Origin of the sequence: Mesorhizobium sp. B2-9-1, assembly GCF_006439455.1 — a bacterium.
Taxonomy (GTDB): domain Bacteria; phylum Pseudomonadota; class Alphaproteobacteria; order Rhizobiales; family Rhizobiaceae; genus Mesorhizobium.
Window position 1 is genome coordinate 508,584 of record NZ_VFTP01000002.1, and the last position, 112,676, is coordinate 621,259.

Annotated in this window: 103 protein-coding genes, 1 tRNA gene, 2 pseudogenes and 1 riboswitch (2 of these 107 cut by a window edge); of the genes and pseudogenes, 52 read left to right on the forward strand and 54 right to left on the reverse strand. The window is 64.1% G+C overall.

Annotated elements, in window-relative coordinates; genetic code table 11:
- A protein-coding gene (gene pnp / locus FJW05_RS06645; protein WP_140629435.1) for a polyribonucleotide nucleotidyltransferase crosses the window boundary here: on the forward strand, window positions 1–688 show its final stretch. It extends 1,463 nt beyond the left edge of the window; 688 of the gene's 2,151 nt are visible here — the last part of the coding sequence; its start codon lies off the left edge, out of view; the stop codon is at window positions 686–688.
- A 133-nt stretch (window positions 689–821) separates the two neighbouring features.
- Window positions 822–1,832: a class I SAM-dependent methyltransferase gene (locus FJW05_RS06650; RefSeq protein WP_140629438.1), complete on the forward strand. Its 1,011-nt coding sequence runs from the start codon at window positions 822–824 to the stop codon at window positions 1,830–1,832.
- Between the two features lie 87 nt (window positions 1,833–1,919).
- Here the strand turns inward: FJW05_RS06650 and FJW05_RS06655 are convergent, their stop codons facing one another.
- From FJW05_RS06655 to fabA, 4 genes are all read right to left on the reverse strand, one after another.
- Window positions 1,920–3,473, reverse strand: a complete 1,554-nt coding sequence (locus FJW05_RS06655) for a bifunctional diguanylate cyclase/phosphodiesterase (protein WP_140629441.1) — start codon at window positions 3,471–3,473, stop codon at window positions 1,920–1,922.
- 102 nt (window positions 3,474–3,575) lie between these two features.
- Window positions 3,576–4,388, reverse strand: a complete 813-nt coding sequence (gene fabI / locus FJW05_RS06660) for an enoyl-ACP reductase FabI (protein ID WP_140629444.1) — start codon at window positions 4,386–4,388, stop codon at window positions 3,576–3,578.
- 30 nt (window positions 4,389–4,418) lie between these two features.
- Window positions 4,419–5,639: a beta-ketoacyl-ACP synthase I gene (gene fabB, locus FJW05_RS06665; protein WP_095765953.1), complete on the reverse strand. Its 1,221-nt coding sequence runs from the start codon at window positions 5,637–5,639 to the stop codon at window positions 4,419–4,421.
- Between the two features lie 115 nt (window positions 5,640–5,754).
- The gene (fabA, locus tag FJW05_RS06670; protein WP_095765952.1) at window positions 5,755–6,270 is read right to left on the reverse strand and encodes a 3-hydroxyacyl-[acyl-carrier-protein] dehydratase FabA; all 516 of its coding nucleotides are present in this window, start codon (window positions 6,268–6,270) and stop codon (window positions 5,755–5,757) included.
- Between the two features lie 249 nt (window positions 6,271–6,519).
- Here fabA and irrA point away from each other — a divergent pair, with 249 nt between their 5' ends.
- Together irrA and FJW05_RS06680 are read left to right on the forward strand one after the other, a co-directional pair.
- Complete coding sequence (gene irrA, locus FJW05_RS06675) at window positions 6,520–6,951, forward strand: iron response transcriptional regulator IrrA (protein ID WP_095766194.1); 432 nt, start codon at window positions 6,520–6,522, stop codon at window positions 6,949–6,951.
- Between the two features lie 10 nt (window positions 6,952–6,961).
- Window positions 6,962–7,354, forward strand: coding sequence for a DUF4260 domain-containing protein (locus tag FJW05_RS06680; protein ID WP_140629447.1), 393 nt, complete (start codon window positions 6,962–6,964; stop codon window positions 7,352–7,354).
- On the opposite strand, the gene FJW05_RS06685 is transcribed toward FJW05_RS06680, so the two are convergent.
- Complete coding sequence (locus FJW05_RS06685; RefSeq protein ID WP_140629449.1) at window positions 7,344–7,901, reverse strand: SH3 domain-containing protein; 558 nt, start codon at window positions 7,899–7,901, stop codon at window positions 7,344–7,346. The genes FJW05_RS06680 and FJW05_RS06685 overlap by 11 nt on opposite strands.
- A gap of 270 nt (window positions 7,902–8,171) precedes the next feature.
- On the opposite strand from FJW05_RS06685, the gene FJW05_RS06690 reads away from it, so the two are divergent.
- The gene (locus FJW05_RS06690) at window positions 8,172–9,173 is read left to right on the forward strand and encodes a D-glycerate dehydrogenase (protein ID WP_140546041.1); all 1,002 of its coding nucleotides are present in this window, start codon (window positions 8,172–8,174) and stop codon (window positions 9,171–9,173) included.
- 6 nt (window positions 9,174–9,179) lie between these two features.
- Here FJW05_RS06690 and FJW05_RS06695 read toward each other — a convergent pair whose 3' ends face one another.
- The 6 genes from FJW05_RS06695 to dnaN all read right to left on the reverse strand — a co-directional run bounded on the left by FJW05_RS06695 (window position 9,180) and on the right by dnaN (window position 14,542).
- Window positions 9,180–9,593, reverse strand: a complete 414-nt coding sequence (locus tag FJW05_RS06695) for a DUF126 domain-containing protein (RefSeq protein WP_140629451.1) — start codon at window positions 9,591–9,593, stop codon at window positions 9,180–9,182.
- Entirely contained in the window at window positions 9,590–10,843 is a 1,254-nt protein-coding gene (locus FJW05_RS06700; RefSeq protein WP_140629454.1) for an aconitase X catalytic domain-containing protein, read from the reverse strand. The genes FJW05_RS06695 and FJW05_RS06700 overlap by 4 nt, the downstream gene beginning before the upstream one ends.
- Complete coding sequence (locus FJW05_RS06705; RefSeq protein ID WP_140629457.1) at window positions 10,840–11,328, reverse strand: GNAT family N-acetyltransferase; 489 nt, start codon at window positions 11,326–11,328, stop codon at window positions 10,840–10,842. The genes FJW05_RS06700 and FJW05_RS06705 overlap by 4 nt, the downstream gene beginning before the upstream one ends.
- Before the next feature lie 4 nt (window positions 11,329–11,332).
- Window positions 11,333–12,088 (reverse strand): molybdopterin-synthase adenylyltransferase MoeB, encoded by a 756-nt coding sequence (locus tag FJW05_RS06710; protein ID WP_140629460.1) that lies wholly within the window; start codon window positions 12,086–12,088, stop codon window positions 11,333–11,335.
- Between the two features lie 92 nt (window positions 12,089–12,180).
- Window positions 12,181–13,341 carry a DNA replication/repair protein RecF gene (gene recF, locus FJW05_RS06715; RefSeq protein WP_281405765.1) on the reverse strand — a complete coding sequence of 387 codons (1,161 nt, stop codon included), beginning with the start codon at window positions 13,339–13,341 and terminating at the stop codon, window positions 12,181–12,183.
- 82 nt (window positions 13,342–13,423) lie between these two features.
- A complete protein-coding gene (gene dnaN, locus FJW05_RS06720; RefSeq protein ID WP_095765942.1) occupies window positions 13,424–14,542 on the reverse strand; it encodes a DNA polymerase III subunit beta in 1,119 nt (372 codons plus the stop codon).
- Between dnaN and FJW05_RS06725 the strand changes: the two genes are divergently transcribed.
- Window positions 14,541–14,759 carry a hypothetical protein gene (locus FJW05_RS06725; protein WP_140629465.1) on the forward strand — a complete coding sequence of 73 codons (219 nt, stop codon included), beginning with the start codon at window positions 14,541–14,543 and terminating at the stop codon, window positions 14,757–14,759. The two genes, dnaN and FJW05_RS06725, sit on opposite strands and share 2 nt — an antisense overlap.
- Here the strand turns inward: FJW05_RS06725 and dnaA are convergent.
- The 5 genes from dnaA to FJW05_RS06750 form a co-directional block, all read right to left on the reverse strand.
- Window positions 14,743–16,290: a chromosomal replication initiator protein DnaA gene (gene dnaA / locus FJW05_RS06730; RefSeq protein ID WP_140629468.1), complete on the reverse strand. Its 1,548-nt coding sequence runs from the start codon at window positions 16,288–16,290 to the stop codon at window positions 14,743–14,745. The two genes, FJW05_RS06725 and dnaA, sit on opposite strands and share 17 nt — an antisense overlap.
- 829 nt (window positions 16,291–17,119) lie before the next feature.
- Window positions 17,120–17,386 (reverse strand): 30S ribosomal protein S20, encoded by a 267-nt coding sequence (gene rpsT, locus FJW05_RS06735; protein ID WP_095765940.1) that lies wholly within the window; start codon window positions 17,384–17,386, stop codon window positions 17,120–17,122.
- 194 nt (window positions 17,387–17,580) lie between these two features.
- On the reverse strand, window positions 17,581–18,354 hold the full coding sequence (locus tag FJW05_RS06740) for an enoyl-CoA hydratase (RefSeq protein WP_140629470.1): 774 nt from the start codon (window positions 18,352–18,354) through the stop codon (window positions 17,581–17,583).
- 46 nt (window positions 18,355–18,400) lie between these two features.
- Window positions 18,401–19,291 (reverse strand): bifunctional DNA-formamidopyrimidine glycosylase/DNA-(apurinic or apyrimidinic site) lyase, encoded by an 891-nt coding sequence (gene mutM, locus FJW05_RS06745; RefSeq protein WP_140629473.1) that lies wholly within the window; start codon window positions 19,289–19,291, stop codon window positions 18,401–18,403.
- A complete protein-coding gene (locus tag FJW05_RS06750; protein ID WP_140629475.1) occupies window positions 19,284–20,522 on the reverse strand; it encodes a phosphopentomutase in 1,239 nt (412 codons plus the stop codon). The genes mutM and FJW05_RS06750 overlap by 8 nt, the downstream gene beginning before the upstream one ends.
- Before the next feature lie 134 nt (window positions 20,523–20,656).
- On the opposite strand from FJW05_RS06750, the gene FJW05_RS06755 reads away from it, so the two are divergent.
- Window positions 20,657–21,595 (forward strand): PhnD/SsuA/transferrin family substrate-binding protein, encoded by a 939-nt coding sequence (locus tag FJW05_RS06755; RefSeq protein ID WP_140629476.1) that lies wholly within the window; start codon window positions 20,657–20,659, stop codon window positions 21,593–21,595.
- Window positions 21,596–21,598: 3 nt separating this feature from the next.
- On the opposite strand, the gene FJW05_RS06760 is transcribed toward FJW05_RS06755, so the two are convergent.
- The 3 genes from FJW05_RS06760 to FJW05_RS06770 all read right to left on the reverse strand — a co-directional run bounded on the left by FJW05_RS06760 (window position 21,599) and on the right by FJW05_RS06770 (window position 23,410).
- A complete protein-coding gene (locus FJW05_RS06760; RefSeq protein WP_140542018.1) occupies window positions 21,599–22,216 on the reverse strand; it encodes a TadE/TadG family type IV pilus assembly protein in 618 nt (205 codons plus the stop codon).
- 37 nt (window positions 22,217–22,253) lie between these two features.
- Complete coding sequence (locus tag FJW05_RS06765; protein ID WP_140629764.1) at window positions 22,254–22,817, reverse strand: TadE/TadG family type IV pilus assembly protein; 564 nt, start codon at window positions 22,815–22,817, stop codon at window positions 22,254–22,256.
- Between the two features lie 170 nt (window positions 22,818–22,987).
- Window positions 22,988–23,410, reverse strand: coding sequence for a pilus assembly protein N-terminal domain-containing protein (locus FJW05_RS06770; RefSeq protein ID WP_140542019.1), 423 nt, complete (start codon window positions 23,408–23,410; stop codon window positions 22,988–22,990).
- 344 nt (window positions 23,411–23,754) lie between these two features.
- Between FJW05_RS06770 and FJW05_RS06775 the strand changes: the two genes are divergently transcribed.
- The 9 genes from FJW05_RS06775 (at window position 23,755) to FJW05_RS06815 (ending at window position 32,954) form a co-directional block, all read left to right on the forward strand.
- A complete protein-coding gene (locus tag FJW05_RS06775; protein ID WP_095765933.1) occupies window positions 23,755–23,934 on the forward strand; it encodes a Flp family type IVb pilin in 180 nt (59 codons plus the stop codon).
- A 159-nt stretch (window positions 23,935–24,093) separates the two neighbouring features.
- Window positions 24,094–24,612 (forward strand): prepilin peptidase, encoded by a 519-nt coding sequence (locus FJW05_RS06780; RefSeq protein WP_140629478.1) that lies wholly within the window; start codon window positions 24,094–24,096, stop codon window positions 24,610–24,612.
- Window positions 24,613–24,835: 223 nt separating this feature from the next.
- Window positions 24,836–25,648 carry a Flp pilus assembly protein CpaB gene (gene cpaB / locus FJW05_RS06785; protein ID WP_140629481.1) on the forward strand — a complete coding sequence of 271 codons (813 nt, stop codon included), beginning with the start codon at window positions 24,836–24,838 and terminating at the stop codon, window positions 25,646–25,648.
- Complete coding sequence (locus FJW05_RS06790) at window positions 25,645–27,153, forward strand: type II and III secretion system protein family protein (RefSeq protein ID WP_140629483.1); 1,509 nt, start codon at window positions 25,645–25,647, stop codon at window positions 27,151–27,153. Before cpaB ends, FJW05_RS06790 begins: the two co-directional genes overlap by 4 nt.
- 14 nt (window positions 27,154–27,167) lie before the next feature.
- Window positions 27,168–27,899 carry a CpaD family pilus assembly protein gene (locus FJW05_RS06795; RefSeq protein WP_140542023.1) on the forward strand — a complete coding sequence of 244 codons (732 nt, stop codon included), beginning with the start codon at window positions 27,168–27,170 and terminating at the stop codon, window positions 27,897–27,899.
- 39 nt (window positions 27,900–27,938) lie between these two features.
- Complete coding sequence (locus tag FJW05_RS06800) at window positions 27,939–29,228, forward strand: CpaE family protein (protein WP_140542024.1); 1,290 nt, start codon at window positions 27,939–27,941, stop codon at window positions 29,226–29,228.
- Window positions 29,229–29,258: 30 nt separating this feature from the next.
- Window positions 29,259–30,755 carry a CpaF family protein gene (locus FJW05_RS06805; protein ID WP_140629486.1) on the forward strand — a complete coding sequence of 499 codons (1,497 nt, stop codon included), beginning with the start codon at window positions 29,259–29,261 and terminating at the stop codon, window positions 30,753–30,755.
- Window positions 30,756–30,910: 155 nt separating this feature from the next.
- Complete coding sequence (locus tag FJW05_RS06810) at window positions 30,911–31,924, forward strand: type II secretion system F family protein (protein ID WP_140542026.1); 1,014 nt, start codon at window positions 30,911–30,913, stop codon at window positions 31,922–31,924.
- Between the two features lie 13 nt (window positions 31,925–31,937).
- Window positions 31,938–32,954: a type II secretion system F family protein gene (locus FJW05_RS06815; protein ID WP_140542027.1), complete on the forward strand. Its 1,017-nt coding sequence runs from the start codon at window positions 31,938–31,940 to the stop codon at window positions 32,952–32,954.
- Between the two features lie 147 nt (window positions 32,955–33,101).
- Here FJW05_RS06815 and FJW05_RS06820 read toward each other — a convergent pair whose 3' ends face one another.
- Window positions 33,102–33,929, reverse strand: a complete 828-nt coding sequence (locus FJW05_RS06820; protein WP_140629488.1) for a tetratricopeptide repeat protein — start codon at window positions 33,927–33,929, stop codon at window positions 33,102–33,104.
- Window positions 33,930–34,054: 125 nt separating this feature from the next.
- Here FJW05_RS06820 and FJW05_RS06825 point away from each other — a divergent pair, with 125 nt between their 5' ends.
- The 5 genes from FJW05_RS06825 to pdeM all read left to right on the forward strand — a co-directional run bounded on the left by FJW05_RS06825 (window position 34,055) and on the right by pdeM (window position 40,288).
- On the forward strand, window positions 34,055–35,419 hold the full coding sequence (locus FJW05_RS06825) for a leucyl aminopeptidase family protein (RefSeq protein WP_140629490.1): 1,365 nt from the start codon (window positions 34,055–34,057) through the stop codon (window positions 35,417–35,419).
- Window positions 35,420–35,486: 67 nt separating this feature from the next.
- Window positions 35,487–35,837, forward strand: a complete 351-nt coding sequence (locus FJW05_RS06830; RefSeq protein ID WP_040985896.1) for a MarR family winged helix-turn-helix transcriptional regulator — start codon at window positions 35,487–35,489, stop codon at window positions 35,835–35,837.
- Between the two features lie 49 nt (window positions 35,838–35,886).
- On the forward strand, window positions 35,887–36,747 hold the full coding sequence (locus FJW05_RS06835; RefSeq protein ID WP_140629493.1) for an NlpC/P60 family protein: 861 nt from the start codon (window positions 35,887–35,889) through the stop codon (window positions 36,745–36,747).
- A 274-nt stretch (window positions 36,748–37,021) separates the two neighbouring features.
- On the forward strand, window positions 37,022–39,553 hold the full coding sequence (locus FJW05_RS06840; protein ID WP_140629766.1) for a ligase-associated DNA damage response DEXH box helicase: 2,532 nt from the start codon (window positions 37,022–37,024) through the stop codon (window positions 39,551–39,553).
- Between the two features lie 18 nt (window positions 39,554–39,571).
- Complete coding sequence (gene pdeM, locus FJW05_RS06845; RefSeq protein ID WP_140629495.1) at window positions 39,572–40,288, forward strand: ligase-associated DNA damage response endonuclease PdeM; 717 nt, start codon at window positions 39,572–39,574, stop codon at window positions 40,286–40,288.
- Between the two features lie 3 nt (window positions 40,289–40,291).
- Here pdeM and FJW05_RS06850 read toward each other — a convergent pair whose 3' ends face one another.
- Genes FJW05_RS06850 through FJW05_RS27350 form a run of 4 tightly spaced genes read right to left on the reverse strand, consistent with a single transcriptional unit; the run spans window position 40,292 to window position 45,049 of the window.
- Window positions 40,292–41,230 (reverse strand): DmsC/YnfH family molybdoenzyme membrane anchor subunit, encoded by a 939-nt coding sequence (locus FJW05_RS06850; protein WP_140629498.1) that lies wholly within the window; start codon window positions 41,228–41,230, stop codon window positions 40,292–40,294.
- Between the two features lie 2 nt (window positions 41,231–41,232).
- Entirely contained in the window at window positions 41,233–41,967 is a 735-nt protein-coding gene (locus tag FJW05_RS06855) for a 4Fe-4S dicluster domain-containing protein (RefSeq protein ID WP_140629501.1), read from the reverse strand.
- Window positions 41,964–44,894 carry a molybdopterin oxidoreductase family protein gene (locus tag FJW05_RS06860; RefSeq protein ID WP_140629503.1) on the reverse strand — a complete coding sequence of 977 codons (2,931 nt, stop codon included), beginning with the start codon at window positions 44,892–44,894 and terminating at the stop codon, window positions 41,964–41,966. Before FJW05_RS06860 ends, FJW05_RS06855 begins: the two co-directional genes overlap by 4 nt.
- A complete protein-coding gene (locus FJW05_RS27350) occupies window positions 44,891–45,049 on the reverse strand; it encodes a hypothetical protein (RefSeq protein ID WP_181164860.1) in 159 nt (52 codons plus the stop codon). Before FJW05_RS27350 ends, FJW05_RS06860 begins: the two co-directional genes overlap by 4 nt.
- A 124-nt stretch (window positions 45,050–45,173) precedes the next feature.
- Here FJW05_RS27350 and FJW05_RS06865 point away from each other — a divergent pair, with 124 nt between their 5' ends.
- A complete protein-coding gene (locus tag FJW05_RS06865; protein ID WP_140629506.1) occupies window positions 45,174–46,061 on the forward strand; it encodes a LysR family transcriptional regulator in 888 nt (295 codons plus the stop codon).
- 335 nt (window positions 46,062–46,396) lie between these two features.
- On the opposite strand, the gene FJW05_RS06870 is transcribed toward FJW05_RS06865, so the two are convergent.
- From FJW05_RS06870 to FJW05_RS06885, 4 genes are all read right to left on the reverse strand, one after another.
- Window positions 46,397–47,653, reverse strand: coding sequence for an Hsp70 family protein (locus FJW05_RS06870; RefSeq protein ID WP_140629508.1), 1,257 nt, complete (start codon window positions 47,651–47,653; stop codon window positions 46,397–46,399).
- Window positions 47,654–47,854: 201 nt separating this feature from the next.
- A complete protein-coding gene (locus FJW05_RS06875; protein ID WP_140542036.1) occupies window positions 47,855–48,643 on the reverse strand; it encodes a TIGR02186 family protein in 789 nt (262 codons plus the stop codon).
- Window positions 48,643–49,566, reverse strand: a complete 924-nt coding sequence (locus FJW05_RS06880; protein ID WP_140629510.1) for a sulfite exporter TauE/SafE family protein — start codon at window positions 49,564–49,566, stop codon at window positions 48,643–48,645. The genes FJW05_RS06875 and FJW05_RS06880 overlap by 1 nt, the downstream gene beginning before the upstream one ends.
- 192 nt (window positions 49,567–49,758) lie before the next feature.
- A complete protein-coding gene (locus tag FJW05_RS06885) occupies window positions 49,759–53,838 on the reverse strand; it encodes an SEL1-like repeat protein (protein ID WP_140629513.1) in 4,080 nt (1,359 codons plus the stop codon).
- A gap of 450 nt (window positions 53,839–54,288) precedes the next feature.
- On the opposite strand from FJW05_RS06885, the gene FJW05_RS06890 reads away from it, so the two are divergent.
- The gene (locus FJW05_RS06890; RefSeq protein WP_140542085.1) at window positions 54,289–54,750 is read left to right on the forward strand and encodes a MerR family DNA-binding transcriptional regulator; all 462 of its coding nucleotides are present in this window, start codon (window positions 54,289–54,291) and stop codon (window positions 54,748–54,750) included.
- Between the two features lie 69 nt (window positions 54,751–54,819).
- Here the strand turns inward: FJW05_RS06890 and FJW05_RS06895 are convergent, their stop codons facing one another.
- Entirely contained in the window at window positions 54,820–55,371 is a 552-nt protein-coding gene (locus tag FJW05_RS06895) for a hypothetical protein (protein WP_140629515.1), read from the reverse strand.
- Between the two features lie 210 nt (window positions 55,372–55,581).
- On the opposite strand from FJW05_RS06895, the gene FJW05_RS06900 reads away from it, so the two are divergent.
- The 6 genes and pseudogenes from FJW05_RS06900 to FJW05_RS06925 all read left to right on the forward strand — a co-directional run.
- Entirely contained in the window at window positions 55,582–57,378 is a 1,797-nt protein-coding gene (locus tag FJW05_RS06900; RefSeq protein ID WP_140629518.1) for an acyl-CoA dehydrogenase, read from the forward strand.
- A gap of 52 nt (window positions 57,379–57,430) precedes the next feature.
- The gene (locus FJW05_RS06905; protein ID WP_140629521.1) at window positions 57,431–58,603 is read left to right on the forward strand and encodes an acyl-CoA dehydrogenase family protein; all 1,173 of its coding nucleotides are present in this window, start codon (window positions 57,431–57,433) and stop codon (window positions 58,601–58,603) included.
- A gap of 33 nt (window positions 58,604–58,636) precedes the next feature.
- Window positions 58,637–59,845, forward strand: coding sequence for an acetyl-CoA C-acetyltransferase (locus FJW05_RS06910; protein ID WP_140629524.1), 1,209 nt, complete (start codon window positions 58,637–58,639; stop codon window positions 59,843–59,845).
- Window positions 59,846–59,859: 14 nt separating this feature from the next.
- On the forward strand, window positions 59,860–62,079 hold the full coding sequence (locus tag FJW05_RS06915) for a 3-hydroxyacyl-CoA dehydrogenase NAD-binding domain-containing protein (RefSeq protein ID WP_140629527.1): 2,220 nt from the start codon (window positions 59,860–59,862) through the stop codon (window positions 62,077–62,079).
- Between the two features lie 10 nt (window positions 62,080–62,089).
- Window positions 62,090–62,248 (forward strand): annotated as a pseudogene (locus tag FJW05_RS06920) (thioesterase); the annotation flags it as partial.
- Window positions 62,249–62,360: 112 nt separating this feature from the next.
- Window positions 62,361–62,737, forward strand: a pseudogene (locus FJW05_RS06925) (thioesterase family protein); the annotation flags it as partial.
- 12 nt (window positions 62,738–62,749) lie between these two features.
- Here FJW05_RS06925 and FJW05_RS06930 read toward each other — a convergent pair.
- The gene (locus tag FJW05_RS06930; RefSeq protein ID WP_140629531.1) at window positions 62,750–64,399 is read right to left on the reverse strand and encodes a hypothetical protein; all 1,650 of its coding nucleotides are present in this window, start codon (window positions 64,397–64,399) and stop codon (window positions 62,750–62,752) included.
- A gap of 298 nt (window positions 64,400–64,697) precedes the next feature.
- Here FJW05_RS06930 and FJW05_RS06935 point away from each other — a divergent pair, with 298 nt between their 5' ends.
- Together FJW05_RS06935 and FJW05_RS06940 are read left to right on the forward strand one after the other, a co-directional pair.
- Entirely contained in the window at window positions 64,698–65,339 is a 642-nt protein-coding gene (locus FJW05_RS06935) for a helix-turn-helix transcriptional regulator (protein ID WP_140542045.1), read from the forward strand.
- An 8-nt stretch (window positions 65,340–65,347) separates the two neighbouring features.
- On the forward strand, window positions 65,348–66,205 hold the full coding sequence (locus tag FJW05_RS06940) for a thermonuclease family protein (protein WP_140629533.1): 858 nt from the start codon (window positions 65,348–65,350) through the stop codon (window positions 66,203–66,205).
- On the opposite strand, the gene FJW05_RS06945 is transcribed toward FJW05_RS06940, so the two are convergent.
- Window positions 66,168–67,817, reverse strand: a complete 1,650-nt coding sequence (locus tag FJW05_RS06945) for a lysine--tRNA ligase (protein WP_140629536.1) — start codon at window positions 67,815–67,817, stop codon at window positions 66,168–66,170. The two genes, FJW05_RS06940 and FJW05_RS06945, sit on opposite strands and share 38 nt — an antisense overlap.
- A gap of 213 nt (window positions 67,818–68,030) precedes the next feature.
- On the opposite strand from FJW05_RS06945, the gene FJW05_RS06950 reads away from it, so the two are divergent.
- On the forward strand, window positions 68,031–68,444 hold the full coding sequence (locus FJW05_RS06950) for a tellurite resistance TerB family protein (RefSeq protein ID WP_140542047.1): 414 nt from the start codon (window positions 68,031–68,033) through the stop codon (window positions 68,442–68,444).
- A 78-nt stretch (window positions 68,445–68,522) separates the two neighbouring features.
- Here FJW05_RS06950 and FJW05_RS06955 read toward each other — a convergent pair whose 3' ends face one another.
- Window positions 68,523–69,344, reverse strand: a complete 822-nt coding sequence (locus FJW05_RS06955) for a transporter substrate-binding domain-containing protein (RefSeq protein WP_140629768.1) — start codon at window positions 69,342–69,344, stop codon at window positions 68,523–68,525.
- A 281-nt stretch (window positions 69,345–69,625) separates the two neighbouring features.
- Here FJW05_RS06955 and FJW05_RS06960 point away from each other — a divergent pair, with 281 nt between their 5' ends.
- The 3 genes from FJW05_RS06960 (at window position 69,626) to FJW05_RS06970 (ending at window position 71,855) form a co-directional block, all read left to right on the forward strand.
- The gene (locus FJW05_RS06960) at window positions 69,626–70,357 is read left to right on the forward strand and encodes a LuxR family transcriptional regulator (RefSeq protein WP_140629538.1); all 732 of its coding nucleotides are present in this window, start codon (window positions 69,626–69,628) and stop codon (window positions 70,355–70,357) included.
- A gap of 98 nt (window positions 70,358–70,455) precedes the next feature.
- On the forward strand, window positions 70,456–71,094 hold the full coding sequence (locus FJW05_RS06965) for an acyl-homoserine-lactone synthase (protein WP_095765902.1): 639 nt from the start codon (window positions 70,456–70,458) through the stop codon (window positions 71,092–71,094).
- An 11-nt stretch (window positions 71,095–71,105) separates the two neighbouring features.
- On the forward strand, window positions 71,106–71,855 hold the full coding sequence (locus FJW05_RS06970) for an enoyl-CoA hydratase-related protein (RefSeq protein WP_140542050.1): 750 nt from the start codon (window positions 71,106–71,108) through the stop codon (window positions 71,853–71,855).
- Window positions 71,856–71,974: 119 nt separating this feature from the next.
- On the opposite strand, the gene ppk2 is transcribed toward FJW05_RS06970, so the two are convergent.
- Window positions 71,975–72,880 carry a polyphosphate kinase 2 gene (gene ppk2, locus FJW05_RS06975; protein ID WP_140629540.1) on the reverse strand — a complete coding sequence of 302 codons (906 nt, stop codon included), beginning with the start codon at window positions 72,878–72,880 and terminating at the stop codon, window positions 71,975–71,977.
- Between the two features lie 202 nt (window positions 72,881–73,082).
- Between ppk2 and FJW05_RS06980 the strand changes: the two genes are divergently transcribed.
- The 3 genes from FJW05_RS06980 to FJW05_RS06990 all read left to right on the forward strand — a co-directional run bounded on the left by FJW05_RS06980 (window position 73,083) and on the right by FJW05_RS06990 (window position 76,270).
- Entirely contained in the window at window positions 73,083–74,348 is a 1,266-nt protein-coding gene (locus tag FJW05_RS06980) for an ATP-binding protein (RefSeq protein ID WP_140629543.1), read from the forward strand.
- A gap of 108 nt (window positions 74,349–74,456) precedes the next feature.
- Complete coding sequence (phoU, locus tag FJW05_RS06985; protein WP_140542053.1) at window positions 74,457–75,179, forward strand: phosphate signaling complex protein PhoU; 723 nt, start codon at window positions 74,457–74,459, stop codon at window positions 75,177–75,179.
- An 86-nt stretch (window positions 75,180–75,265) separates the two neighbouring features.
- Window positions 75,266–76,270 carry a magnesium and cobalt transport protein CorA gene (locus tag FJW05_RS06990; RefSeq protein WP_140542054.1) on the forward strand — a complete coding sequence of 335 codons (1,005 nt, stop codon included), beginning with the start codon at window positions 75,266–75,268 and terminating at the stop codon, window positions 76,268–76,270.
- Window positions 76,271–76,392: 122 nt separating this feature from the next.
- Here the strand turns inward: FJW05_RS06990 and FJW05_RS06995 are convergent, their stop codons facing one another.
- Entirely contained in the window at window positions 76,393–76,911 is a 519-nt protein-coding gene (locus FJW05_RS06995) for a GcrA family cell cycle regulator (protein WP_095765897.1), read from the reverse strand.
- Between the two features lie 357 nt (window positions 76,912–77,268).
- On the opposite strand from FJW05_RS06995, the gene FJW05_RS07000 reads away from it, so the two are divergent.
- The 3 genes from FJW05_RS07000 to FJW05_RS07010 all read left to right on the forward strand — a co-directional run bounded on the left by FJW05_RS07000 (window position 77,269) and on the right by FJW05_RS07010 (window position 80,552).
- Entirely contained in the window at window positions 77,269–78,468 is a 1,200-nt protein-coding gene (locus FJW05_RS07000; protein WP_140629545.1) for an aspartate aminotransferase family protein, read from the forward strand.
- Window positions 78,469–78,484: 16 nt separating this feature from the next.
- A complete protein-coding gene (argF, locus tag FJW05_RS07005) occupies window positions 78,485–79,396 on the forward strand; it encodes an ornithine carbamoyltransferase (protein WP_140629548.1) in 912 nt (303 codons plus the stop codon).
- Between the two features lie 124 nt (window positions 79,397–79,520).
- Window positions 79,521–80,552: an Hsp33 family molecular chaperone gene (locus FJW05_RS07010; RefSeq protein WP_140629551.1), complete on the forward strand. Its 1,032-nt coding sequence runs from the start codon at window positions 79,521–79,523 to the stop codon at window positions 80,550–80,552.
- 202 nt (window positions 80,553–80,754) lie between these two features.
- Here FJW05_RS07010 and apaG read toward each other — a convergent pair whose 3' ends face one another.
- Entirely contained in the window at window positions 80,755–81,147 is a 393-nt protein-coding gene (gene apaG / locus FJW05_RS07015) for a Co2+/Mg2+ efflux protein ApaG (protein WP_095765893.1), read from the reverse strand.
- Between the two features lie 344 nt (window positions 81,148–81,491).
- Here apaG and FJW05_RS07020 point away from each other — a divergent pair, with 344 nt between their 5' ends.
- On the forward strand, window positions 81,492–82,637 hold the full coding sequence (locus tag FJW05_RS07020) for a ceramide glucosyltransferase (RefSeq protein WP_140629553.1): 1,146 nt from the start codon (window positions 81,492–81,494) through the stop codon (window positions 82,635–82,637).
- 74 nt (window positions 82,638–82,711) lie between these two features.
- On the opposite strand, the gene FJW05_RS07025 is transcribed toward FJW05_RS07020, so the two are convergent.
- Window positions 82,712–83,911 (reverse strand): O-succinylhomoserine sulfhydrylase, encoded by a 1,200-nt coding sequence (locus FJW05_RS07025; RefSeq protein WP_140629556.1) that lies wholly within the window; start codon window positions 83,909–83,911, stop codon window positions 82,712–82,714.
- Window positions 83,912–83,967: 56 nt separating this feature from the next.
- Window positions 83,968–84,045, reverse strand: a riboswitch (SAM riboswitch).
- Window positions 84,046–84,161: 116 nt separating this feature from the next.
- On the opposite strand from FJW05_RS07025, the gene FJW05_RS07030 reads away from it, so the two are divergent.
- Window positions 84,162–85,256: a 2'-deoxycytidine 5'-triphosphate deaminase gene (locus FJW05_RS07030; RefSeq protein ID WP_140542060.1), complete on the forward strand. Its 1,095-nt coding sequence runs from the start codon at window positions 84,162–84,164 to the stop codon at window positions 85,254–85,256.
- 38 nt (window positions 85,257–85,294) lie between these two features.
- Here FJW05_RS07030 and araD1 read toward each other — a convergent pair whose 3' ends face one another.
- The 4 genes from araD1 to chvE all read right to left on the reverse strand — a co-directional run bounded on the left by araD1 (window position 85,295) and on the right by chvE (window position 90,571).
- Window positions 85,295–86,287, reverse strand: a complete 993-nt coding sequence (gene araD1 / locus FJW05_RS07035) for an AraD1 family protein (protein WP_140542061.1) — start codon at window positions 86,285–86,287, stop codon at window positions 85,295–85,297.
- A 202-nt stretch (window positions 86,288–86,489) separates the two neighbouring features.
- On the reverse strand, window positions 86,490–87,785 hold the full coding sequence (gene mmsB / locus FJW05_RS07040; RefSeq protein ID WP_140542062.1) for a multiple monosaccharide ABC transporter permease: 1,296 nt from the start codon (window positions 87,783–87,785) through the stop codon (window positions 86,490–86,492).
- On the reverse strand, window positions 87,782–89,314 hold the full coding sequence (gene mmsA / locus FJW05_RS07045) for a multiple monosaccharide ABC transporter ATP-binding protein (RefSeq protein ID WP_140629559.1): 1,533 nt from the start codon (window positions 89,312–89,314) through the stop codon (window positions 87,782–87,784). Before mmsA ends, mmsB begins: the two co-directional genes overlap by 4 nt.
- A 186-nt stretch (window positions 89,315–89,500) precedes the next feature.
- Window positions 89,501–90,571 carry a multiple monosaccharide ABC transporter substrate-binding protein gene (gene chvE / locus FJW05_RS07050; protein ID WP_140629562.1) on the reverse strand — a complete coding sequence of 357 codons (1,071 nt, stop codon included), beginning with the start codon at window positions 90,569–90,571 and terminating at the stop codon, window positions 89,501–89,503.
- A 294-nt stretch (window positions 90,572–90,865) separates the two neighbouring features.
- Here chvE and FJW05_RS07055 point away from each other — a divergent pair, with 294 nt between their 5' ends.
- Together FJW05_RS07055 and FJW05_RS07060 are read left to right on the forward strand one after the other, a co-directional pair.
- The gene (locus FJW05_RS07055; protein ID WP_140629565.1) at window positions 90,866–91,855 is read left to right on the forward strand and encodes a LysR family transcriptional regulator; all 990 of its coding nucleotides are present in this window, start codon (window positions 90,866–90,868) and stop codon (window positions 91,853–91,855) included.
- A 102-nt stretch (window positions 91,856–91,957) separates the two neighbouring features.
- Entirely contained in the window at window positions 91,958–92,293 is a 336-nt protein-coding gene (locus FJW05_RS07060; protein ID WP_140629568.1) for a protamine-2 (modular protein), read from the forward strand.
- A gap of 149 nt (window positions 92,294–92,442) precedes the next feature.
- Here the strand turns inward: FJW05_RS07060 and FJW05_RS07065 are convergent, their stop codons facing one another.
- From FJW05_RS07065 to FJW05_RS07095, 7 genes are all read right to left on the reverse strand, one after another.
- Complete coding sequence (locus FJW05_RS07065) at window positions 92,443–93,186, reverse strand: methyltransferase domain-containing protein (protein WP_140629571.1); 744 nt, start codon at window positions 93,184–93,186, stop codon at window positions 92,443–92,445.
- Between the two features lie 81 nt (window positions 93,187–93,267).
- Entirely contained in the window at window positions 93,268–94,152 is an 885-nt protein-coding gene (locus FJW05_RS07070) for a hypothetical protein (protein WP_140629573.1), read from the reverse strand.
- Window positions 94,153–94,223: 71 nt separating this feature from the next.
- Window positions 94,224–94,297, reverse strand: a tRNA-Gly gene (locus FJW05_RS07075).
- A gap of 78 nt (window positions 94,298–94,375) precedes the next feature.
- Complete coding sequence (locus FJW05_RS07080; protein ID WP_140629576.1) at window positions 94,376–95,809, reverse strand: HAMP domain-containing sensor histidine kinase; 1,434 nt, start codon at window positions 95,807–95,809, stop codon at window positions 94,376–94,378.
- Window positions 95,806–96,480: a response regulator transcription factor gene (locus FJW05_RS07085; RefSeq protein WP_140629579.1), complete on the reverse strand. Its 675-nt coding sequence runs from the start codon at window positions 96,478–96,480 to the stop codon at window positions 95,806–95,808. Before FJW05_RS07085 ends, FJW05_RS07080 begins: the two co-directional genes overlap by 4 nt.
- Before the next feature lie 101 nt (window positions 96,481–96,581).
- Entirely contained in the window at window positions 96,582–96,971 is a 390-nt protein-coding gene (locus FJW05_RS07090) for a hypothetical protein (RefSeq protein WP_140629583.1), read from the reverse strand.
- A gap of 155 nt (window positions 96,972–97,126) precedes the next feature.
- Window positions 97,127–97,741, reverse strand: a complete 615-nt coding sequence (locus FJW05_RS07095; RefSeq protein WP_140629585.1) for an outer membrane protein — start codon at window positions 97,739–97,741, stop codon at window positions 97,127–97,129.
- Between the two features lie 391 nt (window positions 97,742–98,132).
- Here FJW05_RS07095 and FJW05_RS07100 point away from each other — a divergent pair, with 391 nt between their 5' ends.
- Window positions 98,133–98,396, forward strand: coding sequence for a DUF6460 domain-containing protein (locus FJW05_RS07100; RefSeq protein ID WP_140629588.1), 264 nt, complete (start codon window positions 98,133–98,135; stop codon window positions 98,394–98,396).
- Window positions 98,397–98,408: 12 nt separating this feature from the next.
- On the opposite strand, the gene FJW05_RS07105 is transcribed toward FJW05_RS07100, so the two are convergent.
- Window positions 98,409–99,311 carry a histone deacetylase gene (locus FJW05_RS07105; protein ID WP_140629592.1) on the reverse strand — a complete coding sequence of 301 codons (903 nt, stop codon included), beginning with the start codon at window positions 99,309–99,311 and terminating at the stop codon, window positions 98,409–98,411.
- 118 nt (window positions 99,312–99,429) lie between these two features.
- Here FJW05_RS07105 and FJW05_RS07110 point away from each other — a divergent pair, with 118 nt between their 5' ends.
- Window positions 99,430–100,770 (forward strand): MATE family efflux transporter, encoded by a 1,341-nt coding sequence (locus tag FJW05_RS07110; protein ID WP_181164875.1) that lies wholly within the window; start codon window positions 99,430–99,432, stop codon window positions 100,768–100,770.
- Here the strand turns inward: FJW05_RS07110 and FJW05_RS07115 are convergent.
- Entirely contained in the window at window positions 100,763–101,854 is a 1,092-nt protein-coding gene (locus tag FJW05_RS07115) for a quinone-dependent dihydroorotate dehydrogenase (RefSeq protein ID WP_140629597.1), read from the reverse strand. The genes FJW05_RS07110 and FJW05_RS07115 overlap by 8 nt on opposite strands.
- On the reverse strand, window positions 101,851–102,198 hold the full coding sequence (locus tag FJW05_RS07120; RefSeq protein ID WP_181164861.1) for a DUF952 domain-containing protein: 348 nt from the start codon (window positions 102,196–102,198) through the stop codon (window positions 101,851–101,853). Before FJW05_RS07120 ends, FJW05_RS07115 begins: the two co-directional genes overlap by 4 nt.
- Before the next feature lie 112 nt (window positions 102,199–102,310).
- On the opposite strand from FJW05_RS07120, the gene FJW05_RS07125 reads away from it, so the two are divergent.
- Window positions 102,311–102,742, forward strand: coding sequence for a hypothetical protein (locus tag FJW05_RS07125; protein WP_095765880.1), 432 nt, complete (start codon window positions 102,311–102,313; stop codon window positions 102,740–102,742).
- Between the two features lie 127 nt (window positions 102,743–102,869).
- A complete protein-coding gene (locus FJW05_RS07130) occupies window positions 102,870–103,529 on the forward strand; it encodes a response regulator transcription factor (RefSeq protein ID WP_095766186.1) in 660 nt (219 codons plus the stop codon).
- A gap of 12 nt (window positions 103,530–103,541) precedes the next feature.
- Here FJW05_RS07130 and FJW05_RS07135 read toward each other — a convergent pair whose 3' ends face one another.
- On the reverse strand, window positions 103,542–105,053 hold the full coding sequence (locus tag FJW05_RS07135) for an MFS transporter (RefSeq protein WP_140629602.1): 1,512 nt from the start codon (window positions 105,051–105,053) through the stop codon (window positions 103,542–103,544).
- Between the two features lie 142 nt (window positions 105,054–105,195).
- On the opposite strand from FJW05_RS07135, the gene FJW05_RS07140 reads away from it, so the two are divergent.
- Window positions 105,196–106,098, forward strand: a complete 903-nt coding sequence (locus tag FJW05_RS07140; protein WP_140542076.1) for a LysR substrate-binding domain-containing protein — start codon at window positions 105,196–105,198, stop codon at window positions 106,096–106,098.
- A 40-nt stretch (window positions 106,099–106,138) separates the two neighbouring features.
- Here FJW05_RS07140 and FJW05_RS07145 read toward each other — a convergent pair whose 3' ends face one another.
- Window positions 106,139–107,392, reverse strand: coding sequence for an MFS transporter (locus FJW05_RS07145; RefSeq protein WP_140629605.1), 1,254 nt, complete (start codon window positions 107,390–107,392; stop codon window positions 106,139–106,141).
- A 116-nt stretch (window positions 107,393–107,508) separates the two neighbouring features.
- Window positions 107,509–108,165, reverse strand: a complete 657-nt coding sequence (locus FJW05_RS07150) for an O-methyltransferase (RefSeq protein WP_140629607.1) — start codon at window positions 108,163–108,165, stop codon at window positions 107,509–107,511.
- An 83-nt stretch (window positions 108,166–108,248) separates the two neighbouring features.
- Here FJW05_RS07150 and FJW05_RS07155 point away from each other — a divergent pair, with 83 nt between their 5' ends.
- Complete coding sequence (locus FJW05_RS07155) at window positions 108,249–108,884, forward strand: TetR family transcriptional regulator (protein WP_140629610.1); 636 nt, start codon at window positions 108,249–108,251, stop codon at window positions 108,882–108,884.
- Window positions 108,885–108,900: 16 nt separating this feature from the next.
- On the opposite strand, the gene FJW05_RS07160 is transcribed toward FJW05_RS07155, so the two are convergent.
- Window positions 108,901–112,383 (reverse strand): PAS-domain containing protein, encoded by a 3,483-nt coding sequence (locus tag FJW05_RS07160; protein ID WP_181164862.1) that lies wholly within the window; start codon window positions 112,381–112,383, stop codon window positions 108,901–108,903.
- A gap of 236 nt (window positions 112,384–112,619) precedes the next feature.
- Here FJW05_RS07160 and mscL point away from each other — a divergent pair, with 236 nt between their 5' ends.
- On the forward strand, window positions 112,620–112,676 hold the 5' end (the start) of the coding sequence (gene mscL / locus FJW05_RS07165; protein ID WP_095766185.1) for a large conductance mechanosensitive channel protein MscL. 366 nt of this gene lie beyond the right edge of the window; the window shows 57 of its 423 coding nt (coding positions 1–57); its start codon is at window positions 112,620–112,622; its stop codon lies off the right edge, out of view.

Sequence of the window (112,676 nt, forward strand, 5' to 3'; positions counted from 1 at the left end):
CCACCTCGGTGATATGGACTTCAAGGTCGCCGGCACCGCCAACGGCGTCACCTCGCTGCAGATGGACATCAAGATCGATGGCATCACCGAGGAAATCATGGGCATCGCGCTTGCCCAGGCCAAGGACGGCCGCCTGCATATCCTCGGCGAGATGGCGCATGCGCTGTCCGGCGCCCGCGCGGAGCTCGGCGAATTCGCCCCGCGTATCGAGGTCATGCATATCCCGACCGACAAGATCCGCGACGTCATCGGCTCCGGCGGCAAGGTGATCCGCGAGATCGTCGAGAAGACCGGCGCCAAGATCAACATCGAAGACGACGGCACGGTCAAGATCGCTTCGGCGAACGCCAAGGAGATCGAGGCGGCGAAGAAGTGGATCCACACCATCGTCGCCGAGCCGGAAGTTGGTGAGATCTACGAAGGCACCGTCGTCAAGACGGCCGACTTCGGCGCGTTCGTCAATTTCTTCGGCCCGCGCGACGGTCTCGTCCATATCTCGCAGCTCGCCAATGAGCGCGTCGCCAAGACCTCCGACGTCGTCAAGGAAGGCGACAAGGTTTGGGTCAAGTTGATGGGCTTCGACGAGCGCGGCAAGGTCCGCCTGTCGATGAAGGTCGTCGACCAGGCGACCGGCAAGGAAATCGCCCAGGACAAGAAAAAGTCGGACGGCGAGGAAGACGCCGCCTGATCGGTTTGACCGGATAATCCAAGACGGGCGCGCCGCGAGGTCGCGCCCGTTTTGTTTCAGGGCAGTTCCAGGAAAAGCGGCAACGGTTTCCGTCCGGAATTGCGTCGGACAAAGGGTCCTACGGAGCAGGTGAATGGCCGCGGAGCCGCTGAAGACGCTGTTCTACCCGTTCGAGGCCGAGGCGCTGCCTCTGCCGCGACAGGATGCCCGTGTCCTGTTTCTCGGCGCCGAGCCCGGCTTCCGCTTGCCCGCCGGCTTCGAGGCGGCGCTGCATCTCGTGCAAGGCTTTCGGCCGCATTTTCGAACGCTGCAGGCGTCCGGCTACGCGGTCACGCCGCGCGCCGAGGGTACCGGCTTCTACCTGGCGTTGGTGCTTGCGGGCCGCCATCGCGGCCAGAACGAGCAGCGCGTCGCTGATGCCATCGAGCGCGTCCTGCCGGGCGGGGTGGTCGTCGTTGCCGGCGGCAAGGAGGACGGCATCGACAGCCTGCGCAAGCGGATCAACGCCCTGGTGCCGCTCGAAGGCCATTTGCCGAAGCATCACGGCGTTGCCTTCTGGTTCAAGCGAGCTGGCGCGGAGACGGCCGCGACGCTGCGCGCCGGCAACCCCGATTTGACCGTCGAAGGCGGTTTCAAGACCAGGCCTGGCATGTTCTCCTTCGATCGGATCGATGCCGGTTCGAAACTGCTGGCCGCGAACCTGCCTGACGATCTCAAAGGCAATGTCGCTGATTTCTGCGCCGGCTGGGGCTATCTGGCGGCGGAAGTCCTGCAGCGCCCGCAAGGCCTCACTGCACTCGATCTCTACGAAGCTGATTTTGAGGCCCTGGAAGCAGCCAGGTCGAACGTCCAGGGCGGCGCCATCGAGCCGCGTTTCTTCTGGACCGATCTGCTCGCCGAGGCGGTCGAACGGCGCTACGACGCGATCGTCATGAACCCACCCTTCCACCGCGGAAGCGCGTCCGAGCCGGAGATCGGTGCCGGCATGATCCGCGCCGCGTCGAAGGCGCTGAAACCGGGCGGCCGCCTGTTCATGGTCGCCAACCGCCAGCTTCCTTACGAACAGGCGCTCTCGGCGGCCTTCGCCAGCCATGCCGAGATCGCCCGCGACGGCATGTTCAAGGTGTTTTCGGCGCGCCGCTGAAGCAATCAAGCAAAAGCGTGCAGCGGGTGGATTCGGCGCCTTCGCCGTAGCCTTGCATCCACAATTACGGCGGGAAAAATGCTTGTTCTATTGCAGGCTGACGATGCGGGCCGGCTCGTGCGTGCCGAAGGCGGAGCGCGCTTCGCCAAGCTCGACCTTGAGCGGCGCCGGCCGGCCGAACAGATAGCCCTGCACAACCTCGCAGCCGGCCGCTCGGAGCAGGGTGGCCTGGTTCTCGGTCTCTACGCCTTCGGCGATGATGCCCACGCCCAGCGCCCGTGACAGGCCAACAATGGTCGAAACGATTGCGCCGGAGCTGGAATCGGTGTCGATGCGGCTGACGAAGGAACGGTCGATCTTCAGCTTGCCGAAGGAGAAATCGATCAGGTAGCTCAAATTGGAATAGCCCGTTCCAAAATCGTCGACGGCCACGGAGATACCCATTTCGGCAAGCTGTTCCAGGATGGCTGCGGCGCGGTCGCGGTCCTGCATCATCGCCGTCTCGGTGACCTCGAGCTCCAGTCGCGAAGGCTTGATGCCGGTCGATTCCATCACCTCCCGCACGATGCCGATGAAATCCCTGGTCATGAACTGGACAGGCGAGATGTTGACGGCGACGAAGCATTCCTCCGGCAGGTACCGGGCGTCGCTGCAAGCCTTGCGCAGCACCCACTCGCCGATCGGATTGATCATGCCGGTTTCCTCGGCGATCGGAATGAATTCCATCGGCGGGATCATGCCGCGCTCCGGGTGCTTCCAGCGGATCAGCGCCTCATAACCGACGATGCGGCCGCTCGGCAGGTCGAGCTGCGGCTGATAGTGAAGGCTGAAGTCGCCGCGGTCGAAGGCGGTTTTCAGCTCCGATTCGATCCATTGCCGATAGTCCGCAACGCGGCCCATGTCGGCGTGGAAGACAGACCAGTTGCCGATGCCGCTAGCGCGCGCGTTCTGCAGCGCCAGGTTCGAGCGGCGCAGGACCAGGACCGGGTCGACGCCGTCCTTTGGCATCGCCACGATGCCGACCGACAGGCTGACCGACTGCAGATGCGTCTGCAGCTGATAGGGCTCCATCATCTCGTTGATGAGCTTCTCGATCAGCCGCTCGATCGAGCCCCTGATCTGGCGGTCCGGCAAAAGCACCGCGAATTCGCCGGCGCCGATACGGCCGATCACCGCGTCCTTCGGCATATTCTCCGTCAGCCTGCTGGTGAAAGCGCGGATCAGTTCGTCGCCCTGGCTGTAGCCGATGGCGTCGTTGATCTGCTTGAAGCGGTCGATATCGATGTCGATCAGGAATACCGGCTCGCCGGTTCGGATCGTCCCGGAGGCGGCCTCGGCTATCTTGCCGACCATGGCCTGGCGCGACAAAAGGCCGGTCAGCTTGTCGAAATGGGTTTCCTTGAAGACATAAGCCGCGGATTCATCGACGCCGGCAAAGAACGAGAGTGCTGCTCCGCCGGCGGCAAGGGCGCAGAGCGCGGCAATGACGCCGGCCATCGTTTCGGCCGGCATGCCGGCCATGCCGTCGCCGAAGCCGAACCTCAGCCCCCACAGTCCAAGGATGAAACTGCCCATCCCCGAACTGGCGATGGTGATCAGCCGGAACAGCGGAGTCCGTTTGGGATTGCTGACTGCAGGCATGCATTGTCCCCAGATTGCGGGGCCTTATAGCGGATATCTCCTTAAAATGAGTTTCCGCCGATGCATCCAATTTTACTGGAACGCAACTGTCGGCGCCGCGAACTATTCCCGCGTGCCGTCGGTCTGCTTCAATTCCTCCAGTGCCGGCATCGAAACGATGTGATAGCCGGAATCGACATAGTGGATTTCACCGGTGACGCCCGACGACAGATCGGAGAGCAGGTAAAGCGCCGAGCCGCCGACTTCGTCGATGGTCACGGTGCGCCGCAAAGGCGAATTGCGCTGCTGGTAGGAGAACATGTGGCGGGCATCGGACACGCCGGAGCCGGCCAGCGTCCGCACCGGCCCGGCCGAGATGCCGTTCACCCTGATGCCGCGCGGGCCGTAGTCGTTGGCCAGGTAGCGCACGCTGGCTTCCAGCCCGGCCTTGGCGACGCCCATGACGTTGTAGTTCGGCATCACCCTGACCGAGCCGGCATAGGTGAGCGTGATCATCGAGCCGCCATTGCCCATCAACGCGGCGGCGTTGCGGGCGATCTCGGTGAAGGAATAGCAGGAGATCACCATGGTGCGCACGAAGTTGTCGCGGCTGGTGTCGGCGTAAAGGCCCTTCAGCTCGTTCTTGTCGGAAAAGCCGATGGCGTGCACCACGAAATCCAGCCCGCCCCAGGCCTCGCCAAGGGTCTCGAAGGTCGCGCTGACCGAGGCGCTGTCCTCGACATCGCAAGGCACGATCAGCGAGGCTCCCACTTTCTCGGCAAGCGGCTTGACCCGCCGCCCGAAGGCGTCGCCCTGATAGGTGAAAGCGAGCTCGGCCCCATGTTCCGACAGCTTCTTGGCGATGCCCCAGGCAATCGAATGGTCGTTGGCAACACCCATGACAAGCCCGCGCTTGCCCTTCATCAACCCTTCCATGCCTGGCAATCCTTATGAAAAACGCTGGTCTTATGCGGAATAGCGCTGGAAAATCAGCGTTGCGTTGGTGCCGCCGAAACCGAAGGAGTTGGACAGGACGGTGTCGATCCTGGCGTCGTCGATACGCTTGCGCACGATCGGCATGCCCTCGAATTCCGGATCGAGCTCCTCGATATGGGCGCTCTCGCCGATGAAGCCGCCCTGCATCATCAGGATCGAATAGATCGATTCCTGCACGCCGGCCGCGCCCAGCGAATGGCCGGTGAGCGACTTGGTCGAGGTGATGTAAGGCATCTTGTCGCCGAACACCTCGCGGATGGCGCCCATTTCCTTGGAATCGCCAACCGGCGTCGAGGTGCCGTGGGTGTTGATGTAGTCGACCGGCGAAGACACCGTGGCAAGCGCCTGGCGCATGCAGCGGATCGCGCCTTCCCCCGAAGGTGCGACCATGTCGTAGCCGTCGGAAGTCGCGCCGTAGCCGACGACCTCGGCGTAGATCTTGGCGCCGCGCGCCTTGGCGTGCTCCAGTTCCTCCAGCACCAGCACGCCGGCGCCGCCGGCGATGACGAAACCGTCGCGGTTGACGTCATAGGCGCGCGAAGCGGCCGACGCATTGTCGTTGAACTTCGACGACATGGCGCCCATGGCGTCGAACAGGTCAGACATGGTCCAGTCGAGGTCCTCGTGACCGCCGGCGAACATCACATCCTGCTTGCCCCATTGGATGAGCTCATAGGCATTGCCTATGCAATGCGCGGAGGTCGAGCAGGCCGAAGAGATCGAATAGTTGACGCCGTGGATCTTGAACCATGTGGCCAAGGTGGCCGACGCCGTCGACGACATGGCTTTCGGCACGGCGAACGGGCCGATACGCTTGGGGCTGTTGTTCTTGATCGTGGTTTCGGCCGCTTCGACGATGGTGCGGGTCGAAGGCCCGCCGGAACCCATCACGATGCCGGTCCGCTCATTGGTGATGTCGCCTTCGCTTAAGCCGGCATCGGCGATCGCCTGGTCCATGGCGACGTGATTCCAGGCGGCGCCTTGGCTCAAGAAGCGCATGGCGCGGCGGTCGATCATCGGGGTGGGATCGAGCGTCGGCGCGCCCCAGACCTGGCAGCGGAAGCCGTGTTCGGCGAAGGAATTGGAAAAGCTGATGCCTGATTTGGCATCGTAAAGCGAGCTCTGCACCTCATTGGCATTGTTGCCGATCGACGACACAATGCCGAGCCCTGTCACTACGACCCGTCTCATTCGCAACTCCTTCCCGCGTATTCGGGCGAAAGACCTAACCGGCTTCGCCCTTGATCATACGCAAACAAACTGACGTGGCATCCATTAGCTATGCGGGCGCCGTGGCGGAAAACGGTCAGGCGGCCGGCTGCTTGGACAGGCCGACCTTCAGATCCGTAGCCGCATATATGGGTTCGCCATCCGCCTTGAGCCACCCATCGGCGATGCCGAGCACCAGGCGGCCGCGCATCACGCGCTTGAAGTCGATGCCATATTCGACCTTCTTCACCGACGGCGTCACCATGCCCTTGAACTTCACCTCGCCGGTCGAAAGCGCCATGCCTTTACCCGGTTCGCCCAGCCAGCCGAGATAGAAGCCGGTCAACTGCCACATGGCGTCGAGGCCGAGGCAGCCCGGCATGATCGGGTTGCCGATGAAGTGGCAGGCGAAGAACCACAGGTCCGGCTTGATGTCGAACTCGGCGCGGATGAAACCTTTGTCGAAAGCACCGCCGGTCTCGCTGATCTCGGTTATGCGGTCGAACATCAGCATCGGTGGGTAGGGCAGTTGGGCATTGCCTGGCCCGAACAGGTCGCCGCGGGCGCAGGCAAGCAGTTCCTCGTAATCGTAGCTGGACTTTTGACCCGCCATCAAATTTCTGTCCCCGTGTTCCTTCGCGGGCGGCAGGGCGCCCTTCTCGTTGGTTTCCTAACACACTCTGTTTGCGGCCGGAAACCGGCGTTTGCGCTTAACCCGTGCGCCTGCCCGGGTCAATGCGCGCTATTGATCGCATTCGGACTACAGAATATATGTCGGCTGATGTCCGGTTTTGGCTTTTGACGTCTTTTTGCCATTCTGGACCTGTTGGTGGGCTGGGCAGCAAAGCTTCGACGCGAAGAGATGGATTCGGGCTACAGGAAGGAAAATGTCGCTGTGGACAAGCGGGTTCGCGAAGCCGGCCTGAGGCCGACGCGCCAGCGCATTGCGCTGGCCGACCTGCTTTTCGCCAAGGGCGACCGTCACCTTTCGGCCGAGGAACTGCACGAAGAGGCGATCGCCGCCGGCGTGCCGGTTTCGCTGGCGACGGTCTATAACGCGCTCCACCAGTTCACCCAGGCAGGACTGCTCCGCATCCTGGCGGTCGAAGGCTCGAAAACCTATTTCGACACCAACACCTCCGACCACCATCACTTCTACGTCGAGGGCGAGAACCGGATTTTCGATATCGAGAGCGGACCGGTGACCGTCTCCAACCTGCCGGCGCCTCCGGAAGGCATGGAGATCGCCAATGTCGACATCGTCGTGAGGCTTCGCCCGAAGCGCGGCAACTGATCCCGTGGTGATGCGGCCCGTCGATTTCATTGTCCGGTTTGAATGGGTTACCATCGCCGCGTTGGCTATCGTTTGCTATGCAATCTCCGGCTTTTCCTGGTGGCTGTTTGCGCTGCTCATCCTCGCGCCGGACCTGTCGATGCTGGGCTACCTCGCCGGGCCAAGCGTCGGCGCCGTCACCTACAACGCCTTGCATATCCTGATTGCCCCGCTCGTGCTTCTGCTTGCGGGCGCGTTGCTCGCCGGCCCGATCACCACCGCCGTGGCGCTGATCTGGATCGCGCACATCGCCATCGACCGTGCCCTCGGCTACGGCCTCAAGCTGCCCACCGGTTTCCAGGATACGCATCTCGGCCGCATCGGCCGCGACCGCAACAGCAAGGCCAGCGAACTCAGTTCTTGACCTTCTCGCCGGGATAAGCGCCCCACACCTGCGACTGGGCCATCCAACCGGTATGGCCGTCGAAGGTCATCTCGCACCATTGGCCGTCGCATTTCTTGATCGAGCCGATCACGCCCGGCTCGATGATGGCGACGACACCGGCATCCTTATCGGGCTCGTCGAGCAGGTTGATTCGCCCGCCCTTGCCGCGCTGCCACGGCGCGACGATCGCGGTGCGTCGGCCGGAGAGCAGCGACTGGTTGATCCAGCCTTCCGAGCCGTCGGCATCGCGCACGCGGCGCCATGTGTCGAATTCCTGGATGATTTCCATCGGCAGGCCGGCCTTCAGATACATCCAGTTGACGGAATAATTGGCGCCTGGGCCGACGCGCGCGTTGACCCGGGCCGGCTTGAGGCTGACGAAACGCGGCAGCGGCAGCCCGCTCGGGCCAAGCGTTATGGTTTGCGCCGGCGCGGCCGCGCTTTGCGCAAATGCCTGCGGCGCGCAAAGCAGGGCGCCAAGAATGGCTGCGCTGAAGGCCAGGCGAAGCGACGCGAAACCAGACACTTTCGTTCCTTTCGGCGCCGGTCCGTGCGGATGAGCGCCCCTTTTTCTTTGTCTTCGGCGGCACCGCTTGTTACAGGAGTGGGCTGATGCCGCGACTGGCTGCAAGTTTCGCCGGTCTTGGTTAAAGAGGTCTCAACGAGATCGGTTTCGAGAGCATGATCCCGAAAAGTGGGAACCGGTTTTCGGAAGAGATCTTGCTCCAACAAAGAGTAGGATCAGAATGACGATTCGACGAAACGTCATCCTGATCGAAGAAGCTTCGGGGATAAAATGGCAGGCAAGAAACGGCCCCTCGTCGTCATCACTCGCAAGCTGCCCGATCCGGTCGAAACGCGCATGCGCGAGCTGTTCGATGCGAGACTGAATGTCGAGGACCGGCCGATGACGCAGCCGGAGCTGGTCGCGGCGGTCAAGGAAGCCGATGTGCTGGTCCCCACCATCACCGACCATATCGATGCCGCGCTGATCGCCCAGGCCGGCGAGAACCTCAAGCTGATCGCGAATTTCGGCAACGGCGTCGACAAGATCGACGTCGCGGCGGCCGCCAAGAAAGGCATCACCGTCACCAACACGCCGAATGTGCTCACCGAAGACACCGCCGACATGACCATGGCGCTGATGCTCGCCGTGCCGCGCAGGCTGGCCGAAGGCGCCAATGTGCTGACCGGTGACAAGAAATGGGCCGGCTGGTCGCCGACCTGGATGCTCGGCCGGCGCATCTGGGGCAAACGTCTCGGCATCGTCGGCATGGGCCGCATCGGCACGGCGGTCGCAAGGCGGGCCAAGGCCTTCGGCCTCTCAATCCACTATCACAACCGGCACCGCGTGCTGCCGGCGGTCGAGGAGGAACTGGAGGCGACCTACTGGGAAAGCCTCGACCAGATGCTGGCCCGCATGGACATCATCTCGGTCAACTGCCCGTCGACGCCGGCGACGTTCCACCTTTTGTCCGGCCGTCGGCTCGCGCTGATGCAGCCTTCGGCCTACCTCGTCAACACCGCGCGCGGCGATATCATCGACGAGGAATCGCTGATCAAGCTCATCCACGACGGCAAGATCGCCGGCGCCGGCCTCGACGTCTACGAGCATGAGCCGGCGCTGAACAGCAAGCTGTTGAAGCTCGCCGCCAAGGGCAAGGTGGTGCTGTTGCCGCATATGGGATCGGCCACGCTCGAGGGCCGCATCGACATGGGCGAGAAGGTGATCATCAACATCCGCGCCTTCTTCGACGGCCACCGTCCGCCTGATCGTGTCCTGCCGCTCAGGACCTGAAAAAGGTTAGACGGCGGCGGTCACTGCGCCGTCCGAAGCGACCGTGACGGCGGCTCCGCGGTAGCTGTCGAACGCGCCGCGTTCGAGCCTCACCGCCATCGGCGTTTCCCAACCCATTTCCCGCGCTACGATCAGGCCGAGCAGCAGGATGGCGTCCGGCTCGTGCAGCACTAGGGCGGCCGGCGCGCGGCCGTTGTGGACGAGCTCCATCAGCACCGCCGAAGCGGATGACGAGCCGATCGTGCCCGGCCGGAACAGAACCCGGCCGGCGATGACTTCGCCATGCTGCGGGTGGCGAACGTCGGCGATACGCCCGGTGCTGGGGTCGACGCCGCCCCAGAAGCTGATCGGCGCCGTCAGCACCAGCGCGTCGCCTTCGCCCGCCTTGCCCGGCACCAGGATTTCGGCCCTCGCGCTCATGCCGCGATATCCGTGAAGACCGGCTTGCCGAGGACCGCGCTTTCGACGCAGTCGGCGAGCGAGGCGTAGAGCACCGCATAGCCGGTGTTGCCCGGCGCGTAATGCGCGAACTTGCCCGAATTGGTCATCAAAACGCCGCCCGCAAGGTACGGCATGATCGGCGTCACCACCACGCAGGTGTCGGCGACGATGACGACGCCGCTGGCTTCGAGCCGCTTCCGCCGGCCGTCCTGCTCCAGCAGGGCAAGCGCGTGGCGGCCGGTGCAGGCGTAGATCGGCACCGCGAGCCGCCGTCCGGCGATCAGCCGCTCCAGGCTGTCGAACTCGGCGTGCGACAGATGCGGGCTGCCGATCGCCACCGCATCGATGGTCTTGGTCGCGGCCGTTGTCGACAGGCCCGCGCGCGCCGTCGCCACCATGTCGGGCGTCACGCGGATCACCGCTTCCGGCTCAGGCCCGGCCAGAATGGCTTCGACGTCGGGAGCCTCGGGCGTCACGCCGGCAATGTGGAACAGGCCGACCGCGCCGGACGATGCGGCCGCCGCGCCGAAGGCTTTCAGCGCGTCTTCGCCGGGATGATCCGTCACGCCTCTGACGACGGCGATCGCGTTGCCCACCTCGCGGCCATAGAGGCTGCCCAGCACCGGCCATGCGATCTCCGAGGCGAGGAAGGACGGCGACAGGCCCGAGACATCGAAAATGAGCCGCGCGCGGCGGTTCTCCGTCCGATGCAGGCCGTAGTCAGGCGCTCTGGCAGTGATGGCGCAGGCAATGTCCAGGAAATCGCCATAGCGGTTGGTGCGCGCGCCCAGCACCGAATTGCAGAAGACGACCGCGTTGGACTCCCCCCAGGCGACATCGCTGCCGAGCGCGGGCCTGTGTCCGGCCTGGTAGGGGGCGCAGGTCCAGCTCTGCTCGCAGCCCAGCTTGCGATAGGCCTCCATCATCCGCCGCGCCATGCCGCGCTGCGGCTCCTCCAGACGAATGCGCGAGCAACCCATCAGGTCGAGCGCCCCGACATTGAGCGTCGAGCGCACCGCGACCTTGGCACCGCCTTCGACCAGCCGCTCGGCAAACAACGTGCCGGAATCGCCGTGGTAAAGCGCGCCGTCGACATGCGTGGAGGCGATCGGGATCAACCGCGGCGCGCCGAGCAGCCGGGCGCTTTCGGCGACGATGCGCATCGCCATGCCCGCGCCGTCCCGTCCGGCGGCGATCGCCTGTTCTTCCGGGCTGAGGACCAGGCTCAAGACAGCACCTTGCGCATGGTGATGGAGGTCGGCCTGTCATAGCCCGCATGCGCCGTGCGCTCGGTCTCGCGGAAGCCGAGCTGGGTGAAGGCTGTATGGTTTGCGGTCAGTTCGATACGGGTCTGAAGCTCGATCACGTCCATGCCGCGCTCGCGGGCAAGATCCTCCACCGCCCGCATCAGCCGGGTTCCGATGCCTTGGCCCTGCAGCCGTGGCTCGACCGCGAGCTTGCCGACATAGAAATCCCGCGACCGTTCCAGAGCGAAGACACAGCCGACGATGCGGCCGTTCTCGACGACCAGAAACGCGGTCTCCCGGCTCGCCTTCGCGGCAAGCGCCTCCGCGGTTAAAAGATGCGCCGATGACGGCGGGTCGATCACCCCGGCCATATAGGCGAAGGCGCGCCGGATCAGCGCGAGCAGGTCGTCCCACCGATCGAAATCCGCTGGAAGGCCGGTTATGGAGATGCCGATGCCCTGGTCCATGCGCTCAGACGGCCTTGTAGCGGATCGTGTCGAAGCGGGCCGTGAGCCCGTCATAGAGCAGCAGCCGGCCGATTAGCGGCTCGCCTATGCCGGTGATCAGCTTGATCGCCTCCATCGCCTCCAGCGTGCCGATGACGCCCGTCAGCGCGCCGACGATGCCGGCGACGGCACAGGACGGCACCAGCCCTTCGGGCGGGGCTTCCGGAAAAAGGTCGCGATAGCTCGGATTGCGCTTGCCGTCGGCGCCAGCCTCGAACGGCTTCAGCACCGTCACCGAGCCGTCGAAGCGCCCGACGGCCGCCGTGACGAGGGGTTTCTTCTCGTCCGCGCAGGCATCGGCGACCGCGTAGCGCGTTTCGAAATTGTCGGAGCCGTCGACGACGATATCGTAGCGGGCGACGAGGGCAGGGGCATTCTCCTCCGTCAACCTCAGGCGATGCGATTCCACCGTGACGTTGGGGTTGATGCGCATGATCGCTTCCCGTGCGCTGTCGGTCTTGGCCACGCCAACCCTGTCGCTGCCATGGATCACCTGCCGTTGCAGGTTGGACAAGGAGACGGTGTCGTCATCGACGATGCCGAGCGTGCCGACGCCGGCGGCGGCAAGATATTCGAGCACCGGCGCGCCGAGCCCGCCGGCGCCGATCACCAGCACCCGCGCCCGTTTCAGCTTCTGCTGGCCCGGCCCGCCGATCTCCGGCAGCACGATGTGGCGGGCATAGCGTTCGAGCTCTTCGTCGGTCAGCGCGGCATCGGTCATGGCTGGACCATATCGCCGTGGCGAGGCCTTGTCAGTAAGCGCAAGGCGCGGCCTTGTCGCGTATACGCAAGTGCAGAACTCGGTTCAAAAGGTCAGCCGGTCGGCTCAACGTTGGCGTGATCGACGGTCAGGAACTGCGCCCGGCCGGCAAGGCTGGAAAACAAGGCGGCATCGGTGCCGGTCATGAAGGCCTGGCAGTTCAGTTCCTCCAGGATGGAGAACAGCGCCGCGCGCCGGCCTGCGTCGAGATGCGCGGCGATCTCGTCCAGCAGAAGGATCGGCGTCAGTCCCGACATCTCGCCGGTCAGCCTGGCATGCGACAGCACGATGCCGACCAGCAGCGCCTTCTGCTCGCCGGTCGAACAAAGCTCGGCCGGCATCGACTTCGGCCGGTGCCGCACCACGAGATCGGAACGATGCGGACCGTCCAGCGTGCGGCCGGCGGCGCGGTCGCGCTCGCGGCCATTGGCAAGCGCGCGGCGGAAGCGCTCCTCGACATCGACGGCCGGCGCAACGGCGACCTCGCTCTCCAGGTCCCCGGCAAGGCTGATGTCAGCCTGCGGAAACGGTCCGCTGCCTGGCAATCTGTCGATCATGGCGGCAAGCAGCCTTACCAGCTCGGCCCGCGCCGCGGCGATCGCCACCCCGGTCTCGGCCATCTGCGTCTCGATCGCGTCGAACCATGCGCCGTCGCGGGAGCCTTCGGTAAGCAGGCGGTTACGGCCACGCATGGCTTTCTCATAATCGAGCGCGCGCTGGCCATGGCCGGGATCGATCGCCAGCACAAGCCGGTCGAGGAAGCGGCGGCGGTCGGCCGCCGGCCCTGGAAACAGCCCGTCCATCGCCGGCGTCAGCCACACGACCCGCAGCCATTCCAGCATATCCTCGGCCGACCGCGCCGGCGCGCCGTTTATCCGCACCTTCCTGCCGCCTTCGCCGGCGGCGTCGCCGCCGGAAATTCCGGTGCCGATCTCGATCTGGCCTTCCGGCCCCTCGATGCGCGCATGCAAGGCGAAGCCGCCATCGCCGCCTTCGCGCGCCACATCGCCATAGGGCGCGCGGCGCAGGCCGCGGCCCGGCGTCAGGAACGAGATCGCTTCCAGGAGATTGGTCTTGCCGGCGCCATTGTCGCCTGACAGCACCACCGCGCCGGGCGCGAGCTCGAGCGACAGTGTCGCGTAGTTGCGGAAATTCGTAAGCATCAGCTTACTTACATAGCTTTGCTGCCGAAGCTGTTTCGCATCCGAGTTCACGGCGACACATCAGGTCCGTCAGAGCAATTCCAGGAAAAGTGCACAGCGGTTTTCCGTCCGGAATTGCGTCAAGAGACTGAGCCTAGACCCGCATCGGCATCAGCACGTAGAGCGCGGTCTCGTCGGCCATGTCGTGGATCAGCGTCGGCGAGCCGGCATCGGCCAGCATGAATTTCGCCTCCGTGCCGGTGAGCTGGGCCGCGACGTCGAGCAGATATTTGGCGTTGAAGCCGATCTCGATCGGGTCCGACGAGTAGTCGGCCGCCAGTTCCTCGGTGGCGCTGCCCGAATCCGGATTGTTGACCGCGAGCGTCACTTGGCCATCATTGATCGAAAGCTTCACCGCCCGGCCGCGTTCGGAGGAAATGGTCGAAACGCGGTCTACTGCCGCGGCGAAGCTCTGCCGGTCGATGATCAGCTTCTTGTCGTTGCCGGTCGGAATGACGCGCTGATAGTCGGGGAAGGTGCCGTCGATCAGCTTCGAGGTCAAAACGACGCTGCCGATGGTGAAGCGGATCTTGGTGTCCGACAGCTCCGTGGTCACCGCCACGTCGGGATCGTCGACCAGCTTCTGCAACTCGCTCACCGTCTTGCGCGGAATGATGATGCCGGGCATGCCTTCGGAGCCTGCCGGCGCGTCGATCTCGGCCCGCGCCAGGCGATGCCCGTCGGTCGCCACCGAGCGCAGCTTCAATTTGCCGCCCACCTCATGCGTGTGCAGGAAGATGCCGTTGAGATAATAGCGCGTCTCTTCGGTGGAGATGGCGAATTGCGTCTTGTCGATCAGCCCTTTGAGCGCCGCCGATTCCAGCCGGAAGATATGCGAGAACGAACCGGCAGAAAGCTCCGGGAAGTCGGATTGCGGCAGGCACTGCAGGCGGAAGCTCGAACGGCCGGAGGTGACGGTCATCGCATTGCCATCCTCATCCGTCTTCAGCATCACCTCCGCGCCGTCGGAAAGCTTGCGCACGATGTCGTAGAGCAGATGCGCCGGCACCGTCGTCGCGCCGCCGCGCTCGACCTTGGCGGGCGTCGCCTCCGTCACTTCAAGATCGAGGTCGGTCGCCTTCATCTCGAGGCTGGCGCCTTCGGCGCTGAGCAGCACATTGGACAGGATCGGTATGGTGTTGCGACGCTCGACCACGCGGTGGACGTGGTTGAGGGACTTCAAGAGATTTGACCGTTCCAGGATAACACGCATGACGAAACAGGCTCGCTTCAAGAATGAACAGGTCACCGGCAGGCGGCATCCCGTGAAAGCTCTGAAAGGCTTTCAGAATCTGTGTAAGCTGACAGTAAAAAGCCTGCAAACGCAAGCCCGCGGCACCGGTTCCGGCCGGCGGCGCGGGCTTTCTGGGGATAAAGCCGGCGAAGCGTGCCGCCGGCTATTTCTGCGCCCCTTCAGGCCTGGTCGTTGATCAGTCTTCTGAGCAGTTCGAGTTCCTGCGCCAGCGTATTGTCCCCGCCTGAAAGGTCCTCGATCTTGCGCACGGCATGCAGCACGGTCGTGTGGTCGCGGCCGCCGAACCGCCGCCCGATCTCCGGCAATGAGCGCGGTGTCATCACTTTCGACAGATACATCGCCACTTGCCGCGGCTTGACGATCGTGCGCGTGCGCCGATTGGACAGAAGCTCGGTCTTCGACACGTTGTAGTGGCGCGCCACGATGCGCTGGATGTCCTCGATGCGCACCCGCTTCGGCTCGCCGGAGCGGTAGATGTGGCCGAGGATCTCGTCGATGCGGTCGATAGTGATCTGCGGCTCGAAGGACTGGCGGAACAGAAGCTGGTTGAAGGCGCCTTCGAGCTCGCGCCCGCTGCCGGTCACCGTGCGCGCGACATGCTCCAGGATCTCGTCCGATATGTCGAGCGAGGTGTCGTCGGTCTTGGTGCTGGCGCGGCGCAGTTTCAGCATGCCGAGCCGCATGGCGAAATCCGGCGCCGACATTTCCAGCGCCACGCCGCCATTGAGGCGCGAACGCACGCGCGGCTCCAGTGATTCCAATTCCGAGGGCGGCCGGTCGGCCGCGACCACCACCTGCTTGGCGCTGTCGAGCAGCATGTTGATGAGGTGGCAGAATTCGTGCTGGATCGACTTGCCCTGCAAGAACTGCATGTCGTCGATGATCAAGAGATCGATATCGCGCAGCTGCTCCTTCAGCGTCAGCGCGTTGTTGTCGCGGATCGCGGTGGCGAAGCGCCACATGAAATATTCCGCCGTCAGGTAGACGACGCGCGACTTCGGGTTTTGCCGCAGCGATTCCGCGGCGATCGCTTGCAGGAGGTGCGTCTTGCCGAGCCCGACGGTCGCATGCAGGAAAAGCGGGTTGAAACGTACCGCGCTCGACTGCGATTCCGCCACCGCCCTGGCCGCGGCGAAGGCCACCCTGTTCGACGGCCCCTCGATGAAGGAGGAGAAAGTGTAACGCGGGTCAAGCGGCGACCCCAGCACATTGTGGCGGAACTCCGGTTCCGCTGACACGCCCTGGCGAGGCGCCGGCGCCCGTTGCTCCACACGCCCGGCGCTCGCGGTGCCGTTGGCAAGCGCGGTATGCGTCTGCTTGGTCATCTTGCGCGCCGGCGCGACCTCGGGCTCGACAGGGTTGCGCCCCTGGCGCGTCGCGGTGCGCACGACGATCTCGATCTTGAGGACGTCCGCATCCTCATGCCGCCACAGCTCCGCGATAAGCTCGAGATAATGGCCGTTGATCCAGGACCGCAGGAAGGCTGTAGGCACGGAGATGCGAACAACGCCGCGGGAAGCCTCGGCGACCTTCATGCGACCGAACCAGCTCGAATAGACCTCGGCTCCAAGACGCGCCTTCAGCTGGGCCTTGACCCGTTCGAACTTCTGTTCCGCGTCGCTGGATACCGCCACGTCGCCCCCTCCGACAAAAGTTGCTGGAAATGGGAGCTCGCCTGCTATCTCCCTGTCAATGCCGCTCTGCATGATCAAAGTCCCTTTGTCTTCTCGTACCCTTTTCCGCCGGGGATGCGCCTCCTGCATCCTTGGTCCGGCGACCCTCATTCAGCCGCGATGCCATTGCCGCCGCCGGCAACGATCGTCGCAACTCGCGCAAGGGACCAGCTGCCGGCTCCGCACGCCGGCCTCCGACAAAAACAAGTCAATACCTCACCCTCCGGCGAGATATCGACTGCCATGTACAATTACGCCAGTCCCCTACCCACCGAAGAGACAAACCAAGCCGTACGCGGAATTGCTCCACGTCATGAATTCCGCCATTTTGTGCTGGCCGATTCAGGCTGGGTCAGGGGCAAGAGCCCGTCCCTTCGATGGATGGACATTACCGAAATCGCTGTGGATAGGGCAAGGCCACATCTAACGGTTTTTTAACGAATCTGGTTACCGGACGGGGCTTGAAATCGGGAGCTGCGCCGGCAGGTTTTGACAAAGCCATTGTGATTCAAACCCTTTTCCGGCGAATATGAAAAAGGCCGCCCGAAACGAAATATTCTGAAATAATTGTCTTGACAGCTACTTCTCCCCCGCCGCTCGACCTTGAGCTGAACAAGCTGTGGACGACCGGCTGTAAGTCTCTGAAAAAACTGATGATTTTTTGCCAGGCAAATTTAGGCAGTTGCCGCGGGGAAGGCGTTCCGTTGTCAGCGGCGTTGAATATGCCGGCAAAACATTACTGGCGTTGGAATCACGTCGCAAGCGTTGCTCACGAGCAATTTTTTTAAGTACTTGCCGGCAAACGAAAAAAACCCGGTCTATGCGACCGGGTTCAACATCGATGGAGTAAGGATTAAGTCGGTCAGGCCGACAGCGTCTTGACCCGCTGGGCCAGCCGCGAAACCTTGCGGGAAGCCGTGTTCTTGTGAACGACGCCCTTGGTGGCGGCGCGCATCAGTTCCGGCTCCGCCGCCTTGAAGGCTGCCACCGCCGCGGCCTTGTCGCCGGCGGCCAGCGCCTCTTCGACCTGGCGCACATAGGTGCGGACACGCGAGCGGCGGTTCTTGTTGATCGCCGCGCGGCGGGCGATCTTGCGCGTTGCCTTTTTGGCCGAAGACGTGTTGGCCATGATGCCTCTCTTCCGATCTGGTGGGCGCCAGCGGGGTGCCGCAGGGCGCAAAAAACAAACGGGCAGCCACAGGCCGCCTCGGTTGGTGCGGCTTATAGTTCAGCTTTTCCGGCGCGTCAACGCCACTTGGCGGTCTTTTTGGAGCTGAAAACGCATCACGTCATGGCCCGCCTTCAGTCATTCGGCATCATGCCCTAGCGGTTGGTGAAATTCGGCTTCCGCTTCTCCACGAACGCGGCCATGCCTTCCTTCTGGTCGTCGAGCGCGAACAGCGAATGGAACAGGCGGCGCTCGAAGCGCAGCCCTTCAGCGAGCGTCGTCTCGTAGGCGCGGTTGACGGCCTCCTTGGTCATCATGACCGACGGCAGCGAGAACTCGGCGATCTTGGCCGCCGCCTTCAGCGCCTCCTCGGCGAGCTCGGCGACCGGCACCACCCGCGAGACAAGTCCGCTGCGCTCGGCTTCGGCAGCGTCCATCATCCGCCCGGTCAGGCACATGTCCATCGCCTTCGACTTGCCGACGAAACGGGTCAGCCGCTGCGAGCCGCCCATGCCCGGCATGACGCCGAGCGTGATTTCGGGCTGGCCGAACTTGGCGTTGTCGCCGGCGATGATGAAATCGCACATCATGGCCAATTCGCAGCCGCCGCCGAGCGCATAGCCCGCGACCGCCGCGATGATGGGCTTGCGCGTGCGCGTGAATTCCTCCCAGCCGACGAAGAAGTCCTGCGTGTAGGCGTCGGCGAAGGACATCGCCTGCATTTCCTTGATGTCGGCGCCGGCGGCAAACGCCTTCTCCGAGCCTGTAAGCACCATCGCGCCGATCTCGGGATCGGCATTGAACGCACGCGCCGCCGCCACGACCTCCACAAGGACCTGCGAATTCAGCGCATTGAGCGCCTTAGGCCGGTTCAGCGTGATCAGCCCGACCTTGCCGCGTGTTTCCACGATAATGGTTTCATAGGCCATGGTTCGCTTCCTTCCGCGGCAGTGGGACGATCGATACGTTCCTAGCTTACCGCTGACAGGTCCGGCAATAGAAGGTCGAGCGGCCGCTTTGCACGATGCGTTCGACGTGGCCGCGGCAGCCCGGCTTCGGGCATGGCTCCCCCTCGCGATCGTAGACCGCGAAGGAATGCTGGAAATAGCCGAGCGATCCGTCGGCCTGGACATAGTCGCGCAGCGAGGAGCCGCCGGCGGCGATCGCATCGGCGATGACCGAGCGGATCGCTTCGGCAAGGCGCGCGCTTTGCTCTTTCGCCTTCTTGGCCGACCCGGCGATGGTGCCGGCTTCGCGCAGCGGCGAGAGGCCGGCGCGCCACAAGGCCTCAGCCACGTATATGTTGCCGAGTCCGGCGATCAGCCGCTGGTCGAGCAGCGCTGCCTTGAGCGGCGATCTGCGACCCTTCAACAGCGAGGCGAGCAGGGGACCGTCGAGCGCGTTGCCAGTTGGCTCGATGCCGAGCCCCGCCAGCATCGGATGCGTGTCCGGCGCTCCTTCGGCAAACAGCATGAAGCCGAAGCGGCGCGGGTCGTTGAAGATGACGCGGGAGCGCTCGTCCCTCGGAGAGACGACGTCGAACACGACATGGTCGTGCGCCGCGCTTTTCGGGCGCTCGTGGTGGAAGGCGCCGGGGACGTCGCTGCTATCCGCGGCTTCGATCCGGAACGACCCCGACATGCCGAGATGGCAGATGAGAACCGGCCCGTTTTCGATATGCATCGTCAGGTATTTGGCGCGCCGACCAAGCGCCGTCACGGTCTTGCCGGCAAGCCGTTCCGAAAAGCGTTCGGGGAAAGGAAAGCGAAGGTCGGGCCTGCGCGCCTTGACCTTGACGAGCCGCGCCCCTTCCAGGACCGGCTGCAGACCGCGCCGGACGGTCTCGACTTCGGGCAGCTCAGGCATCGCCGCCTATCGTCGCAAGGAACGATGTTCCGTGGCGACCGGCAGCCAGGCCGAGGTGGTCCGCGACGGTCTCGCCGATATCGGCGAAGGTCGGCCTGAGCCCGATGTCGCCGCCCGTCAGTCCCGGCCCGATACCGATCACCGGAATGCGTTCGCGCGTATGGTCGGTGCCGCGCCAGGTCGGATCGTTGCCATGATCGGCTGTGAGGATGAGCAGGTCGCCAGGCCTTATCCGCGACAGCGCCTCCGGCAGCCGGCGGTCGAACGCTTCAAGCGCTCCGGCATAGCCGGCGACGTCGCGCCGGTGACCGAACTCGGTATCGAAATCGACAAAATTGGCAAAAACCAGGTCGCCGTCGCCGGCATCGTCCATCGCGCCGAGCGCTTTGTCGAACATTGCCATGTTGCCGCCGGCCTTGCGCACTTCCGAAATGCCGCAATGAGCGAAGATGTCGCCGATCTTGCCGACGGCGATGACCTTGCTGCCGCGCCCGGTCAGCCGGTCGAGCAGGGTCGGCTCCGGCGGCGGCACCGCATAGTCGCGGCGATTGTGGGTGCGCTGAAATGTGGCCGGCGTCTCGCCCACGAATGGCCGAGCGATCACCCGCCCGATCTTGAGCGGCTCAACCAGCCGACGCACCGTGAGGCAAAGCTCATAAAGCCGCTCCAGGCCGAAATGCGTCTCATGCGCGGCGATCTGCAGCACGGAATCGATCGACGTGTAGCAGATCGGCTTGCCGGTGCGGATATGCTCCTCGCCGAGCCGCTCGATGATCTGGGTTCCGGGTGCATGGCAGTTGCCGAGGATCCCCGGCAGCTTGCCCTCGCGGATGATGGCGTCGGTCAGGTCGGCCGGAAAGGCGGGCACCGTATCGGGGAAATAGCCCCAATCGAAACGCACCGGCAGGCCGGCGATCTCCCAGTGGCCGGAGGGCGTGTCCTTGCCGCTCGACACTTCCTGGGCGGCTCCATGAAAGGCCGAGGCGACCGGGGGCGCGTCGATACCGGTTTTCAGTCCCGTCGCGGTTTGCGCCGCCCGGCCAAGGCCGAGCGACATCATGTTGGGCACCGCGAGCGGCCCTTTGCGCAAACCTTGCCGATCGGCACGACCATCGGCGCAGGCCTGAAAAATATGTCCGAACGTGTCGGCGCCCGCATCGCCATAGCGTTCGGCGTCGGCCGCGCCGCCGATGCCGAAAGAATCGAGAACGAACAGGAACGCGCGCGCCATGGGTATCTTTGTTGTCAGCCTTGATCGCCAGACATAAGGTTCCCCGGCGGCGTTGGCAAATCGGAAACCAAACCGCAACGGCTTGGCGCCATAGTTGCGGCGAGGCGCGGATGCGGGGCGGGAGCGTGGCAGGTATGGCAAGGCGCGGCAAAACCGCGGCAAAGCAGGCCGTGAAGATGTGCGCGGCCGCTCTCGCGGCCTTAGGCGCCGCCTCCTCGCCGGCACGCGCCGACTGGCGTGACGACATCGGCACGTTCCGCATCGGCATCGTCGCCGAACCGGGCGGGGGCAACACCGTCCCGGGCCTCGCGCGCCTGACCGACGCCTATGCCAATGCGCTCGGCATGAAGGTCGAGTTCGTCGTTGCGCGCGACTACGCGGCGCTGATCGAGGCGCAGGCGAGCGGGCGCGTGCAATATGCGATCTATTCCGCTCTCGCCTATGCCACGGCCTCGGAACGCTGCGGCTGTGTCGAGGCTCTGGTGGCGCCGGTCGATGCGGACGGCGCCGTCGGCATCCGTTCCGTCCTTGTGACGCGCGACGGCCGGCTTCCGGACCTTGCCGCCATGGCTTCGCACCGGATCGCGATAGCGCCGGCCGAAAATGTCGGCGGCGCGCTGCTGCCGCTGGCGGCGCTGCCGGCCGAAGGCGTCAACATCACGCGGGATTCGCCCTTTCTGGCGCGCGCCGCTTCAGCCGCCGCGGCCGAGACGATGCTGAGCGGCGGCGAAGCGGACGCCATGTTCGGCTGGGAACCGGCCGATACCGGCGGCCGGTCCAGCCGTTCCGAGGGCACCGTCGCGCGGCTGGAGGCTGCCGGCGTCCCCGAGGCGTCGCTTCGGGTGTTGTGGACCTCGGGCCTCTTGCGCTTCGGCCCGCACGCCGTCCGCAATGATCTCGATCCCGAGGCAAAGCGCCGGCTGACGGTCTTCCTGACCAATCTCAGGTCCCAGACGCCCGACATATACGACCTGCTGGAGGCGGCGCATTCCGGTGGCTTTGTGCCGGCGGCGTCCAAGGATTACGCTATGGCCACGGCCATTGTGCGGCACGCATCCGACGGCCGGGACTGACCGTCAGCAATCGCTGCAGGGGATCTTTGGGCTCCGGCGAGGCCGGAGATAATAGGTCTCGCTCATCTTTATGTGGCTAAAGGTCGACAACAATCCAAGCGCCTTCTGCTGGTTGTTGTTCTCGCTCCAGGCGATGACGGGCACATAGCCGAGGTCGCTTTCCACGCGGACCAGGAAAGTGTTGCGGATTATCAGCGTCGAGGGGACGGTCGTGGTGTCGCCGGGATTGGCATCGACGCTGTAGGTGTTGCCCACCAGCTTGCGCGACCACGCCACCCTCACTGTCGGCGACGCCTCGTCGGATATCTGTATGCCGGTGATGATGATCGTCGGATCCGAGCGATTGTAGGGCCGAAGCGTCGATATGCCGATCTTCATCATTGCATCGAGGTTAGCCTTCACGACGGCCTGCTGCTGCGTGACGAGGTCCGCGACCATGCTGCCGATGCGGCTGACCTTCTTGCCGGTCTCGATGGCCTGCGAGGCCTCCATCGTTATGAAGTACATGATCAGGAGCACCGGCACGATGAACGCGAACTCGATCGCCGCGACGCCGCGGCGATCGCGGCAAAACCGCGCCACCTTCGCCGAAATCCCCCGGAGTGCCCCCGCACTATGCATATCGTCCTCCACGCCGCGGCTTAGCCGTCGAGCAGTCTCAATTGTCGTCGAACGGTTCGTTCTGCCAGGTCACCGATGCGAAATGCAGCGTTTTCTTGTCCTTCAGATTTGCCATCGACTGGGCCAGGAAATCGGTCATCACCGGCCATTTGTAGAACACGCGCAGCATGTTGATGGTCTCTGCCAATCCGGGCGAGACGGTTGGGGTCGTCGAGTTCGTCCCCTGTGTAAGCACGATATCTCCATCCACGATCTTGAAGCCCGCCGTGGCGGCGTCGGCGAAACTCGGATATTCGCGCAAATCGACCAGCAATCCCGGGCAGTCCTTGGCCACCATGATCTCAAGTCTGCTGCAGATCAGCTGCTTGATCGAGGCTTCTGTGACGTTCGACTGCTGCAACTGCCCGGTCCGCAGCTGGCGGGCGACATCGTCGGTGACGTTGGCCATCACCTCCTGGCCTGCGAACGAAATGCAGCTCTCGAGGATGGCGAAGACGAGAAGCGCGAACGGGATGGCCAGCATCGCGAATTCCATCGCCGTGCTGCCGCGCCTGTCGCTGAAGAAGCCGGGGCGGACTCTGACCCGCGCCCTGTTGTCCATGCCGTTGCCGGATGTGGCATCCTTGCTCATATTGCGTTCCTGCCGATCCCCTTTGCGGTACCGGCGGCAAGGTTAGCGATAACCCATTGAGTTCCGGTTTTGATGATCGTTAAATTCGTCGGGCACGCTTTAAGCTGTCTTTAATGCCCATAGGTTCGCCCTCGCAGGGCTCAGTGCCCGGCGCTCATTTCGGCTTCGGAAGTTTTCTCGGCCTCGCTCTTGAAGGCGCTCTCGCAATAGGGCGTGCAGGACATGGTCTGGACGTCGGCGCGTCGGTAGATGCGCACCGAGGAGGCGGCTTGTCGCACGACGGTCACCTGTTCGTCGATGATCGGGCTGCCTTCCGAATCGAGCACGACCAGATTGGTGACGCCGAAGCCCTTACCGGTGAGAACGATGGTCGAGGCGTCCTGCACGGAGGCGTCGGCGATTGCCGGATTGCCGATGACGACCGTATCGGCCCCGCGTGACAATTTGACGATCTTGGCCTGGTTCATGGTGACTTCTATGCCGGCGCCGGCCCTGGCCGGCATGACCAAGGCAGCAGTTGCCAGCAGCGCGGCGACTGGAAACAGCGATCTCGACAAGGTCATTGAAGCGCTCCCGGCAGGCAGATTCTTCAACGGAACATGAACGAGATTGGTGAAGTAACGGTTAAACCCGGCCCGGCATGATTAAGGATCGCCTGCATGGTGCGCCATGCGTCGATGGCCTTACTGTTTTAGGAATATTGCACAAGCGCCGGTTTCTCGGAAACCCGGACCTCTGGCGATGTTTAGGCCACGGTTAACCACACAGGGCATTCGCCACCGGAAAGGAATCGGTAAGGCTGTTTATTAAGCCGATCGAAACGGCTTCTCCCTAGATTTGCAGCATCCGATCAACCCGGAAGAGAAGTTGACGGAAGTGCTGTAACACGTGGAGTAGGAGCTCTCGAATGTCTAATCTTATCGCACGTTTCGTGAAGGACGAATCCGGCGCGACCGCCATCGAATACGGTCTGATCGCCGCTCTCATCGCGCTTGCCATCATGGTTGGCGCTACCCAGCTCGGCGGCGCGCTGAACGCCAAGTTCGCCAACATCGCTGCTACCCTGAACGGCGCCACGGCTCCGTAATAAGGCTGCGTATCGCGCTTTTTCGGCAGAAAGGAAAAGGGCCGCCAGCTGGTGGCCCTTTTTCATGCAGTCGGCCGATTTTGATCGTCCGGCCTCATCGATCGTTAATCCAGCGCGCCTAGGATGCCGCTGAAAACATGCCACAGGCACGCCGCATCCATGCTTGAAGCCGTGATCTTCGTCGTCTTTCCTTTCTGCATGCTGTTCGCTGCGATCTCGGACACCCTGTCGATGACGATCGCCAACCGCGTTCCTGTGCTGTTGGTGGCGACATTCGCGCTTGTTGCGCCGCTCGCCGGCATGGACTGGGCAACCTATGGCTGGCACTTCGCCGCCGGCGCCCTTGTGCTTGCCACGACCTTCGGCCTTTTTGCGCTCGGCGGCATGGGCGGCGGCGACGCCAAGCTTCTGGCCGCGACCGCTCTGTGGATGGGCCTCAACATCAACCTGATCGGCTATCTGGTGACGTCGGCTTTCATCGGCGGCCTGCTTACCCTCGCAATCCTTGCCTACCGGAAATCGCCGCTCGCCACGTACACCGGCCACAGCCGATTTCTGCGCCATTTCGCGGATGAGAGCGTTGGCATCCCATATGGCATCGCGCTTGGCGCGGGTGGACTGATCACTTTCCCGGATTCGCCGCTGATGGTCTGGGCGCTGGAGAGGCTCACGACATAGGCCCCGCGATCTCGATGTCGGCGATCCCAGGCGGCCGCCTTTTATCAGATCGGAAGGCGGCCCCGGGCCGCTTTTTCTGTTAACGGCGGGCCGTTCAATCCAATTTGAGTAAACCTTAAATTAATCACGATCGTAAGCATTACATTAACCTTGTTTTGACGATTGCAGCTGCAAAGTCCGGCCTGGCGAGGTGGTTTGCCATGAGGCGAAGGGTTTCGGACGAATGCCAGCATCCCGATTGATTATTCTGGGCGTGGCTGCGGTCGCGGCGGGTGGCGCGGGCTACGTGGCGAAGAACATGGTCGTCGCGCCGCCGCCTCAGGTCATCGTCGATGCGCCCAAGCAGCCGGCGATCGCATTGCAGGATGTGCTGGTGCTTTCCGGTGACGTGTCGATGGGCAGCCAGCTCGGCACCAACATCAGCTGGGAAGAATGGCCGGCCGATGGCGTCAACGCCAATTTCATCACGCGCGCCGCCGAGCCTGACGCGATCGAAAAGCTCAAGGGCTCGGTCGCCCGCGTTGCCATGTATACCGGCGAGCCGTTGCGGCGCTCCAAGCTGGTCGGCGAGGGGCAGAGCTTCATGTCGTCGATCCTGCCTTCCGGCATGCGCGCCGTCGCGACCGCGATATCGGCCGATACGTCCGCGGGCGGCTTCATCCTGCCCAACGACTTCGTCGACGTCATCATGACGCGCCGCGCCGACACCGGCAATGGCGGCAGCGGCTTCAACACGGAGACGATCCTCAAGAACATCCGCGTGCTGGCCATCGACCAGACCATCCAGGAAGACGAGGAAGGCAAGAAGACCAGGGTCGGCCAGACCGCGACGCTGGAGCTGACGCCGCAGCAGGCGGAGATCATCACAGTGGCGCAGCAGATGGCCGACCGCCTGACGCTGGCGCTGCGCCCGATCACCGACATCCATGAAAAGACGACGGACGAAGCCGACTATCTGGTCAACGGCAACGGCCGACGCGGAACCGTGCGGCTGATCAAGTCCGGCGAGGTTTCCGAGGTGGGAGCAAGGAAATGAGGCTGAACGGTAAACTGCTGCCCTTCCTGGCCGCCGCGGCGATCGGTTTTTTCGTGCTCGGCACCGGCGCCCCGGGGCTGGTCGAAGCCAAGGCCGCGGGAGCCGGCGTGTCGGCTTCCGTTGCCACGCAGCGCGTCAAGCTCGGCCTCAACAAATCCGTGGTCATCGACTTGCCCAGCGACGCCTATGATATCCTCGTCGCCAATCCGGCGGTTGCCGATGCCGTGACGCGCACCGCGCGGCGCATCTACCTGTTCGGCAAGGCGGTCGGCGAGACCAACATTTTCGTCTTCGGCCCCAATGGCGAGCAGATCGTCAGCCTGGATCTGGCCGTCGAGCGCGACGTCGCAGGGCTGGAAGACTATCTCAAGCGCTTCATCCCATCCTCGCAGATCAACGTCGAGCTTCTCAATGATAACGTCGTCCTGACGGGCATGGTCGACACGCCCCTCGATGCCAAGCGGGCCGTCGACCTTGCAACCATCTTCGTGTCCGGCGGCGAAGCGACGACGGGTCAATATTCGCAGACCGCCGCCGGCGGCTCGGTCAATGGCGGCGTCGACATCAACAACCCCGACCAGGAGCGCCGGACCTCCAAGATCGTCAACCTCTTGCAGATCATCGGCGATGACCAGGTGACGCTCAAGGTGACCGTCGCCGAAGTCAGCCGCTCGGTGATGAAGCAGCTCGGCGTTAACTTGGTTGGCCGCGGTGGCAGCAATGGCATCAGCTATGGTGCGATCAGCGATACTTTCCCGGGTCTGGGCAAGCCACTGTCCGCCTCAGGCTTGAACTTCGCCACTTCATCCCTGCAAGGCACCATCAACGCCATGGAGCAGTCTGGTGCCATGAAGACACTGGCGGAGCCAACGTTAACGGCGGTCTCCGGGGAGAAGGCGACGTTCAAGGTCGGCGGCGAATACAACATAGTGACCGCCGTCACCAGCAACAAATCGACAGACAATCAGAATGCCGACAGAACCTGGACGTCATCGAAGGTCGACTATGGCATCGGACTGGAATTCCAGCCGGTGGTCCTGTCGGCTGGCCGTATCAGCCTGAAAGTGAGAACCGCGGTGTCAGAGCCGACGACGGAAGGCTCCGTTGCATTTGGCGATACCAATATCATATCGCTGCGCAAGCGCTTGGCGGATACGACCGTGGAGCTGCCTTCCGGGGGATCGATGATGATCGCCGGACTTGTTCGTGACGATGTGCGCCAGGCCCTCAACGGCCTGCCTGGCCTGACAAAGATACCGGTCCTCGGCGCTCTGTTTCGTAGCCGTGACTTCGTGCGCAACGAAAGCGAGCTCGTCATCATCATCACGCCTTACCTAGTCAAGCCTGTGGCACGCAACGATCTGGCGAAGCCTGATGACAATTTCAATCCTGCGAGCGACGGCGCCGGCATGTTCCTCGGCCGCGTCAACCGCGTCTACGGCACCATGCAGACCGACAGGCCAGCCGGCCGCTACCACGGCGTCGTGGGCTTCATCTACAAATGAGTGGGAATGCGGATATGTCCAAGTCAGCATCGAAGGTCATGACGGTCCGGACAGCATCCGGTATCGCAAGGATCCGTCGGCAGGTGGTCCCGGCATTGGCGGTCATGCTTGCCGCGTCGCTCGCAGGTTGCGCCAACCGCGACAGCGTAACCGTCGGGTCGATACCGGACGACTACCGCACGACCCATCCGATCGTCATTGCCGAGAAGAACCAGAAGATCGACCTGCCGGTCGGCGCCGGTGATCGCGGCATGACCGGTGCGCAGCGCGATACGCTGCTCGGTTTTCTCGACGGCTACGACAAGAGCGCCGCGCCGGCGCTGACGATCGCGATGCCGGCCGGATCCGCCAATGAGCTTGCCGCCAGGGCCGCCGGTCGCGATTTTGCCAGGCTCGCCATGGCGGCAGGCGTCAAGCGCAACCGCATCGTCATGACATCCTATCAGTCGGCGGTGCCGGAGGCGTCAGCGCCGGTGCGCGTCGCCTTCGTCGCGGTGAGGGCCCAGACCGACAAATGCGGGCGTTGGCCCGAGGACATGCTGGAGACGTCGCAGAACAAGCACTACGCCGACTTCGGCTGCTCCTATCAGAACAACCTCGCAGCACAGCTGGCCAATCCCAATGATCTGATCGGGCCGCGCAAACAGTCCGACATAGACGCCGAAAATCGCGGCGCGGTGATCGACAAGTACCGCGAGAGGGGCATCTCGGACGAGTTCCTCGGCAATTCGGAAGTAACCTACTAAGCTGCGCCGGACGACGAAGAAAGCAGTCACGGAAAGAGCATGACGATGAGCAATCTTGCCTACGACACGCCCGCCGAAACCGGCGACCTTTCGCAGCAGGACATCGCCGCCATGCAGGCGCTGCGCCCCGTGCCGCGTATTTCGATCCAGGCCTTCTGCGAGACCGAGGGGGTCGCCAACCCCGTCGAGCGCGCCGGCGAGGATCGCCGGATGGCCAAGGCCCATCTCAAGGTCCATATGGGTGGCATCCCGACCGCGATCGAGTTCTACCAGTCCGCGCCGACACCGAACCTGATCCTGCTGGAATCGCGCAGCGAACCGCAGCAGCTGCTCGAACAGCTCGGGCAGCTCTCGGAATATTGTGATCCGTCCTCCAAGGTGGTGGTTATCGGCCACTACAACGACGTCGGGCTCTACCGCGAGCTGATCCGTTCGGGCATTTCCGAATATGTCATCGCGCCGGTCTCGATGACAGACATCGTCAGCGTCGTGTCGTCGATCTTCGTCGATCCGGATTCGGAGCCGATCGGCCGCTCGATCGCGTTCATCGGCGCCAAGGGCGGCGTCGGCTCCTCGACCATCGCTCACAATGTCGCCTGGGCGATGTCTTCCCTGTTCAAGTCCGAGGTCGTCATCGCCGATCTCGATCTCGCCTTCGGCACCGCCAACATCAATTTCGATCAGGATCCGGCGCAAGGCATCGCCGAGGCGGTGTTTTCACCGGAGCGGGTGGACGAGGTCTATCTTGACCGTCTGCTTGCGCAATGCGCCGAGCATCTGTCGTTGCTCGCAGCTCCCTCCACGCTCGAGCGCGTCTACGATTTCGACTCCGAGGCCTTCGCGCAGATCATAGAGACAGCGCAGCGCAGCGCGCCTCTGCTTGTCCTCGATGTCCCTCACGTCTGGAGCGGGTGGACCAAGAGCACGCTGATCAAGGCGGACGAGATCGTCATCACGGCCACGCCCGAGCTCGCAAATCTTCGCAACACCAAGAACATGGTGGACATGCTGAAGCGGCTGCGTCCGAACGATCCGCCACCGAAGCTGATCATCAACCAGGCGGGAGTGCCGAAACGGCCCGAGATCGCGGCGTCCGATTTCGCCGAACCGCTCGGCATCACGCCGATGGCGGTGATCAACTTCGAACCGCTGCTGTTCGGCAATGCCGCCAACAACGGCCGCATGCTCTCCGAGATGGACGCCAAGAGCCCCGTCGTGACCACCATCAATGAAATAGCGCATGTGCTGACCGGACGCAGCGAAATCAAGACAAGGAAGAAAGCAGGCCTGGGCTCGATCCTCGGCAAGCTCTCGCGCAACAAGAAGTGACGCTGATTGAGCGGCATCGGGTAGTCGATCATGTTTGGTAAAAGAGGCAAAGACGACGGCAGCCGGGCAACGCCCGAATTCCGTCCGCCGGCATCCGCTCCCGCCGCCGCTCCAACCGGGACGATGACGGCCGAACGACCGGCCGCGCCGCCGTCCGGCACGCCGGCCACGCCGCCGGCGCGCCGGCCCGTCGAGGCGCCGCCCATGGCGCCGGAGCCGCCAAGAAGGGTTCAGCGCGAGCGCTCCGAGACCTATTACGACACCAAGAGCCAGGTGTTTTCGGCGCTCATCGACACGATCGACCTGTCGCAGCTCGCCAAGCTCGATCCCGAAAGCGCGCGCGAGGAAATCCGCGACATCGTCAACGACATCATCGCGATCAAGAATTTCGCGATGTCGATCTCCGAGCAGGAAGAACTGCTCGAGGACATCTGCAACGACGTTCTGGGTTATGGACCGCTGGAGCCGTTGCTTGCCCGCGACGACATAGCCGACATCATGGTCAACGGCTCCAAGAACGTCTACATCGAAGTCAATGGCAAGGTCGAACAGACCGGCGTCCGTTTCCGCGATAACCAGCAGCTGCTCAACATCTGCCAGCGCATCGTCAGCCAGGTCGGCCGCCGCGTCGACGAATCGAGCCCGATCTGCGACGCGCGCCTGCCCGACGGCTCGCGCGTCAACGTCATCGCGCCGCCGCTGTCGATCGACGGCACCGCGCTCACCATCCGCAAGTTCAAGAAGGACAAGCTGACGCTGGACCAGCTGGTCAAGTTCGGCGCCATCTCGCCGCAAGGCGCGGAAATCCTCAAGATCATAGGCCGCGTCCGCTGCAACGTCGTCATCTCGGGCGGCACGGGCTCCGGCAAGACGACGCTGCTCAACTGTCTGACCAACTATATCGACCGCGAGGAGCGCGTCATCACCTGCGAGGATTCGGCGGAACTACAGCTGCAGCAGCCGCATGTGGTCCGTCTCGAAACCCGGCCGCCCAATCTGGAGGGCGAAGGCGAGGTGACCATGCGCGACCTGGTCAAGAACTGCCTGCGCATGCGGCCGGAGCGGATCATCGTCGGCGAAGTGCGCGGACCGGAGGTGTTCGACCTTCTTCAGGCGATGAATACCGGTCACGACGGCTCGATGGGCACGATCCACTCGAACAGCCCGCGCGAATGCCTCAATCGTATCGAATCGATGATCGCCATGGGCGGCTATTCTCTGCCGCAGCGGACGGTGCGCGAGATCGTCGTCGGCTCGATCGACGTGATCATCCAGGCGGCTCGCCTGCGCGATGGCTCACGCCGCATCACCCACATCACCGAGGTGGTCGGCATGGAAGGCGATGTCATCATCACCCAGGATCTTGTGCTCTACAACATCAAGGGTGAAGACGCCGGCGGCCGGCTGGTCGGCGAGCATGTGTCGACAGGCATCGGCCGTCCGCAATTCTGGGACCGCGCCCGCTATTATGGCGAGGAGCAGCGCCTCGCCAATGCGCTCGAGGCGATGGAGAAACGCGCTGACTGATGCATCTGGAGGTTGGAAGCAATTCCAGGAAAAGTGTGATGCGGTCGGGTTCGGCGACTTCGCCGTAACTTTCCGTCCGCAATTGCGTCAAGACAAAGAGACAGGGCGGTTCGCCGTTTCCTTGGAACGGCGAAATGTCCTAGGGACCCCGGTCGATGTTCGGAATTGACACCACCGTACTGGCTTTCATCGTGCTTGCCGGCTTCAGCGCCGGCGCGGTGGCCTATGCTTTCCTGTTCACGCGCATCGACAACGAGAAGCAGGCCGGCAAGCGGCTTCAGACCATCAAGACAGCCGAAACGGACCGGTCGGTGGTGAAAGCGACGCGCGACCGCGCCGCGGAAGCGGTCAAGCGGCGAAAAAACGTTCAGGACACGCTGAAGCAGCTCGACGAGAAGCAGAAGACCAATGATCGCAACGTCAAGAAACCGCCGCTGAAGGTTCAGATCCGCCAAGCCGGCATGCAGGTTCCGATCGAGCGTTTCTATATCTATTCCGCTGTTTGCGGGATCATCCTGACGGCCGTTCTCTTTTTCCTCGGCGCGCCCCTATGGGCGCTGCCCGGTGCCCTGCTGGTGGGCGGCCTCGGCCTGCCGCGCTGGTTCGTGTCGTTTCGCCGCACACGTCGCACCAAGGCCTTCCTGGAAGAATTTCCGAACGCGCTCGACATCATCGTGCGCGCGGTCAAGTCCGGCCTGCCGCTCAATGATGCGATCCGCCTGATCGCCAACGAATCGCCCGAACCGGTCCGGTCCGAATTCCGCCGCATCGTCGATTCCCAGCAGATGGGCATGTCGGTGCCCGACGCCGCCATGCGCATGCCCGAGACGATGCCGTGCAGCGAAGCCGGCTTCTTCGGCATCGTCATCCAGATTCAGTCGCAGGCCGGCGGCAACCTGTCCGAGGCGCTGGGCAACCTTTCGCGCGTCCTGCGCGACCGCAAGAAGATGAAGGCCAAGGTCCAGGCGCTGTCGATGGAAGCCAAGGCATCGGCCGTCATCATCGGCGCCTTGCCGTTCGTCGTCGCCTTCCTCGTCTATCTGTCGAGCCCGAACTACATCATGCCGCTGTTCACCACCAACGTCGGCAACCTGATCCTCGGCTGCTCGGGTGTGTGGATGTCGATCGGCATCCTGGTGATGCGCAAGATGATGAACTTCGAAGTGTAGGGGCGCGGATCCGGTGACAGAGCAGGTCGTCAAAACACTCACCGACCCTTCTTTCCTGATCGCGATGCTGGTCGGCATCGCCGTGTTCGCGACCGTCTTCACGCTCCTGCCGGCGTTCGGCGGCACGTCGCTCAAGTCGCGCATGAAAAGCGTGGCGCTCGAACGCGACAAAATGCGCGCCGAGCAGCGTGCGCGGCTGGCCAACGAGGCCGACCGCCGCCGCAAGGGCCTGCGCGAGGAACAGTCCATCGGCATGCGCAACATCGTCGACCGCCTGGATCTCAGGCGCGCGCTTGCCGACGAGAGCACGATCCAGAAGCTCAAGGTCGCGGGCTTCCGCGGCCAGAACCCGCTGACACGCTTCCTCTTTTTCCGCCTGGTCCTGCCATTCGTCGGTTTTGCCTTGGCGGCCATCTATCTGTTCGTGCTCGGCGGCCTGCCGCAGCAGCCGGCCTTCATCAAGCTGTTCGTCTGTGTCGTTGTCGCCTATGGCGGCTTCTATGCGCCGATCCTCTACGTCAACAACCGCGCGACCAAGCGCAAGCAGTCGATCCAGCTGGCGTGGCCGGACGCGCTCGACCTGATGCTGATCTGCGTGGAATCCGGCATGTCGGTGGAAGCGGCCCTGCGCAGGGTAGCCGACGAGATCGGCACGCAGTCGGTGGCGCTTGCCGAGGAATTCGTGCTCACCAATGCGGAGCTGTCCTATCTGCAGGACCGCAAGAACGCCTATGAGAACCTGGCAAGCCGCACTGGCCTGGAATCGGTGAAGTCGGTATCCCAGGCCCTGGTCCAGGCTGAGCGCTACGGCACGCCGGTGGCGCACGCGCTACGCGTGCTCGCCTCGGAAAGCCGCGACATGCGCATGAACGCCGCCGAGAAGAAGGCCGCGGCACTTCCGCCGAAGCTTACCGTGCCGATGATCCTGTTCTTCCTGCCGGTTCTGTTCGCCATCATTCTGGGACCGGCCGGCATCCAGGTCAGCCAGCGCGGCATCTTCGGCGACCAGCACAGCTCCTCGAGCCAGTAAAGCAATTCCAGGAAAAGGGTCGAGCGGTTTTCCGTCCGGAATTGCGTAAAAACAAAGAGTTAGGGCCGTTCGCTTCAAATCAAAAAGCCGCGCGGGATCCGCGCGGCTTTTTTTGAACGGTGGTCGATTTGGCAATGCCGTCCGCGGTCAGTTCGTGGCGATCTTCGCCTTGGCCTTGTCCTGATCCTTCAATTGGCTCCAGGCGTTCTGCTGGGCAAGCATCTGGCGCAGATAGGCGACGTTGGCCTGCGCCTGTTCGGGCGACAGTTCCTGCGAGGCGATCTTCTCGGCTTCGTCGAAGCGGCCCTGCAGGCCGACGACCAGAGCGAGGTTCTGCCGCACTCTGCTGTCGGCGCCGGGCTGCTGCGCGGCGGAGCGCATATAGGTTTCTGCCGTGCGCAGGTCGCCTTCGAGCACATAGGACATGCCGAGATTGGACAGCACCGAAGGCTCGTTCGGCTTCAGTTCCAGCGCCTTGCGATAGTCTTGCCGCGCTTCGTCTTTCTGTCCCATCTGGTCGAGAATGGCGGCTTCCGCCGACACCAGCTTCCAGTCCGGATATTCGGGCGTCTGCGCGCGCCGCACGGCATCGAGGGCCGGTTCGAACTGGCCGTTGGCGGCAAGCGCCTTGCCATAGGCTGCAAGCACCTCGCGATCCTTGGGATAGGCGATCGCCAGCTTGCGCATCACCGCCAAAGACTGGTCGGCATCGCCGTCCATCTGCAGCGCCGCCGCGAAATTCATCGCGACGCGCTTGTCGCCCGGATTGCGGGCATAGGACTGGCCGAGCCTGGACGTGGCGGTACGCAATTCGCCGGACGACATCGTTTCCAGCGGCCTGCTGTCGGGGCGGGAGATGGAGCCCGTGGTGAACTTGCTGGTGCTGCCGCAACCCGCCACGCTGGCCGCCAGCGCCGCCATGAAAGCCGTGGTGATCAGACGCTTGGCTGTAAGGTTCAACGCTTCGGTCGGCATCGGCGCCCGGTCTCCATTCCTGTGCGGCCATTGGCTGGCCGTCTTCCCTCCGGCAGAAATATTCTGTTAACCCTAACGGACCGTTAAGAAGCGCCGACTCGAACTGTTCGGCCGGAGATCATCGCATGCCTGTCGAACTCATTGAGCAGAAGCCGGAAGCCGCCTTGCCTGTCTATCTGGTGGCGAAGGACGCCCTTGAAGCCGCGGCGCTGCCGCCCTCCGCCGTCGCCTGGGCAAGAGCCAACGGTTTTTCCGGCGAGGCAGGGCGCACGCTGGTCCTGCCGGGCGAGGGTGGCGGGCTTGCCGGCGCGCTGTTCGGGACAGGCGATGGCGAAAGCGTTCTTGCCCTCGGCGCGCTCGCAAGGGCGTTGCCGGAGGGCGACTGGCATTTCGCATCGCGCCCGGCGCAACCCGATCTCGCGGCGCTCGCGCTTGTCCTCGGCGGCTATGTCTTTACTCGTTACGGCAAGAAGCCCGGCAAGACTTTGCGCTTCGCGCTTCCGGAGGGCACCGACGCGGCGCATGTCAGCCGTGTCGCCGACAGCGTGTTCCTGACACGCGACCTCGTCAACACGCCGACCAGCGACCTCGGTCCGGTCGAATTGGAAGAAGCCGCCCGAAAACTGGCGACCGCCCACGGCGCCGATATCTCGGTGATCCATGGTGACGATCTCCTGATGCGGAATTTCCCGATGATCCACGCCGTCGGCCGGGCCTCCACTGGCGCGCCGCGGCTGATCGACATGAGCTGGGGACCGGGCGACGCGCCGAAGGTGACGCTGGTCGGCAAGGGCGTCTGCTTCGATACCGGCGGCCTCGACATCAAGCCGTCGTCGGGCATGCTTCTGATGAAGAAGGACATGGGCGGCGCCGCCAACGTGCTGGGTCTCGCCGCTATGATCATGGCGGCGAGACTGAATGTCCGGCTGCGCGTGCTGATCCCCGCCGTCGAGAATTCGATCGCCGGCAATGCCTTCCGGCCCGGCGACGTGCTCAGGAGCCGCAAGGGCATCACGGTCGAGATCGGCAACACGGACGCCGAAGGCAGGCTGATCCTGGCCGACGCGCTGGCGCTGGCCGACGAGGAGCAGCCCGCTTTGCTGGTCGACATGGCGACGCTGACCGGAGCCGCCCGCGTCGCGCTGGGGCCCGATCTGCCGCCTTTCTACACCAACGACGAGACGCTTGCCGCCGACCTGGCCGCGGCGTCGGTGGCGGTCGAGGATCCACTGTGGCGCATGCCTTTGTGGCGACCTTACGATGCAAAGCTTTCCTCGAAGATCGCCGACATCAACAATGTGACGACGGACGGCTTTGCCGGATCGATCACCGCCGCGCTTTTCCTCAAGCGCTTCGTCGAGAAGACCGACAGCTGGGCACATTTCGACATCTTCGCCTGGAACCCGGCCGACCGACCCTACGGCCTGACCGGCGGCGAAGCCCAAGGCATTCGTGCGCTGGAGCGGATAATTACGCAGCGATTTGCCTGAGCCGGAAGACCAAGCGGCAGATCGTCACTGAAACGGAACCGAAACAATTTGCCGGCATGCTTGGACGATGTCGATCTCGATGCGCCCGAGCCAGGCCTTGCGACTGTGGCAGCAGGTGATGCTGGCCCAGGTGCGCGACGGCGAGCCCGATCTCACCATGCGCCAGACGGCTATCCTGTTCACCATCTATCTCGATCCGCCGCCCCATACGGTGCGCGGGCTGGCCGCCAAGCTCAACGTCACCAAGCCTGTCATCACCCGGGCGCTGGACACGATGGGCGCGCTGAAGCTGGTCTCGCGCCACCGCGACGAGCTCGACAAGCGCAACGTGCTGATCCGGCGCACGGTGGAAGGCGCGCTCTTTGTCGAGCGCTTCGGCGATGGTATCGTCGCCAGGGCGCACGAACTGCCCATCTGACCTCATTGCCCCCATCTGAGTTCACTGCTGATTTGACTGGATTATCGATTTGACCGCCAGAGATGCCCGCCTTCATGCCTTCCGCTCCGACCTTGCCGATGCGAGGCTGAAGGGCGAGGTCGCCGCCGACCGCTTCGTCAACGGCCGCCCGGCGCGGATCACGGCGTCGGTCGCCGACCTGCGCAAGGCGCCGCGTCCCGACGCCGGCGTTAACACGCAGGCGCTGTTCGGCGACGACGTGCTGGTCTTTGAGGATGCCGAGGGTTGGGCCTGGGTGCAGGCCGAGCGCGACGGTTATGTCGGCTATGTGGCCGACAATCTGCTTGGCGCGCGCGAACATGCGCCCACGCATATCGTTTCCGTGCCGCGCACCTTCCTCTATCCCGCACCGGATCTCCGCTTTCCGGTCAGCGGACAGCTGTCGATGGGATCGACAGTGACGGTAACCGGCTCGGCCGAAACGCGCGGCACGAATTATGCGCTGCTGCCCTCCGGCCAGGCGGTCATCGTCGGCCATCTGCGGCCGATCGCGGAACTGGCGGAGGACTACGTCACGGTCGCCGAGAGCTTCCTCGGCACGCCTTATCTCTGGGGCGGGGTCTCGGGCTTCGGCATCGATTGTTCCGGCCTCGTGCAGTTGGCAATGCGCATGACGGGCAAGGATGTCCTGCGCGACGCCGACATGCAGGCGGCGTCGATCGGCACGCCGTTGGAGCCGGGTCCGGACTATTCAGGTCTCCGGCGCGGCGATCTCGTCTTCTGGAAAGGCCATGTCGCGATCATGACCGACGAAAGAGACATGATCCACGCCAATGGCCACACCATGCTGGTCTCGCGCGAAGGCCTTAAAGAGGCGGTCGACCGCATCGGTTATCTCTATGGCGGTCCGACGGGGTTTCGGAGGCCGTAGCGCCAGCCTCCCTTCTCCACCCTTGTGGGAGAAGGTGGATCGGCGCGCAGCGCCGAGACGGATGAGGGGTGCTGGACGGATCGCTACGTTGAAGAGCTAAGCGTCTTTAGCACCTCTATCTAGTCAGGTCTCATTTCTTCCAGCACCCCTCATCCGTCTCGGCGCTAGCACGCCGATCCACCTTCCCCCACAAGGGGGGAAGGAAGAATCGCGCTGATCCCCTTTTGTTCCGATTTTCCTTGGCGATTGCTTGCCGCCGCGCTACGTCTTGCGCGTGACCGAGCAGCCGCGCCTTGCCGAGCAGAATGCCGCCATCCTGCTGCCTGAGCCATTCGTCAGATGGTTCGGCGAGAAGGGCTGGTCGCCGCGCGTCCATCAGCTCGAGCTGCTGGCGAAGGCTCAAAGCGGCCAGTCGGTGCTGCTGATCGCGCCGACCGGCGCCGGCAAGACGCTGGCCGGCTTCCTGCCGTCGCTGACCGAGCTGGCCAACCGTCCGAAGCGAAAGCCGGGCGAAGCCCGCCGCGGCATCCACACACTCTATATCTCGCCGCTCAAGGCGTTGGCCGTCGACATCGAGCGCAATCTCGGCAAGCCGGTCGAGGAGATCGGCTTACCTGTCACCATCGAGACGCGCACCGGCGACACGCCTTCGCACAAGCGCCAGCGGCAGAAACTGGCGCCGCCCGACATATTGCTAACCACGCCAGAACAGCTCGCTTTGCTGATCGCTTCGAACGACGCCAAGCGCTTCTTCGAGGATCTGCGTTATGTCGTGCTCGACGAGCTCCATTCGCTGGTCACCTCGAAGCGCGGCCATCTTCTGGCGCTCGGCCTGGCGCGCTTGCGCGCTTTTGTTCCCGGGTTGCAGACCATAGGCCTGTCGGCGACCGTGGCCGAGCCCGACGAGTTGCGCCGCTGGCTGGTGAGCCAGGCTTCTCCAGGCGCCATGTCCGAGCTCATCGTCGTCACGGGCGGCGCGAAGCCCGAGATATCGATCCTCGACTCGGAAGAGCGGGTGCCCTGGGCCGGTCACTCCGCCCGCTACGCCACGCCTGAGATCTACCGCGAGATCAAGCGGCACAAGACCACGCTGCTGTTCGTCAACACCCGCAGCCAGGCCGAGCTGCTGTTCCAGGAGCTATGGCGCGTCAATGAAGACACTTTGCCGATCGCGCTCCATCACGGCTCGCTGGATGTCGCCCAGCGCCGCCGCGTCGAGAAGGCCATGGGCGAAAATGCGTTGCGCGCCATCGTCGCCACCTCGACGCTGGACCTCGGCATCGACTGGGGCGATGTGGATCTGGTTGTGCATGTTGGTGCGCCGAAAGGAGCGAGCCGCCTGGCGCAGCGCATCGGTCGCGCCAACCACCGCATGGACGAGCCATCGAAAGCGATCCTGATCCCGGCGAACCGCTTCGAGGTGCTGGAATGCCGGGCGGCGCTGGATGCCAATTATCTCGGCGCCCAGGACACGCCGCCGCTGGTCAATGGCGGGTTCGACGTGCTGGCCCAGCATGTGCTGGGCTGCGCCTGCGGGGCGCCGTTCCATGCCGACACGCTGTTCGATGAAGTAAGGACGGCTGCGCCTTATGCCAGCCTGGACAGGCCGACATTCGACCGGGTCATCGACTTCGTCGCCACCGGCGGGTACGCGCTGAAAAATTACGAGCGCTATGCCCGCGTCCGGCAGACCAAGGAAGGCTTGTGGCGGGTTTCAAATCCGGGTGTCGCCCAGCAATACAGGCTCAATGTCGGCACCATCATCGAAGTGCCGGCGCTCAATGTGCGTTACGTCCAGACCGGCAGCAGAGGGGCGGCCTCGCGCGGCGGCAGGGTGCTGGGAAAGATCGAGGAAGCATTCCTGGAGACTTTGACCCACGGCGACACCTTCATGTTCGGTGGCAAGATCCTGCGCTTCGAAGGCATTCGCGAAAACGAGTGCTTCGTCTCGAACGCGCCCGGCAGCGACGCGAAGGTGCCCTATTATGGCGGCGGCAAATTCCCGCTTTCGACCTATCTCGCCGAGCAGGTGCGGGCCATGCTCGATGACCCGCAACGCTGGAAGAAACTGCCTGAGCAGGTCGCCGACTGGTTAAGATTTCAGGCGGACAAGTCCGTTTTGCCGAAACGCGATGATCTGCTGATCGAGACTTTTCCACGCGGCAACCGCTACTACCTCGTGGCCTATCCGTTTGAGGGTAGGCTTGCGCATCAGACACTCGGCATGCTGCTCACCCGCCGGCTGGATCGGGCGGGAGCCAAGCCGGTCGGCTTCGTCGCCACCGATTATGCGCTGGCCATCTGGTCGCTGGCCGACATGGGCTGGATGTTCAAGAACAGAAAACCGTCGCTGGCCACGCTGTTCGATCAGGACATGCTGGGCGATGACCTCGAAGCCTGGTTTGCCGACAGCTGGCTGCTAAAGCGCACCTTCCGCAACTGCGCGCTTATTTCCGGACTGATCGAAAAACGCCATCCCGGCAAAGAGAAAAGCGGCCGCCAGGTGACCGTCTCGACAGACCTGATCTATGACGTGCTGCGCAGCCATGAACCCGACCATATTCTGCTGCAGGCTACCCGCACGGATGCCGCGACCGGGTTGCTCGATGTCAGCAGGCTTGCCGAGATGCTCTCGCGCATCCGCGGTCGAATCATGCATAAGAATCTCGAACAGATATCGCCGCTCGCCGTGCCGATCATGCTCGAAATCGGCAAAATGCCGGTGAATGGCGAGGCGGACGAAACGCTGCTGATGGATGCCGCCACCCTCGTCGAAGAGGCCATGGGGCCCGAAATGATGGATTGAAAGAAGGTCTAGGAGGGGATGAATTTTTCGCTGTCGCGCGCAACGCTGATCGCCGAGGCCGACCCTGTCGGCATCGCCTGCGAGCGCGCGGTCTGCGACCGGCGCGGCGTGCTCTATTTCCCCGATCTGCGGCTGCTCGCGGTCTCCGACCTGCATCTCGAAAAAGGCTCATCCTTCGCCAGGCGCGGCGCGCTGATCCCGCCCTACGATACCGGCGCAACGTTGCTGCGGCTTCAGGCGGTGATCGCCGACTACCAGCCGCGGATCGTCGTCAGCCTGGGTGATTCCTTCCACGACGGCGGCGGTGCCGAGCGCATGCATCTGAGTTTCCGCGAAAGGCTGGAGGCGATGATGGCCGGCCGCGACTGGTTCTGGGTCGCCGGCAACCACGACCCGGATGCGCCAGCCGACCTGCCGGGCGAGACCGTGCGGGAACTCGCCATCGGCTCGCTGCTCTTCCGCCACGAGCCGTCGAAGCTGCGGGTCGAAGGCGAGATCGCCGGCCATCTCCACCCTTGCGCGCGCATCGTCCAGCGCGGCCGCTCGGTCCGGCGGCGCTGCTTTGCCGGCGACGGCGGCCGCATGATCATGCCGGCCTTCGGCGCCTATACCGGCTCGCTCAACGTTCTCGACCGCGCCTATGCCGGCCTGTTCCGCCTGGAAACGCTGATGGCTTACATGCTCGGTGCCGAGCGCATCTTCGCCATTTCCGGCTCGATGCTCAGGCCGGGCTGAAGCTTACTCCCTGCCATAATAGAGGGTGACCGTATGCTTCGCCTCGGCGAAGAACAGCCAGCGCTCGACCAGCATGCCGGTAAGCTGGGCGACGGCTGCAAGCACGGATGCGACCGCGCCCAACGGCCATGGCAGGAAGAACACGGCAGCCAGCAGGATGGAGGGCACGGCAAAGGCCAGCGCCTGCGTGATCCGCCGCAGCTTGGCGCTATGCTTGCGCGCGATGCGGAATCCCATTTCCTTCAGCAGATAGTTTTCTTCCGTGTGCGGCCACTCGATCGACCGCACTGTGCCACCTGCGAGCCCGGTCGCAGTGTTGGCGGTGGTCGGGATCTCCAGCCGGTCATTGTAGCGCCAGGTCGCAAGCTTCCAGCCCCAGCCGGCGAGCGTGGCAAGCAGAGCCCAGATCGGCATCGCCGTTGAACCCAGCTTGAACCCCTGGAGCAAGGCGTTGGCGAGAACGCTTCCGGTCATCGCCGCGAAGATGAGATAGGCCGGCAAAGTATAGCGGCTGTGCCACTGCGCGATCGGCTTCAACGAAGCATAGATCATGCCGGTCGTGCAGATTGTCATGACCGCGCCTGCCGCCGTCAGCAGGCCGGCGGCCGCCACCCCGCCGCTGCTCTTGCCGAGAAACACCCAGCCGATGCCGAACAGGCCGGCCGGGATGAAGGTCGCGACCGAGGCCACGCCTTCGCGCGACAGCCACGAACTGCGCCATTGCGAGAAGGCCCGCCAGGCGCGCTCGGGACGGCCGAGATGGCCGGCGGAGGACAACAGGCCGGCCGCGATCAGGCCGAGCGCCAGCCCCATGCCGACAAGGCCAAGCCAGAAATCGGCCGGGATCACGCCAAATCCGCCAAGCAGGCCGAGCAGTGCCAGCAGGCCGTAGCCGGCGCCTGTGGCAGTGGTGAAGAAGACGACCGAGAAAGCGGGATGCATGGTCAGTTCGAAAGCATGCGGTCGATCCAGCCGAGGAAGCCGCCCTCGGCCCGGATCGGCTCCAGCGCCGGCGCGTCCACCTTCGCCGCGCGTTGGCTGCGGGCGCGCGGCGGCAGATATCTGTTGGTCGGCTGGTAGCCGAGCTCCGGCATCAGCGCGACGCCGCCACGCTCCTCGACAAGCTGCGAGATCGCCGAGGCCGGATCGCCGAGATCGCCGAAATGCCGGGCGCTGGTCGGGCAGGCCGCCACGCAGGCCGGCACGCGGTCTTCCTCGGCCAGATTGTCGTTGTAGATGCGGTCGACGCACAGCGTGCATTTCTTCATCACGCCGACATCGGTGTCGAGCTCGCGCGCGCCATAAGGACAGGCCCAGCTGCACAATTTGCAGCCGATGCACTTGTCCTCGTCGACCAGCACGATGCCGTCCGAGGCGCGTTTGTAGGAGGCGCCGGTCGGGCAGACGGTGACGCAGGCCGGCTGCTCGCAATGCAGGCAGGAGCGCGGGAAATTCACCGTGCGGCCGCCCAGCTCCGTCGTATGCTCGTAACTATGCACCCGGTTGAACCAGACGCCGTCGACATGTCCGCCATAGGGATCGATATCGGTCAGCGGCGCCATGTGGCCGCCGGTGTTCCACTCCTTGCAGGCGGTCACGCAGGCTTGGCAGCCGACGCAAGTGTCGAGGTCGATGACGAGGCCGAGTTTTTTCTCGGTTCGAGCGGGAAGACAGGTCATTCGGCGGCTTCCCTCTTCATGCGAAACGCGGCGCCGAAGCGAAGCACGTCAGGCGAAGGCTCGAAATGCGGCGGCTGGGCGAAACGCTCGAATTGCGGCTCTGTGAAGCCGGCTTCCTCAGGCGCGCATTTGATGATCCGCACGCGAACGTCGAACCACGCCGCCTGGCCGGTGACCGGATCCGAATTCGAATAGCGCTTGCCGTTGGCGTTCGTCGCAGTCTGGTCGCCGACGATATGGTTGAGCAGGAAGCCGCGATTGCTCTCCGCCGCATCGTCCTTCAGGCCCCAGCTGCCGCGCCGCTTGCCGATCGCGTTCCAGGTCCACACCGTGTCCGGGTTCACGCCGTCGATCAGCTTGATCTGGCCCTTCACCCTTCCGTTGACGCTTTCGATCCACACCCAGTCGTCGTCGGAAAGGCCAAGACCGGTGGCGGTCTGCGTATGCACAAACAGCCGGTTCTGGCTGGTGATCTGCCGCAGCCACGCATTCTGCGAGCCCCAGGAATGGTACATGTGCATCGGCCGCTGCGTCAGCGCATGCAGCGGATATTTTTGCAGGTCGACGGTGTCCTCCTCGAAGGGCGCGTACCAGAAGGGCAGCGGGTCCATATAGGCCTCGATGCGGCCGCGCTCGGCGTCCGGCGGCTGCACCTTGCCATGGCCGCGCCCGGCAAGCCTGAACCGCTGCATCGGCTCCGAGTAGAGCTGGAAGACGATAGGCTCGGCCTTGGAAATGAAACCCATCTCGACCGCGAAATCGAGATAGGCGCGGTTGCCCATTTTGTAATAGCGCTGGTCGTCGGAAAAAGCGTGGTGCCAGAAGCCGCCATTGTCGATGTAGCGCTGCAGCTGGTTGGGGTTGGCGGCGCCCCTGCCGATCGAGCCGCCATTCTCGCCGCGCCAGCCGGCTAAAGGGCCGATGCCGGGCGTGCGCTCGTGGTTGACGATGTAGTCGGCATAGTCGCGGTATTTGGCTGAGCCGTCTTCGTCGACGAAGCCCGGCAGGCCAAGCCGCGCGCCGAGCTCTATCAGCACGGACTGGAACGGCCGCACGTCGCGGTCCGGCTGCACCACGGGATGGCGGATGGCGTCGCCCGGACCGTCGGCATGGCTGATCGGCCGGTCGAGCAGGCTGATGCAGTCGTGCCGCTCGAGATAGGTGGTGTCGGGCAGCACCAGGTCGGCGAAAGCCACCGTTTCGGAATAATAGGCGTCGGAATAGATGATGAACGGGATCTTGTAGGCGCCCGCCTCGTCCTTGTCGGTCAGCATACGAATGGCCTCGACCGTATTCATCGACGAGTTCCACGCCATGTTCGACATGTACATCATCAGCGTGTCGATCGGATAAGGATCGCCGGCCCAGGCGTTGCGGATGACCGAGTGCATAAGCCCGTGCGCGGCCAGGGGCGCTTCCCAGGAATAGGCTTTGTCGATGCGGGTAGGCCGCCCGTCATCGTCGACGAGAAGATCGTCCGGGCTGCAGACGAAGCCGAGCGGCATGCCGTCCAGCGGCGTCATCGGCCGAACGTTTTTTCCGCATGGCTTCGGCTCCGGCGGCGCCGGGCGCGGGTAGGGCGGCTTGAAACGGAAACCGCCTGGAACATCGACAGTGCCCAGCAGAACCTGCAGCAGATGGATGGCGCGGCAGGTGTGAAAGCCGTTGGAATGGGCCGAAATACCGCGCATGGCATGCATCGAGACAGGACGGCCCCTGATCGTCTCGTGCCGGCGGCCCGCCCAGTCGGTCCAGGCGACCGGCAGCTCGATCGCCTGCTCAAAGGCGACATGCGCCAGCTCCGCCGCGATGCGCCTGATCGTGTCGGCGTCGACACCGCAGCGCTCAGCTACCGCGTCCGGCGAATAGGTCTCGTCAAGATAGCGTTCGGCGATGAGCTGGAAGACAGGCACGCAGCGCTGTCCGCCGATCTCATAGCTGCCGGTCAACGCCGGCTTTGCTTCGGGGTCGGTTGCGTCGATCGGTTGCTTGGCCACACGGTCCCAAGCCAGCGGATTGCCGTCGCCGTCTCGCACGAACAGCCCGTCGTCGGCGGTCCCCGATTCCTGCACGACCAGCACCGGCGCGTTGGTGTAGCGTAGCAGATAGTCGAGATCGACGCGGCCGGCCTTGAGCAATTCATGGACAAGCGCCAGCACGAACAGACCGTCCGTGCCCGGCCGGATGCCGATCCAGTCGTCGGCGATCGCGTTGTAGCCGGTGCGGCAGGGGTTGATCGAAACCACCTTGGCGCCGCGCGCCTTGAGCTTGCCGAGACCGATCTTGATCGGGTTGGAATCGTGGTCCTCGGCGACGCCGAACAGCATGAAGTATTTCGTGTTGTCCCAGTCTGGCTCGCCGAACTCCCAGAACGAGCCGCCGATCGTGTAGAGCCCGCCGGCCGCCATGTTGACGGAGCAGAAACCGCCATGCGCGGCGAAATTGGGCGTGCCGAACTTCGACGCCCACCAGCCGGTCAGCGATTGCGACTGGTCGCGCCCGGTGAAGAAGGCAAGCTTCCTCGGATCGGTGCGGCGGATCGCCGACAGTCGTTCGGTGGCGATGGTCAGCGCTTCGTCCCACTCGATCTCGCGGAACTCGCCGGAGCCGCGCGGACCTGTGCGCAGCAACGGCTTCTTCAGCCGCGCCGGACTGTAATGCTGCATGATGCCGGCGCTGCCCTTGCCGCAGATCACGCCCCGGTTGACCGGATGGTCCTTGTTGCCGTTGATGTAGCGGACCTTGCCGTCCTTGATGTGGACGTCGATGCCGCAGCGGCAGGCGCACATGTAGCAGGTGGTCTTGGCGATGCGGTCGGAGACGCTTGGCGATGTCTCGACGCCGTCGCCCTCGTCAGGCGCTCGGCTGTCGGCCAGCGGCCGCTGCGAAGGGGCGGAATTGGTGCCGCGCGGCGCGCCGGGATTCATGCTCCGCGAACGCTCTTGCCGCTCGCCGTCTTGGCCTTCGTCTTGGGACCCGGGCCGCGCATATAATGGAGTTCGGGGTGATAGCGCTCGCCGGCGAGCTGCCGCTTCAGACGACGGTTCCAATGCGCGAACAAGGATTTGAAGCGCTCGATCATTTCAACCCTTGGCGGAAATGCAGCTAATTTTTTCCAACTTCCGATAAAAACTTAGAACAAAGCCATTGATGCGTCTAACAAGCAGCTCTTGTAATTCCAATCGATTTTGCTTCTTAGTTAGCCCATGACCCTCGATCAGTTGCGCATCTTCGTCGCCGTCGCCGAGCACGGCCATATGACCAAGGCCGCCGAGCGGCTCGGCATCTCGCAGTCGGCGGCGTCGGCCGCCATCCGCGCGCTCGAAAGCCAGCACGGTGTGCGCCTGTTCAACCGGGTCGGCCGCAACATCGAGCTGGCCCAGACCGGCCATCGCTTCCTGCCGGAGGCGAAGGCGGTCCTGGATCGCGCCGCGGCCGCCCGCGGCGTGCTGGAGGATGTCTCGCAGACCGTCGCCGGCAGCCTGTCGATCGCGGCCAGCCAGACCATCGCCAGCTATTGGCTGCCGCGCCGCCTGGCTGCCTTCCATGAGGCCTATCCTGCCGTGAAGCTTAGCGTGACGATCGGCAACACCCGGCAGGTCGAGACCAATGTGCTGGACGGCCGCGCCGATTTCGGCCTGGTCGAGGGCCGCACCGAGTCCGACATCCTGCGCCGCGCCACGGTCGACGAGGATCGCCCGATGCTGGTGGTGGCGCGCGGGCATCCTGAAATTCCGACGACGCGGGCGGGAAACCTCGACATCAGGGCATTGCGCTGGATCATCCGGGAAGGCGGGTCTGGCACCCGCGAGGCGCTGGAGGATTTCGCGCTCAGCCAGGGGGTCCCGCCGGCGGAGCTGCAGATATTCCTTGTCCTGCCCAGCAACGAGGCGGTGCGCCAGGCCGTCGAGGCTGGCGCGGGGGCGACGATCATTTCGGAACTGGTGGTCGCGCGCTCCCTGGCAGAGGGCAGCCTCAGGGCCGTGCCGGTCGAATTGCCGAAGCGCGACTTCGCCATGATCACCCACCGCGACCGCCAGGCGAGCCTCGCGCAGATGGCGCTGAAGGCGCATCTTGGTGGAAAGGCCGGCTGAGCCCAAGCGGCACCCGGACTATATTCTTGGGATGCTGATCATCGCGAACGTTCGCGATTGTCCGAGGCCTCCGAACGTCGTCATCCACGGGCGGAGCGACGCGAAGCGGAGCGTAGACCCGAGGATCCATTCCGTGACCTTCGACGTGGAATGCAGCGGAGCAGAATTCTGCACCGTAGCAGCGCTCGGATATCACAGGATCCTCGGGTCTGCGCCGCGTCGCTTCGCTCCTTGCTCCGCCCGTGGATGACGACGTCACGGGCGTTTCGGCCAACCTCCCTGCATGCCGTCGCCACCCGATGGACAACCCCCACAGCTACCGTGCGGCAAAACGCTCACGCATATTTCCGCTGCGCGTCGAGCGCCAGCCCAAGGCCCACCGAGCCGAACATGTCGCCTTCGATGACGGCGGCCTGCGGCACCAGCGCCAGGATCTGCCGTTTCGCCAGCGGGATGGCGGTCGAACCGCCGGTGAGGAACACGGCGGTGATGGCCGAGGCGGCAACACCAGCGTCGGCGATCGTCTGTTGGACCGTCGCCGCCACTCGTTCGATGTCGCCGCCGATCGTCTCCTCGAGGCCGGCGCGCGTGATCTCGGCCGCGAAGCGCGCGCCGGGCAGCGACACGCTCACCTCCGCCGAAGAGTGGTCGGTCAGCGCGATCTTCGCCGTTTCGACAAGGCCCGCCATTGCATGGCCGTAGCGATGCTCGACGACATGGATGAAGCGGTCGACGAGGTCGGCTCGCTCGGCTTCGTAGCGGATCTGTCGCAGGTCGTTCATGGCCTTGGCCGTGTAGACGAGGTTGATGCGTTGCCAGGTCGCAAGGTCGATAAAGTAGGCCGCGGGCAGGTTGCGCTTGTGGTCCTTGGTCCGCGTCAGATAGCCGAGCTCGGGCATGACATGGGTGATGCTGAGCAGCCGGTCGAAATCGGTGCCGCCGATATGGATACCCCGGTTGGCTAATATGTCGGCCTTGCGGTCGGTCGAGCGGGCGCGCTCCGGCGAGACTCGTACGATCGAGAAATCGGAGGTGCCGCCGCCCATGTCGACGATCAGCGCCAGCTCCTCGCGGGAAACCTTCTGCTCGTAATCGAGCGCCGCCGCGATCGGCTCGAACTGAAAGGCGATGTGCTTGAAGCCTTGCGCGCGCGCTGCCTTTTCCAATTCGCCCTGTGCCTTCGCATCGGCGGCCGCGTCGTCGTCGACGAACTGCACGGGCCGGCCCAGCACGACGTTGTCGACCGGACCGCCGGCATCTTGTTCCAGCCGTTTCTTGAGATGATCGATGAACAGGCCGACGATGTCGATGAAGCCGATCTGGCGCGCCTTGATGCGCGTCTTTTCGTTGGCGAGCGAGCTGCCGAGAACGCTCTTCAGCGAGCGCATCAGACGCCCTTCGATGCTGTCGGTATAGTCGCTGATCGCACGGCGACCGAAATAGGTGTAGCCGTCCTCGAAGTTGAAGAACACGGCGCTCGGCAGGGTGGGTTGCTCGCCTTCCAGCGCCACCAGTCGCGCCCGGCCGTCGCGGATCACGCCAACGGTGGAATTGGACGTGCCGAAATCGATGCCGCCGAATGCCGATCGCATCGCAGCCTCCTGTCGTTGCCTTGGGGCAGGGGTTGTCAACGACGCGAGACGCGCCGTTGTCTGGAAAGCCAAACCGCTCTGCCGAAAATCGAGATGTGTGTGCTGTCCCTAGGGCTGGGAGGCGGCGATGTATCGCAAAACCAGCAAAAGGGAAACCCTGTTTCACGGGAAAATGGGGTCTTCCCATTGTTCTCGCGGGCATCAATCCTTGCGGAAGATGAGCCGGCCCAGCCAGCCGGTCAGCATGGCGAGCGATATGGCGAACACGCCATAGAGGAAGGAATAGTCATGCGCGACGCGGAAGACCGATTGCTCGAAGCCGGATTTGCGGATTTCGAGCTGGGCCGAGCTTTCCTTGACGAACATGCCGCTCTTGAACAGGAAGGCGCGTGCCTTGTGCGTGCCGACCGGAACATTGGGTGCCAGCCGCACGGTGGCGCGAAACAGGTTCTGCGACAGGAACTGCACGCCGCCGACATTCTCGCTGTAGAGGCCGGTCGCCGCCTTGCGGTCGCGAAGTGCCGCCGTGAATTCCTCGATGGTTGCCGGGCTGTCGGTCTCGTCGGCGGGTTTCATATAGAGGTTCTGCGCGCCAAGCGAGAGCTGCTTGTATTTGGCGGGCTCGGCGATGTCCTGCAGCGGCCGCGTCGTCGCGACGGAATAAGAGACCGGCACGTTCTCGAATGTCTCGGAGTCCAGATTGATCCAGACGCCGAGCACGCGGTCCTTGCGCCGGACCACGACCGGCCTCGGCGGCCCTTCGAGCACGACGATCACGTCGTAGCGTCCTTGGCGTGCGACCAGGGGGTCGGGATTTTCCAGCGATCCGAAGATTGTGAGGTCGGCGCCGGAGAAGCCCGCCGTGATGGAAATGGCGTCGGTCGACAGGCCGATCTGGATGCTTTCGGCGGGCGGCGTCTGCGCCGTCGCCGGGGAAAGGGCAAAGAGCATCGACAACGAGACGGCTGCAAATGCTCGTCGTGCCGCCATCAGTTAAGGCCCGCGGCGGTAAGCGAATAGAGATTGGGCGGCGTCACGAAGAGATCGACGGCAAGGCGTATGGCGACGGCCAGCACCAGCATCGCCAAAAGCGCGCGCAGCTGCTCGCCGCGCAACCGCTGGCCGGCCTTGGCGCCGTATTGCGCGCCGGCGACGCCTCCGGCCATCAGCAGGAAGGCCAGGATCACGTCGACCGTCTGGTTGGTCGTGGCATGCACCAGCGTCGTATAGGCCGAGGTGAAGATGATCTGGAACAACGAGGTGCCGATGACGACATTGGTCGGCACCTTGAGCAGGTAGATCAGCGCCGGCACCATGATGAAGCCGCCGCCGACGCCCATGATCGACGACAGGAAGCCGATCCCGGCGCCGAGCCCGAGCACCGGGATGACGCTGACGAACAGCTTCGAGGCGCGGAAGCGCATCTTGAACGGCAGCCGGTGGATCCAGTTGTGCTGCCCGGATTTCTTGAGCACGGGTGCGGCGCCGCTGCGGCTGGCGCGCAGCGCGTTGACGCTTTCGACCAGCATCAGCCCGCCGACCGTGCCGAGCAGCACGACGTAGAGCAGCGAGATGAACAGGTCCAGCTGGCCGAGCCGGCGCAACAGCGCAAAGACGAAGATACCGGCCGTCGAGCCGACGATGCCGCCGGCCAAAAGCACGCCGCCCAGCTTGAAGTCGAGCGTGCCGCGCTTGAAATGCGAAAGCGCGCCGGAGAAAGAGGAGGCGATGACCTGGTTCGCGCCGGTGGCGACGGCGATTGCCGGCGGGATGTTGTAGAAGATCAGAAGCGGCGTGATCAGGAAGCCGCCGCCGACCCCGAACATGCCCGACAGGAAACCCACCGCGGCGCCCATCGCGAGCAGCACGAAGACGTTGACGGAAATTTCCGCGATCGGGAGATAGATGCCCACCCGTCTGTCTCGATCAGTTTGTCTGTCGGCGTATAGTGCCGTCCCCGGACAGTAAAGCACCGAAAAGCCAATTTTTTCTTGCGCCTGCGCGGCGGCGGGATCAACCCCCGCCGCCGCGCCGAAACAAAAACCATCTCAATCAGTTAACAGGCAAATGTGTGGCAGGGCGTCGCATATGCGACGCGTCCGCCCTTATTTGTGCGCCAAGAGCGCCTTGACGAGCGGCGCGTCAATCTCGCCCGTCGGCTTCATCTTGTTGTCGGTCTGGAAGGCCATGATGGCGTTTTTGGTCTTGCCGCCCATCACGCCGTCGGCACCGCCGGCATCGTAGCCGTTCTTGTTGAGGATCAGCTGAATGTTCTTCACCGCCTTCTTCATATCGATCCCGGCGGTCGTCTGCGGCGCGCTGTCCTGCCAGGACTCCGGAACGTCGGCCGAGTTGGCGGCCGCGTTGAGCGGCTTGGCCTTCCACAATTCCGTGGCGGCGCGCGCCCGCTCGAGCTGTTCGGGCCTGAGCGCATTGGCGATCTCGTCGCGCTTGGCGGCGGCGTCCTTGTCGCCGGTCTTGGCGACGAGCGCGAACCACTTGTAGGATTCTTCCAGGTTCTGCTTCATGCCGACGCCCTTGGCGGCCAGGATACCGAGGTTGAACTGGCTGTCCTTGACGCCGAGGTCGGCGGCTTCCTGGAACCAGTGCGTCGCCGATTCATTGTCGGTCACGCCGTCCGCCGCCATGGCGAACAGCACCGCCAGATTGTGCATGGCGCTGGCGTTGCCCTGTTCGGCGGCGAGCTGGTAATAGGTCTTGGCCTTCTTGATGTCGCGCGCGACGCCGATGCCTTTTTCGTAGAAATTGCCGATGCGGTATTCGGCCGGCGCGAAGCCGAGCTCGGCCGACTGCTCATACCATTTGGCGGCCGCCTTCATGTCTTCCTTCACGCCGCGCGATTCCGCATAGCGCGAGCCGATCTCGAACAGCGCCTTGGCGTCGCCGCCGGCGGCAGCGTCGTGCAGCGCCACCGGACCGATTTCGGAAGGAATATCGAATTTGGCCGCGGCGGCCTGGTTCCCGGCCGTCGGCACGGCGCCTGTCGTGTCGGCGGAGGTTGCCGTCGGAGTGCTGGCGGCGGCGCCCTCGGCTGCCGGACTGGCCGTCATCGGGTTCTTGGCCATCGGCTGCATGTCGCCATCCGTGTCCGTCGCGGTGGTTGCGGCTGCGGCTGCGGGTTCGGGCGGCGTTGTCGAAGCCATGGGAGCCGGCACCGGCTCGGCAGGCGCAGCAAGCGCCACTGGCGCGGGCGCCGGTCCGGCCGGCATGGCGGCGGCATTTTCGGGACTTGAAGGGATGGAAGCGGCCGGTTCCGCGTCCTTGACGGGCTCGGCCTGCCTGACGGGCCGGGCCGGGCCGCTTTCGTCCTGTGCGGTTTCCGCGCCGGCCTTTTGCGTGTCGGCTTGCGGGCTGGCGATGGCATTGAGCGAAGCCGTGTCGACCGCCTGCGTGGAGACGATCGGCGCAGGCTGGTTGTTGGCCGTTTCGACGGGATCGGACAAAAAGGCCTTGCCCAACTGCAGGCCGGCCAGCGCCATCATGATCGCGGCGGCCGCCATCAGGATCGGCTTGCGCCGCGCCTTGAGCAGGTCGCCTATCCTCAGCGCCTTCACCGGGCCGGTCATGGTCGATTGCCGCTTCAGCGTGTCGGCTTCCGCGGCGGCGGCCTGGGCCGCGCGGCGGGCCGCGGCGATGAAATCGGACTTCGCGGCATCGCCCTCGTTGCGCCTGACCGGCTGGCCGCCGCGCTCGTCGCGCACGCGTTTCATGATGGCGTTGAGGTCCGGCGCGCCGGAACCGGGCTCCAACGGCCGGTTGGCGGCCTTGGGGTCGAGCGGCTCGTCGATATCGACGCTTGGCACGTCGGCAACTCGCGCCGAACCCGCCAGCGGCATTGTATCCGCATCCTTCTTGCCTTTGAAGGCGCGCGCCAGGCCACCGAACATCGATCTCTTGCGGCCCGCCGCCTCGCTCTTGTCGCCAATCGCATCCGGTCCGAGCGCCGCCATGGCCGCTGCGGCCGCGGCCTCGGCCGGCGTGCGCGGCGCGTCTGGCTCGTCGCGCATGATCGCCGCCGCGCGGCCTTCGAGACCGGCCATGTCTCCCGTGAGCGGCAGCGGCTGGTCGATGTCCATCGAAGGCGCGTCCTGCACCGCGATCTTGCCGCCGCGGCCGCCGCGCTTGCCGGCCGGCTGCGGATCGACCAGTTCGCTGACCGCTTCGCTGGTCTCGTCCGATTCGAGCGAGCCGAGCCTGTCGACGATCTTGAGCAGCGTATCGTGGATCGCCTCGAATGTGCGCGAGTTGCGCTCGTCGGAGCGGCGGGTGAGCGCTTCGAGCGTCTTCAGGTCCTGGGCGAGGCCGGCAACGGCGGTCGCGTTGCTCTGGGCCGTGCTGGACGTCGAGTCGGCAAGCGATCTGACGGCGCTCTCGGCCGCCTCGCGCGCCACGGTCAGGATGGAATCGCGCGTGCCCGCCAGCGACTTCTCGATCTCATTGAGGCGCGGGCTGATGTCCTCGAATTCGGGCAGCGGCGTGCCGGGCTTGGAAAGATGCGCCGACAGGCCGGCGACCTGCGCCTCCAGGCTGCGGATCAGCGCCGGATCGATGCCCGCGACCTGCTGCGCGGACGATTCCAGCCGGCTGGAAATATCCTCGAGCCGGCTCTCCAGCCCGCGGATCGCCATGTCGTTGGCGGGATCCGGCGTGCGTGTCTCGATGCGCTTGGCCAAAGCGGTGAAGCGGGCGTCGATCACCTCCATGATGCCGGCGCTCTCGTCCTGGCGCATGCGCTGATCGAGCCTGTCGGCGACCTCGTCCAGCCGACGCTCGAGATCGCGAAACAGGATATTGCCCTGTTCCATCGCATCGCCCTGGCGGCGCTCGATTAGCATCGACAGCGCCTCGAAGCGCTGTTCCAGGCCTTGGAAGATATGATCGGCGTCGGGCATTGCCTGCGCGCGGTCCATCTTGTCGGTGATCAAGGCGATCTGCTTGCCGAGCCGCTCCATGGCCTGCTCGGGCACGTCCGCCCTGCCGGCCAACTGGTCCACACGGCTGCTGAGAAGATTGAGGTGATCGATGACTTCCGCGCCGGGCCGCGACTGCGCGACCTCTTCGATCTGCACTGCCAGGGAGGCGATGCGCTTCTCGATCCGGCCGAAGGTCTCGGGGTCGAAGGCATTGGCCTGCGCGGCCACCGTCGAGGCGACGATGGCGCGGGAAATCTCGTCCAGCCGCTCGTCGATCATGGCCAGCGTCTCGCCGCCGCGCATGGTCTGCTGGCCGGCGAAACGGTCGACCGCGCCGGCAAGCGTGCGCACCTTTTCCTCCAGCGAGCGCAGCGAAAGCGATTCCGGCAGGTTGTTGACGGCGCTGCTGATCTGTTCGAGCCGGTCGGTCAGCACCGAAAGACTCGGGCCTTCCGCTCGCTTGCGCTGATCGGCGTCGACGCGGTCTTCGAAGGCGCTCCAGCGGCGGTCGAAATCGTCCCAGCGACGGTCGACCTTCTGCACGCTTTCCTCGCGTGCCAGCGTGTCCAGCGCGCCCTTCACCTGTTCCAGTTCCAGCCGCAGCAGGTTGACGCTGCGGTCGTCGCTCTTTTCGGCCAGTGTCTGGATGGCGCCCGAAAGTCGCTCGAATTCGAGGCCGAGCTCGGCGCTGCTCTTATCCGGCAGGCCGTTGGCGCCGCGCTGCATAGCGCGGTCGATGTCCTGGCGAAACGCTTCGAATTCGCGCTGCAGGCCGGCGGTCATCTGGTGGCGCAATTCCTCGCGCAGCCCGCGCAATTCGACGGCGATCTTGCCGACCATGGCGACGCTGTCTTCCTGGCCGCGCACCCGGTCGATGTCACGCGCGATCGCCTGATAGCCCTGGTCGAAGGCGGGCGCGGCGGGCGCCGGATTTTGTGGCGCACGCGGTTGCGGCCGCTGATTCTGTGAGCCAGGATTCTGCGCCGCCGGGTTTTGCGGCGGCCGGTCCAGGGGTCTTTGCGCGGCATAGGTGTCTTCGTACCAGCGCGGCTGGCCGTAAGGCTGCGTGCTTGGATAACGTGGCTCGACCGGCGGCCGCCGCAGGTCGGGGCGATCGGGCATGTCGGCGCGCGTGCGGTCCAGCCGCTGCTCCAGCGTTTCGAGCGAGCGGTTCAGTTCTTCGAGCGAGGCGTGCGGCCGGCGTTGCCTGCCGGCGTTGAGTGTATCGAGATAGGACCGCTTGCTGTTCATCGATGCGCCCGTGTTCAGAATGGCCGGCCGGAGGCCGGTCTCCCATTAGCCTGCCGGGAACGAAGCGAGCCGAGCGGTTTTGCTGCGGAGGAAGACGGGCTTCCCGGGTTTTCACCCACGCTTCGAAAACCGTGAAAAATTCTCTACAGGATAAACACGGGTGACCGACATGCGCACATTTCGCCCAACGTGGTAAACAAGGCGTTAACCAAGCTTAAGAAGCCGCGCATAATCGTGAGCCGCCTGGCGGGTGCGGCATAAAGCTCCGTTTCGACAACGCCCTTGCGTCACCCTGCGGCTGTCGATATAGAATTGACGTAAACGTAAAAGGTGCGAAGCCGTGCCTCTTGCGATTGACTTGTTGCAACCACGATTGGAAGCACGCCCCCGCTTCCACTCAGGCGACGCTTGGTCCGCGACCGCGACGCCACCAGGGGAAAGCCAGTGACCATGAAACTTGTTTCGCCCGGCGAAGCCGCGGCCAATACCAATGACATCCCGGTCGAAGCCGGCGAGGAATTCGTCCGCATCGGCGAGATGGCCAAGAAATACGGTGTGACGCTGCGCACGCTGCGTTTCTATGAAGACAAGGGCCTGCTCAATCCGCATCGCGACGGCTCGACCCGTCTCTATACGCGCCGCGACAAGGCTCGCCTGAAGCTGATCCTGCTCGGCCGCAAGGTCGGGTTCTCGCTGCGCGACGTCAAGCAGATGATGGATCTCTACGATCCGACCGGCACCAACACCAGGCAGTTGCGGCTGGCCCTCGACAAGTCGGAGAAGCAACTCGCCCGCCTGCAGAAGCAGCGTGCGCTGATCGACGACGCGATCAACGAGCTCAGCGCCTCGATGACACAGGTGCGCCACATGCTGACTGAGCGCACCGCGCCGCAGGCCAGCGCCGCCGGCTGATCGCGCGAGCATTCAATCTCCCAAAAAAGCCGCGTGGCTGTTGCCACGCGGCTTTTTTCTTGGGCTTGCTCAGGACAGCTGCTGCACCGTTGACGCTTTGATGCGCAAGCCGGTCGTGCCGGCGCGTTCAAGAATTGCAAGCAGGCTCCAGAATGCGTCCGGCGAGGCTGTCCCAAAATCCACGGTCAGTTCCCTCGGCCGAACCCAGAGCGAATGGATGATGTTTCCAAGCTCCGCATCGTCCCGGTGACGATCATCGTTCGGATCGAACCAATGCTGGAACCATGTATCCAGCTCATCGTGCGGGGGAGACGCGAGCGTGTGACGGATCACGACATCGTTCCACTGGAGCTGCTCCACCAACAGCTCGGCACTTCCAATCCGGCCTGAAAACGGCTCGAACCTCACAATGTCGGGCTGAAGCTCGACGGGTTCGATCTGTCCGTCGTTCTTGATGAAGTCGATGCAGCAGAGCTGCCGAAACAGCTCGTCCTGATCGGCGAGCTGGAACTTGACCTCCGCCGTTCCGCGGGAGCAACTTTGCTGCTGTTCCTTCACGAATGACCGGAACTGGTCCAGATAATGAGTCTGGATGGTGATGATGAATGCGGCTGGGTTCATTATGGGAAACTGCCCTGCCATGGAAATGCGGGCAAGGAGAGTTTGACGAAAATTTCTCCCTGCGCTCACCAAAATTTTTTGCGGCCGCGACCAAGTTGACGTTTACGCAAACGTCAATATTTGTTATCGGGACATCGATATTGGCCCGGCCTCCCATCCAGGATGCGGATGGGACTTGCCGGTCGGCCAGGACCATGGGCGGAGGAAGGCATGACGATCTACAGGGCGCCGATCCAGGACACGCTGTTCGTGCTCAACGATGTGCTGGGCTATCAGCGCTATTCCAATCTTCCGGGCTTCTCGGATGCGACGCCCGACGTGCTCGAGGCGATCCTTGCCGAGGGCGCCAAGCTGGCCGAAAACGTCATGCATCCGCTGAACCGCGTCGGCGACATGGAAGGCTGCGTGCGCCATGACGACGGCTCGGTAACGACGCCGAAGGGCTTCAAGGAGGCCTACGACCAGTATCGAGAAGGCGGCTGGATGGGGCTTGCGGCACCCGTCGAGTTCGGCGGCCAGGGCCTGCCCTACACGGTGCACCAGGCTATTTCCGAATATATGGTTTCCGCCAACATGGCGCTGATGATGTATCCCGGCCTGACGCAAGGCGCGATCGCGGCCATCGTCACCCACGGCACCGACGAGCAGAAGGCGACATGGCTGCCTAGGCTGATCGAGGGCACCTGGACCGGCACCATGAACCTGACCGAGCCGCATTGCGGCACCGACCTCGGCCTGCTGCGCACCAAGGCCGTTCCCAACGGCGACGGCACCTACAGGATTTCCGGCCAGAAGATCTTCATCTCCGCCGGCGAGCACGACATGGCGAACAACATCGTCCACCTAGTGCTTGCCCGCGCCGAGGGCGCGCCGGAAGGCGTGAAAGGCATCTCGCTGTTCATCGTGCCGAAATTCAGGCTCGATGGCTCGGGCAATCCCGGTGAGAGGAACACCGTCTCCTGCGGCTCGATCGAGGAGAAGATGGGCATCCACGGCAACTCGACCTGCGTCATGAACTATGACGAGGCGGAAGGCACTCTGCTCGGCGAATTGAACGGCGGCTTGAAAGCCATGTTCACGATGATGAACGAGGCCCGTCTCGGCGTCGGCCTGCAAGGGCTTTCGGTCTCCGAGATCGCCTATCAGAACGCCGTCTCCTACGCCAAGGACCGCCTGCAGGGCCGCTCGCTGTCGGGCGTCAAGGCGCCGGACAAGAAGGCCGACCCGATCATTGTCCATCCCGACATCCGACGCTCGCTGATGACCATGAAGGCCTTCAACGAGGCCGGCCGCGCGCTGGCGCTGTGGACGGCGATCAAGTCCGACGTCGCGCACCGTTCCGGCGACGACAAGGACCGCCAGGCGGCCGACGACTACACCGGCCTGATGACCCCGGTGGTCAAGGGCGTGCTCACCGACAAGGGTTTCGACCACGCGGTCATGGCGCAGCAGGTGTTCGGCGGCCACGGCTACATCGAAGAACACGGCATGAGCCAGTTCGTGCGCGACGCCCGCATCGCCATGATCTATGAAGGCGCCAACGGCATCCAGGCGCTCGACCTCGTCGGCCGAAAGCTGGCGCAGAATGGCGGTCGCGCCGTGCAGGCCTTCTTCAAGGAAGTCGGCGAGTTCTGCGAGGAAAACCGTGCCGACGAGAAGATGGCGCCCTTCACCAAGGCGCTGAAGAAGGGCCTCAACGACCTGCAGGCGGCCACCATGTGGCTGGTGCAGAACGCCATGGCCAAGCCCGACAATGCCGGTGCGGCCTCGAGCGACTATATGCATCTCTTCGGCCTGGTGGCGCTGGGCTACATGTGGGCGCAGATGGCGAAATCCGCTGAGGCGAAGCTCGCGGACGGCGCCAACGGCGCTGGCGCGTTCTACGACGCCAAGCTCACGACCGCGCGCTTCTTCATGGAGCGCGTCATGCCGGAAACGGCGGCGCGTCTCGCCCGCATATCGAGTGGCGCGGACACGCTGATGGCGTTGCCGGCGGAAGCGTTCTAGGTTTGGTGGGCCGGCACCGCCGGCCCACCAGTGTCGGAACGCGGAGGAAATCGTGGCGACAAATCCAGCCGAAATTCTTGGTCTTCCCAAGCCCGCCTGGGCGGCGGACGAGGTCGGCATGCTCTACGACATGGCATGCCGCTTCATGGCCGAAGAGATCGCGCCGCGCTACGACGAGTTCGAGAAGAACGAGATGTTCGACCGCGAGAGCTGGCTGAAAGCCGGAGCGGCCGGCTTGCTTTGCGCTTCCATGCCGGAGGAATATGGCGGCTCGGGCGGCACCTTCGCGCATGAGAGCGCCATCATCGAGGCGATCGGCCATGTCGGCGTCGACGGCTTCGGCATCGGCCTGCACAATTCGATCGTAGCACCCTACATCCTGCATTACGGTTCCGAGGAGCAGAAACAGAAATGGTTGCCCAAGCTCGCGACCGGCGAGCTGATCGGCGCCATCGCCATGACGGAGCCCGGCGCCGGCTCCGACCTGCAGGGCGTCAAGACCCGCGCCGAGAAGGACGGCAACCATTACAAGATCAGCGGCTCGAAAACCTTCATCACCAATGGCCAGCTCGCCAACCTGATCATCGTCGTCACCAAGACAGATCCGGACAAGGGCGCCAAGGGCACCTCGTTGATCGTCGTCGAGACCGAGGAGGTCGAGGGCTTCGAGCGCGGCCGCAACCTCGACAAGATCGGGCTGAAGTCGAACGACACGTCCGAGCTGTTCTTCAACGACGTGCGCGTGCCGACCTCAAACCTGCTGGGCCACGAGGAAGGCAAGGGCTTCGTCCAGCTGATGCAGCAATTGCCGCAGGAGCGGCTGCAGATCGGCACCGGGGCGATCGCCATGATCGAGCGGGCGCTGGCGCTGACCATCGACTACGTCAAGGAACGCAAGGCCTTCGGCAAGGCGATCATCGATTTCCAGAACACCCAGTTCAAGCTGGCCGAATTGAAGACCGAGGCCACGATCGGCCGCGTCTTCTACAATGACTGCGTCGCCCGCCATATCGATGGCGGTCTCGACCCGGTGACCGCCTCGATGGCCAAATACTGGCTCAGCGATCTGCAGGGCAAAGTCGTCGACGAATGCCTTCAACTGCACGGCGGCTATGGCTACATGAATGAATATCCGATCGCCCGCATGTACCGCGACGCCCGCGTCCAGCGCATCTACGGCGGCACCAACGAAATCATGAAATTGCTGATCGGGCGTTCTCTCTGAGCGCGGCGGCCGGCAAAGCCAAGGAGCACGAAAATGACTGAGGCTTACGTCTATGACGCCGTGCGCACGCCGCGCGGCAAGGGCAAGAAGGATGGCTCGCTGCACGAGGTGCCGGCGGTCAGGCTTGCCGCAAGGACGCTCGAGGCGCTGCGCGACCGCAACGGGCTCGACACCGGCAATGTCGACGACATCATCTTCGGCTGTGTCGACCCCGTCGGCGAGGCGGGCTCCGTCATTCCGCGCGCCGCCGCCTTCGAGGCCGGCTACGCGACCTCGGCGCCCGGCATGCAGATATCGCGCTTCTGCGCCTCTGGTCTCGACGCCATAAATTTCGGCGCCGCCAAGATCGCGCAAGGGGCGGATGAGATCGTCATTGCCGGCGGCGTCGAATCCATGTCGCGCGTCGGCATGGGCATGTCGGGCGGCGCCTGGTTCATGGATCCGTCCGTTGGCCTACCCGGCTGGTTCGTGCCGCAGGGCATCTCGGCCGACCTGATCGCCACGAAATACGGTTTTTCCCGCGACGACGTCGACGCTTATGCGGTTGAGAGCCAGAAGCGCGCCGCCAAGGCCTGGGGCGAGGGCCGTTTCAAGAATTCGGTGATCCCGATCAAAGACCAGAACGGCCTCACTATTCTTGACCATGACGAGCACATGCGGCCCTCGACCGACATGCAGTCGCTGGCCTCGCTCAACCCGTCCTTCGTCATGCCGGGCGAGATGGGAGGCTTCGACGCGGTTGCCGTGCAGAAACATCCAGAAGTCGAGGAAGTGAACCACGTCCACCACGCCGGCAATTCCTCCGGCATTGTCGACGGCGCCGCCGCCGTGCTGCTCGGCTCCAAGAAAGCCGGCAAGGCGATGGGGCTCAAGCCACGCGCCCGCATCCGCGCCTTCGCCAATATCGGCTCGGAACCGGTGCTGATGCTGACCGGTCCGGTCGACGTCACCGAGAAGCTCCTGAAGCGCGCCAAGATGAAGCAGTCGGACATCGACCTGTTCGAGCTCAACGAGGCCTTCGCCTCGGTCGTGCTGCGCTACATGCAGGCTTTCGACATCCCGCACGACCAGATCAATGTCAATGGCGGGGCGATCGCCATGGGCCATCCGCTCGGCGCCACCGGCGCCATGATCCTGGGCACGGTGCTGGACGAGCTGGAGCGCCGCGATCTCAACGCCGCGCTGGTCACGCTCTGCATCGGCGCCGGCATGGGCACCGCAACCATCATCGAACGCGTCTGACGGGGAGAGAAGAGATGAGCTACACCAATTTCACCCTCGACGTGGACGCCGACGGCATCGCGCTGATCACCTGGGACATGCCGGACCGCTCGATGAACGTCTTCACCGAGGAGGTGATGCGCGAGCTGAACGCCATCGTCGATCATGTGGCCGGCGATGCCGCCCTCAAGGGCGCGGTCATCACCTCCGGCAAGGACAGCTTCTCCGGCGGCGCCGACATCGCCATGCTGCAGAAGATGCTGGCGACCTTTGCCGTCGACAAGGAGAATGATCTCGAAAAGGCGACCAAGACACTGTTCGACAATGCCGGCTACATGACCGGCCTGTTCCGCAAGATCGAGACCTGCGGCAAGCCGTTTGTGTCGGCGATCAACGGCACCTGCATGGGCGGTGCTTTCGAGATGTCGCTCGCCTGCCACGGCCGCGTCGCCGCCGATTCCGACAAGGTGAAGATGGCCCTGCCCGAAGTGAAGATCGGCATCTTCCCGGGTGCCGGCGGCACCCAGCGCGTGCCGCGGCTGACCGACCAGCAGCAGGCGCTACAGATGCTGACCACCGGGCAGAACCTGACGCCGCAAAAGGCAAAGGCGATGGGCCTGATCCACGAGATCGCCGAGCCTTCGAAACTGGTCGAGATCGCCAAGGCGATGATCCGGAACGGCCTGAAGCCGGTCGCGCCCTGGGACGAGAAGGGTTTCAAGCTGCCGGGCGGTCCGATCTATTCGGCGGCCGGCGCCAATCTGTGGCCGCCGGCGATCGCCATCCTGCGCCGCGAAACCTACGGCAATTATCCCGCCGCGGCCGCGATCCTGAAATGCGTCTATGAAGGCCTGCTGGTGCCGTTCGACACGGCGCTCAGGATCGAGCAGCGCTATTTCACCGAGATCATGCAGTCGAAGGAAGCAGCGGCGATGATCCGCTCGCTGTTCGTCTCGCTGCAGGAACTGAACAAGGGCGCACGCCGTCCGGCCGGCGTGCCGGAGACCAAGTTCAAGAAGATAGGCATTCTCGGCGCCGGCTTCATGGGCGCCGGCATCGCCTACGTCACGGCGCGTGCCGGGATTCCCGTGGTGCTGCTCGACCGCGATCTGCCGTCGGCCGAGAAGGGCAAGGCGCATTCCGACAGCCTGATGGCCGATCAGGTCAAGAAGGGCCGCGCCAAACCCGAAGACAAGGACAAGCTCCTGTCGCTGATCACCCCGACGGCGGACTATGCCGACCTTACCGGCTGCGATCTCGTCGTCGAAGCGGTCTTCGAGGATTCGAGCGTCAAGAAGGAAGCCATGGAGAAGGCCGAAGCGGTGCTGAAGTCATCGGCCGTCTTCGCTTCCAACACCTCCACCATACCGATAACAGCGCTGGCGAAGAATTCGGCGCGGCCGAAGAACTTCATTGGCATCCACTTCTTCTCGCCGGTCGACAAGATGATGCTGGTCGAGATCATCCTCGGCAAGAAGACTGGCGACAAGGCTCTGGCCGTTGCCTTCGACTTCGTGCGCGCCATCAAGAAGACGCCGATCGTGGTTAACGACACGCGCGGCTTCTACGTCAACCGCTGCGTGCTGCGCTATATGTCGGAAGCCTATAAGATGCTGATCGAAGGCGTACCGGCGCCGATGATCGAGAACGCCGCCAAGGCTGCCGGCATGCCGGTCGGCCCGCTGGCGCTGACCGACGAGACCGCCGTCGACCTTGCCCAGAAGATCATGAAGCAGACCATCAGGGATCTGGGCGACAAGGCCGTCGATCCCGGGCAAATGGCGCTGATCAACACCATGGTCGACACGCATGGCCGCTTCGGCCGCAAGAACGGCAAGGGTTTCTACGACTATCCGGCCAAGCCGGCGAAGAAGAAGCTGTGGCCGGGCCTGAAGGATCTCTACCCGCAGCTGAAGCCCGAAAAGGTCGACTATGAGGAGCTGAAGCAGCGCCTCTTGGTCACCATCGCGCTGGAAGCGGCGCGGGTGATGGAAGAGGGCATCGTCACCGATCCGCGCGAGGCGGACGTCGGCTCGATCCTCGCTTTCGGCTTCGCGCCCTTCACCGGCGGCGCGCTGTCCTACATCGACGGCATCGGCGCCAAGCGTTTCGTCAAGATCGCCAAGGGGCTGCAGAAGAAATATGGCGCCGAGTTCAAGGCGCCAAAACTCCTGCTCGACATGGCCGAGAAGGGCGAGACCTTCTACCAGCGCTTCGACCCCTATCGGAAGGGCGAGGTCAGAGAGGCGGCCTGATCAACCCAAGATGTATGCCTGGGGTCGAATGCCCGCACCCATGGCCACGGCGTCGAGCCGTGGCCCTTATCGGGTCGGCGAGGAAAGCCGGCTGGCTTTTCGCTGCCTGCCGATCGACATCGACTTCAACCTGCATCTCAACAACGCGCGCTACATGATGCTGGCCGATCATGCGCATGACCCCGAAAATCGGAATCGATTTTCGGAAAGGATCATGCGCCACTCCGAAGTGCTACAGCGTCCTTTGCGCGTCCAATAGGACGCGCAAAGGACGCTGTAGGCGCATCGACATCTTCCTGCGCGTCGGCCTCATCGCGCTTGCGCGCAAGAATGGCTGGGCGCCGATGATCGGCGGACTGCAGGTCGCCCATGTGCGCGAGATCAGGCTGTGGCGCCGCTTCGAGGTGGTCTCGTCAATCGAGAACTGGGAAGGCACGTCCGTCATCGGCAGGCATCGTTTCGTCCTGGATGGCGGCGAGACCGCGGCGATGATCCTGACCGCCGGCGGCGTCTATGACCGCGGCGGCCGCCGCTTCCTCGACATCGACGAGGTCGTTGCGGCGCTCGGCCACGCCGCCAATCCACGCCGTCGACCGAAGCCGAGCGGGCCTTCATGGTGTCGCACCGGAATTTGCGCGAACAGGGTAAGGCGGCCTGATCGCGCTTCGGCTCAGACCGCCCTGCCGAGCAGAAAATCGGCCACCTCGTCCGAAAAGACCATCAACTCTTCGTCGAACGCGACGACGGTCCGCCTGCCTTGCGGATCCGGCCGCCCGGCCGGCATTCCGTGCGCCACAAGCGCCTCTGCGCAACCAACCCAGTCGCCGCCGGGTTCAGGCTCGTTGACCGACGCCCAGCCGAGCGTCCCACGCACATCGCCGCCGAAGCCATGCCGTTCTTTCCATTCCGCGCCGTGTTCGAGCAGGAAGCGGGTAAGGTCGGCATCGCCGCGAAAGACGGCATGGTTCAGCGCCGAGGCGTCCCAGTCGCCGCCGCGCCGGGCGATCGGCCAGCCGAGCCTGACCATCGCCTTCACCGCGTCGCGGCAGCCCTGTGCGGCGAGTTCGGGCAAGAGCCGCAATTGCTGGTCGGACAGCGAATCCGGCAGGTCGGGCCGGCGGGCCTTGATTATCCGCGCCGCCGTCTCGTCGCCGGTCGCGCAGGCGGCGATGAATTGCTCGTCGTCCAGAAGTGGACCTTCGTCACCTGATTGCCGCAGCCGCGCGGCGACATCCGGCAAGCCGAACCGCAGCGCAAGCTGATAGGCGCTCAGGCCTTCGGGTGTTCGCGCCGACGGGTCGGCGCCGGCCGCGAGCAGCGCTTCGATATGCGCCGGCGAACGGCGGCGCCGGATCGCCCACAGAAGCGGCCTGCCCCAATCGGAGGTCGGCTGACTCCCCGCCGATTCGTTTGGATCGGCATCCGGCGCGGCGAGCAGCAATTCCAGCGTCTCCAGGCTGTCGAGATCCAGGACGCGATAAAGCGCGTTCGAACCCGTGACGCGGGCGCCGGCCTCAAGCAGAAGCCGCGTGCAGGCGGGGTTCTCGAGCGAGTGGTAGAGCGACTCCCCGTCATTCGGATTGGCGCCCGCGTCGAGCAACAGCTTCGTCATCTCCGGATCGTGGTTCTGGCCGGCCGCGCCGTACAGCGCCGAGAGCTTATATTTATCCGAAGGCTTCTCCAGCGAGGCCGGCGGCCAACGGCTGCCGGTCGCCTGATTAGGATCAGCGCCGGCCGCGATGAGCAATCTCGCGGCGGCGTGAAGCGCGTCGCGAAAGCGTGGCATCCGCACCAGGCTCGAATGGGTCACGGCCACCAGCGGCGGCAGGTTCAGCGGGCCGCCGGGGCGGTTGACCCAGCCCGCGTCCCGCTTCATCGCCTCCCGCAGGACTGCTTCGTCGCCAACCGCGCAGGCCAGATATGCGTCGCCCCGTGTGAGGCCGGGATGTTCCTCGACCATGCGTGCTGCGGCCGCCGGGCTCGCGCGGTCGGTGCTGCCGCTGATGTCCCCGGCATAGACCAGTCCAGCCCAATTACGGAACGAGGAGGCGCGGTCGGCGCCATAGGCACGCTGCGCGGCGACGAAGCTGCCGAGGTCGCGCCAGGATGGGAAGCCATATTCGCGCGCCAGGCACGACTGGGCGTCATGCAGGCGAAGGCCGAGCGCAGCGATTGCCGGGTCGTCCTTGCCCAGCGCCAAAGGCAGGCTTTCGCGAAAGCGGGCGAGCGCGTCCGGCTCACCGCGCCGGTAGGCCGCGAGCAGGTCCTTGGCCTGTTTCTTCAACAGGTCGAGATTGGGACGGTTGGGGAGTTGGTTCATGAAAACCTCCGTGCGTTCTTCGCCGAAGGTCCGCAAATCCGGCTGCACAAAGGTTTGGCTGTCAGCTCATTGAAGCAAGTGGGTTCAACCCTTCCCGCGGACCCGGAGGCGGCTTGCACCGCAGGTCGACCATAAATTGATCCGGCCGCCGGGGTCAATCGGACGCCCGATATCCACCTTGCCCGTTTGCGCGACAGCGTATCACTTTCCATCCCGGTCCACCGCTACCGGTGGACAATGGTGTGGTCGCGCGCTAGACAGGCTTGAGGCATTTTTTCCTGTTTGAAGGAGAGCGCGCGTGCTCTCACACGACCGCGTATGGGCCGCCATCGACGCTCTCGCCGAGCGCTATTCGCTCTCGGCTTCCGGTCTAGCCCGGCGCGCGGGTCTCGATTCGACGGCCTTCAACAAGTCGAAGCGCCTGTCTTCCGACGGCCGGCCGCGCTGGCCCTCGACCGAATCGCTGGCCAAGATCATCGAGGCCACCGGCGCGTCGCTCGAGGAGTTCACCGGACTGGTCGAAGGGCGCGGCGGCGTCTCCATAGCCCAACAGCGCAGCGCCGTCCCGTTGCTTGGTTTTGCCCAGGCCGGCGCGGGAGGCTTCTTCGACGATGCCGGCTATCCGGCGGGACAGGGCTGGGATCTGGTCGAGCTGCCGGCGCGGGCGACCGAGACGTCCTATGCGCTGCAGGTGCAGGGCGATTCCATGTTGCCGCTCTACCGCAATGGCGATGTGCTGATCGTCGAACCGGGCGCGCCGACGCGCAAGGGCGACCGTGTCGTCGTCAAGACCACCGCCGGCGAGGTGATGGCCAAGGTGCTCGACCGGCAAACGGTGAAATCGATCGTGCTGGTTTCGCTCAACCCCGCTCACCCGGACCGCGACATCCCGACGCGCGACATCGAATGGGTGGCGCGCATCGTCTGGGCGAGCCAGTAGGCCAGCTTATGCGGATTCTTCAGACAGCCCTGGCGGTTCTGGCAATTCCCGTGATGGCGGCGCTCGTCGTAACCGGCGGGCGCGCAATCAAAGGCAGTGAGAGCACGATCACGGTGGATCGGATCGATCCGGACGCGCTTGCGGATCCGAGCTCTGAGTCGCAGCCGGACGAGCCCGCGACCTCGGCCATTCCCGCGCCCGCCGCTCCGCAGCCACCTGTTCATTCGAGGGCCATCGATCCCGACGTCGTGGCGCCGCCCGCTCTCTCGGATAGCGAACTCGAACGGGTGGAACCGCGCGCGCCGCTCAGCGATCTGGCGCTGGCCGGGCCGCCCAAGCCGCCCAAAACGAAGATGCCGGGCGACTGGAACGGCACAAAATTGTTCCAGCCGGTCGCTACCGCCGCCGGGCTCATCGAGTCGAAGGGCTATGCCGTCGCCGTGTCCGGCGTGGACGTCGTCAAGGCCGACGAAACCTGTAGCGACGCGGGCAAGAGCTGGGCCTGCGGCACGCGCGCCAGAACAGCCTTCCGCGCCTTCCTGCGTGGCCGTGCGGTCGCCTGCACGGTGCCGCCGGACGGCGGTCGCGACATCATTACCGCCGAATGCCATATCGGCAATCAGGACATCGGCCAGTGGCTGGTCGAGAATGGCTGGGCGCGCGCGGCGCAAGGCGGTCCCTATGTCGAGGACGAGAACAAGGCCCGCGCCGCAAAGAAGGGTATTTTCGGCCCGGCGCCAAAGCTTGACGGCCTGCCGGCGCTGCCGGCCGCGTCAGGGCCGGCGCCGGTGGCGCCGGATTCGATCCTGCCGGCCGATGGCGGCGCCGTTACGCCGCCAGTTGACCAGCCAGCGCCCGCTCAATGAGCGCGCGCGTCTCGGCGATGCCGTAAAGCGCCGCGAAGGAACCGAAGCGCGGTCCGCGCTCCTGGCCGATCAGCACCTGGTAGATCATCTGGAAGAAGACGACCGACACGCCGGGCCCGCCTTCCGGGCTCTGCTTGGAATGATCCTGGTAGCGCTCGATTTTGCGCGCGACATTGAGCGCGGCGTTCTGGATCGCCTCGCCGTCGGCGCCTTGCGGCAGCGCACCGAGCGCGTCGGAGAGCTTGGCCAGCGCGTCGCGCTCCACCTCGTCGGCGGCGCGGTAGACCTTGGTCGGCTTCACGAAGTCGTCGAAATAGCGGATCGCGTAGCCGGTCAGCCGGTCGAGCTCCGGATGCGTCTTCGGCGTCACGCCCGGCGCATGCCGCGAGATGAAGCCCCACAGCACCGCCTTGTCATGCGCGTTGGAGGCGCTGACCAGGTTGAGCAGCAGCGCGAAGGGCACCGGCAGGTCGATGGCCGGCGGGTTGCCGTCATGCATGTGCCAGACCGGATTGCCGAGCCGCTCCTTCCAGTCCTGGCGCGGATAGGCGCCAAGGAAAGCGTAATACTCGTCCACCGCCTTCGGGATGACGTCGAAATAGAGCTTCTTCGCCTGCCGCGGGCGCTGATACATGTAGAGGCCGAGGCTCTCCGTCGGCGCGTAGGTCAGCCATTCGTCGATGGTCAGGCCGTTGCCCTTCGACTTCGAGATCTTCTGGCCTTCCTCGTCGAGGAACAGCTCGTAGACGAAATGCTCCGGCGCGCGTCCGCCGAGGATGTTGCAGATGCGGTCGTAGATCGCCGCGTTGGTCTGGTGATCCTTGCCGAACATCTCGAAATCGACGCCGAGCGCCGCCCAGCGCATGCCGAAATCCGGCTTCCACTGCAGCTTCACATGACCGCTGGTGACAGGCAGGGTCGTCTCGGTGCCTTCGTCGTCGAAGGTGATGGTGCCGGCCTTGGCGTCGACATTTATCATCGGCACGTAGAGCACGCGGCCGCTCTTCGGCGAGATCGGCAGGAACGGGCTGTAGGTCGCCTGGCGCTCCGGCCCGAGCGTCGGCAGCATCACGCCCATGATCTCGTCATAGCGTTCGGCGGCGCGCCGCAGCACCTCGTCGAAACGGCCGGCCTTGTAGTACTGCGTTGCGCTGGCGAATTCGTAGTCGAAGCCGAACGTGTCGAGGAAGCGGCACAGCATCGCATTGTTGTGGTCGGCGAAGCTCGCATAGTCGCCGCCGAACGGATTGGGCACCGAGGTAAGCGGCATATGCAGATAGGGCTCAAGCGCGGCGCGGTCCGGCACGCTCTCCGGGATCTTGCGCATACCGTCCATGTCGTCGGAGAAGCACAGAAGCTTGGTCTTGACCTTGTCTTGCGTCAGCACCCGGAAGGCATGCCGCACCATTGTCGTGCGCGCCACCTCGCCGAAGGTGCCGATATGCGGCAGGCCGGACGGGCCATAGCCGGTCTCGAACAGGACGGTCTCGGGAAAGTCCTTGCCCTTGTAGCGGGCGATGACTTTCTTCGCTTCCTCGAACGGCCAGGCCTTGCTCTCGGCCGCCGCGGCAAGCATCTCGGGAGTGAGATCGATGATGTTTGATCCCGTCATGTCAAAGTTCCAGTCATGGCCGTCTTCGCGGCGGATAAGGATTTGTCGACCGGTCTCTAGGCGTGACAGGCTGGAGCGTCAACGATTTGCGGCGGTTTTCCTTGCGACGCCACGATAGCGCTCTTACGTTCGAGGCCCATTCATGCAGTGCATGTCACCCAAAAGTGTGTCACGGTTTTGGAGAGATGACATGCGCGCCTTCAGGAGTTTTGAATGCCTTCATTGACGCCGCACGAAGCCCTGATCCACCTGATGGTCATCACATCGGCCTCCGATCGCGATATGACGGATGTCGAGCTGGCACGGATCGGCGACGTCGTCCGCTCCTGGCCGGTGTTCGTCGACTTCAACCAGGACAGGCTGGTTGCAGTGGCACAGGCGTGTCAGAAGGCGCTGCATGAGAAGGACGGGCTGGAAGGCGTGCTGGCGCGCGTCGCCGAGGCGCTGCCGGAGCGGCTGCGCGACACCGCATATGCGGCTGCTTTCGAGGTTGCCGCCGTCGATCTCGAAATGCGCATGGAGGAAGTGCGCGTCCTGCAGCTCATCCGCCTCAAGCTCGACCTCGACACGCTGACCGTCGCCGCGATCGCCCGCGCGGCGAAGGCGCGCTTGCGCACGCTGACGTGAAGCAATCCAGGAAAAGTCTGAGCGGTTAGGCTCGGCGACTTCGCCGCAGCCTTCTGTTCGGAATTGCTGGATAACCGGCTAGAAAAAACTCACCGGGAAATAGCGCAGGTAGAACTCGGCGAAGGTGCCCTTGATCGAGATTTCCTGCAGCGCGTAATCGAAGGCGGCGGCAAGCGCGGTGTCGTTCTTGCGGGTGGCGATAGCCATGCCCGAGCCCAGATATTCCGGCGCCAGATACGGACCGCCGGCGAAGCGGCAGCAGCCGGCTGCGTCCGAGCCGCCCAGCCAGAAAGCAAAGCGCATGCCATCGCCGAAGGCGGCGTCGACCTTGCCGGCCTTGAGGTCGGCATAGAGGTCTTCCGGTGTGTCGAAGGTCACCACCTGCACGGTGTTGAAATAGCCGCGCAGCATTTTCTCATGCGCCGAGCCGGCGACGACGCCGACCCGTTTGCTGCGCAGCTTGTCGAGGATCGGCTCGGCGAAGGCCTTCGCCTTGGGCATGATGAAGCGCGCCGGGAATTGCATGTAGGAGCGCGAGAAGGCGTATTTCTCGCGGCTGTCCGGCGTCGCGGCAATGCCGGCGATGATCGCCTCGCCTTCGCCTTTCTGCAGAGCATCGTCCAGTTCGTTCCACGGCAAAGCCTGGACCTGGCATTTTTCGGCGACGCCCAGTTCCGCGCAGATCGCCCGCGCCAGATCGATGTGGAAACCCGACAGGCGGCCGGCGCCGTCGAGGAAGTTGAACGGCGGAAAATCAGTGGTGGTGAGAAATCTGAGCCGCGACAGCGCGGAGAGATCGGGCTTCGGCAGCCGCTCCTTGGCGTCCCACAGCACCGGCACCTGCGGCTCCGCCGCCTGAGTCGGTCCGGCAAGGGGCAGCGCGCCTGCCAGCACCGACATCAGGGCCAGAAATATCCACCGCAAGATCACGATATGGCTCCGCACCTGTCCCCGTTCCTTGGCTTTTCGTATGAAAAGGGGGGCAGGCACAACGGTTTTTGATTTCAAGCAGCCAAATTAAGCGTATGCTTTAGCACGTTTGCAAGTGACCTTGCGTGCCGGAAGGGGGAAGCTGCCGGTTTTGCTGAGGAGATTGCGACGCGGGGGTTGATGGCGAAGGGGGGTTCGGGCATCTACCGTCGGTAATGAAAAAGCAGAAGCAACATGGGGTAGATGTTGCGATGGGCCTGTTCGACAGAACTCTGGAATACATAGACCAGTTGCAGCATGCTGGCACCGCGGCCGCGGTCTGCGAGAGGCTGCTCGGCATCACCTCGAGCTTCGGCCTGACCGCCTTGATGGCGGGAACCGTGCCGCAGCCGGGCACGCCGCGCGGCCGGCAGAAACAGCACGTGATGCTTTGCGATTGGCCCGGCGATTGGCTTGAGCGCTATGTGGCGCGCAACTATGTCGACCACGACCCGGTCGTCAGCCACATGAAGCAGCTTCAGGCGCCGTTCCAATGGCGGGACGCTTCCAAGAACGCCCTGATAGACAAGAACAGCGACGAAGTCATGGGCGACGCCCGCGAGTTCAAGCTGCGCGACGGCCTGGCGTTTCCGCTGGTCACGCTCGACGGCCAGATCGTCATGGTCTCGCTGGGCGGCGAATCCGTTGAATTGTCGGATGCGGAATTCGGAATGGTATCGCTCGCGTCGACCTATGCGATAGGCCGCGCCATGCAACTGCACACCAAGGCCGACAACGTCATCGATCACATAGAATTGACGGCGCGTGAGCGGGAGTGCCTGCAATGGGCCGCCGTCGGCAAGTCCGAATGGGAGATCTCGCAAATCCTCGGCATCTCGGAACACACTTCCGAGAAACACCTTCTTAACGCCAAGAGCAAACTCGGCGCAGCCAACCGGGTGCAGGCAGTCGCGGAGGCGATTAGGCGCGGCTATATTAGCTAGGTCGGCCGTGCCGACCTGGAAATTCTTGCCTGCGCATTCGCGTAATATTTTAAGGGACGTCACGGCCGTATCTTCCTCTTAAGCCCAGGAGACGGCTAATGCTTTTTGCCCTTACCACTCAGGAACTGATGGAACGCCCCGACCTTTGGGAAGCGGTCCATCGCTTGCGCTACAAGATCTTCGTCGAGGAGATGGGTTGGACCGATCTCGACCGTCCGGACCAGCTCGAGATCGACCAGTTCGATCATGACGAGGCCGAACACCACCTCGTCATCCGCAACGGCGAACTGGCTGGTTACCAGCGCATGCTGCCGACCACACGGCCGCATCTTCTGACGGACGTTCTGTCGGATCTCTGCGAAGGACCGTCCCCCTCGGGGCCGAATGTCTGGGAACTGACCCGCTACGCGGTGGCTCCGGGTTTTCGCGACGGCAAACGCGGCGTCTCGACCGTCGGCACCGAGCTGATCGCCGGCTTCGTCGAATGGGGCCTGAAGCGCAACGTCAACCAGGTCATCATCGAGTTCGAGCCGATGTGGGTGCTGCGCGCCCTGCAACTGCACTTCCTGGCGACGCCGCTCGGTTACCAGCGCACCTATGGCAACCAGCAGGTCGTGGCGACGCTGCTCACCTTCACCGAGCATACGCTCGATGTCGTGCGGGCCCGCCGCAACCACCACCTGCCGGTGCTGAACCGGGGTTATCCCGGTCTGCTCGGCCTCAAGCAGGCTTCGTGATGGAGGCGGTCATGAGTTTCCATCCCGAACCGGAACTGCGCGGCCATACGCTGGTCGTCACCGTGTCCTCGCATGACGGCCGGCCAGTGCTCGACAGACACGCCTATGCGAGCCTTGCCAGGACCTTGCGCGATGCGGCGGTCAACGACGAGGTCCGCGTCGTCATGCTGCGCGGCCTTGCCGGCTGCTTCTGCCTTGGCGGCGACTTCTCGGAGTTCCTCGACGCCACCAAGCACCGAGAGTTGATCGCCGCCGTCACCGACATGTTCCGCATGTTGGCGACCTTCCCCAAGCCGGTCCTTGCCTGCGTCGACGGCGATGCTGTCGGCGTCGGCTGCACCATCCTGTTCCATTGCGACATGGTGATCGCTTCCAGGGGCAGCACCTTCAGGGTGCCGTTCGTCGATTTCGGCCTGGTGCCGGACGCGGCGACCAGCATTTTGGCCCCCCAGAAGCTCGGCTATGCCGGTGCGTTCCGCTTCTTCTGCCTGGGCGATACGCTGGGCGTCGAAGACGCCAAGGCGCTCGGCCTGGTCGGCGAGATCGTGACGCATGGCAGCGCCGAGGAAGCAACGCTGGCAAGGGCCAAACAGCTGGCCAAGAAGCCTGTTGCGGCATTGCTGCAGACGCGCAGCCTGCTCAAGGGAGATACGGACGTGTTGTGCGACCGCATCGACCACGAGATCACGCTGTTCCAGCAGGCGCTTCAGGATGACACCACGCTGAAGCGGCTGCAGCGGATTGCTCGCCTGGCCGCCTGAGCGCCCGGCATGAAACCTCAGCGCCGCGCAAGCCGAAAGGCGCGCGGCGCTGTAACTCGTCCGGAACTGCGTTACCACGCGGGTAGGGCAGGCCAGCGGTTCCAGACGAAGAACAACAACTAGTCTTTCAGGAATTCCGGCCCCTCGCCGATGATCTTCTTGTCGGGCTTGCCGACGGCATCGAGGTCCCTTCCGTCATAAGGCAGGGAAAGCAGGATACGCTGGATCACCGCGAGCCGGGCGCGTCGCTTGTCATTGGCCCGTACGACGATCCAGGGCGAGAACTCCTTATGCGTGTGCTCGATCATCTGGTCGCGCGCCCTGGTGTAGTCGTCCCACTTGCCGACGCCGGCGATGTCGATCGGCGAGAACTTCCAGTTCTTCAGCGGCGACCAACGGCGGTCATGGAACCGTTCGAGCTGCGTTTCGCGGCCGATATTCAGCCAGAATTTGAAGAAATGGATGCCTTCGTTGCGGATCATCCGCTCGAAATGCGGCGTCTCGTCCAGGAATTTTTCGTGCTGCTCCGGCGTGCAGAACCCCATGACCGGCTCGACGCCGGCGCGGTTGTACCAGGAGCGGTCAAAGGTGACGAACTCGCCCGAAGTCGGGAAATGGTCGACATAGCGCTGGTAATACCATTGCCCCGCCTCGGTCGGCGTCGGCTTGGGAAGCGCGACGTTGCGGGCCGTGCGCGGGTTCATATATTGCCGCAGCACGAAGATCGTGCCGCCCTTGCCGGCCGCGTCTCTGCCCTCGAAAAGCGCCATCACCCGCTTGCCGGTGGCCTGCAGCCAGGCCTGCGCCTTGACCAGTTCGATCTGCAGCCCTTCGAGCTCCTTTTCGTAGTCCTCGCTTTTCATCTTCTTGTCGTAAGGATAACCGCCGGCGGTAAGCTTGTTGTCCTCGATCCAGTCAGGCAGCACCGGATTGTCGATGTCGAACGCTCGCTCCTTGCCGCCGATCTTGATCTTGATCGGTGCCGTGGCGGGCACCGCTTCAGCCGTTTCCTTGGCATTTTTCATCCGGACGAACCTTTCCAGTTTGCGGACTCATGCTATGGAGCCTGTGCAGCGCAGCGCGCACTCGGGCGCAAAGACGCTGCAGCATTTTGATCTTGCGCATGAACCTTCGCGAAAATCGATCCTGATTTCCAGGGTCCCATGCGTCAGGCCGGTCCAGCGAGCCGGCTGACCGGTCGAACGGGATGCGGGGTGGCGCGGGCCTATGGCAGAGACGGGCGCGGGACAAGACAACAAGGGGCGAGCCTTGACGGGGCGGCTGGCGCGCAACCGCTGGCTGCTTGGCGCGGGCGTTCTCGCGATCCTTGCCGTTTATTTTTTCGCCGGCGCATCCGCCTATGTGCTCGTGCTGGCCCTGGCCGTGCTGGCGGCCGCGGCGATGCTGCCCGCAGATGCCGAACGTGAGCCGGCCGATGCGGGGGCAGCGATCGAGGCCAGCGGGCTGCAGAGGCTCTCCGGCGAATATCTGGCCGCCGCGGTCGCCGACCCGCTGATCATCTTCGACCATTCCGCCACCATCGTTCACGCCAATGCCGCCGCCTTCGCCGCCTTCGGCGGACTGGCGCCCGGTATGTCGCTGTCGCTCAAGTTCCGCGCCCCGGAGATGCAGGCGCTGCTCGACAGCATCCTTGCCGGAGAAGTCGCTTCCGATGCGGTCGACTACACCGAAAAGCTGCCGGTGGAACGCACATATCGGGTCAGCGCGTCCACGGTCGGCCATGCCACCGGCCTTTACGTGCTGGTGTTCAAGGATCAAAGCGAGACGCGTCGTATCGATCGCATGCGAGCCGACTTCATCGCCAATGCCAGCCATGAGCTGCGCACGCCGCTTGCCTCGATCGCCGGCTTCATCGAGACGCTGCGCGGGCCGGCCCGCAACGATCCGGCGGCGCGCGACCAGTTCCTGCAGATCATGCAGAACCAGACCGGCCGCATGGCCCGCCTGATCGACGATCTGCTCTCGCTGTCGCGGTTGGAGATGAAGCCCTATCTGGGTCCCGGCACCGAGGTCGATCTTCGCCAGACGATCGACAGCGTCATCGATTCGCTCGGGCCGCTGGCCGGTGAGAACGGCGTCGTCATCGAGCGGGAGTTCGCCAACGCGCCGCTCGTCGTTCCCGGCGATCGCGACGAACTATTCCAGGTTTTCGAGAATCTCCTGGAGAACGCCTGCAAATACGGCCAGTCAGGCGGGCGTGTCACCGTATCGGTCGCCGGCGGCGAGGATGGCCAGCAGCCGGGCTTCGACGTCACGATAAGGGATTATGGTCCGGGCATTGCCGAAGAACACATCCCGCGCATCACCGAGCGCTTCTACCGCGTCGATGTCGAAAACAGCCGCGCCCAGAAAGGCACCGGGCTTGGCCTTTCGATCGTCAAGCATATATTGACCCGTCACAACGCAAGATTGTCGATCAAGTCGGAAGTCGGCAAGGGCGCGGCGTTCACGGTTCATTTGCCGGCTCGCTGATCGTATATCGGTTACCAACCGGGATTTTCTTCTTTCTGTCATGCGGTTCACGTATCAGCGACGGATTGAGGGAACGCACCAGCCGGCACAAACCGGGAAGGCATATCCATGCAGTCCGTTCATATCGCCAGTGCCTATGATGAAGAGCTGAAGTTCCTGTCGAAGCGCATCGCCGCTATGGGCGGCCATGCCGAGCGCATGGTCGAACAGGCGGTCGCGGCCCTGGTTAATGTCGACCATGGCCTCGCGCAGAAGGTCATCCAGGACGATCTCGTCCTCGACGAAGGACAGCGCGAGGTCGACGACAAGGCCATCATCATAATCGCCAGGCGCCAGCCGATGGCGACGGATCTTCGCGAGATCGTCGGCGCGATCCGTATCTCGGCCGATATCGAGCGTGTCGGCGACTTGGGCAAGAACGTCGCCAAGCGCGTGGCCTCGGTGGACGGCCGCCAGCCGAATAGCCTTTTCCGCGGTATCGAGGCGCTTGCCAATCTGGCGCTGACGCAGCTCAAGGAAGTGCTCGACGTCTACGCCTCGCGCTCGGTCGAGAGGATTGGCCTCGTGCGCGACCGGGACGACCAGATCGACGCCATGTACACCTCGCTGTTCCGCGAGCTCTTGACCTACATGATGGAAGATCCGCGCAACATCACACCCTGCACGCATCTTCTGTTCTGCGCCAAGAACATCGAGCGCATCGGCGACCACGCGACCAATATCGCCGAGACGATCTATTACATCGTCACAGGCGACCAGATGCCGACCGACCGGCCGAAGGGCGACAGGACCGACAAGGTCGTGCTTTCCGGCACGGTGCCGGCTAAGTGAACCGCCGCCTCTCGAATGGCTTCCTGATTTAGGATAAGCTCCTCCAGGGACAGCGATTTTGTCAGTCGCGTCTCGGGAGGTTTGCGATGGAACAAGTTCGAAACCTGACCCCGGCCCCAACGTCGGGCATCATTGCATCCAGCGTCTATTCGGGCGGCAAGCGCATCGCCGACATCGCCATCGAACAGGCCGGCGAATGGGCGGCAAAACCCGGCCATGTCGTCTGGATCGGCCTGCTCGAGCCCGATCGCAACCTGTTGCTCCGGGTGCAGGCGCAATTCCACCTGCATGATTTGGCGATCGAGGATGCCGAGCATCCGCATGCGCGCCCCAAGATCGAGCAATATGGCGACGCCCTCTTCATCGTTGCCCGCACCGCGCAATTGATCGATGGCCGTGTCACTTTCGGCGAGACGCATCTGTTCGTCGGCGCCGGCTACATCGTCAGCGTCCGGCACGGCCCGTCGACCTCTTACGCCGCCGTGCGCCAGCACTGGGAGAGCTGCCCGCATTCGCTCGCCAAAGGCGAGGATTTCGTCCTCTACGCCATTCTCGATTTCATCGTCGACAACTACATGCCGGTGCTGGAGCAGATCGAGGACGAGGTCGAGGCGATTGAGGACAAGGTGCTTCTGAAGCCGATGACCGGTTCCGATATCGAGCGGCTTTACATGCTGCGCCGCGATCTGCTGCGGCTGCGCAATGCGGCGCTGCCGCTGGTCGAGGTCTGCCGTCGGCTGACCAGCGCCGACCTGCCACAGATACATGCCGCCATGCATCCGCTGTTTCGCGACGTGACCGACCACATCCGCACCGTGCAGGAAAAGATCGACTCCCTGCGCGAGGTTCTGGCCTTCGCCTTCGAAGCCAGTCTGCTGGTCGGGCAGAGCCAGGAAACCGCAATATCCAAGAAGCTCGCCTCATGGGCCGCCATCCTGGCGGTGCCCACGGCCTTCGCCGGCATCTACGGCATGAACTTCTCCGACATGCCGGAACTGAAGATGGAATACGGATATCCGGCCGTCTTGGTGGCGATCGCGCTCATCTGCGCGTTCCTGTACTGGCGGTTCAAGAAGAATGGATGGCTGTGAAGGGGAGGGAGTAGGGGAGTAGGGAGCGAGTAGCGAATAGGGAGTAGCGAGTAGGGGAAATAAGTTGCCCTTTTCGCGAAACTCAATCCAGTTCTATTCGCTATTCGCTATTCGCTATTCGCTCAGCGCGCCCTGCGCCGCTCCCCGGCCGGCTGGAACGCCACCCGGGAATGATACTTGCAATAGGGTCCCGTTTCGGCGGCGTCGTTGCCGCAGAAGTTGAAGTCTTCCGACAGCGGATCGCCGTTCGGCCATTTGCAGGTGCGTTCGGTCAGCTCGACGAGCTGCAGATGCCGCGAGATCGGCACGACCACGTTCTCGACCGGTCGGATATAGTGGCGGGCGACGGGCTCGGCGTCGAACTGCACCTGCAGCGCGGTGGCGCCGATGGTGGTGGTCACGTGACGCGTGGCACTTGCGGCGCGGGTCACCGATTTCTGCATCGAGGCGCCTTGCGTCGCCTTCTTCTGGCGCGCCGGAGCGGCCGTTGCGCGGCCGCGGCCCGACAGCTTCAGGCGATGCACCTTGCCGATGACGGCGTTGCGGCTCACCCCGCCGAGCTGTGCGGCGATCTGGCTGGCGCTCAGACCCTCCGACCACAATTTCCTGAGAAGTTCGACTCGCTCGTCAGTCCAGTTCATGAGACCGCGCTCCTGCTGAGGCGTGCGGCAGTCAGAATCCTTTCCCGCCCCCGGCTCTCGCCGGGCAAACAACACCACATATACCGGGTGATTAGGTCCGCCGCACGAAATCTAGTTATTTCTCGACTACAAATACCTTATGCGCTGACTCGGTGACAAGAGTCCCCAGGGCAACATGATTCGGTTTTTTCGGTTTTCCCCAACTTGCCGGCCTACTTATGAGCCGGCGTGGCGTCAGGGGCTTGCCACGCGCTTGTGCGTGACGTTTTCGTTGACTTCATGGCCGAAAACCATGATAAGCCGCAAAGGCCGCCGCATTGGCGGCTTTTTTGATTTCCGGTTCCGGAGACGCATATAATGAGCGGTTCGGCGCTTTACGAGACCTTTGCTCGCGCACCCCTGGCTTTCGACCGCGGGGAGGGGACCTGGCTGGTCACCGACAAGGGCGAGCGATATCTCGACTTCGCCGGCGGCATTGCGGTGAATTCGCTGGGCCACGGCCATCCGCATCTGGTCGCGGCGCTCACCGAGCAGGCTGCCAAGCTGTGGCACGTCTCCAACCTCTATGAGATCCCGGAACAGCGCCGGCTGGGCGAGCGGCTGACTGAGGCGACCTTTGCAGACAAGGTGTTCTTCACCAATTCCGGTGCCGAGGCGCTGGAATGCGCCATCAAGACGGCCAGGCGCTATCAATTCGTCAAGGGCCGTCCCGAGCGTTTCCGCATCATCACCTTCGAGGGTGCCTTTCACGGCCGCACGCTGGCGACGATCGCCGCCGGCGGCCAGTACAAATATCTCGAAGGCTTCGGCCCGAAGGTCGAGGGATTCGACCAGGTGGCTTTCGACGACATCGACGCCGCTGAAAAGGCGATCACGCCGGAGACCGCGGCGATCCTGATCGAGCCGGTTCAAGGCGAGGGCGGCATACGCCCGGTGCCGACGCAATCGCTGAAGCGGTTGCGGCAACTCTGCGACAAGCACGGCCTGCTTTTGATCTTCGACGAGGTCCAGTGCGGCATCGGTCGCACCGGCAAGCTGTTCGCGCATGAATGGTCAGGCGTCACGCCCGATCTGATGGCGATCGCCAAGGGCATCGGCGGCGGCTTCCCGATGGGCGCCTGCCTTGCCACCGACGAGGCGGCGACCGGCATGACGGCCGGCGTGCACGGCACCACCTTCGGCGGCAATCCGCTCGCGATGGCCGTCGGCAACGCCGTGCTCGACGTGGTGCTGGCCGACGGCTTCCTTGAGGACGTGCAGCGCAAGGCGCTGCTTCTGAAGCAGGGCCTTGCGGCGGTGGCCGATGAATTCCCCGACGTCATCGAGGGCATCAGGGGAACCGGCCTTATGCTCGGCCTGAAATGCGCCATGCCCAACGCCAAGGTGAACATGGCGCTGCGCGACCAGCACCTGCTTGCCGTGCCGGCGGGCGACAACGTCATCCGCCTCCTGCCGCCGCTCACCGTTACCGACGAGGAGATCGGCGATGCGCTGGAGCGCATTCGCGGCGGCGCCAAGGGTCTGACCGACGCGATTGCCGCCGAAGCCGCCAAATAATTTCTGGAACCTGCCGATGAGTGTTCGCCACTTCACCGATCTGTCCGCCGTTTCCGCGGGCGACCTGCGCATCATGCTGGACGACGCGGTGGCGCGAAAGACCAGGCTCAAGGCGGGTGAGCGTTCAAAACCGCTCGATGGCAAGGTGCTGGCCATGATCTTCGATAAGCCGTCGACGCGCACGCGCGTGTCCTTCGATGTCGGCATGCGCCAGCTCGGCGGCGAGACCATCATGCTGACCGGCACCGAGATGCAGCTCGGCCGTTCGGAGACGATCGCCGACACGGCGAAAGTGCTGTCGCGCTATGTCGACGCCATCATGATCCGCACCACCTCGCACGACCGGCTGCTGGAGCTCACCGAGAACGCCACCGTTCCGGTCATCAACGGGCTGACCGACGACACGCATCCCTGCCAGCTCATGGCCGACATCATGACCTTTGAGGAGCATCGCGGTCCGGTGTCCGGCAAGACTTTCGCCTGGACCGGCGACGGCAACAATGTGCTGCATTCGCTCCTGGAGGCCTCGGCGCGCTTTAGCTTCAACCTCAATGTCGCGGTGCCGGAAGGCAGCGAGCCTTTCGAGAAATATGTCGACTGGTCGAAGGCCAATGGCGGCAAGGTTCGGTTTTCCAGGTCCGCCGAGGAAGCCGTCGACAAGGCCGACTGCGTCGTCACCGACAGCTGGGTCTCCATGGGCCAGGAGCATCGCGCCCGCGGCCACAACGTCTTCCTGCCCTATCAGGTCAATGCGGCGCTGATGGCAAAGGCCAAGCCCGATGCATTGTTCATGCACTGCCTGCCGGCGCATCGCGGCGAGGAGGTCACCGATGAGGTGATCGACGGGCCGCATTCGGTGGTCTTCGACGAGGCCGAGAACCGGCTGCACGCCCAGAAGGCTGTGCTGGCCTGGTGTCTGGGCGCGTGAGAAGGGCTGGACCTGATCGCTTCCGGCCCGATCGGGCTCAACTTGATCTGGGGACATGTGATGCCTATTTGCTGGCCATCACGTAAATTGAACGCGCTTCGACGCATGCGGCTCACCGGGCGGCATGGCTGCGCCCCGGAGTATTGTCATGTTGGAAACCCAGACCTTGGCTGAGCATAAACCCCAACTCGGTGAATTCGGCTTCGCCGGCGACGATCATGTCGTGCCTTATGAGGTCGCGCCGCTCGATGTGCGCGGCCGCACCGTGCAGCTCGGGCCGATGCTCGACGCTATTCTGAGCCGCCACGATTACCCTGAGCCCGTCGCCCGCCTGCTGGCGGAAGCCTGCGTGCTCACCGTGCTGCTCGGCACTTCGCTGAAGTTCGAAGGCAAGTTTATTCTGCAGACCCGCACCGACGGTCCGGTCGACATGCTGGTGGCCGATTTCACCACGCCGCATGCGCTGCGCGCCTATGCGCGCTTCGATGCCGACCGGCTGCAGGCGCTAACCGCCGCCGGCGAGACCTCGCAGCAGGCGCTGCTCGGCGACGGCGTCTTGGCCTTGACGATCGACCAGGGCGCGCATACGCAGCGCTACCAAGGCATCGTCCAGCTCGACGGCACCTCGCTGGAGGACGCCGCGCGCACCTATTTCCGGCAGTCGGAGCAGATCCCGACCGATATCAAGATGTCGGTCGCCAAGCTGGTCACGCCCGGCCCGGCCGGCGCGCGCGAGCAGTGGCGCGCCGGTGGCATTCTGGCGCAATTCCTGCCGCAATCGCCGGAGCGCATGCGCGTTCCCGATATTTCCGGCGGCGACGGCGATCCGCGTGACGTCGCGGACCATCCGGCCGACAATTCCTGGCAGGAGTTGCTGGCGCTGCTCGGCACCATCGAGCCGACCGAGCTGATCGACCCGACGGTGGGCGCCGAGCGATTGCTCTACCGGCTGTTCCACGAACATGGCGTGCGCGTTTTCCGCGGCGTCCCTGTCGCCGACCAGTGCTCCTGCTCGCGCGACAAGATCCGCGGCATTCTCGAAGGCTTTTCGGCTGAGGAGATCAAGGAATCGACCGAAGAGGGCGGCATCCATGTCGCCTGCGAGTTCTGCTCGACCCAATACGACTTCGACCCGGCCGAATTCGCGAAGGAGTGACGCCCTGTTCCTTCTCCCCGTTCCACGGGAGAAGGTGCCCGAAGGGCGGATGAGGGGCGGCGCCAACGTTGGCGATCATAGCGACACGCTGGCGACGCGGTCGTCCGCCTCAAGGAAAATCTCAGAAGCCCGGCGCTGCCCCTCATTGCCCTGCCGGGCATTTCTCCCCGTAAAACGGGGAGAAAGAGGCTGTCGCCGACGCCTAATTCACCGTGCGCCTTGTCCCCGGCATATCGAGCGAGAAAGCCGGAATGGCGATATCGAACGTCTCGCCGCGGCCGTTGCGCATCGTGTAGTGGCCGACCATGATGCCTGATGGCGTCGAGAGCGGGCAGCCCGAGGTGTACTGGTAGCTGTCGCCGGGATTGAGTTCCGGCTGGTCGCCGACCACGCCGGCGCCGCGCACCTCCTCGACCCGGCCCTGGCCGTCGGTGATATGCCAGTAGCGCGACACAAGCTGCACGAACTCGTCGGAGCGGTTGTCGATCGTCACCTGATAGCCCCAGACATAGCGGTTCTCGGACGGATCGGAGCGGTCCTCCAGATAGAAGGGCCTGACCAGCACTTCGATGTTGCGCGTAACTGCGCGATACATGGGCCACTCCGGTTGCCGCCGCGGAAAATATGCCACGCTCCGCTCTTGATAGAGGCAGCGCCGACCATCCTGCCAGCCTTGTAAGCGCAGGTGCCGAAAAACAATGTCATTTAAGTGACACATGACAATGTTGGTGTGCACAAACCGCGCCGGGCGACTCGGACGCTCTGTAACAGTTGAAACGGTCGCGTGCGGCCTAAAGCAATTCCAGGAAAAGCGCGAGCGGTTAGGCTCGGCGCCTTCGCCGTAGCCTTCCGTCAGGAATCGCGTGAAAACAAGGAGATGGAGTGGGTCGCCGTTTGCGTGAAACGGTGAAACTCTCTATCGGGAGTGACCAGATCTCGATGGAACTGACTATCGCAGCCGGCCTGGCTTCGTCAGCGCTTCTTTCCTTCAATCTCGCCAGCATCCTGCTCGCCTCGTCGCGGCTGAAGCGGCGGCATGTCATCGCGCCGCTCCCCAGCGCGCGGCCGCAGGTCTCCATCATCGTGCCGTCGCGTGGCGTCGAGCCGTTCACGCCGGAGACCTTGCAGCGCGCCTTCTCGCTCGATTGGCCGCGCTACGAGCTGATCTTCTGCGTCGCGCATGCCGAAGACCCGGTGGTCAAACTGATCGATGCGGCGATCGCGCGCCACCCCAAAATTCCTGCGCGGCTGCTGATCGGCGACGATCGCGTCAGCGCCAATCCCAAGCTCAACAACTGCGTCAAGGGCTGGCAGGCGGCGCGACACGATTGGGTGATCCTCGCCGATTCCAACGTGCTGATGCCGAGAGACTATGTCCAGCACCTGATGGCGGCATGGCGGCCGGATACCGGCCTCGTCTGCTCGACGCCGATCGGCTCGCGGCCAGACGGGTTTTGGGCCGAAGTCGAATGCGCCTTCCTCAACACGCTGCAGGCGCGCTGGCAGTATGCCGGCGAGGCGCTTGGCCTTGGCTTCGCCCAGGGCAAGAGCATGCTGTGGAACAAGCCGATGCTCGACGCCAATGGCGGCATCCAGGCCTTGGCCGCCGAGATCGCCGAGGACGCGGCGGCCACCAAGCTGGTCAACGGCCTGGGGCTCAACGTCAACCTCGTCGCCTCGCCATTCGAGCAGCCGCTTGGACTGCGCAGCTTCGCCGAGATCTGGTCGCGCCAAGCGCGCTGGGCGCGGCTGCGCCGGGTGACCTTTCCGCTGTTCTTCGCGCCGGAGATCCTGACTGGCGCTGCGGTGCCGCTGCTGCTGGCGCTGATCGCCGCGGCAAGCGCCGGCGTCAGCCTGCCTACGACGGCCTTTGGCGTGCTGGCGATCGCCTACCTGCCGGAATGGCTGCTGGCCTTTGCGAAGGGCTGGTACCTGTCGCCGCGCAGCGTCACCGCGATGATCGTGCGCGATGCCCTGCTGCCCGCCATCTGGGCGCGCGCCTGGTTCGGCGGTGCCGTCGAATGGCGCGGCAATGCCATGACCATCCGCACCAAGGCGATGACCGAGCTGGAGGAGCTCGCCTAGAGCAATTCCAGGAAAAGTGTGAAACGGTTTTCCGTCCGGAATTGCGGCTCTGGAAGGCTCCGGCCGCGGCGTTCTCAGCCTTCTATTTTTGCTGCCTTCAGCGCCTGTTCGACATCTTCCAGCAGATCGTCGGTGTCTTCCAGACCAACCGAAAGCCTCAGCGTGCCTGGCCCGATGCCGAGCTCGGCGCGGGCCTCGTCGCTCAGGTTCTTGTGCGTCGTCGTCGCCGGATGGGTGACCAGGCTCTTGGCGTCACCGAGATTGTTCGAGATCAGCACGATGTCGAGCGCGTTCTGGAAGGCAAAGGCCGCCTGCTTGCCGCCCTTGACGTCGAGGCAGATCAGCGTCGAGCCTCCCGACATCTGCTTCCTGACGATATCCGCTTGCGGATGATCGGCGCGGCCCGGATAGATGACACGGGCGATCTCCGGTCGGCCGGCAAGGAAATCCGCGATCTTGCCGGCGCTCTCGGTCTGCTGACGCACGCGCAGCGGCAGCGTCTCCAGGCCTTTGAGCAGCGTCCAGGCGTTGAAGGGCGACAGGCTGGGACCGGTGTGGCGGAAATAATCGTGCAGGTTCTCGTCGATCCACTTCTTGTCCGACAGGATGACGCCGCCGAGGCAGCGGCCCTGGCCGTCTATGTGCTTGGTCGCCGAATAGACGACGATATGGGCGCCGAGCTGCAGCGGCTTCTGCTGCAGCGGCGTGGCGAAGACATTGTCGACGATCAGCCTGGCGCCGATCGAATTGGCGAGCCTGGCGACGGCGGCGATATCGACCACCTCCAGCGTCGGGTTGGTCGGGCTTTCCAGGAAGAACAGCTTGGTGTTCGGCCTTGTCGCCTTTTCCCAATTGGCGATGTCGGTGCCGTCGACCAGCGTCGCCTCGATGCCGTAGCGCGGCGCCAGCGTCTCGACCACCCAGCGACAGGAGCCGAACAGGGCGCGCGCCGCGACGATATGATCTCCGGCCTTGGCGCTGCAGAGCAGCGCGGCGGTTACCGCGGCCATGCCGGAAGCGGTGGCGCGGGCATCCTCGGCGCCTTCCAGCGCGCACATGCGCTTTTCGAACATGTCGACGGTCGGGTTGGCGTAGCGCGAATAGATGAAGCCCGGCTCCTCACCCTTGAAGCGGGCTTCCGCCGCTTGCGCGGTCTCGTAGACATAGCCTTGGGTGAGATACATCGCCTCCGATGTCTCGCCGAAGCCGGAACGCAACGTTCCGCCATGCACGAGTGCCGTCTGAGGTTTCCAGTTGCGCTTCTTGGTGCTCATAGCCCTGCTTTCAGACACAAAAAAACCGGCCGCGAAGTCGCAACCGGTCCATATAGCCTTGCGGCTCGACGGTCCTTTAGCGACTTGTTTAACGTGGCTGCAAGCCGACCGGCCAAATCACCACGGGATAACGACCCTTTAGACCCGCGCCGCGCTTGCGTCAATTGCCGGCTTCATTAAGAGGTTTGTACCAGCCGGGCGGCAAGAGCCTGCTTAGATCCTAGCCCGGCCTTGTGAACGGAGCCAGCCTTTGCGGCAAACAGGCATTCTTCCGGATCAGGACATCGCAGCGCTGTTCGAGGCGAAGGCGCTGAAGTCGCCGCGCGCGCTGGACGCCGACCAGATCCAGCCGGCCAGCCTCGATCTCAGGCTCGGCGACAAAGCGTTTCGCGTGCGTGCCTCGTTCCTGCCGGGTCCGGATCATCGGGTCGTCGACAAGCTCGAGCGGCTGAAGCTGCACGAGATCAGCCTTGCCGAGGGCGCGGTGCTGGAAACCGGCTGCGTCTATATCGTGCCGCTGCTCGAGAGCCTGGCGCTGCCGGCGAACGTATCCGCCTCGGCCAATCCGAAGAGCTCGACCGGCCGCCTCGACATCTTCACACGCGTCATGACCGATCGTGGCCACGAGTTCGACAAGATCGCCGCCGGCTATCGCGGGCCGCTCTATCTCGAAGTCAGCCCGCGCACCTTCCCGATCGTCGTGCGCGCCGGCTCGCGGCTGTCGCAGATCCGCTTCCGCACCGGCAACGCGGTGCTCTCGGAAAGCGAGCTGCGCGACCTTCACCGCGCCGAGATGCTGGTCGCCACCGAGCCGCCCAATATTTCAGGCGGCGGCATCGCGCTCTCCATCGATCTTGACGGCGACAAGGACGGCCTCGTCGGCTACCGCGGCAAGCACCACACCGGCCTGGTCGACGTCGACAAGCGTGCCGCGCAGGATGTCGTCGATTTCTGGGAGCCGATCTACAAGAGCGGCGCCGGCGAACTGGTGCTCGATCCGGACGAATTCTATATCCTGGTCAGCCGAGAAGCTGTGCATGTGCCGCCGCTCTATGCCGCCGAGATGACACCCTTCGATCCGCTGGTCGGCGAGTTCCGCGTCCATTATGCCGGCTTCTTCGATCCGGGCTTCGGCCACTCCGCCGCCGGCGGCAGCGGCAGCCGCGCCGTGCTCGAAGTGCGCAGCCACGAGGTGCCTTTTATCCTCGACCACGGCCAGATCGTCGGCCGTCTCGTCTACGAGCATATGCTGAAGCGCCCGCAGGCGCTTTACGGCACCGAACTCGGCTCGAACTATCAGGCGCAGGGCCTGAAGCTCTCCAAGCATTTTCGCGCAGCGCGCTGAAGCTGCTGATCTCCCCCTCGTGGGGAGATCACCCTACCTCACAGCGCCTTCACCGCCACCTTGACCGGCTTTTCGATCTCCAGCGGATTGCGCAGCGGCAGGCCGAAATCCTGCGCCTCGATTTCGAAAGTATCGCCAGCCTCGGTCCTGATACCATCGGCGAAGGACAATGTCGCGGTGCCGAACATATGCACATGCACATCGCCCGGCTGGCGGAAGGCCGAATATTTGAAATGGTGGTGCTCGAGATTGGCGATGGTGTGCGACATGTTCGCTTCGCCCGACAGGAACGGCTTTTCCCAGAGCAGCTTGCCGTCGCGCCAGATGCGCGATGCGCCGCGGATGTCGGCCGGCAGGTCGCCGATCAGGATTTCGGGGCCAAACGAGGCGTTGCGCAGCTTGGAATGGGCGAGGAACAGATAGTTCACCCGCTCGGTCACGTGATCGGAAAACTCGTTCGACAGCGTGAAGCCGACGCGGAACGGCGCGCCGTCATCGCCGATGACATAGATGCCCGCGATCTCCGGCTCCTCGCCGCCGTCCTGCGCGAAGGCAGGCGACATTAGGGGAGCGCCGGGGGCCACCGCCATCGTGCCGTTGCCCTTGTAGAACCATTCCGGCTGCACGCCGACCTGTCCCTTGGCGGGCTTGCCGCCTTCGAGCCCCATGCGGAACATCTTCATAGAATCGGTGAGCTGTTCTTCGCCGTCACTGAGCTTCTTGTGCATGGAATCGCGCGTCGCCGCGGAACCGAGATGCGTCAGCCCCGTGCCGGTGAGATGCAGATGCGCGGGATCCGGATGGTTGATCGGCGAGACCAGCCTGCCCCTCTTGTAGGCGGCGTCGAGATCGACCGTCTCGCCATAGCCCTTGCGCTCGATCAATGCTTCGAGGCCCGTGCCCGTCCGCGCGGCCTCCATCGCCAGCGAATAGACGCTGCGCGCGCCGTTGATGACCCTGGTCTTGCCGCCGCCATTGCGGGCGACGACGCGGATCGTCTCGGCGTCGTCGAGAATCTGGGAGATCAGCATGTTTGAACCCTCTCTCATCTGCCTGGCTGCCCGCGGGCAAACCTTGACCGGCGCGGCGCGGAGAAATCCGCGCCACGGTTGAAATTCTTCGTCCGGATTGCGCTCGCGAGCCCGGTCCTTGCCTGGACTTCTTGGCGCCGACGGGTTGCCGGCAGCTTCGCGATCTGAAACCCGTATGCCTTCTTAAGTCCGCTTCAGGTCTTCAGGCCTTGTTCTTGTTGTAGACGTCGAAGATGACGGCGCCGAGCAGCACCAGGCCTTTCACCACCTGCTGCCAGTCGACATTGACGCCCATGATCGACATGCCGTTGTTCATCACGCCCATGATGAAGCCGCCGACGACGGCGCCGATCACCTGTCCGACGCCGCCCATTGCCGAGGCGCCGCCGATGAAGACGGCCGCAATGACGTCGAGCTCGCTGCCGAGACCCGCCGCCGGCACGGCCTGGCCGAGGCGCGCCGCGATGATCAGGCCGCCCAGTGCCGACAGCACGCCCATATTGATGAAGACCATCAGGGTCAGCCTTTCGGTGTTGATGCCCGAAAGCTGTGCGGCCTTGGCGTTGCCGCCCATGGCGTAGATGCGGCGGCCGATGGTCATGCGCTTGGTGACGAAGACGAACAGTGAGATCAGCACGCCCATCACCAGCAGCACGACCGGCAGGCCCCTGTAGCTGGCGAACTGGAAGACCAGGAACAGCGCCAGCGCGCCGCCAACCAGCGTCTTGACGACGAACAGCGGGAAGGGCTCCGCCTCATAGCCATGCCGCTCGCGCTTGCGCCGCGTCCTGAAGCCGAAATAGGCGTAGGCGAGCACCGCGACGAGGCCGAGCACGACCGTCGTCATATGCAGCGTCAGTCCGCTGCCGACGATCGTCTTGCCGGCGGCATTGACCGTCGGCGGGACCAGCGTCAGCGGGCCGATCACATCCGGGATGAAGCCGGAGCTCAGCGCCTTGAAGCTGTCGGGCAACGGGCCGACCGAGGAGCCGCCCCCGAGCAGCGCCTGGCAGATGCCGCGGAAGATCAGCATGCCCGCCAATGTCACGATGAAGCTCGGTATCTTGTGATAGGCGATCCAGTAGCCTTGCGCCGCGCCGATCAGGGCGCCGACGAACAGGCAGACGATCGAGACCACCAGCGGATTCGAGAATATCCCGAGCGGCCAGATCACCATCATCATCGCCGCCAGCGCGCCGATGAAGCCGGCGACCGAGCCGACGCTGAGGTCGATATAGCCGGAGACGATCACCAGGAGCATGCCGAGCGCCATCACGATGATGAACGAGTTCTGCTGCACCAGGTTGCTGAGATTCACCGGTTTGAACAGCGTTCCCGACGTCGTGTACTGGAAGAACAGCATGATGACGATCAGCGCGATGATCAGGCCGTATTCGCGCAGGTTCGTCGTCAGCGCCGAGACGGCGACGCGCGGGCCCTGCTGCTTGACGTCCTCGGCGAGGCCGCTTTGCGGCGCGGGAGCGCTTTCTGTGCTCATGATGTTTTTCCTTCTCCGCGAACGATGGCGCGCATGATTTTTTCCTGGCTTGCGTCGCTTGCAGCCATTTCGCCGACTATACGCCCTTCGTTCATCACATAGATACGGTCGGAGATACCGAGCAGCTCGGGCATTTCCGACGAGATGACGATGATCGCTTTGCCCTCGGCGGCAAGGCGCGCGATGATCGTATAGATTTCGTACTTCGCGCCGACGTCAATGCCGCGGGTCGGCTCGTCGAGGATCAAAACCTCCGGATCGGCGAACAGCCATTTCGACAGCACGACCTTCTGCTGGTTGCCGCCCGAGAGGTTGCCGGTCAGCTGGTAGACGCTGGAGGCGCGGATGTTGGTCTTCTTGCGGTAGTCGTTGGCGACGCTCATCTCGCGCATGTCGTCGATGACGCCGCGGCTGGAAACGCCGGACAGGTTGGCCAAGGTCACGTTGTGCTTGATGTGGTCGATCAGATTGAGGCCGTAGGTCTTGCGGTCCTCGGTGACATAGGCGATGCCGCTTGCCACCGCCTTGCTCACTGATGAGAGGTCGATAGGCTTGCCACGCAGCGACACCTCTCCGGTGATGTGCCGGCCGTAGGAGCGCCCGAAAAGGCTCATCGCGAATTCGGTCCGGCCGGCGCCCATCAGACCGGCGATGCCGACAACTTCGCCCCTGCGCACATTGAGGTTGATGTTCTTGATCACCTGCCGGTCGGCATGGATCGGGTGGTAGACCGACCAGTCCTTCACCTCGAAGATGACGTCGCCGATCTTCGGCTCGCGCGGCGGGTAGCGGTCGTCGAGCGAGCGGCCGACCATCGAGGTGATGATGCGGTCTTCCGAGATGTCCTTCCTCGGCAAGGTCTCGATGGTGCGTCCGTCGCGGATCACCGTCACCTTGTCGGCGACGCGGTTCACCTCGTTGAGCTTGTGCGAGATCAGGATCGAGGTCATGCCCTGGCGCTTGAACTCGAGCAGAAGGTCGAGCAGCGCCTGGCTGTCCTTCTCGCTGAGCGAGGCCGTCGGCTCGTCGAGGATCAGGAGCTTTACTTCCTTGCTCAGCGCCTTGGCGATCTCGACCAGCTGCTGCTTGCCGACGCCGATATTGGTGATGAGCGTCTTGGGGTCTTCCTTGAGCCCGACCTTCTTCAGCAGGGCGCCGGTACGCGTCTCGTTGGCGTCCCAGTCGATGACGCCGTAGGTGGCGTGCTCGTTGCCCAAGAAGATGTTTTCCGCGATCGACAGCATCGGCACCAGGGCAAGCTCCTGGTGGATGATGACGATACCGATATGCTCGCTGTCGTGAATGCCTTTGAAATTGCATTCCTGGCCGCGGAAGATGATCTGGCCCTCATAGGTGCCGGACGGATAGACGCCCGACAGCACCTTCATCAGTGTCGACTTGCCGGCGCCGTTCTCGCCGACGACGGCGTGGATCTCACCTTCCTCGACGCTGAGATTGACGTTCGACAACGCCTTCACGCCGGGGAACGTCTTGGTGATGTCGCGCATCTCCAAAATCGTCGAGGCCATCAGGATCTGCTCCCTGGCGCAGGCCTTCCACTCGCGGAAAGCGTCTTGCGCGAAATCAACATGCCGCAGTTTCGCTCATGCCGTGGCGGCATATGGCGCTGCGGTAGCCGGCAAAAACAATACCGGGGTCGCTTGCGAACAAAAAGGGGCCCTGCGTGACGCAGGACCCCTTCCTTTGAGACCGGATTACTTCAGGTCTTCAGCCTTGATGTAGCCGGAGTCGACAACCAGTTCCTTGTAGTTCGACTTGTCGACCTCATGCGGCGTCAACAGGATCGAGGGAACGACCTTGACGTCGTTGTTGTAGGTCTTGGTGTCGAGGCCGTCCGGCTTGCCGCCGGAGAGCACCTTGTCGACCAGCTGCACGGTGGCCTTGGCCAGCTCGCGGGTGTCCTTGAACACGGTCGAGTACTGCTCGCCCGAGATGATCAGCTTGACCGAGGCGGTCTCGGCGTCCTGGCCGGTCACGATCGGCCAAGGCTGGGCTTCCGTGCCGTAGCCGACGGCGCGCAGCGAGGCGGTGATGCCGCGCGACAGGCCGTCATAGGGAGACAGAACGCCGTCGACGCGGCTGCCGTCCGAGTAGTTGGCCGAGAGCAGGTTGTCCATGCGCGCCTGGGCGGTGGCGGCGAGCCAGCGCAAGGTGCCGACCTTGTCCATGCCCATCTGGCCGGACTTGATCTTGATCGAGCCGTCGTCGATCAGCGGCTGCAGGACGGACATAGCGCCGTTGTAGAAGAAGAAGGCGTTGTTGTCGTCCGGCGAGCCGCCGAACAGCTCCACGTTCCACGGCTTGGTGTTCGGGAAGCGCTCCTTGAGGCCCTTGACCAGCGAGTTCGCCTGGATCACGCCGACGCCGAAATTGTCGAAGGTGGTGTAGTAGTCGACATTCGGGGTCTTCTTGATCAGGCGGTCATATGCGATGGTGACGACGCCGGCATCATTGGCCTTCTGCAGCGCGTCGGCCATGGTGGTGCCGTCGATCGAAGCGATGATCAGCGCCTTCGGGCCTTTGGTGATTTCGTTTTCCAGCTGGCTGAGCTGGTTCGGGATGTCGTCCTGCGCATATTGCAGGTCGACGGTGTAGCCGAGCGCTTCGAGCTGGGACTTGACGGCGTCGCCGTCGTTGATCCAGCGCTGCGAGGTCTTAGTCGGCATCAGCACGCCGACGAGACCCTTGTCGGCGGCGTGCGCCGAATAGGTCGTGGCGGCAATGCCAAGGGCCGCGATGGCGGCCAGCGTCTTGATGATCTTCACGATTACTCTCCCTGGTTGATGGACGCGACACCTCGGGGCTTCGCGGGCCGCGCAGTCGAACAGGTGCGCTGGCGCGCCACTGTCGGCTTTATCGATCTCCGGTATCCTCCCAATCGGCCCCGCGGCGCAGTTTCAATCGATACGATTTCGCTCGTCGCCGACCCCTGCGCATCGGAACGCGCGGAGGGTGGGTCGCTTTGACATAACTGTCAAATGCGATCTTTGCTTGTTGCTATATCGAGACTGGTATGGCTTAAGCGATCGAATAGAAACCCGCACAGGAGACCGAAAACCATGGCGGCGTTGCGCGATCCCGATGCGATTTCAGGTGGTTACGAGAAATTGCCGGGAGATGGCGAGACGTTGCTGCGCAGCGGCCTCAGTCTCCGCCACATGCGCATGATTGCCGCCTTGGACGATCACGGGCGGGTGAGCGCCGCCGCCCAGGTCATGAACATCTCCCAGCCGGCCGCCTCGCGCATGATCGCCGAGATGGAAGCGGTGCTCGACGTGAAGTTGTGCGAGCGGCTGCCGCGCGGCGTGACGCTGACCCCTTACGGCCAGGCGCTCGCCCGGCGCGCCCGCTCCATCCTGCTGGAGATGCGGGAGGTCGATCGTGAGATTTCCGAGCTCAAGTCCGGCAAGGGCGGCTCCGTATTCCTCGGCGCCGTGACGGCGCCCGCGATCGAGCTGGCCGTGCCGGCGATCCGCGAGATCCGCCGCATCTATCCGCGCATCGAGATCACCATGCAGGTCGAGACCTCGAACGTGCTCGCCCGCGAGCTGATCGCCTCGCGCCACGACTTCATCATCGCCCGCATCCCGGACGATCTCAATCCGCGGCTCTTCGAATCGCGTGTCATCGGGGTCGAGAAGGCCTGCCTCATCGTGCGCCGCGGCCACCCGCTGGCGAGCGGCAGGACGGTGCGGCTGGAAGACACCGCGGCCTATGACTGGGTGTTCCAGTCCGGCGGCTCGCCGCTGCGCCAGGCGATGGAAAGCAACTTCTTGAACCGCGACATTCCGCTGCCCGACCGCATCCTCAACACCTCTTCGCTGCTGCTCACCTTGGTGATGGTAGCGCAGTCCGACGCCATCGCGCCGGTCTCGATCCAGGTCGCCAAGTTCATCCAGGGCGGCGATGGGCTGGCCGGCGCCATCGATGTCGTGCAGACCGAGTTCGACATCGAGGTCCGGCCTTACAGCCTGATCACGGTCAGGAACCGCGCGCTCTCGCCCGCCGCCAAGATGCTGCACGACTTCATTTTGCGCGAGGTGGGCTAATGGAACGAGAATGCTACTTGCACGTTCAAACCGATCGGCCGCTCCCTGAAGCCCGTTACGGGTGAGGAAGGGCTGCCGTGCCCAACAGCTCGGGAGGTTTTTATGGAACGTCGGTTGTTTCTCACCGGAATGCTTGGCATTGCGGGGGCGGCAGCGCTTGCAAGCCTGGTCGGACCCAGCAAGGCCGTTGCCGGCATCCCCAAAGGCAACGGAATTCTGGATGAATTGGACAAGCCGGATCCGGCCATCTACGAGGAGGATGACCAGGCCGATCTGCTGCAGCCAGCCCAGTACTACCGCCGTCGGTATTACCGTGATCGGTACTACCGCCGCCGCCGGCGCCACGTTTGGAGAAGGGTCTGCCGGCGCTACTGGCGCCATGGCCGGCGCCATGTCCGCTGCTGGCGCCGCCGCGTCTGGATCGGCTTCCGGCTCTAGCGTCGCCAATCCAACGCTCCTCCGGATGGGTCTTGCGCCGCAGCGCAAGACCCCACGCTGGGAGTTAGCCCAAGGCCTCAGATGCTGCCGGCTCCGCTTTGCGACGGGTCTCGGCTTTGCCCGATCAGCAGGAGGTACAAACAGACGCGTTAGTAAATCTTGCTCGGTCGTCTGATAGCCTTGTTGATCATTCGGCTGAGCGTCATGGGGTATTTCCGCTGCATGAAGTGCTCATAGGCCTCCACCCATTTGCCATGCCGCTCGGGAGCAATCTGCGACGGTGGCCTCTCCTCAACGAAAAGTGACGCGATCTTCTGGAGGCGGGAATGAAACGCGTGCAGATCTACCCCCGAAAGCTTTGGCTTGCGAGCCACTACGGCGCTGTCACGCCAAAAGTTTTCAGGGTTTGCGGCTGCAATCTTGTCGGTCTCAAAGTAGCTTTCCACTAGTTCCATGCCGGTCATGGAGCAAAGAGCGCCCCACGAATCCGGATAGAACCGCCAGCAGTCATACGGGTATCGGTGCACGTGGCCTGCCCCCGGCGCGATGATGAGCGCCAGACCGCCTGGCTTCGTCACGCGCGCGATTTCTGCGAATGTGACCCAAAAGAACGGGTTGTGCTCAAAGGTAGATGCCGACAGGCAAAGATCGAAAGAGCAATCTGCGATTTCGGACCAGACGAAGGTGTTCGCCGGAACGATGTCCACGTTGTTGCCCGGCTCGATATCGAGGCCAGTGTAAGCAAACCTGGGATGGGGGAATAGCGGCCGATAAGTATTTTGGGCATCGTAGGATTTTGAGCCGATTTCCAGCACGCGCACGCCAGTTTGAGCGAACTCGTCTCCATAGGTTTGCAAAAATATCTCGGCTTTTACGAATGACGTCTCGTGCATTGAAATCTGACCCGCGTTGATTGGTCGATAACGTGACCTGATCGACCAGTACAGTTCCCCTGACCACCTGGAGCAGCCGAATTATGCGGGGAGTGCCATCAAGGTATCCAGGATGCTGCGTCGCTTGAGCTCAAGCAACTGCTGACGGCGCGCTGGCGCCATGTCAATGTCGGTCGTGAAGCGGCTTTCATGAAGCCAGCTGTCAATTCGCTCGAAAAGCGCCTCGTCCATCGCTACGCTGGCAGCGACCGCGATCCGTTCATAGTCGGCGGCACACAGATCTTCATTGCTGAGTGCCCGGTACAGACAGTGCCAATTCAGCCCCCCGGTATCGAACCCGTCGAGCCAATCCCTGCCGAAGTTGAGCCGATCTGTCGGCAATCGACCTAAGTTGAAAAAAGCAAAGCCTGGCCACAGGTACCAGCGCTCATCTGGCGTTTTTCGAACCAATCCCGCGACGGCGGCTCGATCCAGCATGCGGAAAGGGTTTGTCATTGCCGTGGGGAAAATATCGTGATCCAGAAAACCGACCATGGAAGGCCGGTTCGCGAGAACGATGTTCCTCCAGGCCCAATTCAGGGCATAGCCGTGCGATTTGCCCCCGTCCTGCTCTCGACTTGTCCAGGGGTTGGCCGGCGCTGCCACAAAAGCAACACCGGCCGCTGCACAGATGTCGCGAATGGCGTCCCTTGCGGCCGGGTTGGTTGAGTTGTCGGCAACAACCTGGAGTGCCTCGGGCACATTTCGCGCGATCAACTTGGTCTGCCACTCGATCACCTGGTGGTCGTTGAAGCTGATCGTAATCAGGACGTTTCGGCCATGGATGCGAGGAAGCGGCACTGGGCCCGCGTGCCTGGCCAGCGCCATGCGCTCTCGAATTTGGTAGCGGGCATGATTCTTGCGGTCGACCAACGGTCGACATCTGAACCATTCGCGGACATTATATTTCGACAGGGCGCGCGGCATGCTTCGCTTTTTATACTTCCGCGCAACAACCGCAAGCTGCTCCCAAGCGGCTCAGAATTATCGCCGCAAGCTGGAGCGGGTAGCGGGAATCGAACCCGCGCGTTCAGCTTGGGAAGCTGACAAGCTACCATTACATCATACCCGCGTCGGCGACCTCGTTAACATGAGGCCCGGGCTGCAAGCAATCGGCAAAGCAGTCCTGATGCCTCTGCGCGACGGGCGATCAACACCTTGATGCCGGCAGTTCGACACGCACCCGCGCACCCCGCCCTGAACCGTCCAGGATCCTGACCGTGCCGCCATGCAGCTCGGCGATCTGGCGGGCGAGGTTGAGCCCGAGGCCGGCACCGCGCGACTGCGGCTGCAGGCGGTAGAAGGGCTGGAACACATTCTCCCGCTCTGCCGCGGGAATGCCCGGACCTTCGTCGCGCACCTCGATGCCGCCGCTTTCGTCGATCGCGACAGTGATGATGCCGGAGCCGCCGCCATGGTCGATGGCGTTGCGCACCAGATTCGCCAGGGCGCGCTCGATCTGCGAGCCGTTCACCTCGACATGGATCTCGCCGGCCGGCGGCTCGAAGGCAAGGTCGTAGCCGGCCTCTATCGCCAGCGGCGCAAGGTCGGCGGCGACCCGGCGGCCGAGCTCGGTCAGGTTGACAATCCGACGCTCGTCGCCCGGGCGCTCCAGCATCTGATGGTCGAGCAATTGCTGGGCCAGGTGCGACAGTCTCTCGATATCCTGCAGCAGGCGTTCGCTCTGCGGTTCCTTGGTCAGGAGCTCGGCTCGCGTACGCAGGATGGCGATCGGCGTGCGCAATTCATGCGCGGCATCGGTCAGGAAGCGGTTGTGCTGGTCGTAGCCATGGGCCAGGCGCGCCAGCGTCTGGTTGAAGGCCTGGACCAGCGGCGCGATCTCCTGCGGCACGCGCTGCACAGACAACTGCATGCCGCGTGTGTTGATGTCGATGCGGGCGGCCTGATCTGCCGTGTCGACCAGGCCGGCGAAGGATCTGCGCACCACGGCGGGCGTCGTCACCAGCGTGGTCAGCCCCATGACCAGGATGATCGGCAGGACCAGGATCAGGACGATCAGCGACAGCGCCGGCAAAGCGCGCTGCCAGTTGCGGCTGCCGTCGGGATTGCGCGCGACGTCCACGTTCGCCGAGATGTTCACTTCCAGCCCGTCGGTCTGTTCCCGCGACGAGCGCGTCGCGGTGATGATCTGCACCGGCCCCGCCTTGGTCGTAATGTTCTCGACATAGGCTTCGGGCCGCAGATCATCGCGATTGAGGTTGAGGGTGGCACGCTCGACCGAGTCCAGCAGAAGGCCGGGTGTGCCGGCATAGATATCCGGCACGGCGCCGGAGCGGATGCTCTGCCCGGTCTTGTCGCGGATAACATACCAGACATGCGGAAAGCTCTCGCGGAATTGCTCGAGTTCTGCCGTCTCGCGCACCACCAGCCGGCCGTTCGCGTCGCGGTCGACGGCACCCTTCAGCGCCGCGACGGCGGCCTCATTGTCGACCAGCGGCGTCGGGTTGGCGATCCAGAGCGCCGCGGCGCAGAGCGCGATGAAGATGGCCAGCATAGCTGCCTGCAGCAGGATCAGCCGCCGCACCAGCACCCATTGCAGCGAACGTGGCCGCCGCTGCCTCACGGCAAGGCCCTGAGCAGATAGCCGATATTGCGGATGGCGCGGATCTCCACGCCGGCGGTGACGTCTTCCAGCTTGCGGCGCAGCCTGGAGATATGCGCGTCGAGGGCATTTGAACCGATCTCGTCATCCAGCGCGTAGACCGCCTCCTCCAAAGCCCGGCGCATGATCGCCCGGCCCGGTCGCCTGATCAGCGTTTCCAGCACCAGGCGTTCGCGCCGGGGCAATTCGAGCGCCTTGTCGTCCACCAGCGCCTCGCGATCGCGGAAGTCGTAAGCGAGGCGGCCGACCTCGATACGCTCGGCGCGCAAGGTGAATTGCCGCCGGTGCAGCGCACGCAGCCGCGCCACCAGTTCCTCGGTGGCGAAGGGCTTCACCATATAGTCGTCGGCGCCGGCATTCAGCCCGGCGACGCGGTCGTCGATGCCGGCCATGGCGGTCAGCGCGATCACCGGCGTGTCGACATTCATGGCGCGCAGGCGCGGGATGAAGTCGAGGCCCTCGCCATCGGGCAGGCGGCGGTCGAGCACGATCGCGTCGTGCGTCCCGATCTTCGCCATGATCTCGGCATCCGCCAGCGTCGCGGTCCGGTCGACGACGAAATCCTGCCGCTCCAGCGCGGTCTTCAGCACCGACGCCATTTCCGGCTCGTCCTCGATCAGCAGGATACGCATTCTTCAATCTCCGCCGCTGGAGCAGCGTGCAGCCGTCCTGGTCGGCCCGGTAAAGCTTCGGCCGCTACGCGGCAAGAGCCAGTCCGCCGCTTGTGATGGTCTCATTCGCATTCCAACTTCGGCTTGCGGAAATTGGTGATGAACCAGCGACCGCCGGACGAACGGGCGTAGAATGTGTAGAAACACTCCTGGCGCTCGACATAGCCGGGCGTTTCGGTCACCTCATATTCGCTGCCGTGCTTGGTGCGGCGCACCTCGCCGCTCGATGAGCCGGAGACCGCATTGGTGGAGATCTTGCGCCACTGATAGGCGCGCTCGCCCTGGCCGAGTTCGATGACCGCGGTCGGCGGGCCGTAGTCGAGGACGACGGATTCGAGAGGCTGTCCGACATAGTTCTTCATGACGTCGGAAGCGCAGGCGGACAGGCAGACAAGCGCCGCCGCAAACAAGCTTTTCAGGGCCAGCTTGCGGCCCCTGGTTGATATGAACATGGTCCGATTCCCTGGGATAGGCCTTTGCCAGCTAGGCCGTGAAAATTGCATCGACATTACGCGGACGCGCATCAAGGCGGAGAAAGGCAGTTTCCCGCGGTGGAGATCGGCGGGGCCGGGCCGCCACGGAAAACTGCTCTCCGGCATTCCAGGCGCTAGAAGCGGTAGTTGATGCCGGCCTTCAGTTCCTGGCTGCCTATACTTGTCTTCGCTTTACCGATCGCTGATCTCGTTTCCACATCGGGCGTGCGGATATAGTCATATTCGACCTTGGCGGAGAGGCCGCCGGCAAAGGCTTGCTCGACGCCTGCACCCACCAGATAGCCGAGCTTGCGGCTGTCGGTGTCGCGCACGCCGCCTGCCTTGTCGAATGTGGTCATGGCGACACCGGCGGTGCCGAAAACCAGCGTCTGGTCGAAGGCGAGACCGGCCTTGGCCTTCGCGGCGGCGCGCCATTTCTCCTTGATCTTGCCGCCTTGGACATTGTGTTCGGCGCCGCCGAGATAGGAACCTTCGAGCTCGGCGCCGAACACGGCCGGGCCCGACTGGATGTTATAGCCGGCCTGCACGCCGCCGCTCCAGCCATTCCGGCCGGCGAACGGATTTGGCATCTTGGTGAAGGCCGTTCCGCCATGGACACCGACATAGGCGCCGCTCCATTGAAAGGCGGGCGGATCGTTGTAGGCGGGCGAGAGGTCGGCGGCCATTGCCGTCGCGCTGAGACAGGCGGCAAAAGCCGCGGTAAGGGCGATTTTGGTTCGATAAGACACGTTCCACTCCAAACGCATATGCGCAGGGCAACACCATGCGCGGATTGACCTGTGAAGCCGGCTCCTGGGATGGCCGCTCCGGTTCGCTTGTCTCTCGCGGGCAAAATAAAGCCGTGCCGCAAGGCAGGCGCCTTGCGGTCCGAACTTCCGTTGCGACACATTGCTCGAAAGACCGGCCCTATCTGTCAGGCGAAAATTGCAGGCACATTGCGCGGACCGGCAAAATGAAGATTTTTCTATTTGTTTTCAGCAATTTGCAGCGTTTCTGTTTACGCAAAATTAGGGTTTCGAGGCGGTGCAGGTCGGCAGCCGGGCCGCTTGATGGCGGACAAGCGAATGCGTATTTCTGGGCCACGCCGCCGAATCGGGCGACTCGAACCGGAGAATGGCCTTGTCCGCACTGACGCGCTTTCTTGGCGACACGCCGCTCAGGGTGTTCCTGAAGCTGCTCGTGGTCTCCTTCCTCGTCGGCCTCGTCATGCATGCCTTCGGCTGGTCGCCGATGGACGTCTTCTACGGCATCCGCCAGTTCTTCGTCGATTTGTGGAATCTCGGCTTCCACGCCATCGACCGCTTCCTGGGCTATATCCTGCTCGGCGCCGCGATCGTCGTGCCGGTGTTCGTGCTGCTCAGGATCGCCAGCTACAGGAAGTAGCCCAGCGCGGCCTCACGCATATCGCGACGCCACCTCGAACAGGATGGCGTGGCGCGCGGCCAGCGCCGGCACGTCGGTCGAGTAGCCGCCGCCGATGACGCCGCACAGCGGCGCGCCCTGTCTGCGGAAATGGCCGATAACCATGTCCTCGCGGGCGCCGAGACCGTCGTCGGTGAGCGCCAGCCGGCCGAGCCTGTCCTGCGCATGGACATCCACGCCCGCATTGTAGAAGACGATGTCCCAATGCCTCTGCCCGGATAGGACCGGCAGGATGGCGGCGAGTCGTTCGAGATAGGCGCCGTCGCCGGTGCCGTCCGGCAAGGCCACGTCGAGGTCGGACGCGATCTTGCGCGCCGGGTAGTTGCGCTCGCCATGCATGGAAAAGGTGAAGGCGCGAGGCTCATCCTTGAGAATGTCGGCCGTGCCGTCGCCCTGATGCACGTCGAGATCGACGACCAGGACGTTTTCGACGACGCCTTCCGCCAGCAGCGCCAGCGAGGCGACGGCGACATCGTTGAAGGTGCAGAAGCCGGCGCCGTGCGCGCGCCTGGCATGATGGCTGCCGCCGGCGGCGTTGCAGGCAATGCCGTATTTCAGCGCCAGCCTGGCGGCCAGCACCGTACCCGCGGTGGCGAGCTGCGCCCGCAATGACACGCGCGGGCCGATCGGAAAGCCGATCTCGCGCTCTATTTTCGCCGGCACCTGGCAGGCGATCGCCTGGTCGACATAGTCGGCGGCGTGCGCCAGCTTCAGCAGTGCAGCCGGTGGCGGTTCCGGCAGCGAAAGCGCGCCGGGCACGGCTAGACCGCGTAAGCGCAAGGCCTCCATCAGCAGCGGATATTTGCTCATCGGAAAGCGATGGTTGACGGCGAAGCCTGCGTCATAGTCGGGGTGATGGACGATCTGCAGCGGCATGAATTGGGGGCTGCGCCAGGTTTGCAATTCGGTTGGCAGTCCGGCGGATATGGTTGCGTGATGCCGGCAAACTGGGGCACATCGGGTCCTCGATCAAGCCGCAATCGGACAGGCAGCAATTCCCTTGGACGCGACTCAAGCCAACGCCAGGTCTTTCGTCGTCACCAACCGCTCAGTGCTGGCGATCGCGGTGCCGATGACGCTTGCCTATCTGACGACGCCGCTGCTCGGCATCGTCGATACCGCGGTGGTCGGCCAGTTCGGCGATGCTGCCCTGCTCGGCGGCCTCGCGGCGGGCTCGCTGGTGTTCGACGTCGTCTTCACCACCTTCAACTTCCTGCGTTCGGGCACCACCGGCCTCGTCGCCCAGGCCTTCGGGCGCGGCGATGCGCTGGAGGAGCAGGCGGTGCTGTGGCGCGCCGTGCTGATCGCGGTCGTCGCGGGCGTCATCCTTGCCGCCCTTGCGCCGCTCTTTGCCGTCGCCGGCCAATGGTTCATGGGCGCCGAGCCGCGTGTCAGCGAAGCGATGTCGGTGTATATCCGCATCAGGCTGCTGGCAGCGCCCTTCTCGCTGATCAACTACGCCATACTGGGCTACGTGCTGGGGCGAGGCGAAGGCGGTCTCGGGCTGATGCTGCAGGCGGTGCTCAACGGCATCAACATCGCGCTCTGCTTCCTGCTCGGCCTCGAGCTCGGCTGGGGCGTTGCCGGCGTCGCCTGGGCGACGGTCACCGGCGAGTTCCTGGCCATGCTGCTCGGCCTTGCCATCGTGCTCGCCCGCTTTCGCAAGCTGGAACGGCCGTCGCGCCGCCGCATCCTCGACCTGCCGGCCTACCGGCGCATGCTGTCGCTCAACCGCGACATCATGATCCGCTCCTTCTCGCTGCTTGCCGCCTTCGCGCTGTTCACCAGGCAGGGCGCACAGTTCGGCACGGTGACGCTCGCCGCCAACGCCGTGCTGATGAACTTCTTCCTCATCGCCGGCTATTTCCTCGACGGTTTCGCCACCGCCGCCGAGCAGCTCGCCGGCCGCGCCATCGGCGCGCATGCGCCTGCCCCATTCCGGCAGGCGGTACGGCTGACGCTGATCTGGGGCTTTGGCCTCGCCGGTATCGCCACGCTCATCCTGCTGACCGCCGGCGCCAGTCTGGTGGCGCTGGTGACGACCTCGATGGATGTTCGCGCGGTCGCCGACACCTATCTTCCCTGGGCGGCCTTCACGGCGCTGAGCGGCGTGCTGGCCTTCCAGATGGACGGCGTCTTCATCGGCGCCACCTGGTCGCGCGACATGCGCAACATGATGCTGTTGTCGTTCCTCGCCTTCAGCGCTGCGCTCATCACTCTGGCGCCGGCCTTCGGCAACAGCGGCCTGTGGGCATCGCTGCATGTTTTCCTGCTGGTGAGGGGGCTGAGCTTGCTGACGGTCCTGCGGCTGAGAATGCGAACGGCGTTCAGCTGATCGGTTTTGAACCCCAGCGCTCGCAAGCCGAGTCGCGCAGGTCGCTGATCGAGCCAAGCCGCTCGCGTTCCACGAACCGCGCCATGCCGGCAATGATGCGCCCCGGCAGTGCCGGCCCGGCATAGATCATGCCGGTGTAGAGCTGGACGAGATCCGCGCCGGCGCGGATCTTCTCCAGCGCCGTTTCGGTGGAGTCGACGCCGCCCACGCCGATAAGGGCCATGTTGGGCCCGAGCAATTTGCGCATCCGGGCCAGAACCGCGGTCGAACGCTCGAACAGCGGTTTCCCTGAAAGACCGCCGGTTTCATTCGCCACGCCGCCGCTTCGCAATCCTGGCCGCGCCAGCGTCGTGTTGGAGACGATGACGCCGTCGATCTTCTTCTCGACGACTTCGGCGGCGATGTCTTCCAGTTCCGCCTCGACGAGGTCCGGCGCGATCTTGAGGAAAATCGGCGGCTGCGCGGGGGCGGCGGCACGCGCTTCCATCACACGTGACAACAGCTCGCCGAGCTGCTCGCGCGCTTGCATGTTGCGCAGGCCCGGCGTGTTGGGCGAGGAGATGTTGACCGTCAGATAACTCGCATGGGGCGCGAAGCGGGCGACGCCGCGCTCATAGTCGGCGATGCGATCGGTGCTGTCCTTGTTGGCGCCGATGTTGACGCCGACGATGCCCGGCCGGCCCTTGCGCGCGGCAAGACGCTTTTCGGCGGCCGCGTGGCCTTCATTGTTGAAGCCCAGCCGGTTGATCACCGCCTCGTCCGCGGTCAGCCGGAAGATGCGCGGCTTCGGATTGCCGGCTTGCGGCAGCGGCGTGATGGTGCCGACCTCGGCAAAGCCGAAGCCAAGCCCAAGCAGCGCGTCCGGCACTTCGGCGTTCTTGTCGTAGCCGGCGGCCATGCCGAGCGGGTTGGGGAAGTCGAGGCCGCAAAGGCTAACCTTCAGCCGTGCGTCATGCGTCGGGCGCCGCGGCGCCGTCGCGCCGACCGGCAGCCCGCAGCGCAGCGCCGCGATCGACAGGCCATGCGCGGTTTCCGGATCGAAGGAGAAAAGCAGCTTCTGGCCGATCCGGTCGAGCACGCTCATTCGCCCTCCAGCGCCGGGAACTTGTGGCCGCCCGCGCCGAGCGGCAACGGCTTTACCCAGAGAACCGCATCGAGGTCGAGCTCGGCATAGAGATGCGGGAACAGGGCGCCACCGCGCGAGACCTCGTATTTCAGCGCATCACCCAGCCTTGCCGCGTCGATCGCGATCAGCAGCAGGTCCGTCTGCCCGGCGAAATGCTTGGCCGCCGTCTCGCGAACCTGGCCGGCGGTGGAGAGATGGATGAAGCCGTCGGCGATGTCGATCGGCGCACCGGTGAAGCGCCCGTTCTTCTCGGCTTCGCGCCACAGCGCCTCGGGCGCGATCTTGTAGATAATCTGAGACATTGTCGCGCTATAGTCCGAACCGAAGGTGCGGGGAAGGCTCGAAGCTCGACTCTTCCCCATTTCCGGCGCAAACCTGTGATAGCCCGCCTTCACTGGCTCATGGAGGAACAACATGCGTCTGCAGCACATCGTGATCCCCGCGGCGCTTTGCTCGCTGGTTGCCGCATCCGCCTATTCCGAGGAAACCGACCACTACCGTTTGGAGAAATCGGCCAACGGCTATGTCCGCATGGACACAAGGACCGGCGCCATGTCTGTCTGCGAGGAGCGCTCGGGCCAGCTCGTCTGCAAGATGGCCGCCGACGAGCGGGCCGCCTACCAGGACGAGATCGACCGGCTGGACAATTCGGTCAAGGCGCTCGACGCGCGTGTCGCCAAGCTCGAGAATTCGTTGTCCGCCCGGCTGGAATCGCAACTGCCCAGCGAAGAGGATTTCAACAAGACAATGGGCTACATGGAGCGCTTCTTCCGGACCTTCAAGGACATCGTCAAGGACCTGGACAAGGAAGACGGCGACGGCAAGCTGAACCAGCAGAAGACCTGATTGCAGAGCCGCCCTGGGGAAAACCCCACGCGCGGCCTTTGTCGCTTGAAAACGCGCCGCGTCGCCGCATAATCATTCCGGTCCCCGCAAGAAGCACACAATGATGATGGGATCGGGGGAGGAATATTTGCCGTCGGGCCACACTTTCGTCATTGCCGACGACCATCCGCTTTTTCGCGGCGCGCTGAAGGAGGCGCTTGCCGGCATCGGCGATGTTGCCGCCATCCACGAGGCCGGCGATTTCGAAAGCGCCAAAGCGCTGGTGCTTGCCAACGAAGATATCGATATGGTGCTGCTCGACCTGTCGATGCCGGGCGCCAGCGGCCTCTCCGGCCTGATCTCGCTGCGCGGCATCCATCCGGCGGTGCCGCTGGTGGTGGTATCGGCGCATGACGATCCCGTCACCATCCGCCGCGCGCTCGATCTCGGCGCTTCCGGCTTCATTTCCAAATCAGCCAGCATGGACGAGATCCGCGGCGCCGTGCAGGCGGTGCTTGCCGGCGACATTGCCGCGCCGGCCGGCATTGAGCTGGGCGTCGAGCGCGACCCTGAAATCTCCGACCTGATCAAGCGCCTGCAGGCGCTGACGCCGCAGCAGACGCGGGTGCTCGGCATGCTGGCGGAGGGCCTGCTCAACAAGCAGATCGCCTATGAGCTCGGCGTCTCCGAGGCCACCATCAAGGCGCATGTCTCGGCCATCCTGCAGAAGCTCGGCGTCGACAGCCGCACCCAGGCGGTCATCCAGCTGTCGAAGATCGGCGGCGACCCGCTGCAGCCGGTCGGCTGACCAGCATCCGGTTCAGTCCGGGCGCTGAACCGCCTCCTGCCGCGCCGGTCGTGCCTTGAAGATGGCAAAGCCGATTGCCGCCATGACCCAGACGCCGATACCGCCATAGAGCATCACCCAGCCAAAGCCGTGCGCCAGCGCGTCATGCGCGACCTTGTCCGGCAATCCCGGCACTGGATTGCCGGCCGCGATCGCCTCGGCGAATAAATAGAGCCTTGCGTTATCGAGATCGGGCAGCGCTGCCATGAGATGCGCGAGCGCGCCGCTCGCCAGGATAAAACCCATCACGGCGATGTTCACGGCAAGCGAGATCATGCGCGCGCTCATGTCTATGCCGGATGCCATCCCGACGCGATCACGCGAAACCGAGCCGGTGGTGGTGTTGGTCACCGGCGTGTTGGTGATGCCGAGGCCAGTGCCCGCGATCAGGCAGCCGGGCAGCATGGTCAGCCAGTTGGCGTGAGCCGCGGCGCTGCCCCACCTCATCAGGAGGAAGCCAATGCCGATGATCGCGAGCCCTGCCGGAATGATGACGCCGGGCCGGTAGCGCAGCGACAGCCGCTCTGCCAAAGGCGGCATCACCAGCGTCGGCAGCGTGTAGGCGAGCAAGGCAAGGCCGGTGGCGAAGCTGTCGAGGCCCAATCCGGCATGGAACCAGATCGGCAGATAGATCATGAACGGCCAGTAGCTGATGTTCATTGCCGCCGAGCCGACGATCGCGCCGGAAAACGGGCGGATACAAAAGACCGAAAAGTCGAACATCGGCCGCTTGCTGATCCTTTCGGCGATAAAGAACGCCGCGAAGCTTGCGATCGACAGGCCAAGGATCGCCAGGGCGGCCAGGCTGGCGAAGCCAAGCTCCGGTCCTTGCGTGATGTAGAAGACGAGGCAGAAGACGGCAGGCGACAAGGTCAGGATGCCGGCGAGATCCAACCTGCCTGCTTGCGGGTCCTTCGATTCATGGACGCCGGTGAGCGCAAGCGCGAATGCGACGATCGCGACCGCCACGTGGATGAGGAACACCCACTGCCAGCTCGACACGGCGACGATGCCGCCACCGACGATCGGGCCGAAGCCGAGGCCGATGCCGAAGATGACGCCCCACCAGCCCCAGGCCACGGCGCGCTCTCGGCCTTCCTGGAATTCATGCGACAGCACAGCAAGCTGGCAGATCAGCATCGCGCCGCCGCTCAATCCCTGCAGGAAGCGCGCGACGATCAGCGTCGAGACATTGCCGGCCAGACCGCAGATCAGCGAGGTGAGACCGAAGGCGGCGATCGAGACCAGGAAGACGCGCTTGCGTCCATAGCGGTCGGCCATAGTGCCGACCGCCATCAGCACCGTGGTGACGGCGATGGTATAGGCGTTCATCACCCATTGCAGTTGTTTGAAGTCCGCGTCGAGCACCTGTTCCAGCGTCGGCAGGACGGTTGGGACGCTCGATATCTCCAGCCCGAACATCAGGCAGGCAAGACATGCGGCAAACAAAACGACGATGCCCCGGCGGGTGAGGACAGGTGCCATGGTCAAACCTCTTGAGTTTCTTGGGCAGGGCGCAACCGGATGGCCGTTCGCCGCTGCGCGCTCAACCCAAGTTAGCGCAGGCTTGATCATTTTAAAATTACATGGTTGGATATTTCAGTGACAACAAAATGGGATAGCTGACATGACGCTGGACGTAGATGCGGTGAAAGCCTTCGTCACCGTCGCCGACTTGCGCAGCTTCACGCGCGCGGCCGAGGCCCTCGGCAGCACGCAAGGCGCGATCAGCGTCAAGCTGAAGCGGCTGGAGGATCGGATCGGCGAAAAACTGATCGAGCGAACGCCGAGGCTGGTGCGGCTGTCGGCGCGCGGCACTGTGTTCCTGGAGCCCGCGCGCGAGCTGCTTGCCGCGCATGACCGCGCCGTCGCCAGCCTCACCGCCGTCCGCCGCCATTTCCGGCTAGGGATCGCCACCCATGTCGGCGGCGCCGAAGTGCCGACCCTGCTGGCGCGACTCAATGCACATGATCCGGCTTTGACCATCGAGGTGCGGCTCGACGATACGCGCGACCTGCTGGCCGCCTTCGATCGCGGCGAGCTCGACGCTGCGATCGTGCGTCGCGAGGATGACCGCCGCGACGGCGAGGTGCTGGCGCCGGAGCAATTCGGCTGGTACGCGACACCGGATTTCGTCTACCGCGCCGGCGAGCCGCTGCGGCTTGCCGCCTCCTCGCCGTCCTGCAGCATCCGCGACATCGTCACCGGTGCGCTCGACGCGGTCGGCATCCCGTGGACGCAGGTTTTCCTGGGCTGCGGTTCCTTTGCGGTTGCGGAAGCCGTCTCGGCCGGCCTTGCCACGGCGGTCTTCTCCTGTCGGCTCGCCCCGCCGGGCACGATCGAGGTCAGCCGCAAATTCGGCTTGCCGCCGCTGCCGGCGACCGAAATCCTGCTGCTTTCCACGCTCTCCGATCCGCAATCGCGCGAGGCGCTGCGCACCCTTGCCATGGCATTTCGCGAGCACCGTCCAGCGGCCAATGGCGCGAGGCCTCGGTTCCGCAATTCGCAAATGGCCGACAGCTCCATCTGAAGCTGCCGGCCGGTGCGGTCTTGGCCGCAGTGCTGAAGGCTCAGCGATAGTTTTCGACGGCCGAGCCCGGCATCGCATCGTCGTCGGCGGTGTCCGCGGAGTTTCGCGCCCGCCCGATCGCGGCGCCGAGGCCCAGCGAGGCGATCGCCACCAGCGGAATGCCGGCGATCCAGGGCAGGCGCGGCGCGAGCGCATAGAGCGCCGTGCCGATCGACGGTCCGAGCGAGTCCTTGAGGTCGACCGCCACAGACGAGGCGGCCATATAGGAAGCGCGTCGCGGCGATGGTGCGAGCGCGTTGACGGCGGTCGGCACGAGCGGCCCGACCAGCATCTGTCCCACCGAGCAGAGGCTGACCGCCGCGACCAGCGAAAGTATCGCCGGCGAGGTCGCCAGCAGGGCAAAGGCGGCGATGGTCGAGATGCCGGCGCCGGCTGCCAGCCAAAGTGCCGATCGCGTCTCGGCAAAGCGGCTGACCAGCATCTGCAAACCGACCGTCAGAGCGGCCGCATAGGCAAACAGCGCGCCGACACCGGACGGGGTGAGCGTGCCGGCATCCTGCGCATAGAGCGGGATGACCGCTTCGATCCAGTTGCCGGAAATCTCGAACAGCATGACCCAGGCAAGCAGCTTTGCCAGGCGGCCGTCGCGGAAGGCCGGCAGCAGCGCCGACAGGCCTTCCTCTTCCTCCGTTTCCCCATGGTCGGCTGCGGCATGGCCGCGCGTCTCGGCGAATGCGGCAAGCATGACGATGCCGCCGAAAAGCAGCATACCGCCGCCAGCCAGGAACACGCTGCCGAGCGAAACGAGCGCCAGCAGCGCGCCGCAGGCCGGGCCGAGGATCTGTCCAGCGCTTGAGCTGACTCGGGCCATGCCGAACCAGCGCGGATGCGCCGAAGGCCCCGTCACATCGGCGATTGCCGTGAGGATGGTCGGGTGAAGCACCGACTCGCATATGCCTGTCAAAAGCAGCACGGCCGCGGTGGCGGCGACGCCATGGGCGAAGAACAGCGCGACGAAGCCGCAGCCGACGCCGAGCGACGACAGGACCAGCACCGGCCGCCGGCCGATCCGGTCGGCGATGCCGCCGATCAGCGGCGCGGCGATCAATTCGCCGCCGGCATAGCAGGCAAACAAAAGGCCGATCGCGCCGATCGGAATATTCGCCTCGCGGCTCGCCCAAAGCGGAAAGAAAGGCACCAGCGCGCCGTCGGCGAAACCGGCACAGAAGAACAGGAAAAGGCCGAGCAAGGCCGGGCGCGGCAGCCCGCGCCAGAACGATGTGAGGAGGGTCATGAGTCACCTACGCGTCAAAGGCCGAAGGCCGGAGCCAGAAGGCCGGGATTGCGCGTTGGTTGACGTAAACGCCTACGGCTGCCTCAGAAGCAGCATGAGGTAGTTTCGAGCAGGCCTTAGCTGAGCCGCATCGACAGCTCCACGTCGTCGCCGAACGGCGTCGACATATAGCCGCCGGCCGGCCCGCGCACCCGCTCCAGATAGTCGGGCGAGAAGTCGGCATTGTCGGCGATGACCAGCGCGCCCGGCCTGAGCCGGCTCTCGACCAGGCTCAATATCTCCGGATAGAGCGCCTTGGCGCCGTCGAGCAGCAGGAGGTCTATCCGGTCGGGCAGGTCGGTGGCGAGCGTTTCCAGCGCGTCGCCCTCGCGGATCTCGACCAGATCGATGAGGCCGCCTTCCGTCAGATTGGCCTTGGCCCGGGTTACCTTCGACGGCTCGAATTCCGTCGTGATCAGCCGGCCGCCGCCATTGTCGCGCAGCGCCGCGGCAAGGTAGAGCGTCGAGATACCGAACGAGGTGCCGAATTCGACGATGATGCGCGCGCCGGTGCTGCGCGCCAGCATGTAGAGCAGCGTGCCCGTCTCCGGCGAGACCGCGAGCCAAAGGTCCTTCATGCTGCCGTAGAACTGGCGATACTCGGTCTTGCTGTGAAGCAGGCGCGTCCGTTCCTCGCGCGAGTACCGTGCGATCGCCGGGCTGGTCGCCGCGTCGGCTTCCTTGAACAGGCGGGCGAGGAGCGGTGCCAAAGGGGTTGCGGTCAAGGTGGTCATGGCTGTCTCCGGCGGGGTTCTTGTGTCGCTTCAAAAATACGAATAATCCTTCAGGTTTCCAATTCGCATTTCGGCGCGCGACCATGATCCAACGCCCAAGCCCTTCAATTTCCACCCGAAAACAGCCAAAACAGGCGCGCGCCACGGAACTGGTCGCGGCGATTCTGCAGGCGGCTACTCAGGTTTTGGCTGTTGAAGGCGCCCAGCGTTTCACCACCACGCGCGTCGCCGAAAGGGCGGGCGTCAGCGTCGGCTCGCTCTACCAATATTTCCCGAACAAGGCGGCGCTGCTGTTCAGGCTGCAGAGCGACGAGTGGCGCCAGACGACAGAGCTTTTGTGTGGCATTCTCGAAAACGCCGAATTATCGCCCATCGAACGGATAAGGACGCTGGTTCATGCCTTCATCCGCTCCGAATGCGAGGAGGCGGCGGTGCGGGGCGCGCTGAACGACGCCGCGCCGCTCTATCGGGATGCGCCGGAGGCTGAGGAGGCGAGGGCGGCGGCGAGCCGGACCGTCGAGACCTTCATGCGCGAGACGCTTCCTGACGCGCCGGATACCGGCCGCGCCCTGGCCGGCAAGTTGATCATCAAGACGCTGAGCGCCGCGGGAGCGGATTTCTCGGAAAGGGAGCGAACGGCCGATGAGATCGAAGCCTATTCCGATGCGCTCGCCGACATGTTCTGCGCCTATCTCCGAAGCCTCGGGCATCGCGGCTGATAGCAGTGCTTTGTCTCTATTCGGCGGCCGGCGCCAGTGGCCTGACGCGCGCCATCATCGAGCGCAGCACGGCCGGCTTCAGCGGCTTGTTGACGACCGGAATGTCGAGCCGGCCGGCAGCCGCGCGCACCTCGCTGGAACGGTCGGCGGTGACCAGCACGCAGGGCAGGTCCTGCCCGTAGGCGGCGCGCAGCGTGGCGACCGCATCGAGCCCGGTGCCGCCGTCGAGATGATAGTCTGCCAGCACGAGGTCCGGCTTCGGCGCGCCGGGCTTCAGGAGATCGCCTGATCCCGAAGCCGTCTCGACGCGGCATCCCCAGCCTTCGAGCAGCAGCCGCATGCCGTCGAGGATGCGCGCGTCATTGTCGATGCACAGCACATTGAGCCCGGCAAGCGTCGAGGCGGAGCGGGCTGGCGCCTTGCCAGCCTCGCGCGGCGGCGCGGCGACCGCCGCGACCGGCAAGATCACGGAAAAGCGCGTGCCCTTGCCGGGGTTGGAGTAGATGCGGATCTCGAGCCGCAGCACCCTGGCGATGCGGTCGACGATCGAAAGGCCAAGGCCGAGCCCCTCGGCCTCGCGCGCGCCCTCGTCCAGGCGCGTGAACTCGTGGAAGACGGTGCTGAGCTTGTCGCCGGCAATGCCGATGCCGGTGTCGATCACCTGGATCTCCGCCAGCTCGCCGCGTCGCCGCACCCCAACCAGAATGCGGCCCTGGCGCGTGTATTTGATGGCGTTGGAAACGAGATTCTGGATCAACCGGCGCAACAGGTTCCGGTCGGTCATGACGCCGAGCGAGGATGGGATAATCGTGAGTTCGAGCTTCTTTTCAGCGGCAAGCGGGCGAAAATCGTTGCCGATCTGACCGAGCAGTCCGCCCAGGTTGAAAGCGGTGTTGTCCGGCTTCATCGCGCCGGCATCGAGCCGCGAGATATCGAGCACCGCGCCGAGGATGGTCTCGACCGATTCCAGCGAGGATTCGATGTTGACGGCGGCCTTCCCGGCCGGTCCCTTGCCCGCCTTCTCGATCAACGACGAGCAATAGAGGCGGGCGGCGTTGAGCGGCTGCAGGATGTCATGGCCGGCGGCGGCGAGGAAGCGCGTCTTGCCGAGGTTGGCTTCCTCGGCAAGCATCTGCGCCTGCGCCAGCTCCTCGTTGACGCGGGTGAGTTCGATGGTGCGGGTCTTGACCCGTTGCTCCAGCGATTCATTGGCCCGCTTCAGCGCCAGGTCCTGCTCGACGCGGCCGGAAATGTCGGCATAGGTGGCGACGATGCCGCCGTCGGGCATCGGGTTGGAGCGCAGCTCCAGGATGCGGCCGCTGGTCTTCAGCTCCATCTGCCATGGACCGGCGAAACTGGTCAGCCGGTTGAGCATCGTCACGCGCTGGTCGGCCGGGATGTCGCCGCGCTCGGCGAGATGGCGAAGGATCCGGTCGAGCGAGACGCCGACCTGGCCCATCTCGTCCGGCAGGTCGAACAGCAATCGGTATTGCCGGTTCCAGCAGATCAGCCGGAAGTCGCGATCGAAGACGGTGATACCTTGCTCCATCTGGTCGAGCGCGATCTGCAAAAGGTCGCGATTGTGCTGCAGCGCCTCGGTGGCGTCATCGAGCAGCTTGAAGGCATCCTTGGAATCGCGATCGTTGCGGCGGAAAAGCAGCGACAGGATCAGCCGCGCCGAGGACGAGCCGACGGCGCTCGCCAGCAATTGCTCAGAGAAGCGGATGACATCCATGCTGGCCTGTTCGGTGCCGTGCAGGGAGACTTTCGCGTCCCTCTCGAAGGATTGGAACGAGCGCTCCGTGCGCTCGACGCCGAGATAGCGTGAAATCGTATCCTTCAGGTCGTTGACGGTGACGGCGGTGCGGAAGCGGCGCAGGCTAGGCATCGGGCCGGCCTCGCGCGGCACGAAGATCGCCGCCTGGATGCGCTCCAGCGGCACGGACGCTCGGGAGAGGGAGCCGAGAACGAAAAACAGCGCATTGACCGAGAGGCTCCACAGCACGCCATGGTTCAGCGGCTCGCCGACGGTGCCGAACAGCGCCTGCGGCCTCAGCGCCTCGAAGCCGAACAAGCCGCGGACGACGATATCGGATTCGGGGCCGAGTGAAGGCAGGAGCAGCGTGTAACCCCAGACGGCGATGCCGGCGACCATGCCGAGGGCTGCGCCCCGGCCGTTGGCGCGGCGCCAGATCAGCCCGCCGACCAGCGCCGGCGCGAATTGGGCAATCGCGGCAAACGACATCAGGCCGATCGATGACAGCCGCGCGCTATTGGTGCTCTCGCGATAATAGAGGAAGGCGATGAACAGCATGATGAAGATCGAGGCGCGGCGCACATTGAGGATCAGCGTCGACCAGTCCTCGTTCTCCGAAGAACTCGTCTTGAGCACGCGGCGCACGAACAGCGGGATGACGAGATCGTTGGAGATCATGATCGACAGCGCGACGCTCTCGACGATCACCATCGCGGTCGCCGCCGACAGGCCGCCGACGAAGGCGGCCATGGCCAGCAGATCATGCCCGCTGAGCAGCGGCAGCGACAAGACATAGAGGTCGCTGCTGGTCTTGTCGCCGACCAGCGACAGGCCGGCAAAGGCGATCGGCAGCACGAAGAGGTTGATCGCCACGAGGTAGAGCGGGAACACCCAGGTCGCGGTGCGCAGCTCCGCCTCGCTGCGGTTCTCGACGATGGTGACGTAAAACTGCCGCGGCAGCATCAGCACGGCAAACCCGCTCAAGCCGGTCAGCACCAGCCAGGTGGCCAGCGAGGTGCTGTAGCTCATCGCCTGGCGCACCTGGCTGTTTCCGGCAAGCCTGGCGAACATGTCGCCGGGCCCGCCGAAGATCAGGAACATCACCATCAGGCCGATGGCGAGAAAGGCGGCGAGCTTGACCACGGTCTCGACCGCCACCGCCAGAACCAACCCGTCCTGGTGTTCCGTGGCGTCGGCATGGCGGGTGCCGAACAGCACCGCGAACAGCGCCAGCAACATCGCCACCACCAGCGAGATATCGCTGACGAACGGATCGAAGGAGGGCGGCGAGCCGGTATAGTGCTCGACCATCAGGCTGACGGAACCCGAGATCGCCTTGAGCTGCAGCGCGATATAGGGCACCGCGCCGATGGTCGCGATCAACGTCGCGATCGCCGCGACGGTGAAGCTCTTGCCGTAGCGGGCGCCGAGGAAGTCGGCGATCGAGGTGATCTTCTCGCTTTTTGCCAGCCTGATCATGCGGTTGAGCAGCGGGAAGCCGAACACGAAGACCAGCACCGGACCGGTATAGATGCCGAGGAATTCGAGGCCGCGCTCGGAGGACAGGCCGACCGAGCCGAAGAAAGTCCAGGAAGTGCAGTAGATGGCGAGGCTGAGCGCGTAGATGAAAGGCCGTGCCCGTCCGAGCCCGGCTGCCACCGAGCGCCGGTCGCCGACGCTGGCGATGGCGAAAAGCAGCGTCACATAGGCGATCGCGATGATGACGACGAACCAGCCTTGCACGGTCCGCACTTCCTCCCTGGCCGGTTTCCTCATCCGGTCGTTAAGACGCAACCACAGCTTGGAGCCCAAGTCCATCGCGGCTTTTGGCGCATATGCGGCTGGCGAGGCAGGTAAGCACAAACCGGTGTCTTCGCGCTTTTTCCGGTTTTTCAACCGGGGGTTTTTGTTATTGTGGCTTCGGATCGGTGCCGGAGAGCCGGGGCGGCAGCACGGCCGGTCATGGCAAGGAGGGCCGAATGCTGAAAGAATTCCAGGAATTCATTTCCAAGGGCAATGTGATGGACTTGGCCGTC

What these genes read in the sequence shown, in the direction of transcription:
- FJW05_RS06650 (WP_140629438.1), top strand. Translation starts at nt 822, where the DNA reads ATGGCCGCGGAGCCGCTGAAGACGCTGTTCTACCCGTTCGAGGCCGAG.
- FJW05_RS06655 (WP_140629441.1), bottom strand. Translation starts at nt 3,473, where the DNA reads ATGCCTGCAGTCAGCAATCCCAAACGGACTCCGCTGTTCCGGCTGATC.
- fabI (WP_140629444.1), bottom strand. Translation starts at nt 4,388, where the DNA reads ATGGAAGGGTTGATGAAGGGCAAGCGCGGGCTTGTCATGGGTGTTGCC.
- fabB (WP_095765953.1), bottom strand. Translation starts at nt 5,639, where the DNA reads ATGAGACGGGTCGTAGTGACAGGGCTCGGCATTGTGTCGTCGATCGGC.
- fabA (WP_095765952.1), bottom strand. Translation starts at nt 6,270, where the DNA reads ATGGCGGGTCAAAAGTCCAGCTACGATTACGAGGAACTGCTTGCCTGC.
- irrA (WP_095766194.1), top strand. Translation starts at nt 6,520, where the DNA reads ATGGATTCGGGCTACAGGAAGGAAAATGTCGCTGTGGACAAGCGGGTT.
- FJW05_RS06680 (WP_140629447.1), top strand. Translation starts at nt 6,962, where the DNA reads ATGCGGCCCGTCGATTTCATTGTCCGGTTTGAATGGGTTACCATCGCC.
- FJW05_RS06690 (WP_140546041.1), top strand. Translation starts at nt 8,172, where the DNA reads ATGGCAGGCAAGAAACGGCCCCTCGTCGTCATCACTCGCAAGCTGCCC.
- FJW05_RS06695 (WP_140629451.1), bottom strand. Translation starts at nt 9,593, where the DNA reads ATGAGCGCGAGGGCCGAAATCCTGGTGCCGGGCAAGGCGGGCGAAGGC.
- FJW05_RS06705 (WP_140629457.1), bottom strand. Translation starts at nt 11,328, where the DNA reads ATGGACCAGGGCATCGGCATCTCCATAACCGGCCTTCCAGCGGATTTC.
- FJW05_RS06710 (WP_140629460.1), bottom strand. Translation starts at nt 12,088, where the DNA reads ATGACCGATGCCGCGCTGACCGACGAAGAGCTCGAACGCTATGCCCGC.
- FJW05_RS06725 (WP_140629465.1), top strand. Translation starts at nt 14,541, where the DNA reads ATGACGAAACAGGCTCGCTTCAAGAATGAACAGGTCACCGGCAGGCGG.
- dnaN (WP_095765942.1), bottom strand. Translation starts at nt 14,542, where the DNA reads ATGCGTGTTATCCTGGAACGGTCAAATCTCTTGAAGTCCCTCAACCAC.
- dnaA (WP_140629468.1), bottom strand. Translation starts at nt 16,290, where the DNA reads ATGCAGAGCGGCATTGACAGGGAGATAGCAGGCGAGCTCCCATTTCCA.
- rpsT (WP_095765940.1), bottom strand. Translation starts at nt 17,386, where the DNA reads ATGGCCAACACGTCTTCGGCCAAAAAGGCAACGCGCAAGATCGCCCGC.
- FJW05_RS06740 (WP_140629470.1), bottom strand. Translation starts at nt 18,354, where the DNA reads ATGGCCTATGAAACCATTATCGTGGAAACACGCGGCAAGGTCGGGCTG.
- mutM (WP_140629473.1), bottom strand. Translation starts at nt 19,291, where the DNA reads ATGCCTGAGCTGCCCGAAGTCGAGACCGTCCGGCGCGGTCTGCAGCCG.
- FJW05_RS06750 (WP_140629475.1), bottom strand. Translation starts at nt 20,522, where the DNA reads ATGGCGCGCGCGTTCCTGTTCGTTCTCGATTCTTTCGGCATCGGCGGC.
- FJW05_RS06755 (WP_140629476.1), top strand. Translation starts at nt 20,657, where the DNA reads ATGGCAAGGCGCGGCAAAACCGCGGCAAAGCAGGCCGTGAAGATGTGC.
- FJW05_RS06760 (WP_140542018.1), bottom strand. Translation starts at nt 22,216, where the DNA reads ATGCATAGTGCGGGGGCACTCCGGGGGATTTCGGCGAAGGTGGCGCGG.
- FJW05_RS06765 (WP_140629764.1), bottom strand. Translation starts at nt 22,817, where the DNA reads ATGGACAACAGGGCGCGGGTCAGAGTCCGCCCCGGCTTCTTCAGCGAC.
- FJW05_RS06770 (WP_140542019.1), bottom strand. Translation starts at nt 23,410, where the DNA reads ATGACCTTGTCGAGATCGCTGTTTCCAGTCGCCGCGCTGCTGGCAACT.
- FJW05_RS06775 (WP_095765933.1), top strand. Translation starts at nt 23,755, where the DNA reads ATGTCTAATCTTATCGCACGTTTCGTGAAGGACGAATCCGGCGCGACC.
- FJW05_RS06780 (WP_140629478.1), top strand. Translation starts at nt 24,094, where the DNA reads ATGCTTGAAGCCGTGATCTTCGTCGTCTTTCCTTTCTGCATGCTGTTC.
- cpaB (WP_140629481.1), top strand. Translation starts at nt 24,836, where the DNA reads ATGCCAGCATCCCGATTGATTATTCTGGGCGTGGCTGCGGTCGCGGCG.
- FJW05_RS06790 (WP_140629483.1), top strand. Translation starts at nt 25,645, where the DNA reads ATGAGGCTGAACGGTAAACTGCTGCCCTTCCTGGCCGCCGCGGCGATC.
- FJW05_RS06795 (WP_140542023.1), top strand. Translation starts at nt 27,168, where the DNA reads ATGTCCAAGTCAGCATCGAAGGTCATGACGGTCCGGACAGCATCCGGT.
- FJW05_RS06800 (WP_140542024.1), top strand. Translation starts at nt 27,939, where the DNA reads ATGACGATGAGCAATCTTGCCTACGACACGCCCGCCGAAACCGGCGAC.
- FJW05_RS06805 (WP_140629486.1), top strand. Translation starts at nt 29,259, where the DNA reads ATGTTTGGTAAAAGAGGCAAAGACGACGGCAGCCGGGCAACGCCCGAA.
- FJW05_RS06810 (WP_140542026.1), top strand. Translation starts at nt 30,911, where the DNA reads ATGTTCGGAATTGACACCACCGTACTGGCTTTCATCGTGCTTGCCGGC.
- FJW05_RS06820 (WP_140629488.1), bottom strand. Translation starts at nt 33,929, where the DNA reads ATGCCGACCGAAGCGTTGAACCTTACAGCCAAGCGTCTGATCACCACG.
- FJW05_RS06825 (WP_140629490.1), top strand. Translation starts at nt 34,055, where the DNA reads ATGCCTGTCGAACTCATTGAGCAGAAGCCGGAAGCCGCCTTGCCTGTC.
- FJW05_RS06830 (WP_040985896.1), top strand. Translation starts at nt 35,487, where the DNA reads ATGTCGATCTCGATGCGCCCGAGCCAGGCCTTGCGACTGTGGCAGCAG.
- pdeM (WP_140629495.1), top strand. Translation starts at nt 39,572, where the DNA reads ATGAATTTTTCGCTGTCGCGCGCAACGCTGATCGCCGAGGCCGACCCT.
- FJW05_RS06850 (WP_140629498.1), bottom strand. Translation starts at nt 41,230, where the DNA reads ATGCATCCCGCTTTCTCGGTCGTCTTCTTCACCACTGCCACAGGCGCC.
- FJW05_RS06855 (WP_140629501.1), bottom strand. Translation starts at nt 41,967, where the DNA reads ATGACCTGTCTTCCCGCTCGAACCGAGAAAAAACTCGGCCTCGTCATC.
- FJW05_RS06860 (WP_140629503.1), bottom strand. Translation starts at nt 44,894, where the DNA reads ATGAATCCCGGCGCGCCGCGCGGCACCAATTCCGCCCCTTCGCAGCGG.
- FJW05_RS27350 (WP_181164860.1), bottom strand. Translation starts at nt 45,049, where the DNA reads ATGATCGAGCGCTTCAAATCCTTGTTCGCGCATTGGAACCGTCGTCTG.
- FJW05_RS06865 (WP_140629506.1), top strand. Translation starts at nt 45,174, where the DNA reads ATGACCCTCGATCAGTTGCGCATCTTCGTCGCCGTCGCCGAGCACGGC.
- FJW05_RS06870 (WP_140629508.1), bottom strand. Translation starts at nt 47,653, where the DNA reads ATGCGATCGGCATTCGGCGGCATCGATTTCGGCACGTCCAATTCCACC.
- FJW05_RS06875 (WP_140542036.1), bottom strand. Translation starts at nt 48,643, where the DNA reads ATGGCGGCACGACGAGCATTTGCAGCCGTCTCGTTGTCGATGCTCTTT.
- FJW05_RS06885 (WP_140629513.1), bottom strand. Translation starts at nt 53,838, where the DNA reads ATGAACAGCAAGCGGTCCTATCTCGATACACTCAACGCCGGCAGGCAA.
- FJW05_RS06890 (WP_140542085.1), top strand. Translation starts at nt 54,289, where the DNA reads ATGAAACTTGTTTCGCCCGGCGAAGCCGCGGCCAATACCAATGACATC.
- FJW05_RS06895 (WP_140629515.1), bottom strand. Translation starts at nt 55,371, where the DNA reads ATGAACCCAGCCGCATTCATCATCACCATCCAGACTCATTATCTGGAC.
- FJW05_RS06900 (WP_140629518.1), top strand. Translation starts at nt 55,582, where the DNA reads ATGACGATCTACAGGGCGCCGATCCAGGACACGCTGTTCGTGCTCAAC.
- FJW05_RS06910 (WP_140629524.1), top strand. Translation starts at nt 58,637, where the DNA reads ATGACTGAGGCTTACGTCTATGACGCCGTGCGCACGCCGCGCGGCAAG.
- FJW05_RS06915 (WP_140629527.1), top strand. Translation starts at nt 59,860, where the DNA reads ATGAGCTACACCAATTTCACCCTCGACGTGGACGCCGACGGCATCGCG.
- FJW05_RS06930 (WP_140629531.1), bottom strand. Translation starts at nt 64,399, where the DNA reads ATGAACCAACTCCCCAACCGTCCCAATCTCGACCTGTTGAAGAAACAG.
- FJW05_RS06940 (WP_140629533.1), top strand. Translation starts at nt 65,348, where the DNA reads ATGCGGATTCTTCAGACAGCCCTGGCGGTTCTGGCAATTCCCGTGATG.
- FJW05_RS06945 (WP_140629536.1), bottom strand. Translation starts at nt 67,817, where the DNA reads ATGACGGGATCAAACATCATCGATCTCACTCCCGAGATGCTTGCCGCG.
- FJW05_RS06950 (WP_140542047.1), top strand. Translation starts at nt 68,031, where the DNA reads ATGCCTTCATTGACGCCGCACGAAGCCCTGATCCACCTGATGGTCATC.
- FJW05_RS06955 (WP_140629768.1), bottom strand. Translation starts at nt 69,344, where the DNA reads ATGTCGGTGCTGGCAGGCGCGCTGCCCCTTGCCGGACCGACTCAGGCG.
- FJW05_RS06960 (WP_140629538.1), top strand. Translation starts at nt 69,626, where the DNA reads ATGGGCCTGTTCGACAGAACTCTGGAATACATAGACCAGTTGCAGCAT.
- FJW05_RS06965 (WP_095765902.1), top strand. Translation starts at nt 70,456, where the DNA reads ATGCTTTTTGCCCTTACCACTCAGGAACTGATGGAACGCCCCGACCTT.
- FJW05_RS06970 (WP_140542050.1), top strand. Translation starts at nt 71,106, where the DNA reads ATGAGTTTCCATCCCGAACCGGAACTGCGCGGCCATACGCTGGTCGTC.
- ppk2 (WP_140629540.1), bottom strand. Translation starts at nt 72,880, where the DNA reads ATGAAAAATGCCAAGGAAACGGCTGAAGCGGTGCCCGCCACGGCACCG.
- FJW05_RS06980 (WP_140629543.1), top strand. Translation starts at nt 73,083, where the DNA reads ATGGCAGAGACGGGCGCGGGACAAGACAACAAGGGGCGAGCCTTGACG.
- phoU (WP_140542053.1), top strand. Translation starts at nt 74,457, where the DNA reads ATGCAGTCCGTTCATATCGCCAGTGCCTATGATGAAGAGCTGAAGTTC.
- FJW05_RS06990 (WP_140542054.1), top strand. Translation starts at nt 75,266, where the DNA reads ATGGAACAAGTTCGAAACCTGACCCCGGCCCCAACGTCGGGCATCATT.
- FJW05_RS06995 (WP_095765897.1), bottom strand. Translation starts at nt 76,911, where the DNA reads ATGAACTGGACTGACGAGCGAGTCGAACTTCTCAGGAAATTGTGGTCG.
- FJW05_RS07000 (WP_140629545.1), top strand. Translation starts at nt 77,269, where the DNA reads ATGAGCGGTTCGGCGCTTTACGAGACCTTTGCTCGCGCACCCCTGGCT.
- argF (WP_140629548.1), top strand. Translation starts at nt 78,485, where the DNA reads ATGAGTGTTCGCCACTTCACCGATCTGTCCGCCGTTTCCGCGGGCGAC.
- FJW05_RS07010 (WP_140629551.1), top strand. Translation starts at nt 79,521, where the DNA reads ATGGCTGCGCCCCGGAGTATTGTCATGTTGGAAACCCAGACCTTGGCT.
- apaG (WP_095765893.1), bottom strand. Translation starts at nt 81,147, where the DNA reads ATGTATCGCGCAGTTACGCGCAACATCGAAGTGCTGGTCAGGCCCTTC.
- FJW05_RS07020 (WP_140629553.1), top strand. Translation starts at nt 81,492, where the DNA reads ATGGAACTGACTATCGCAGCCGGCCTGGCTTCGTCAGCGCTTCTTTCC.
- FJW05_RS07025 (WP_140629556.1), bottom strand. Translation starts at nt 83,911, where the DNA reads ATGAGCACCAAGAAGCGCAACTGGAAACCTCAGACGGCACTCGTGCAT.
- araD1 (WP_140542061.1), bottom strand. Translation starts at nt 86,287, where the DNA reads ATGCTGATCTCCCAGATTCTCGACGACGCCGAGACGATCCGCGTCGTC.
- mmsB (WP_140542062.1), bottom strand. Translation starts at nt 87,785, where the DNA reads ATGAGCACAGAAAGCGCTCCCGCGCCGCAAAGCGGCCTCGCCGAGGAC.
- mmsA (WP_140629559.1), bottom strand. Translation starts at nt 89,314, where the DNA reads ATGGCCTCGACGATTTTGGAGATGCGCGACATCACCAAGACGTTCCCC.
- FJW05_RS07055 (WP_140629565.1), top strand. Translation starts at nt 90,866, where the DNA reads ATGGCGGCGTTGCGCGATCCCGATGCGATTTCAGGTGGTTACGAGAAA.
- FJW05_RS07060 (WP_140629568.1), top strand. Translation starts at nt 91,958, where the DNA reads ATGGAACGTCGGTTGTTTCTCACCGGAATGCTTGGCATTGCGGGGGCG.
- FJW05_RS07065 (WP_140629571.1), bottom strand. Translation starts at nt 93,186, where the DNA reads ATGCACGAGACGTCATTCGTAAAAGCCGAGATATTTTTGCAAACCTAT.
- FJW05_RS07070 (WP_140629573.1), bottom strand. Translation starts at nt 94,152, where the DNA reads ATGCCGCGCGCCCTGTCGAAATATAATGTCCGCGAATGGTTCAGATGT.
- FJW05_RS07085 (WP_140629579.1), bottom strand. Translation starts at nt 96,480, where the DNA reads ATGCGTATCCTGCTGATCGAGGACGAGCCGGAAATGGCGTCGGTGCTG.
- FJW05_RS07090 (WP_140629583.1), bottom strand. Translation starts at nt 96,971, where the DNA reads ATGTTCATATCAACCAGGGGCCGCAAGCTGGCCCTGAAAAGCTTGTTT.
- FJW05_RS07105 (WP_140629592.1), bottom strand. Translation starts at nt 99,311, where the DNA reads ATGCCGCTGCAGATCGTCCATCACCCCGACTATGACGCAGGCTTCGCC.
- FJW05_RS07115 (WP_140629597.1), bottom strand. Translation starts at nt 101,854, where the DNA reads ATGAGCGTGCTCGACCGGATCGGCCAGAAGCTGCTTTTCTCCTTCGAT.
- FJW05_RS07120 (WP_181164861.1), bottom strand. Translation starts at nt 102,198, where the DNA reads ATGTCTCAGATTATCTACAAGATCGCGCCCGAGGCGCTGTGGCGCGAA.
- FJW05_RS07125 (WP_095765880.1), top strand. Translation starts at nt 102,311, where the DNA reads ATGCGTCTGCAGCACATCGTGATCCCCGCGGCGCTTTGCTCGCTGGTT.
- FJW05_RS07135 (WP_140629602.1), bottom strand. Translation starts at nt 105,053, where the DNA reads ATGGCACCTGTCCTCACCCGCCGGGGCATCGTCGTTTTGTTTGCCGCA.
- FJW05_RS07140 (WP_140542076.1), top strand. Translation starts at nt 105,196, where the DNA reads ATGACGCTGGACGTAGATGCGGTGAAAGCCTTCGTCACCGTCGCCGAC.
- FJW05_RS07145 (WP_140629605.1), bottom strand. Translation starts at nt 107,392, where the DNA reads ATGACCCTCCTCACATCGTTCTGGCGCGGGCTGCCGCGCCCGGCCTTG.
- FJW05_RS07150 (WP_140629607.1), bottom strand. Translation starts at nt 108,165, where the DNA reads ATGACCACCTTGACCGCAACCCCTTTGGCACCGCTCCTCGCCCGCCTG.
- FJW05_RS07155 (WP_140629610.1), top strand. Translation starts at nt 108,249, where the DNA reads ATGATCCAACGCCCAAGCCCTTCAATTTCCACCCGAAAACAGCCAAAA.